Raw genomic sequence first — 115,343 nt, 5'->3', positions numbered from 1 at the left:
CAGCGCTTTAGCAGAGCTATAAGCTGTAACGCTTTTGCCTGCGAAGATCGAGTTCTTGGAGCCGATGAATACCATGTTGCCGCCGATGCCTTGTTGCTTCATCAGCTTGAACGCTTCACGAGCTACAAGGAAATAACCAGTGCCAAGCACATTGATATTCAGGTTCCATTCTTTCAAGGAAGTCTCATCGAATGGGCTGGAAGTTGCTAGGCCAGCATTGTTGACGATAATGTCTACGCCGCCATACATGATCGCAACTTCAGCGTAAGCCGCTTGAACAGCTTGCTCATCTGTCACATCCATTTTCACAGCAAATGCACGGTTCTCGCCGAATTTATCGTTAATTTCTTGAGCAACCTTTTGTGCACCTTCCAAGTTAAGGTCAGCAAGCACGACATGTGCACCTTCCGATACGAGACGGCGTGCTGTCTCGCTGCCGATACCACCTGCACCACCAGTAATAAACGCTACTTTACGTGAGAACTCAGCTTCAGCAGGAGCAAGCGACAGCTTGTAAAGCTCAAGCGGCCAGTATTCCACGTTATACGACTCGTTCTCGCTAAGCGATACGAAGTTGCCAAGTGCTGTAGCGCCGCGCATAACGGAGATTGCACGATGGTACAAAGCACCACTTACTTGCGATAACGCCCAGCTTTTGCCTGTGTTAATCATACCAAGACCAGGAATCAGGATAACACGCGGAGCGGCTTCGAACATGACGTCGCCTTCGTTTTTGTTTTCTTCGAAATAAGCTTTATATTGTTCTTTGTAGGCAGCTACGCCTTCCATTAATTTCGATTTCAAACCTTCAATATCCTCTACATTAGGTGTCCAGTCGATAAAGAGCGGAACAACCTTCGTGTGTACAAGATGGTCAGGGCATGCCGCGCCTACTTGTGACAATTGCGCAGCATCAACACCGCCAACAAAAGCAAGCACATCGTCTTGATCATCGTAGGAAAGGATCGCTTTCTTCACATCGGAAACTGCACCACGAATGGTAGGCATAACTTGCGAAACGATTTGACGGCGAACGTCAGATGGAAGGGCTTCGTGCTTCACTCCGCCAAACAGTTTTGCTTCATTCACACGAGCTTCGATAAAAGCTTCTGCTTCATTAATAATCTTGATCGTTTGCGCATAACACTCTTCCGAAGTTTCACCCCAAGTTACAAGGCCGTGCTTCTCCATGAGGACAAGCTCTGCGTTCGGGTTAGCAAGTACGCCTTCTGCGATCATTTTGGAAAGGGTAAAGCCAGGGCGTACATAAGGTACCCATACGAAGCGGTTGCCGAAAATCTCTTCCGCCAGATGACGTCCGTTATCTGCACAGCAAAGGCTGATAATCGCATCCGGATGCGTGTGGTCAACATGCTTGAATGGAAGGAATGCATGCAGCAGTGTTTCAATGGAAGCACGTGGATGCTTCGCATCAATCATACAGTTGCCAAGGTAAGCAACCATCTCTTCATCCGACATTTCACCACGCTCGAACAGTGGGCGAATGTCTTCCATACGAAGACCGGTAAAGTTAGAAGCTTTCATCGAGCCAAGATCCGAACCGCTTCCTTTTACATACATCACTTCAATATCTCGGCCGCGGAAGTCTTTCACCGTTGTTTTCGTAGACGTATTGCCGCCGAAAATATTGCAGACTTTGCGGTCTGCTCCAATCAGGTTGGAACGGTAGACCAACTGATCCAGACCGTTTGTAAATTCAGATGCTAGGGATGATTGCCATAAGCTTTGTACCATTTTGTTTACCTCCGATTACTTTGTTTTATCTTTATGTCTAGATAATATCATGTTTGTTTTTGTTTGAAAACAAAAATATTTCGGGCATAAACAAATATATTCGGAATTGAAAACAGCAAAAAGGAGCAGGATTACTCCCGCTCCTTCTTTAATCTCACAACGATTGCCCGATAAAGCCGGCAATATCCACTTTTCGTCCTGTCTTCGCACTCTCGAGCGCCGCATTCACCATTGCCATACTGTATTGATTGTCACGGCTGTCTGTCTCCGCCCTGCGGTTCTCTTGCAAGGACTGGAACATTTCATCCAGGCAGCCCGGATGTCCGGTTCGCACCGAATGGGCATCAATTACTTCTTGGTCCGCCTCAATTCGGATAAAGGATTTAATGAATTTCCCATCCTGCTCCCCTGGTGCTACGACTTCTGCATATGGCTCTTCATGACCCTTCCAGATCGCAGTCCCCTTCTCACCCGTAATCCGCCAATCAGACTCCCATGAAGTATGAGCACCTTCTGCACACCACGATCCACGGTAGTTAAACACTGAGCCATCTGACATTTCGAAAATACATATAGCTGCCGCACTTCCCGCATACCACGAACCAGCTGGATTAAATTCATGGCAATAGACCGATACCGGATCTGCTCCCAGAATTAGTCGCGCTTGGTCAAAGGTATGGATCGCCATATCCAGCAGCAGCGGACTGGCCATTGTATCGCGGAAGCCGCCGAAATGAGGCCCTATGAAAAAGTCAGCATTTACGAATCCTGGCTTGCCTATCGTACCGGTATCAATGATCTTTCGCAGTGCACGGATACGAGGATCAAATCTGCGGTTTTGCATGACCGCATGAGACTGACCTGTCTCCTCTGTAATTTGAATAAGCGCTTTACATTCCTCCGGCGTTTCCGCAAGCGGCTTCTCACCAAAAACATGACAACCGTTCTTCATTGCAGTACTTGCGATGTTGAAGTGACTTGCCGGGATCGTTACATCAAAGACAAGATTAGCTCCTGTCTGTTCAATCGCTTCCGCAATATCTGTAAAGGTCCGGCAGTTTAGCCCCTTCCTCTCCCTCATACTCTCGGCGAATTCTTGCTTGATATCGACTAGTGCTACGATCTCCGTATCTGCACGTTCAATCGCATAATCGATCCAAACATTAGACATGCCCCCGCAGCCTGCAACTACAACTTTATAGCTCTCACTCATCTGCATACTCTCCTTATTTCGGATTCGGTACGAATTGTCCGCCGCGGCATTGCTTCAAATAATTTAAGCCATGGACTTGGCCAGTCATCTCAAGCTCATCACGATAAACGGGGTCATGCCAGCCTTCAATATCAATCGTACCTTTATAACCGCCTTGTCTAAGTATCGTAATAATATCCGTCCAATTCGTATCACCAAACCCTGGGGTACGGTGCCAGACGAATTCCTTTGGTCCATGAATGCCATATTCCTTCACAATATCCCAAGCGATTGTCGCGTCTTTACCATGAACATGGAACACTTTATTAATCCACTTGCGAAGCTGAGGAATTGGATCAATCAGCGACACCATTTGGTGGCAAGGCTCCCATTGCAACCCGATATTTTCAGATGGGATCGCATTAAACATCATTTCCCATGCTGTCGGATTATGAGCAATGTTCCAGTCGCCGGATTGCCAGGTGCCTCCCATATCGCAATTCTCGAAAGCAATACGAACGCCTTTATCTGCTGCTCTGCGGCCAAGCTCGCCAAATACTTCTGCATATCGTGGAATCGAACTGTCGATGGACTCCCCGGTTAACCGGCCTGTAAAGCCCGATACGATATCTGTGCCGAACAAATGGGCATGATCGATCAGTCTCTCCCAGCTTGCAAGAGTATCCGCATTATCGCCTGTACCAGTCAGTGGATTGCCAAAGATGCCAACCGTCGATATAATGAAACCGAATTCATCCGAAAGCTCACGAACTCGTTTTGCCGTTTCAACCAAATCTGTCGTACCTGTCGTTTGCCAGAATGTCAAACTATAAGATTCGAAGCCATGTGGCGCAATTTGAGGAATGACACGAACAGCGTCTCCTCCGCCTACTAAGGTTCCAATACGAAGTAAATTTTCCATTATTAATACCACTCCTATTTTGGTTGACAAATTTTGATTGCACCCTCAGTATAGCGCTTGCAAATGGTTGATTCTCTACCATTCTTGTGCATTACTAGTCCAATATTGTGGAGTTGAGATAAGCATGAGCTATCCGAAGGAACTTCGTGAGAATACAAGAATAGATGAAAAGACGCATCCTGTGCAGATTTTCCCTAATCGCGCCCCTCAAGTGAAACCCGGTGACATGATTATGTACCTGCATTGGCATGAGCATTTTGAGATTATCGTTATGCAGAAGGGCAGCGGTATCTTCCATATTGATAGTCAACCTTATGAAGCACAACCCGGTGACGTCTTATTTGTTCCAGCAGGAGCGCTTCATGTTGGCTACAGCACTAGCGAAGGAGATACTTCCTATCTTGCGATCGTATTTAATAGCTCTTTATTTCAAAACTGGGTTCATGATGCCCTTCATACCAAATACGTCCTGCCTTATTTGGAAGGGCGTGTACAGCTACCGGTTAAACCCGCTCTTCTTGATCCAACCTGTGTGGACCATTATCACTTGCTGGAGCAAGCTGCTGAGGAATTTTCAGCCAAGCAGCCCGCTTATCAACTAATGGTGAAATCGCAGCTTCACATGCTGCTCACCTTGTTGTCTCGGAAGTTCCTGCCTCAGCAGCTCCCGGAGCAAGCCACGAATCAATATGTGCAGAACCGGGAACGGTTCAAGACGTTGATTGAATATATCGAAGTGAATTTCGCAGAAAAACAAACCGTTGCTGATGCGGCGAAGCAAATGAACCTTAACATTCATCATTTCTGCAAAATGTTTAAAAAGCTGACTGGACGCACGTTTATCGATTATGTGAATGTATGCCGGGTCAATGAGGCAGAACGCCTGCTCCTGGAAGGTGATCTCTCCATTACGGAAGTAGCAGGTCAAGTTGGCTGCGATAACTCCAATTATTTCACCAAGATGTACAAGAAATATAAAGGTATTGCCCCCTCACAGCTAAGGAAGAGTAAGCTTCCAACAACAAAAATCCCCTTAAGCGAATCCTTCGCCTAAGGGGATTTCTTTTCTCGCTGCAAACGGCTACTCACTCACTTACCCGATACAAATGCCGATAACCAAGCTCTTGAGAGATCAGATCCGCATATTTTTTCACGTAATAGCTGTATTTCTCTATATTTTCAGCTGTAAAACGCAGGCTTGGTCCTGCACAATTAAGTGAACCTATCACGGTATTCTCATAGGAGAAGATTGGTGCAGCAATACCTGTTGTTCCCTCCGTTGCTTCACCAGAAGTAATCGCATACCCCCGTTTGCGGATTTGCTCTAGATCATTCCCGATATATTCCCTCGTTAAAGGTCGCAATGAGGGAAGATCATCCCATTCGATCTGATTCAGGATCGACTCCCTGGCACCGGGCGCCATATAAGCCAAGATGACCCGATTAGATGCGCCAATGACTAGAGGCAGTCTGAGACCAATCGGCTCGGAAATTTTGAGCAGCTGAGGGGAATCGATATTATCGATATAGACGCCTTCGGTATTTTCACGGGTAGCCAAATAGACGGTTTCCTTCGTTTGCCGGGATAACTCCTCCATAAACGGACGGGCAATAGAGCGAAAACGCAGACTATCCCACATCAAGAAGCCGTATTTCATAATCGATAAACCTAACTTATACTTTTTTGTTTTATTATTCTGAGAGACAAACCCATGCTCGGATAACGAAGCCAGGATACGATGAACACTTTGCACCGGCATATCCAGCTCACGGCTAATTTCCGTCACGCTTACTTCCTTCTCATTCCCCTGCGGCACAAGATAATCCAATATATGTATCGCTTTCGAGATGACGGACATGAGCTTCGCCTCCATGTCATATTTTCGAACATCAATTCATTGTTTCTATTGTAAAATGAACATCTTGCGTTTGGCAATCCTAGACTGGACGAGAAGATCTCTTGCAAAAAGGCTGATGCAACCTGACATTGCACCAGCCTTTTCACAAGCTTCATATAGAAGACATGGTATAAATCCCCACACAAAGTACAAGGAACGAAATACTGCTGCACAACATCGTATGCTTAGATAGTTTCCCCGGCTTCATAATGGCAGCAATGAGCTGCCTTACGGCAAAGTAAATACTAGTCAAATTGACGATAAATAGCACCATCATAATTGTACTAAGCAGCAGAGAGCTGTTATCCCCCATTTCATGATGATGAGTTTGCAGCTCGGCAGCTGCCCCCATAACAAGCGGCATAGAAAGCCAATGGATAACATGCAGTACCAACACGCCAGATAAGGAGATCATCGACAGGACGGAATATTTCCATTCCATACTTAAATGCCGGAGTTTAATCATGGCTATCTCCCCTCTCCTAAACCGTATTTAGCTTAGCTTTGGCAACCATCCGTTTTGACTGAGCTGCTGCAGTACTTTTTCTTCGTCTGCGGTGCCAGGTTAATAGCCGGGCTTTGGTTAAAGAAGCTGACAGGCTTCAGCATGAAGCCAATATAAGCTGCCGGCATTACCGGCCAATCCTCTGGCCGTGGTACATGCGTATGTCCCATGGTGTACCACACGACAACATCGGTATTTTTAATCGCTCGGTCCTGCTCTGCCCAAGAAGACAACCCATCTCCACCCAGATGTTGATTCGGATATTTGCCAGACGCATACATTTCATCTTCATTGTATGGCGTTACCCAGAGATGATGTTTAATAAATCCAGCACGCTTGATTAGACTGGAATGATCAGAGGCAAACGGGAAGCAGTTCTCCCCTGTCACGATCTTGTAGCCTACCGATTGGCCTAGCTCATTCTTCACATTGTCGTTGACGAACTTCCAATATCTTGCCGTCTCCAGCTTAATATCCCGTTTGGCCTGCTGCTCGGTTTCCAGCAAGGTTGCTTTGGCATAAAAGGCGTTCTCACGCGGGTTATTCTCACCTAACTCCTCCGATACTACATTCACCTCGTACACCGAGTTATCCGTACCGTCGATCTGCATATCCATCCGAACATTGAAGAAATGCTGATGGTTAGGAGCATACAAGTCTGGACCAACCAGATTTCCGTATTTTGGCGTTTCCCCCGGATGCAGTCCCGCCGTAGACAATATACCTGTCAATTTCACTTCGAACTGGATATTGCCGTCCTGATACAAATACCAGAAGAAGCCATATTCATAGTTCGCAACGGTGGAGATGGAGGAAATGACTAATCGGCGGGAACGCCTTACCTCGACATCATTCGTACGCCAATCTGTATGCTTCCACAGGATGCCGAAGTCTTCCTCGTGCATACAGATGGCATTTTTAATGACAAACAAATCTCCTTTGCTGTCGGTCATTACACCGTCGAAATATTTAATATAACCAACGCAGTCACAGCCAAGCTCCAGACTATTGGCCAATTGACCAATCCCATATTCCCCGCTGTCAAAAGCATTCTTCCGGTTCTGAATTGGACCCGGGTCTCCATACGGTACCACCATCTCTGACAAGGAGCCGCGGTACAGGATTGGCCGGTCACGGCCCTGATCATGATAAGACAACGTATGAAGCGTCAGCCCTTCACGAGCGTTAAAGCCAATACGGAACTTCCAGTCCTGCCACTCCACCTCATGCCCGTTAACGGAAAAGCTAGGACCTTCCGGCTGTGTAATCTCCACTGGCTTAATCCCGCTGCGCAGCGGGCCAACCCTGTCCGGAGTATAGTTATATGCCTTATCCGGCATTTTCGTATATTCATATTCTTCGATCCGAAGCACTTCCATCGAATTAAGATCGACAATTGGTACCAGTGGCAGCGGACGGGCATACCCATTATCCTTCTCATCACTTCGTAGGAAGCATAATGGACGAGCCAGACGGCGGTTAGCGTCCTCCTCTGTCCCCCAATTCCCCGGCGACCATAAATCTACCATAATCAGTTCAGGCGTATGAATGTCGAGGCGCTCCAGCGCTTCTATAAACAGAGGACTTTTACGAACGGCAAGCTCACATTCCGCCTGTTCATCCAGCATAATCGTTGGCTGAACTCCTGGTACATGCACCCATGAGGTCACCTTTTGCTCCGTTAATGAAACGACTGCTTCATAGGTTGCATTCTCTTTGTTATTCAGGATAATGATAAATGCTTCACGTTCAAACGGACTGGATCCATCATAGTTGATGACAACTTCCTTCTTTGGCTCCTTCAACGATACCAATACGAATCGATCAGATGTCGTCAATTGCTGCTGCTCCTTCAGAATATGTACGGCAGCACTCATTTCTTCCCTTGAGAGTGGTTCAAGCGGGTGATTCGCTAACGTAACCGTAATTGGTGTCATTTCCATCGCCTCATTCCGTTTATTTGATGTCAACTTATGTGACAATCATATCTCGACTTCCCCACCTCTCAAACCTGTATTTCCCGAATAGTGAGAAAATAACAAAATGAGTTTTTTATTTTCTGAAAATTTGCAAGATTTCTCGAATATCGGGATAGTTCTGTTCTCTTCACCAAACCTATAGGTCATAATTGCGTTAAGTAATCTAACATATAATAATATAGGAGGGAATCACATGCTGTCATCTTGGAAAAAGGTTTTATCGATCACTTCACTTTGTATCTTAATCTTTACCGCTTTACCTTTCACAGCCTTCGCTGAAGGAGAAACTGCTGTCGTCGATACCGGAGATACGACCTGGATTATCGTCGCAACGGTACTGGTTATGTTTATGTTCATGCCAGGTCTTGCTTTGTTTTATGGCGGTCTGGTTGGACAACGGAATATTCTTTCCACCGTCATGCACAGCTTAAGTGCTTTCGTAATCGTGACATTAGTATGGGTGTTATGGGGCTACAGCTTTGCGTTTGGTCCAGGGATCGGCGGGATGTTCGGAGGCTTCGACTTTATAGGCTTTAAGGATGTGGGGATGGATGCCAAGGATGGACTAACGATACCTCATCTAATCTTTGCGATGTATCAAGGGATGTTCGCGGCTATTACAACGGCTCTGATCTCCGGCGGTGTAGCGGAACGAATTAAATTTTCCGTATGGGTAGTATTCTCGATCCTCTGGGTTACCTTCGTCTACTCTCCAATGGCGTTCTGGGCTTGGGCGGCGGATGGCTGTCGAAGCTTGGTGGACTCGACTTTGCGGGAGGTACGGTTGTACATATTCTTTCCGGTGTGAGCGCCCTTGTCGCTGCATTAGTAGTAGGCAAACGACGTTCCTTCCCTCACAAAACACTCCCTCCTCATAATCTCATTTTCTTCATGATCGGCGGCATGTGCCTTTGGTTTGGATGGTTCGGCTTTAATGCCGGTAGTGCCCTTGCTTCCGGCGGATTAGCTAGTCTCGCTGTTGTCACGACACAAGTTGCTGCGGCAGCTGGTGGTGTTCTATGGATGGTTATGGAATGGAAAATTCGCGGCAAAGCAACCTTAGTAGGCGTAGTAACCGGTGTTATCGCCGGACTTGTTGCCATTACTCCGGCTGCAGGATTTGTATCCGTACTCTCTGCCATTCCGATTGGCGCTCTAGCCAGTGTCATCTGTTACTGGGGGCTTCATGTTGTCAAAGCCAAGCTGCAGTACGATGATTCACTTGATGTATTTGGCATCCACGGCATTGGCGGGATCTGGGGAGCGATTGCAACCGGCATTTTCTCCAGCACAAAAGCGAACCCTGCTGGCGTTGACGGCCTAATCTATGGCAATGGCAAACAAGTTCTCATTCAGGCTGTTGATGTCCTCGTTGCCGTTGGACTTGCATCTGTCGGTACCTTTGTTATCTTGAAGGTCATCTCTCTGTTCACCACGCTTCGGGTATCCGAAGAGCAAGAGTTATCGGGACTTGATCTCAGCCTCCACGGGGAGAACGCTTATAACACCTTCGAGGCAATGAACAGCGGGATCCCTGTCCGAGCACAGGTTGAATACCAGGCTGCCGGCAGCATGATGGCTGCCAATCCCGAGATAAAAGGAGTCTAACCATGAAGTTATTAACGATCATTATTCGTCCAGAAAAGCTAAGCAGTGTCACAGCTGCCCTGCACACCATCGGCATTAGCGGCATGACGATCAGTGATGTACGGGGTCAAGGGATTCAGAAAGGGACACGTACGCTGTATCGCGGTGTGGAGTATCAAACGGATTTTATATTAAAAAATAAGATTGAAACCGTCGTCAGCGACGACCTGTATGAGGAAGCGATTGAAGTTGTTATCGAGGCCGCAAGAACCGGAGCGATTGGGGATGGGAAAATATTTGTGACGGATGTCGCTGATGTGATTCGAATACGCACGGGTGAACATGGCCAAACCGCTTTAGGGCAATAATCAGTAGAACCCTCCAACCTGTAAAGGAAGGAGGGTTCTATTTTATGAGACTATTGTAGATCGATTAGCCGCCGCGTGATCCAACAGTTGGTGCAGGATTTGGAATGAAGCCGCAACACGATTTATGTTTTCACGAATACGGTTCGCGGATTGAATATATGGAGACTCTACAAGCTCACTCTCCCAATGCGTCAACATCTGATCCATACAGGCTGGTGTCGTCTCCAAATGGAATTGAAGAGCGAGGACATGGCTGTCGTAGGCGAAAGCTTGATGCCCGCAAGCTTCCGATCTCGCAAGCAGTCTTGCACCTGCTGGCAATTCAAACGTATCGCCATGCCATTGAAACGAATAGAACGTACTAGGCATCTGCTCGAGCCATGGATGTTGTTCCTCTGTCCGTTTGATGGAATGCCAGCCAATTTCTTTTACAGAGTGGCGATACACCTTAGCACCAAGCACTTCAGCAAGCATCTGAGCTCCAAGACAGATCCCTATCGTTTTGGTCCTCTTATTCAAAGCTGCCTTCACAAAACGTTTCTCCTCGATCAGCCAAGGATAAGCATCTTCTTCATATATACTCATTGGACCACCAAGAATGAGTAGCAGCTCCATCGTATCCAACCATTCTTCTTGTAATCCATCTGCTGGATTAACAATCGTCAACCGATGTCCGCCTAATTCTGCCCACTCGGCAAATGCACGTATATCATCAAAATCGAAATGTCTAAAAGCAAGTATGTTCATCACCCGTTACCTCCAATACCAGCGTCATGCCTCTATGTCAGTATTGTAAAGCAGGAATATGGTAGGCTGCGACAATCATTTTTCACATAGTGGGAAGCCGATGAATTATAACCACTCTAGAAATTCGAGACGATTGCCAAATGGGTCATTTAAGTAGAAGCGTTTCACACCTTCATCTGCTCTTGCTTCATCATCAATCACCTGGATTTTCTGCTCGATAAGAAAACTCCGCAGCTCCTCCAGATTCCTTACTTGAAAGGCAGGATGAGCCTTTGTTGCAGGAACAAAATCTTTTTGAACCCCAATATGCACCTGATGCTTTCCACATTCAAACCATACGCCGCCGCGTTGCCTCAGGTTCTCAGGCTTTGGAATTTCAGGCCAGCCTAGCAGGTGATTGTAGAAGCTGCGAGCTTTCTCTTCACAGCCAACTGGGGCAGCTAATTGAACATGATCAATTCCATCATATTGGTAAGCCATAAACATCCTCCTCTATAAAAAAAGACTCCTGGCCATCAGTCAGAAGTCTACTATATTTTAAACTATTGCAAGGCGGCTGTTCTGAACAGCTTTCAGCCACTCCACTGCCATAAGGTGATGGCCAGCAGCCGTTGGATGAACGCCGTCGAATAACCAATATTCTGGAGCAGCTTGTTCCGCAGCTTGATCAAAAGCTTGCTGGAAAGGTACAAATACGGCGTCGAATTCTTCCGCCAGCTGCTTTACAATGATGCTTTGTGCATCCACTTTACCGCGCCAGCCTTCCCATTCCGCTACCGTAACCCCAGTACGTAGAACAAAAGGTTCGCATAATACGAGCTTCGTAGTCGGTAAAACTTCCTTCGTCTCTTCTAACAGAAGGCGGTAGGCACGTTCAAATCGATCCGTTACACCGCTAGGAAGCTTATTCATAATCCGCCACGTATCGTTTACGCCAATAAGAATACTTAATATATCTGGCTTAAGCGCGATGGCATCTTCATTCCAACGTGCGAACAGATCAGAAACACGATCTCCACTTATGCCCCTATTGATAAACTGATGTCCCGCTTGGGGCAGTTGATAGCTCAGCTCTCCTGCTATTTTATTAACATAGCCTACTCCCAGAGCATGATTCGGATCTGCCCCTTCACGTCCACGCAAGCAATCAGTGATAGAATCACCTTGGAATAATATGATTTTGCCCATAATAAATCTTCCTTTCAAATATTAAGGTATGATTACGCTTTCTGTCCCATTTTATAGAAAACGACTACCTCTTGTAAATAATAGATGATACAACTAGTCCAACACATACCCCTGATATTGGCGCAACGGCTGCGACACTAATCAATGGATAGCTGCTGACATATAATTTCAGAACCGGCAAAAGAACAGCCCATAAGCATACAACACTCCAGAACACCCATTTCTGATGGGCTGGGATGACAGGCATAACGGACGATCTCGGCTGGCTCTTAAATAATCGAATCATGATAGTTATAAATATGACGAACATACCTAGCAGCGAAAAGCTGTATTGCAATAGTTTATATACCGGCAAATGGAGAAGGTCCGTTTGGTGGCTCAAGACGTCTAAATGATAAACAAAATAACCTCTCTCATGCGTAAAAGCGTCAACCAGAATATGCGTATAAAATCCAATCACAACCGACAGCAAGTAGATGAGCCATGCTCGAAAGGTTGTCATATCCCACCTGTTTAATAGATTAAAAGCTCGTTTATCCAATTGAAATAACGATGGCAGATGCATCGCTAAAGGCTTCTTAACAACATAATGAAATAATAGACCAAGCAGCACACAAAGCGGAATCACCTGCATGAACAATCCCTGAATCGTATGACCAATCGTCTGATGAGGAGCCAAAAAAATAAAATATTCGATATCCGGCCCCATACTTCCAAGCACTAGGCCCGTCATGCTGAAGACCTTGCGATTAAGATATTTTATTGGAAAAGCGTACAGCGGATGAGCTAACGTATAGGGCATCGGGAGACTCCAATCTAGGTATAATCTATTTCATCTAATTGTTATAGACGTCACAGGAATAAAAAAGTTACAAATCCTTACAAGTGTTACTTGTGAGGCTAATAACCAACTACTTTTCCCAGAATGTCATCACGACTATATGGACCGGCGGTTTGACTGTCATTAAAGCCTCTCCAGCGTACATCTGCCAGGATGAAAAATTGGTCGCGTTGCAGTACCAAAGGCTTTTCTAATGAAATATTATTTTTCGATGCAGCATCATTACCATAGAAAGCTTTAAGCTTATGTCCGTTTATATAAGCTTGCCCTTTCTTTAAACCTATCTTTTCTCCAGGTAAACCAACAACTCTTGCTAGGTCGGTAGTTTGGTAACTGGTATCCTTCGTTCGAAAAACTACAATATCCCCACGGGAAATATCATGCTGCTCGTAGTAATGGAAATCTACTAACACCTCCTGATTGAGTCCAAATGGATGAGGATAGCCGTAGCCTACTTCGGAAAGCATGCCATCCGTATTCACTTTCACATGAGTTAATTCAGGACCAGGCTGATCAATAACTGGTATTTTCTTTTCCGTTACATCATCAGTCAAAGATCTCGAGCAGCCTGACATCAACAACATGACGATCACAGCCGCAAACAGAAACTTAGTCACTCTCCTAATTCCCATCGAATTCCCCCTTGTACTCCCCAACATATTCGCTTGTAATGCGACTATTTCCTTTTGTTTACATCTACAACTTGATCAACCACACCAACCACTAGAAAAAAATCCGGCTATCTCGAGGATAGCCGGACTTCTTGCTACTTATTATTCTTGAATTGTTGTAATCAATCTGTACAAAATAGCAGCCGCTTCAGCGCGTGTTGCTGTCTTGTTCGGATAGAATTTGCCTTCCGGCGTTCCTTTAATCAATCCGGATTTTAAAGACTGCGCTACGGCATCTGCTGCCCAAGCTGCGATCTCACTGCTGTCTTTTAAAGCTGCGAGCTGCTCAACGTCAGCAGATTGGTTTTTACCTACAAATGCAAGTACATTTGCAGCGGTTACTGCAAGCTGCTGCTTCGTGATTTTATCATTTGGACGGAATGTTCCATCTGTAAAGCCTTGAATAACCCCTGCTTCAGTTGCCGCTGCTACTGCATCAGCATACCAAGCGTTGCTGGATACATCCTTAAAGTTACTTGCTGTGGAACCTGCTGTAAGACCAAGCGCTCTTGTCAGCATCGTTACCCACTCAGCGCGAGTCAGCTGCTGATCTGGAGCGAAAGTATCTGCGGTTTCACCATTCAATATATAGCTTGATGCGAGAGTATTAATTTCTTTCTCTGCCCAATTACCTTTTGTATCCGTGAACGTTTTGCTCGATGCCACTACAGCGTAGACACTGTTATGATTTGTACGAATAACTGCTGTTACATTACCGTTTGCATCTGTATTAAACGTGGTTGGTACTGGAACAATTGTCCCATCCGATCCGATCACAACACCCGTAGTTGGCAGCACGGAAGTCTTGCCGAGTTGGATCGTACGAGTGACATAATGTTTGCCAAAACCTTTAACCTCTGTCCAATTGTTCGCGCTGCCAGTCCATACTGTAAATTCAATTGGAGCACCAATCAATGTACCATTCTTTTTGTTTACTGCTTGGATAGCCGCATTATTTGCTGCTTCTGAAACAGTCCCAACTCCAATGCGAAGCTGCTGGCCGCTTGCTGTTGTACCGCTCAGAATTGCTTGCAGCGGAAGCTCGTAGCTGCCTTGATCCGTTATGACAAGGATGCTCCGTTTATTGTTTTTATTCAAAAGTTCTTTTAATGCATCAACCGGGAATTGTACTTGTACATGGCTGACATCGCTCAAATCACGTAAATCAAAGGTGATGGAATCAACTTTAGCATCTGGCGCTGCTTGAGAAAGAAGCGCTGCGTTAACTACAACTACTGAAGTCTCCTTGCCATTCGAATCTGTCTCTGTCTTGGCCGTTAAGCCGCTAATGACAGAAGCATTACCGTTTGTTGTGACCTGACCCGTTCCATCTGTTGGAGTTGTTGGGGCTGATGTATCCACATTACCGCTTTTTACAACAACAGCAGCTTCAGCCTTGTAACCGCCGTCTTCTGTTGTTACTGTAATTTTCGCAGTACCTACTCCTTTGGCTGTTACAACACCGTCTACAACTGCAGCAACTGAAGTGTCACTGCTGCTCCAGTACAGATTATGGTTTTCTGCATTGCTTGGATTAATCGTTGCAGTCAAATTACCTGTATTCATACCGGTCAAATTAAGCGATAACGCTGATTTATCCAAGGTTACCCCTTCTACCGCTACTGTAGCTTCTGGATATTTATAGATCTCGAAATCATCGATCGCCGCCCAGTTGCCGGCTTTCGCATCGGAGTAAACTCCGATTTGCATGCTACCTAGACCAGTACCAGCTTCCTTTTCAACCACTTCAATATTATCAATCGCAAATGGTGTATAGGTACCGCCGCTTGCGCTCTTCAAATTTTTCGTCAGCTTATTTCCGCCATAATTGGAAACCTCAAGCTGGAACGTATTTTGTCCGCCGCCTGTCCGAACCCACACCTGAACTTTGTACTTACCGACGGGTACATTAATCGTCTGAAAGTTAGATTGCTTGTATGCAGAGCCATTCCAATGAGTCAGCTTATACTTACCGCTTCGCGGTGTATCATTGTCAATGGAGGAAGCTGCGGATTGTTCACCTGGATGCCATTCTTGCCAAGGCGAAAGCGTAGGCTTGTTATTTGAGTCAAGCGTCTCAAAATCCAAATTGTTAACAGCAGGAATTTCAACTCGCTCACTTGCTACTGTTGGAGCAGCTACTATAGCTTCACTTGCTGCCGATTCATTACCTGCTTGGTCAACAGCCTTAATGGTAAATGCATATTGTGTGCCTGCTACCAGATTAGCTACCGTATAGCGAGATTCTGTTGCTGGATCAACGGATGCCCGTTTGAAGCCGTTCACATAAATATTGTATTTAAAGAAATCGTTCTCCAAATTAGGCTCCCAAGTGAGCTTCACTTGTTGGATACCAGGTACAGCTTTCAGACCAACTGGTGCTACCGGAGCCACAGAGTCCTTACCTGCAGCAGTTGTCGCAGTAACGGAACCACTAGCTGCTGATTCACCCGAAGCGCTGAAGGCAGATACACGATACGAGTACGCAGTGCTGCCTAGCAGGCCTTGATCCACATAACTTGTTACGTCACCAGCAGATCCGATCAGACGATAATCCGGGTAAACTCCGTCTTTTGTTATGTCTGAATTCACTGCCGAACGATAGATTTTGTAACCAATCGCATCAGCAGCTTTTGTCCACTGAAGCTGGATATTTTGACCGTTTTGAACGTCTGCGGTTACATCTTGAGGAGTTGCAGGTGCTTCATCTCCTTGTTCTTTTACAGAAGCTTTCGTAATAACCGGTATCAATTCCACATCGTCAAAAGAAGCCCATTCGCCGCCTTTATTAGCGGAGTGAATCCCGATTTCAACTTGTCCGTCTGTCACCTCAATGACTGGAATAACGATCTGTGTCCAGGATCCTACATATGCTGTTGTCCCTGCCGACACACTAAGATCAGGACCGCCATATCTTTTCGCTTCCAGGCTAACGTTGGTATCGCCGCCCTTTTGATACCATACAGAGGCTTTGTAGGTTCCATTTGGCACCTTCACCGTACGGTAAGTCGTTTGCTGGTACGGCTCAGTACCACCAAGATAATGGGATAGCTTCATCAAACCTGTTCTTGGGCTGTTGTTGTCTACATTCTGAGCATACCCTTGACCATCAGGATTCCAGCCATTCCAGCCTGTATTCCCTTCCTCGAAACCACCGCCTAGAGTTAAGTAGTTATAGCTGCTTTGCACGGAATCGAAGGAGAACTGGAACCAGTTCAAATTTACTTTTCCTGAGAACACCACATACAGCTTATGCTTGCCGCTAACGGCTTCGGACTGTACAGCCTTGGTAATCCAGGACTGTGCACCGCCAGTTGAGGTAATATCCGCTGTTCCGAGCAAAGCACCCGTTGGACTATCAAGACGGAATTGAATACCTGCATCGCCTTCAGCTGCTGCTCTTACTTTGATGCTGGATGTCCCGCTCTGGAACTCCACATTATCGAAAGCAATATAGTTGCCGTTTGCCGCCGAGGCAACATATTTTCCGCCGCCAGTATCTCCAGCAATACCAGTTGTCACACCGCTGTTGTCCGCGAAATCTTCTGCTTGCATAATCGCATATGGACTAATCGATACCGTGCCAACCTGCGTCCCGCTCCAGACATAGGACGCTATAGCGCCTGCTGGAAGCGTGTACGAAAAGCTTTTCGCACCCCATCTTACTTTGAAAGTTTTCGACTGTTTGGAAGAGTTTAGTGCCAGAAGCACCTTGGAACCATCCGGGTTCAAGAACGCTGCATCTTCAATGCTTCCTGCTCCAAACGTATTCGATTGGATCCGCTTCGCGCCAGGCAGTACAAATTTACTTGCTTGGCCAAATGCGTAGAACTCTTCGTTGTAAGTCACATCAGAGCTTGTTACTACGTTATTTTCATCATGGTTAACGACGGTTACGATCCCTCGGCAATCCGAGCAGCCACCTACGAATGGACCGTTGTTTTCATCCAGTGCAATATTCCATTTCAGCGATGTCCGCGCCCAGTTGCGTGTTGTACCGATGATGAGATTCTGATAATCCCAAGCAATGTTGCTCCCGAAATTAGAAGCGAATTCGCCGCCTGAGCTTTCGGTGAAGTAAATGTCCTTGTCTGGATGATGGTCATGCACAAGAGACTGTGCATCTACGGAACCGGCATATCCGTGGAAAGCAGAACCTGCTATATATTTATTCGCATCTTTGTCATTCAGCACGTCAATCGGGTATTGCGGAGTAGACCAGTTATGGTCAAACACAATGATTTTCGTATCGATGCCAGCTTCTTCAAAAGCAGGACCTAAATAATCTTTAACAAATAGGGCCTCATCTTCCGGTTCCATACGCATACCGGAATAGTCGCTTGGCTCAAACTGCGGTTCATTTTGGATTGTCACAGCGTCGATTGGAATACCTGCTTCTTTATAATCCTCAATAAATTTAACGAAATATTGCGCGTATACGCCGTAATACTCTGGCAGCAGCTTGCCTTTTTCCATCGCATCCGTTGTTTTCATCCAGCCCGGAGCGGTCCAAGGCGTACCCATGATTTTCAAATCCGGATTAATCTCAAGCGCTTGCTGGAGAAGTGGAATGATATACTCCTCATCATGCCCGATGGAGAAGTTAAGAAGTTCCGGGTCAGTTTCACCTTTAGGCATATCATCGTAAGTATATTTGCTCGTTGCGAAATCGCTTGCACCCATCGGCAGTCGCAAATAGCTGAAGCCTGCGCCATCACCTTCACGGCTGAAAAGCTTCTTCATTAATTGATCTTTAGCCGTTTGCTCCATCTTCGAAATCACATAGGCCGATGAATCTGTGAGAGCGCCTCCAAAACCATCAATCGTTTGATAAGTTGTCTTTTCATCTACATCAATTGTAAGCTCTGACGCCGCTCCATCCGTGTCAAACGACACATCCTGCTGCTGACTGAGCAAATTGCTCTTATCCCCCGTTGTCATCCATACATTGACAGGATCTGTGGCTGCCGATACCTGTGGTACCGTTATGCCGGTGAAGCTAGATACGATAAGACCTGCAACTAATGTCTGCGCGGCCATCCGTTTCCACATGTTTTCCCCCATGCTTGTGCCCCCTCATTATTATAAGTTTCTTACCTGAAATGGATAATAACATCAAATGAAATCGATTTCAATAACTTTTAAAAGAAAATTTAACCGCTTTCATTAATTAAAGTGCTGTTTTATAGCATTAAATACTTCGTTTCTGTGTGTTTTATGTCACCTAATTACTGAAATCGATTTCACAGATAGCTCAAAAACAAGCTTTTTCAAGCTTTATTATACCAATTCAAGCAAAACACCTGATGCGCATCTGGCACATCAGGTGTTACAAGAACCTATTTATTCCCTTTTGGATCTCCATGCTCAAGCTTATGCGAGCCATCTGCAATATCTCCACGTACAATGCCAAAGCCGTTCGTACCAATATACACTCGACCAAATACACGTGGATCACCTGTTATAGCCTGAGTGGCATTCGCATACTGATGCAGGTCATCGTTAATCCGGATCCAGCTGCGGCCAGCATCATCGGAACGATAGAAGCCAAATTTCCCATTGATTCTGCCATTCATATAAATCACCATGTAAGATTTGCCCGGAGCTGCTTTTCCAAAGCCGATCATTGCGGCTTCCTGTACATTCTTCAGCTTCGTGAAGGTTGCACCCGAATCGGTAGAATGGAATACTCCATATGCGCTTTCTGTATTCGTGTTATCTTTTGCCGCTACTAGCCAAATATCACCTTCAACACCTGGCACCGCTTTGAACTTACTATTTACTTTCGATGGAAGTCCAACTGCTTTAGCCGATTTCACGAATGTCGCTCCGCCATCCGTACTGACGTAGAACGCGCTATTCGCATATGCATAGAACTTAGATGGATTTACTCGATCGGAGGATACCATTGCACCTTCCGGAACACCTGCCGAAACGGACCATGTTTGACCGTTATTCGTTGAATAGCTTACTGGTCTGCTGATTTCCGCAGAAGCACTTTTTGGTGCCCATACGATTGTATTTCCGTCTGCACCTACGGCAACCGTACCGCCTTGCGTTTTATCTCCATCCACATCCGTCCAAGCATTTGCAGCAGGTGTCCACGTTACACCGTTATCCGCAGAAACACCCATCCGGGCATCTTTATTTTCCGCGTTGCCTACCCGTACGATCAGATTTGGATTAAGCTCTGCATAATCCAGATCCGTACTGGTGCCAATGTAAGGATTTGTGATCATCGTTGGTGCAGTATCCAGATCTTCATGCCGGAATCCGCCAATATCCCCCATTGAGCTGATGAGATGCGCTCCTTCTGGTGGACTAATAAGTCCAAGGACAGCCGTTTCCTCAATCCCTTGGGCGTTAACGGAGAGTTTAACCTTATCACCATTATCGCGATCCAATGCCATCAGTTTGTCAGCAGCGAACAGAGTAGCCCCTGTTCCATAGAGAAGGCGATCAGAGTTAAAAGGATCAATCTCCAGGTCACCAATCATCCAGCCCATTTTTGGATTTTGCTCAACATCCGTAGGATTAAACGGTTTGCCCCAATCCAGCCATGGTGCTTTGGAATAATCCAGATCATATTTGTTGACTCTTGACCATCCTTCGCCCATCGTCCACATAGATGTCCAAGTAGCACCGCCATCCGTACTGCGGAAAATATGCTCATCCGGCCACCACATATTCATAGTCGCAACCATTATGGTGTTGGGGTTAGAAGGATCTACTGCTAGCCCACCAAACGGATAGGATGGAACCGCATTCGCATCTGCAGGAGCAATAACGGCCGGGCTGATATTCGTCCATCCCCCGCTTACCGTATCGTACTTCCAGACCGAGCCTGCTTTTGTCCCATTCCATGCCGGACCGTCATAAGGACCAATCGCACTGTTGTAGGTGATATACAGCTTCCCATCCGAGGCTAATACACCATGATGCGGTACAAAGCCTTCATTAGGCTGGCCTTCCACCGGCGCCCAAGTGACCCCGCCGTCCGTACTCTTATAGATGCTTTTCTCTGTATCTGCTACTCCTACATAAATCGTTTGTGTTGTTTGCGCATTTTTCTTATTCTTTTTATCAGCCTTCTTCCCTGTACTCGGATCAAATGCGACCCATACAGGCCCTACTTGGCCGCCGTAATAATCTTTTACATTTTGCCCGGCTGTGAAGCTGGTCACCTTACGCCAGGTGGCGCCATAATCGGTGCTTCTCCATAACCCGTTACCGTTACGTGCTCCAAAGTAAAGAACGCTATTATTGTTCGGATCGATCACAAGACGTTCACCCATCGAGCGACCCGGCATGTTGCCACCGAATTTAAACGGCAGTACGGTCTTCTTCCAAGTCTCTCCTTTATCTGTGGAACGCAGCATAACACCATTCTGATCTGTAAAATCATTCGAATATGTACCTGCAGCAATATAGACTCGGTTTGGATCAACCGGGTCAGTCGCGAGACTCTCTACACCAGCCATATTCCATTCATCAAATCCTACCCAATCAAGAAGCTGCTTCCAAGAGTTCGTTTGTTTGTTCCAGCGGTAAGCGCCGCCCATGTCCGTTCTAACGTAGACGAGGTCTTTCTCGGATGGGTTGTAAATAATACCTGGGATAAAGCCTCCTCCAACCGTTTCTACTCTGCCCCAATCATAGCTTTGCGTCTTTACGCCTGATGAAGCCATAACCGCGTTGCCACCCAGGCTGATCACTAGCGCGATAATAGCTATTAACCCTACAACCTTTTTCCTCATTACACCTTCTCCTCTGTTATTAGATTTAATTTAGCACATTAAATGAAAACGCTTTCTTTTGTTCCGTACCTATCGTACGATGGATCACCCCCCAATAATACCCTTGGTTTTATATGTAAAATCAGTTGATAATTAGTGGTACTGAAGCATGTGCAGCTATAAAAAAAGCCTCGCCGAATAAAACATTCGAAGAGGCTTTTCTTCTTAATGATTTTTATTGAATTCCAGCAAATGCAGCACCATAGTTACTGCCTCTGCGCGCGTCGCAGTTGCAGATGGCATAAACCGGTTACCGCCACGTCCATTCACGATACCGATTTCTTTTGCTGCTGCCACATACGCTCTCGCCCAGTCCGGGATAAGGCTGTCATCGTTAAAGTCTGTTACTGCTGAACTTAATGCATGATTACCTAACGTACGTATGAGCATAACCGCCATTTCCAGACGATTTATCTCGGCATTCGGACGAACACTTCCATCCTTATATCCCGTGATCAGCCCCTTCTGATAGGCGATATTAAATGCAGACTTTGCATACTCAGCAATCTGCTCTTGATCCTTGAAAGTATAGCCGTTGTTAGGTTGTTCAACCGCCTGCCAGCCTAACGCTTTCGTCACGATTACCACAAACTCCTGACGGGACACAGCCTGATCTGGACGAAAGGTCCCATCTGGAAACCCGCTGATCCAGCCCTGACCAGCTCCCGCTATGATCAACGGTTCAGCCCAATGACCATCGATATCGCTAAAATCAGGCAGATTTGTCGGGGGATCAACAGACGGTACAGAAGTTACAGGCGCATTCGCTCGATTAACCATTATCTTGTAAATCTGTTCACCCCCGCTTTCAGCTGTCACCTTAACTTCAATAATATTCAATCCAATTTTTAAGCTTAAGGGTAAACTATCAGCGCCGCTAGTAATACTCGTATAAGTTCCATTATTCAGAGATATTTCAGTAGTTGCATGGCTCTCGGCGACAACAGGTCTTAACGTCAACGAGTTTACTGAAGTTTTCACGTTTAAATTATAGTTTAATGTGTTCTCATTGAACACCGGTGTAAGTGTTCCGACAGACACCGATAATTGGCTAAGCTTGGCATTACTGCTCTCTCGTACTACATGGATGGTGTACTCTTTTTCATTCCCTTCTTCTGAGGTTACTTTGATCAAGATTGTATTGAGCCCTTCCTGCAAGGAAATGGCAGGACTTGCTGTATCATCGGCAAGCTCAATGTAATCTTCGTCTCCATTCAGCCAAGAGATAGATGCATTTGGATCCACCAACTTAGGTTTAAAGGTCAAATGATCGGTTGCACTTGACACTTTAACTTCGTATTCAGTAGTTCCGCTGTCAAATAAGGGATCCAGGCTACCAGCTGTTAAACTTAAGTTCGACAGGTCCGCATTGGTACTGCGGCGGTGAACGTTCAACGTGTAGTTTTTTGTGGTTATATCATCCTGAGCAGTTACAAGAATAGTTACTGTGTTATCACCTATATTGAGCGGCAGTTCTTGGCTGGCAGTTCCACTAACAACAGCCATTTGTGAACCACCATTTATTTGCACGATAATGCTTGCATGCGATTCCGCTGCCGTTGGCGTAACAATTATCGATGATACGTTATTGGCCAATTCAGCGGAGTAAATGGTCGTACCGCTTGAGAATGCCGGACTTAGTGTGCCTGAGGACAGGGTTAAATTCGATATATCTGCAACTGTACTAGCGGGAGCACGGATTACATTTACCGTATAATTGTAATTAAGACTAAGATCTGCAGAAATCGTTTCGATAGGAATGACATTACTCCCTACGTTTAGATTAATCTCTGCACTTGTATTACCACTTGAGAGTACTTCACTATTAATCTTAAGGTTTGCGCCTCCGTCACTCAACGTAGGGGTTACTGTAGTTGAGGTTGTTGTATAGGGAACATTAACCGTGTAGGAGTTGGTAGTTGGCTCAAAGCTTGGTGATAAAGTACCTATTGATACTGACAACTTCCTTAACTTAGGATCATTTGGTAACGGACGGTGCACATAAAGATTGATGATACGGGTTGCCGAATTATCAAAAGATGTTACCCGAAGCTCAATCAGATTATCCCCCGGATTCATAGTAAGATTACCACTGGATGTCCATTGCCCGACCTCCTGCCAGGCACCAGCGCCATTAACCCGGTACTCAATCCTGGCATTGCTGTCATTTGTCCTCAAAGCGAAGAAGGTAAAGGGATTGGAGCTTTTATCTATGAATACATCATATTCCGAAATTTCATTAGAGAATGAAGGAGAGAGCTCTCCTCCTGCAGTGAGCGCCAAGACCTTAATATCATCATCTGCCGCTGCAGCATGTCCAATGTACAAGGGTAGCATCAGGCAGAATGCCAATAAAATCATTACTATTTTTCTAAGTTGCATGGTTAACCATTCCTTTATATAGGATTTAAATTTATAATTCTTCCAAATTATATGCCAAACTGTTTCAGTTTGAAAAGCTTAATAGATTGTACATTTGCTATGCTAAACCTTAATGTAGTAATTTGACCAAAATAAAACCGCCTTATTGAAGGCGGCAAATCTGTCAATTACAACTCCAAAAATATAATATCTGTATGGTAATAATGTGAACCTGGAGTACTTGTCTCTTCACTCGCAACTGGCAACACATACAATCGCAGTTGATGATCCGTCTTCTCGACTTCGATAATGAGTGGATTATCACCTTTTTTCAACTGAACGACTGCGCCTTTCGATTTAGGAGACCGGTGATAGGCCGGCATAAATACCGTTGCTTCCTGAGCGTCAATTACTAGCTGGCCATTAAGCGTTGCCCGAACAGGTGATGCGGAACTTGCAAGAAGCAGAATCTCGCGGTCATTCGGCGAAAATAGTCGTGTTTCTGCACGATAAACTCCTTTAACCTCTGTGTTAAACACCTTCTCAAAATCTACGAGATTGCCTGGTAAATTCACATCAACTCCATCATGGGACGAAGGTGAATAGAGCTTCCAAGAAGCCGCCGCCACCAGTGAGAAGACAACTTTGTCCGTATTCCAAATATATCCGTCATGATTACGCTCAATCACAAGCACAAGCTCATAGGATGGCCGCAACTCAGCGCCTGAAGTAACCTGCGTTTCCCATAGGAATGATTCTCCTGCAGGCAGTGTAAAAGCACTTTGTTCCGTCTTCGTCCAGCCTTCAGGCACGCTCAGGGATAATCGGCCAGTCCATTCTTCACCCGAACGATTCGTTAATTGAAAACGAAGTTGGTATGTATCATGAGGTCCAATTACAGGTACCTGATCTTGGTATTGGATCTCTACTTCAATACCATGTTCAGCCATCGTTCCCTGCGGCACGATATAGCGATTCTTTTTAAAATCCTGACTCTGAACCTTCAAAGTCGAGGCTGTTGGCTTCAGCAAACGCGGTTCAACCGAAGTCGTCAAGTCTCTACGAATATCCACAGGTGAATCCCATACCGCCAGTACCTCTTTTGCTGCTCGAATTGTACGACGCGTAAGCTCATCAAGATCTGCCGGGACTGGGAAACCTTTAATGGGTGCACTTACGACAACTTTATCTCCAATCGGTGCAATCCAATTGGCGGGAAGTGAGTCAGCACCACCGATGATGCCCAAGATCGCTCCAAGCGTAGCTGCTGTGCAATCCGTATCATAACCGCAGTTAACCGCTTTCAATATGGCATCTCCAAAGTCCTCTCCATACAGCCAGCCTAGAATAGTGAACGCGATATTTTGTGGTGCATCCGTAAAGTTATCACTGCCGTGATGCTCAAGAACCAGAGCACGAGCCTCCAGCCAATCCTTGCCTTCGTGATGCCAAACCAATAGATCCTTCACAGCAAGTGCCGTACGGCAGTCAGTAGGAATATAACTTAGTCCAATCTGAATCAGTGTATCACGATCACTTTCAGCAAAGGCAGCGCTTTCAATTGCTGCAAAGAACATTTCACCATAGACGCCTTCTCCGCCCGCGTGATCTAGTATGGCATCCTGATAAGCATAATGTGCCGCTATATTAGGTGCGCAAGGAGCCACCATTGCCCACAGCTCCGAACGGATTGGTGAGCCCATGCAGTCTACAAATGGATTGTTGAACGAACCTGCTACCGGAGGAATAAGTCCCCTGCGAAGATTGGTCAAAGCATAGCCATATTCGTCATACGGGAAAAACACATGCTCCAGCCATTCCTGACCAAGCTCTTTAGCCGTCATTCTAGCGCCATGTCGCTCAATGGCATGCAGCGCAACTAATTGCAGGTCGAGGTCATCATTTGCCAAAGGCAAGTTTTTAAGTTCCGGATAAAAATCGAGCTCCAAAACCTCCATTTTACCTTCAACAGGGCCGCCTAGCGTCCCCCCGATATTTTTCCCCATCCAACCGCCGTATACCTTCTGGTAAAACTCTTCCTCGTTTAGTACACTTCTGCTCATTCCGTTCTAGCCCCTTTCAATTAGTACGACTAGGAATATTACAAACGGTGGATTAACAAAATATCTTATCGAGAACATTACTATTTCAATGTACCACATCTAAACAATAGATAGATCAAAAAAATGACGACCAGACGTAGCGTCCAGGCGTCATTGTTATTTCACTTCAATTCCCTGCATTATTAGCAGCCTTCTGTATGGCGTGCATCCCAATAATGACAGCAACAAGCTCATAAGAGTCGAGAAATTCACATTGATTATCCAGTAGAAAAGCGCCTGACGATAACCATCCGTTAACCTGTTTAAACTGGGCGACCACATTTTCAGAATCATCTATAATCTCATATTCCTTCGAAAATGCAGGAGATATAATCTCGTAGCTGCCCCGTCCTATCGTCTCATAAGTATACTTCTTAGAGAAGAACGTAAGCCTGCTTCTCAGTTTCCCTATTTGCTCCCCATCGGCTCCATTCACTTCCCATTTGCCCGAGAAGAAAGGGAATTTCCCGTTATACAACAGTTCGTCATTTGGCCCATAAATATCAATCGCAGATCCAAATGCACTTCTAAGATCAAGATGTCCAACTTTCCCTTCTTGTTCATCTAGAATCTCCGTTAAGCCGGCATTCCAAAAATTATCACGAAAATACAATTGCATGTTACTCGCCCCTTTGATGTATAATTCCGAGCTGCTTATATGATTGATTACGGCTCTTGCAGGAAAAATGTTGCATACACATTGGAAAATCCGCTAACAAATAACTTTTGCAACATTAAGCAGCTCGGCATACATCAAAAATTTGATGCCTCTTGAAATGTACCCTCTACTTCTTTAAAAGATAGGAATATAAATATCCGCGTTGTTCATATTCTGCTCTTCACCAAAGCGGTACACTTCGAGGGCTAGTGATCTAGTATTGTTCGTTAGATCCATAGATTCCAGTGATGACTTAATTAACGCATACGGATCTTGATCAGCAGATCGTACTTTCGCATAACGCTGGCTCGGCACAGAGAATCCGATCATCCCTTCCGGAACATCTCCGATGCTGGTCACTTCCATGCAATAGATGTACGTAAAGAGATAGTCATTGGCAAAATGAGGACAAACATAGGCTTCCGAATCTACGACACCCTCAATCTCATCTTTCCTAGACAGAAATAATTGAAAAGTTTCCTCAATAGCCTCTGGGTCTACTCGTTTGAACGCATTTGTCACAGCTACTCCAATAAAATGCTTCTCACTTAACGTAACAATCTCGACCTGTACAACCTGCTGATCACTAGACATTAGACTCTCTCCTCATCACTTTTATTTGGAAAAAGCGGCTCCAATGTCACATCCAACTTATCAGCCACTAAGGTATAGAACTCAGGAAAACCTGGTTCCGTTGAGCTTGGAATCTCTTCAAAGGTTCGTATCATTAGCCCCGCGGAACCAATTGCGCTTAGAATGTCACCTACCGTCCAACTACGTCCCAGCACCTTCCCGAGTCCAGACTGATCTTCCTCAGGCAATAGCTTCGCGAAAGCTACGTCACCTTCTCTAATGGTATGATCGAAATAATTCCCGTTTGGCTCTTTCAAGTTATATGTACTAGCCCAGGCTCTGGCGAAGGGATGGAAATCTGTCAGCAGCAATCGTCCATGAGAACGTAACCGACGACGGACGACTTCAAAGATGTCTCCAAGATTCGTGAAATAATGCAATATCCCGAATTCCATCAGTACGAAATCATATTCACCTAACGTATCTTCATCTGGAATGTTCAAGACATCCGAACAAATATAATTCAGTTCCACCCCAACAGCTGCTGCAACATCAAGGGCATATCGCTGATTTTCTTCCGATAGATCAACAACGGTAACCTCTGCACCACGCATGGCCAGAGAAATTGCTTTCCTTCCATGCGAGCCTAACAGATTAAGAATCCGTTTCCCTGCTGGATCTCCGATATACTTCAGCCAATAACGCAAATGATGACTGCCGGTCTGTTTTAACGTCTCAGCTAATTGTTCAGGAGTGCCATAATGCCGAACCCAAGCTTGATAAGCCTTCGTTTCCCATGCGACTTTATTTGCCTTAACCAGTTCTTCCTGCATTCTTCACACCTCTCCCTCAAATTCCATATGTTTACAATCTATTATAAACGACAATATCTGTGTAAAAAAGAAAAAAATCCGCTTAACTTCACGGATTTCTTCACCACTATATGCTAAAATTTACGCTGACTTACGACTTCCGCAGCTCTCTCCTGAGTAAAAATATCTTCCGGTGGAACCATTCGTTTCGGAAGAGTCCGGCCAGCCATAATCTCCTTAGCAGCCTGCATAAGCTGAGGACCTAAGAGCGGATTACACTCTACAACAGCGTTTAATTTACCAGCTGCAAGCTCTTCAAGTGCTTTCCTGGAACCATCAACGGAGATGACAACAATATCGATGCCCGGCTTAAGACCTGCTTCCTCAATCGATTCAATTGCACCAAGAGCCATATCATCATTATGTGCGAATAACACCTGCGGCCGCTCATCTGGAGGAACGTCCAGGAAGCTGCGCATAACCTCCCTGCCCTTCTCCTCCGTAAAATCTGCCGGGGCACTTTGCGTAATGACCATATCTTCTCTAGCTGCAATAATACTGCGGAACCCTTCTCCCCTCTGTATAGAAGGAGTTGAACCTTTTGTCCCTTGCAGCTCGGCAATCCGGATTGAGCCAGTCTGGTTACGCATCCGATCGATCAAATATTTGCCGGCTTTTACTCCCTCTTCATACAAGTTCGAACCTATCGTTGTCACAAAGAGAGAGGTGTCTTTCACATTTACAGATCGGTCAAGGATAACTACCGGAATACCTGATTGTTTGATTTCCTTAAGAATGTCTTCCCAGCCTGATTCAACAACCGGAGCGATTGCAATGACATCCACCTTCATCTGGATAAAAGAACGGATCGCTTCGAATTGCTTCGTTTGAGACTGATCAGCATTTTTTATAACCAAATGAATGCCAGATTCAGCTGCTGCATCCTGGACGGATGCCGTATTGGCCAGCCGCCATGCACTCTCGCTTCCCAGTTGAGAGAACCCCAGCGTAATAGGCATCTCCGGTTTCACAGTAGAGGCGGATGTTTTGAGCCAATCACTGATGGCCGGAGGCTCCTCACTGTCTATGGATTGTACGGGGGCTGGAGCTTCGCCGCCGGAAGTGCAGCCTTGCAGCATGAATAGTAAGAATACGCCTAGCACCAGATAAACAAGCTGCTTCATGCTCCGCCCCCTTTATTTCTACTAGATTGTCATGATTTTAACGTTACCCGTCGATCACTTAATAGTCTCTGGAAGAGTATAAATACAAACAATAATAAACCAATTACGATTTTGGTCCACCAAGAGCTTAGTGTTCCTTCAAAGCTAATTATAGTTTGGATAACCCCTTGTATCAATACACCGATGAACGTACCTGCGACATATCCAACACCACCGGTCAGGAGTGTTCCACCAATAACAACGGCAGCGATTGTATCCAACTCAAGTCCCATAGCATGCAGGCCATAACCGGAAAGCATATAGAAGGTGAAGACTACTCCAGCAAGTGCCGAACAGAAGCCGCTGAACGTGTACACTAGAATTTTAGTTCTAGCAACCGGCAGGCCCATAAGCAAAGCCGATTGTTCGCTTCCACCGATCGCATAGACATTACGCCCAAATCTCGTATAGTGCGCTAAGAAGATTGCTGTTAGAACAACTACAAGCGCGATAATAACATTAATGGAGATAAAACTGCCGCCAGGAAGCGAGATTTTCGTCTGAGCGACTTTCGTGAAGAAGGAATTCGTCACCGTAATCGTATTAATGCTGATGATATAACAAATCCCTCGTGCTAGGAACATCCCAGCTAGAGTAACAATAAACGGCTGAATCTTGAAATAATGAATGATGGCTCCCATAATAGTGCCAAACAATGCTCCAATAATAAGCACTAGTGGAATTACAACAGCCGGCGACCAGCCCTGTTGCTCAACCAAGCTTGCGCTTAGCATCGTTGTCAAAGCAATTACGGAGCCTACTGACAAGTCAATGCCGCCAGAAATAATAACAAAGGTCATCCCTACAGCTGTAATAATTAGAAAAGAATTATCAATCAGCAGATTATAAAGCACCTGCGCGGAGAAAAATCCGGTATAACGGAAGGAGCCTGCAGCGAACATGGCTGCGAGTAAGCCAAATGTCACTAGTATGGGAACGAATTTTCGATTAAGCATGGCGGGTAACCTCCTGTTCTGCAGGGTAATTCCGTTTCTTCCAGCGAGTCATTAGCGTCTTGCGGAATGATTCGGATTGAATCAGACAAACGGCTAGGACAACAAAGGCTTTTACAACAAGCGTAATTTCGGGTGGAACTCCAATCATATAGATGGTCGTCGTTAGAGTCTGAATGATTAGCGCTCCAACTACCGTTCCCATCAAATAGAATCGTCCGCCATTAAGCGAAGTGCCGCCGATAACAACAGCCAAAATCGCATCAAGCTCATACCATAGGCCGGCGTTATTGCCATCTGCACTAGACACATTGGAGCTTAGAATTAATCCCGCAATCCCCGCACATAATCCGCAGAAGATGTACACGGTTAAGATAACGGTCTTGGAACGAAGACCTGCCAGACGGCTTGCATTAGAATTGCTGCCTACCGATTCGATAAATAATCCAAGAGCAGTTCGCCGCGTCAAGAGGGATGCGATAAGCAGAACAGCCGCAACGATAAAAATAGAAAACGGCAAGGCTGCAAGCGATCCTGCGCCGATATATTCATAATTAGAATTGGACACTGTAATAATCTGTCCGCTAGTAATCAATTGTGCGATACCTCGTCCGGCAACCATGAGAATAAGAGTTGCGATAATCGGCTGAATTCGGGTAATCGTAACGAGTACACCATTCCATACTCCAAGTATGATCGAAAGAACAATGGAAGCACCAACTGCACCAAGTACAAGAAGGAGCGAGTTTTGATCGGTTCCTTTACTAATGGATAGACACGCCATTGCACCCGAGATAGCGACAATGGATCCAACGGATAAATCGATACCGCCAGTTGCAATTACAAGGGTCATCCCGATCGAAACAAGGATAAGTGGAGCTCCAAAATTAAGAATATCGATAAGACTGCCATATAAGTTACCCTGACGAACAACAATCGAGAAGAAATCTGGCGAATAGATCAAATTAAATAAAAGTAAGGTGCCCAGCATAACTAACGGCCAGAACAAATAATGTTGATACAGCTTGCCTCGCATAGTATTATCCTCCTGCCATCGCTTGCATGATTTGCTGTTGATTGATCTCGCCGCTGCCTAATTCTTTCACTTTCGTGCGGTCACGCAGGATGGCAACACGGTCGCTCACCCGGATAACCTCTTCCATCTCCGATGAAATAAACAAGACAGACATCCCTTGCTTCGCTAAGGAAAGGACCAGCTTCTGAATTTCGGCCTTTGCCCCGATATCAATACCTCTTGTAGGTTCATCAAGAATAAGCAAATCCGGTTCTGTTAAAAGCCAGCGGGCAAGTAAAACCTTCTGCTGATTGCCTCCGCTTAAATTTTTAATCAAATGCTCAGGGTTAGGCGGATTAATATTCAGCATCTTAATATATTGATCAGCAATCTCATCCTGCTTCTTGCGGGATAAGGGTCTAGACCAGCCTCGTGTCGCTTGAAGGGCTAGAATAATATTTTCGCGTACGGTCAGGTCATCAATGATACCTTCTGTCTTACGGTTCTCTGAGCAAAAGGCAATTCCTTGATCAATCGCTTGTCTTGGCGACTTCACTGTGCTTCCAGATCCGGCAACAACCAGCTTACCTTCATCAGGACGATCTACACCAAAGAGCAATCTTGCGATCTCTGTTCGTCCGGATCCTAGAAGACCGGCTAGCCCTACCACTTCACCTTTGCGAATCTCCAGATTAAATGGCTTAATTGCTCCTTTTCGTCCAAGCTCAGAGGCGGTAATCATCGTGTTGCCAACGCTCGATTTAGATTCTTCAGACAGCTTTGGCAGTTCTTCCAGCAGCTTAAGCTCCTTGCCTATCATCTTCAGTACCAGCTCGATCTTCGGAAGCTCGGCCGCAAGGTACTCTCCTTCCAATTCCCCATTACGAAGCACTGTAATTCGATCCGACATCTCATAGACTTGATCGAGGAAATGGGTAACGAACAAGATGGCAAGACCTTCACTCTTCAACTTCCGCATAATGCTAAAAAGCTGCTGAACTTCGTTCTGATCTAGACTGGAGGTTGGTTCGTCCAGAATAAGTACTTTCGCAGAGATACTTAATGCACGTGCAATTGCAATTAGCTGTTGGATCGCAACCGAATAACCATGAAGCGGCAACGTCACATCAATCGACAGATTTAATCGCTCTCTTAGCAGCTGGTCCGCATCTTTATTCATCTTCTTCCACTGAATTTTGCCGAATTTCAAAGGCTCTCTTCCGATGAAAATATTTTCTGCCACGGTCAAATTCGGACACAGATTCACTTCCTGATAGACCGTACTAATCCCGGCCTTCTGTGCCTCAAGTGGACCCGAGATCGAGACAGACTGATTCTCGATTGTAACCGAGCCTTCATCAATGGAGTAAACACCAGTCAACACTTTAATCAGAGTTGATTTGCCCGCTCCATTTTCACCCATCAAGGCATGAACTTCTCCCGGAAACAACCGGAAGTCAACGTTAGATAACGCCTTAACTCCTGGGAATCGCTTCGTGATTCCTGCCATTTCTAATATTGGTACAAGCATGGATTCCTCTCCTTCTCCAGAAGAAAAAGCCACCCAGCGACGAAACTGGCCGATAGGTGGCTTCTTTCTTTTACTCGATTAGTACTGACGTGATGGCAAAGCTTCTTTCGCCTGCTCTGATGTGAAGGTTGATTCTTTCGTAACAATACGAGCATCAATCTCTTTACCGTCTACTACCGCTTGAACCGCTTCCATCAGCTGTGGTCCGAGCAGCGGGTTACATTCTACGATAAAGTTGATTTTGCCGTCAGCAGCAGCTTGCATACCGTCTTTCACCGCATCAACCGAGATAATTATGATGTCTTTGCCTGGAACAAGACCAGCAGCTTCAATTGCTTGAATAGCACCTAGAGCCATATCGTCGTTGTGAGCATAGAGCACATCGATATCTTTATGTGCTTTCAGGAACGCCTGCATAACTTCTTTCCCTTTTGCACGCGTGAAGTCGCCTGTTTGGGAAGCAATGACTTTCAACTTCGGATTCGAAGCGATGATTTCCTGGAAGCCTGCTTTACGGTCATTCGCCGGAGCAGAACCCGTAGTACCTTGAAGCTCAACGATATTCACGTCTTCTTGCGAATCTTTATATTGATCAACAAGCCATTGGCCGGCTTTCTTGCCTTCTTCAATAAAGTCAGAACCAATAAACGTTTTGTACAGCGAAGTATCCGCTGAATCTACAGCACGGTCCGTCAAGATAACCGGGATTCCTGCATCCTTCGCTTCTTTTAATACTGTATCCCAGCCCGATTCAACAACCGGTGAGAATGCGATGGCATCCACTTTTTGCTGGATAAAGGAGCGAATCGCTTTTATCTGATTCTCTTGCTTCTGCTGAGCATCAGAGAACTTCAGATCGAAGCCAACTTCTTTGGCCGAATCTTGGATCGAGATCGTGTTAGCAGTACGCCAGCCGCTCTCTGCACCAACTTGAGAGAAGCCAAGTGTAATCTTCTTAGTACTTGTTGTATCGCCGCTTGTCTCTTCTTTCACCGCTGTTGTCTCAGCCGGCTTATTCGTTGCATTGGCCGTGTTGTTCGCATTGTTACCGCCATTGTTCCCACCGCAAGCGGTTACAATAGATACCATTACAGCAAGTGTGATTGCAAGTCCCCATCTTTTCTTTACTTTCATCTGGTTAATCCTCCCTTTCGTTCACCATGTTTGGCGTGCCTTAAGTATAGACCGCCCCCTCACTCGCCTAATATGGAGTCAGATGCGAGTTTGGTTTAGAATTTTTGGCAACAGCTCGGACATCAAAAGAGTAAAGTGTAATTTTTTTCGCGAAAGGTGTACTATTCCGTGAATCTCTTAAATTCGTACAGAAACATGCTATAATGAAAAAAATTTATAAATTGTTATGTGGGGGAACAATCTCATTATCTATATGGAGAGGAACAACTCATGAAGCTCATCAAGTGGATCACTTCAAGCCTTAGGGCTAAATTGCTGAGCATGTTTATTATTCTTACCGCAGTCCCCTTACTTGTGGTTGGACTTATCTCCTATCAGAAATCCTACAACACCGTATCCGATCATAGTAAAGCATCAACCCAGTTGGTTGCTGACCAACTAGCCCGTAATATGGACAATTTATTTGGGGATACCGAGAGAATATTGGAAATGGGGAAAAACCCGCAGGTGCTCCAGTTTCTATACTCCCAATCTGAAACGTATGAGGATGCCAAATCAATCCTTCAGACCTTCAAGTTCTACCGTGAAACCTACAAGTATGACAAGGTCCTCAATATATCGATGGTGAACTTCTATGGCAAAGGCATCAGTGAACGGAAAGGTGTATTTCAGCTTGACCGTAACCCGCTTCGGAATCCGTACTTTCAATATTTAACCCAATATCCTGATGCCATATTAAGAATTCCGGAATCTGCTTACTCCGACCTTAATCGATTGGACGGCTTTACTTATCCAGGCCAGAATGCTCTATCCATTATTGCTGCTGTTAAGCAGCGTATCACTCATGAAGTCATTGGCTTTATCATCATTGATCTGAATGAAGCCATGATTGATGATTTTCTAGCGAATACCGTTATTGGCAAAACAGGCTTCTTCTATATTAATGATCATTATGGCGAGACAGTCTTCCAACCCCAATCTTCCAGTGCTTCTCGCACTATACTGGAACAAATTGCAGAAGAGCCCATGACCGCGCAGAATGACAGCTTTGTTCTGTCAACCAAATCAAAGCCTCAATTTATTGTTTACAGCACTTCCGAAATCACTGGATGGAAAATTGTTGGTGTCGTTCCGTTTCAGGAGATTATTGCGGAAGCCAATGGGATCCGCCAGCTTATTATCGTAAGTGTAGTGCTTAGTGCAATCTTTGCTCTGACGCTTTACTTCTTCCTGACCAACCGTCTTACTTTGCCGATTCAGATTCTAATGAACAAGATGCGGAAGGCTGCTAATGGCTACCTCGATGCGAAGGTTACACCAACGGGGACCGACGAGATTGCTGATCTTGGCAACAGCTTCAATATTATGATCGAAGAGATTAAGAGCTTAATCGACAAAAACAGGCGTGAACAGGAACAAAAGCAGATGGCAGAGCTTCGAACCCTCCAAGCTCAAATTAACCCTCATTTTTTGTATAACACCTTAGATTCGATTATTTGGATGGCTGAAGCAGAGAAAAAAGAAAGCGTTATCAAGCTGGTTAAGGCGTTGTCTCGGTTCTTCCGTCTTAGTTTGAACAAAGGCCGTGATTGGGTATCGATTAAGACGGAACTCGAGCATGCACATAATTATTTGGTCATTCAGCAAATGAGATATCATGATATTTTGCAATATGAGATGGTCGTTGATCCTGAGCTGCAAGTGTATCCGATTATGAAAATGACCCTGCAGCCGTTGATTGAGAATGCGATCTACCACGGCATCAAAAACAAACGCGGCCAAGGCATGATTCGAATTGTTGGCTATGCCCAGGAACGGGATATTATTCTGACCATTGAAGACAATGGGATCGGGATGACTCCAGAGAGGCTGGCACAGCTGCAGAAGGAATTGGAGATGCCGATTGATTCTCTTACTCCCAAGCAGGACGACGATGAAGGCGGATTTGGTCTACTAAATGTTCATCATCGAATACGATTATATTTCGGCCTGCCTTACGGGATTGAAATGGAAAGTATTCACAAAGAAGGCAGTAAAATATCGATTCGCATTCCAAAAAAATAAGGATGGTCATAACGATGAAAAAAGTGATGATCGTTGATGATGAGATTTTGATCCGGGAAAACATCCGGAATTGTGTGGACTGGACGAAGGAAGGATTCATCTACTGCGGTGATGCATCTGATGGAGAAGTTGCCCTGCCTCTGATTGAGGAATATCAACCGGATATTCTCATTACCGATATCAAGATGCCTTTTATGGACGGACTGGAATTAACCGCAATTGTTCGTAAACAGATGCCTAATATGAAAGTGATCATAATGAGCGGTCATGATGAATTTCGTTATGCGCAGGATGCGATTCGGCTTGGCGTTGAGGACTACTGCCTGAAACCAATCAGCGCATCAGAGCTCATTCAGATCCTTCAGAAGGTAAGCGCCAAAATTGACGAGGAGCAGAAGCGGCAAAAGAGTCAGTCTATAACAAAGGAGCGATTATTAGCCGACTTATGCGGAGGATTAATTGGCACCTCGGAGGCCATTGAATCTGCCAAGGAGCTGAACGTTTCATTGTCTTCCCGCTTCTATGCAGTGGCGACTCTGGATATTAGGTGTAAAGATTCGGCGGATTCCATGACGATTACAAGCATACGAAATGAACTTGAACGACAGTTGGCTCCGCTGGTAGAATGCTTATCCTTCTTTCGCAGCCGAACGGAGCTCGTCTGTATCTTGAAGGGCAATACGGCAGATGACATTGCGAGCGAACTAAAAGCTGTCAGCGGCAAGATCCGTACTGAGCTCGAAAACCAATTTGGTGTTGAGATTTACACCGGTATCGGCAGCTTGCAGGAACGTATTCAAGGGATTCATTTCTCCTATCTCGAAGCGGAGGAGGATAAATATATGAACCGATTAACGGAGCTCAACAAAGCAACATTAAGCGAGTTCCATGTATCCGTCGATATTGTACTCGACCGCCATCTATTTCTTGAGTTTCTGAAGATTGGTGTTCCTGCCCAAAGAGATTCATTCGTCCGTGAATTCGCGGTGGAATTAAAGCAATTGAATTGGAAGGCCTCCCCTTACGGCTTCTACCTGTTAAATGATCTTACCTTGGAGGCGTATCGTGTTGCCAAGCAGTCATTCCGAACGGGAGTAGATCCAAGCGGCAGCATAGGCTGTCTGCAGCAGGAGATTAAGAAAATTGCAACCTGGGAAGATTGCTGCGAATACCTTTGTAATCTGTATCAGGAGCTGTGGCAATGGCGGGCAGAATCATCTGATAAATATGGGGATGTCATCAATCAGGTTAAAGAGTACGTCATGAGTCAATATAACAATGAACAGTTATCCTTGAAGGTCATAGCCAATCATGTCCGGATCAGCCCTAGCCATCTAAGTAAAGTGTTCAGCCAGGAAACTGGACAGACGCTTACCGAATATTTAACACAGATCAGAATTGGCAAAGCAATGGAGCTGCTCAAGACAACTCGCAGCAAATCATTTGAGATTGCATTCGAAGTTGGCTACAATGATCCGCATTATTTCTCGAATCTATTCAAGAAAATGACTGGCATGACCCCAAAAGAATACCGGAATCAAGGAGCCGATGATCACAAAGGCAGGCTGCAGGAATTAGAAAAGGATGAAACGGCATGATTCGTAACCGCAAGCTGACGATGATTAGCCTCGCTGCTATCATGATCGCTGTATTAAGTGGTTGTTTCAGCGGCGGGAGTGATGATCGCCTGCAGTCTCAAGCTGACAACTCTCCTTCTCCTCCTAATGCCAGCCATTCCAAAACAAAAACCTTTGGCATTATTTATCCCATGACTTACCCAACTTATGAAATGATTACCCTTACCGCAAGCGAGACAGCAGATAACAATAATGTGGCACTTATCGTAAATGCGCCGGATGAAGCAAATACGGAACAACAGATCCGCATTATGGAATCCATGATCAAACAGGAGATCGATGGGATCGCGATCTCGCCTGTAGATTCTGAAGCCTTAACTCCGGTTATTAATAAAGCATTGGCTGCAGGAATACCCGTTGTTACCTTTGAATCGGATGCTCCAGACAGTAATCGAACCGCTTATATTGGTGCGGATAACTTTCTGACAGGCAGGCAAAGTGCGATGACCATCAGTCACCTGCTTGGCAACAAAGGAATGATTATCGTAGAGAATGGTATGGAGGAAATGCTGGGGATGAAACAACGTCTACAAGGCTTCTTAGACTATCTGAATCGTGAGTCTTCCATTGATGTTCTTGAGGTCCATCATAACAAAGGCAGTGAAGATCAAGCGATGAATGATATCGAGAGCATGATTGACGCTCATCCTCAATTTGATGCGATGGTGGGACTGGATTATATTTCTGCATCCGCTTCTACGCTTATTTGGAAAGCCAAAGGATTAAACCGGCTTGCTATTTCGATGGGAGTCACCACTACCGGCAATGACGCTTTAATCAACGGCCAGCTAGCTGCTGTTATATCGCAGAACGAAGCGGATTGGGGAAGAGTAATTCTGGAAACCTTGCTCCAAGCGAGCAAGGGTGAACAGGTCGATTCGTTTATCGATACGGGTATAAAAGAAGTAAACAAAGCACATCTGGAATAATAGGAAACGGCGGGTTCCCGAGGGAACCCGCCGTTTTACTTAATCTCTTGTAAGTCTATACAATGCCGCTCCATGGGCTGGAATGTTAGCCGATAAAGCACCGGATACGATTCCGATATTTTCACCACTCCACAAGTTTTTCACACTCGCTGCTTCGTGAAGACCCAAGTCACTGAAGGCCACAGTAACTTCCGCCGCTTCTTCACCTGTATTGAACAAAGCCGCATATCGTTCGCCATCACTACCTTCAGCCGCCCAAACAACACGGTCTCCAGCCCGCATTACTTGATGTGCCCCAAAGCTGTTGCGATGCAGGTGCAGAACATCTTTATTCGTTAACAGCGATAACGTCCATTCATCATTATCACGCATCTCGCCGCCCATCATAAGAGGAGAACGGAATATCGACCAGAGAGTCATCATGGTCAGCTGCTCATCACGCGTAAAGTTCGTCATCCGGTCAGGATGCGAGCAGCGAACACCAATTCGTCCGAGCGGAAGCATATCGCAGTCCGGCCAATTGCCTGGCTTGGGACGGCCCTCCCACGTTTTGCAGCGATCGAACATATCTAGAAGAAGCGGCCAACGATCCCAGAAATCATCAGTCATCCGCCATAAATTCGCATTGTCTTCTAAGAAATCAGCATGCTTCACTGGAGCTGGACCTGGCGAGAGGCTGAGGACCATAGGACGTCCAACATGATCAATTGCTTTGCGAATCAGTTCGATTTCTCCAAGATGCGCCCCACCATGCAGCCAGGAATCGGCAATGTCATCCACTTTAATATAGTCAACACCCCACTCCGCGTACATCTCGAAGAGCGAATTATAATACTCTTGTGCGCCTTCTTTGGATGCATCTACACCATACATGTCCGTATTCCAACCGCAGAAGGAGCAGGTATGGGCGATATCGCGAGCCGTCACATTGATACCTTTTATTGGTGTATTATCATGTACGGCCTGACGTGGAATACCACGCATAATATGAATACCAAACTTTAATCCAAGGCTATGCACATAATCCGATAGGGGCTTGAAGCCTTGTCCACCTTCCGAAGACGGGAATCGATTTACAGCTGGAATAAGCCGTGAGTAATTATCCATTTCCAATCTAACGAAAGGACGGTACAAATCCGATACTGCTCCTGGCTCATACCATTGGATATCAACAACAACATATTCCCATCCATAGGCTTTAAGATTGTCCGCCATATAGTCAGCATTGCCGCGAACTTCCTCTTCCCTTACGGTTGCTCCGTAACAATCCCAACTATTCCAACCCATCGGTGGTGTCTGTGCAAAAGTATGATGCTTCATATAGATGAAATCCTCCTGTATACGTAATAGAAATGAATTGCTCTTATACTTCTATATTACGTCCAAGAAGAATGAGGTTTCTACAGTAATCTAGCATCAATCATAGTAATATATTGCGGCTTATTAAACTTAATTTTTCTAATCTAAGTAAACATGATTATAATTGACGCCAATACGGAAATTCCCTGGAGTCTCCCCTGTGATCTTCCGAAACCATTTAATAAAATAACTCCCGCCGGAATAACCAACCTGTTCTGCAATCCGCTCTATACTCCATTCCGTCTCACGCAGTAAACGCATGGCTGCCTTAATCCGAACCTGATTTAAATAATGGTTGGGCGACATGCCAACGGTCTTCGAAAATACTCGCAGCAGATGATATTTGGACAAGTCCAGCTTATCGGCTAATTGATCGAGACTAATCATATTTTCGTAATGAGAATCGATATATACCACAGCCTCATTCACCTTCTGCGGCCATTCATTACGGTCATCATCCGATGTGAACGCAAACCGGCAAAGCTCAGAAATAAATTGATAAACATAAGAAGATGCCGAATAAGGCTCCTTAATCCGTCCTGCCTGCGCTTCCTCCCACATTCTTTGAAGCAAGCGGATGGGTCTGCTCGAAGACGGCAGAGTTGGTGTCTCCCCTAGATGCTTCTTCGCTTCCTCCCAGTTGGGCAGGATTAGGGACGGACGAATAAGCACAAACACGAAGGACCAATGCGTCCCGCCTTTCGGAAAATAATAACGGTGATTACCGGGAATTTCGGTCATAAAGGCTTGTCCTGTCTTAATGCGATAGGTCTCTTTGTCCGTCTCAAAGATACCTTCTCCATCCAGCGTATATTGAAACAATAGAAGCGGACCATCTGTCCGAATTAATCCGTCCCAGCGGTAATGCGGATCTTTTATGTAATCCCTGCCAATCGCAAACAGGTTGCAAAGCGCTAACTGGTCAGGTGTAGTCAAGCGAAATCCAAACGTTCCTGTCTCGTTGTTCATCGCCTATCCTCCACTCACTTATTCCATCCAATTTAGTTGACGTGCCGCAGCTAAAGCCTGTGTCCTTGATGAGACCCCAAGCTTAGCATAGATCCGGGATAAATATACCTTAACAGTACCTTCTGTCAAAGCCAGCTTGGCTGCAATTTGCCGGTTAGGAGCACCTTGTCCAAGCAATTGTAAAATATAACTCTCCTGCTCGGTCAACGGCTCAACCAAAGGGGTCACTGCTTGAGGAGAAGCTGTCTCTTGCTCCGGGAAGCATTCTAGCAGCTTGGCTATATAATCGAGCGTAACGCCTTCCCAAATGACATGTCCGGTATCGCGTTGACGCTGCTCCATATAGGATAGCAGCAGCTTTCTCATCAGCGGCCCCTCATCAACAAAGCTTCGAATATAGCCGTTTGGCTCGCCAATAACCAGCGCTTCATGCAATTGCTGAATCGCAGCCCCACGATTGCCTCGTTGGAATTCTGTCAGGGCTTGCACGATGCTGATCTCCGCCAGAACGAGGAAACAATGCTCCTGCTCGGTAGCTCCCTTGATCCAGTCAAGCTGCCGCATGGCTTCCCCCATTTTGCCTTGAGCGGTTAGAATACGTGCATATACCGTATACTCGGACCAACGGTTTGAGGCCGGCTGGATCCTATCGGATAGACGCAGCTGTGAAATCTCGGCTTTTCCTTCGGCCAAATTATCTTCCTTCAAATAGAGATGTGCACGATTTGCCCGAAGTGGATAGAGCCAATGGTATTCACCAAGCTGCTCCGCCAATTGAACGGCCTCGTCGAGCGCTTCATGAGCCTGTAGAAAATGTCCTGAAGCAGCATGAATGCGCGCAAGCGTAATCCGGTTTGGTACAAACAAGCCTGCCGTTTGTCTAGCCCGGTCGGACTGCTCTATTTTTCTAACTAATTGAAGACTATCACCTAGTCTGTTCCATTCGTAATAACCTTCACATAACGCCTGTACAACGTACAGATTGATTAGGGAATGACCCCAGCCATGCCGTTCCAGCACTGAAACAAACCGTTGCCCAATCCTCTCCGTATCTGCAGATAGGACTCCTTTCAAACCAAAAGCGGTCCGTCTCACAAGTGGCTCGATCATATTGTAGTTAAAATTGTAGAAGATGGGATCCTCCGGCAGTACACCATGAAGACGATATCCAACAAACGAATCCCACTGCTCGTAACGGCCGGTATAAAAGAGCAGGTTCGATTGAAGGAACAGCATACCACCCTTGAGCGGCTCAAGCTCTTCAGCGAGCTCCGATTGCTCATATTTCAGTTCCAGCTTCTCAACGGTTTCTGCGGAAAAATGCATTTGCCCCATCAACATAAACGCAAACGCCTGATACATCAATAGCCTCGCTGTTAACGGAACATGTGCAGCAACTAACTGAATACGTTCGAGTAAAGAAGCAAGCTCCCCTTGCTTAAGTGCATCCGGAATATACGCCTCCAGCCTCTCTGCTGCTTCGTTGTATCTTTCACTTGAAATGGCATGATCAATCGCTTTATCCAGCATACCTCGTTCAGCAAAAGCCTGGCTTGCCTTATGATGATAGTCCAGCCATAGCTTTCGGCTTCGTGAACAGAGACGGTTCCTCAAAAATTCGGCAAACAACGAATGATATCTTACCCAACCGTTACGATCATCAAGCCGAATGACGAATAAATTCAAAGCACGCAGCTTCTCCAGCATGTCCCTGCTGTCAGATCGGCGAAAGGCTTTGTCGCAAACCTCTGCATCCATTCGGTCAAATACACAAGTTTGCAGTAAAAAATCCGTTATCTCTGACGGCAGCTTATCGAGCACCTCCTGAAACAAATACGAGGAGACCTTATCATTGCTGCCATCAAAGCCTACGATCATGTGGTCAATATCCTGCTGTGCTTGAAGCGAAATCGAGGCTAGCTGAAGTCCTACAATCCATCCTTCTGTTTTTTCAACCAGCATATTTGCATGTCTTTGCTCGAGAACAATTCCCGCTGCTCTACAAAATTGATGTGTCTCTTCTTGCGTAAATTGCAGCTGCTGCATGCCGATATCAGTCCGCTCTCCTCTTGCCAGCCATTTGGCAGCGTCGAAGGAGATTTCTCCACGGCTTGCAATAATAATCCGATGATGGGCAGGCAAATAGTCGATAAAATAAGTTAAGCTGTTATGTATATCGGCAAGCTGAAGATGATGATAGTCATCCAGCACAAGAGCAATCGGCTCTTGCACAGCTGTAAGCTCATTTAATAACGTGTCAATAACCGCGTTCAACGTTGAGCCTGCCACTAGAGCTGCAACAACGGAAAGCGATTCAATCAATGATGGCTGTCCCGATTCGATGTAGGCATTTACAACATAACGCCAGAAACGGACAGTATCGTTATCTCTTTCATCAAGCGATACCCACGCGGTTCGTATACTTGCAAGTTGTGCCCACTGTGCAATTAACGTTGACTTGCCCGAACCTGCGGGAGCACAAATCGTAATTAAACGCCCCTTCATGCCATGCTCCAATGACCCAAGTAATCTCTCACGGTGGACCAAATTTTCTTTTACAACAGGAAGTCTAATCTTTGTCTTTAATAGGATAGGTTCAGAGAATAACATACGATCTCCTTCAAGTCGGTTCTAGTACCTCTATTATACTGAATTTCAAACAGAAGCTTCGACATTTTTTGCGGAGATTTAGGAATGATTTTAAACAAAAAATGAGGATGTCCCATAAGCCATTTTTGGCTTTGGAAACATCCCCATTAACTGTTACATTCTGCGGCTTACGAATCTACATCACGCTATTTGTTCAAAATTGACCAATTTGAGTTTATAACGGATCCCCATAACAGGTTTAGCCCCTGCTCCACTATTTCGTCAGTCTTGTCGGAATTCGATAATCCGCAGCAGCAGCACGGCTGCTTCTGCTCTTGTTGCATGGCCTGTTGGTTCAAATTTGCCATCACCTCTTCCTTGCAGGAGACCCTTCTCCTGCAACGCAGCCACGTAGCCGGCAGCCCAAGCAGGAATATCATCCGCATCAGCGAACATTCCAGTGACTTTATCTGCTTCCAGCGGCTTGATCCCAGCTGCTTTGGCCAGCATCGTAATCAATTCAGCACGAGTTACTTGCTCATTAGGCCGGAATGAGCCATCCGCGAAGCCGTTTACGAAGCCATATCCTTTTGATTCTGCCACTGCATTTGCTGCCCAAGCTGGAATATTACTGCTATCGGAGAAGCCTTCTCCGCTTCCAGCTGGCTCCGAGCTATCAAGAACTGTGTTCATGAGCATCGTAACAAATTCTGCCCGTGTTACCTGCGCGTCCGGATGGAACGTACTGTCATTAAAGCCTTTGACTACACCACAGCCGTATGCATGTTGCACCGCTTGATTGGCCCAATGTCCTGCCATATCCGTGAATTGGACACTATTATCTCCTTCTGGCTTACAGGAAATCAGCTTGACCGGCTCAGGAGTTTCCGGTGTTTCCGGCTCATCTGGCTTCGGCTCGACATACTGATTTCTTGTGATCGTCACTTTATAAGTCCGGATGGTAGTCCCGTCCTGAGCGGTTACACGAATGATTACCCTTTGTTCTCCAACCTTTAGCTTGACTGGCTTGCCAGCTTGTTGACCGTCCTCAAGTAAAATTTCTACAGCTGCATTAGAATCACTTGGGACTGCCGTAATTTCGGTGCTCGATACCGAGTAATTCACTCTTGCTGTATAATCAAGCTGTGTGCTTTGGAATAACTCGTTCAGTTTAACGTCACTTAGCGTAAGTTTGCTGAGTTCAGCATTGCTGGAGACAATCTCGAAATCATGTTCAGCCGACATACCGCTTTCATTGCCGGCATTATCCTCAGCTTGCACCTGTATCATGTGCCTCCCAATTGCCAGATCTACAACGGGTATAAATTCCCAGTTGCCATCCTCATCAGCTTCTACTACAGCAGCCGCCTCGTCATCGAGTAAGATATTTACTCGAGACTGTTTCTCCGCTGTTCCAACCAGTGTAGGCTTCGTAACGTTAGTCCGCGATCCAGCAGTTGGCTGGGTGATAACCGGGACCTCCGGTGCTGTCGTATCAATCACAAAACGGAGTTCCACAGCCTCCTCTTTCACATTGCCCGCCTCATCTGTAACATTGATTTTGACTCGATGAATGCCATCACTTAGTCCTTCAGATGGGGAGTAGGACCAAATGCCGCTTTCTCCGACTTTGAAGGGATCAACTGTAGTACCATCGAGCGTCAGATGAATCCACGCACCAGCTTCAGCAGATCCGCGCAGCTGCGGTTTTGTTTTATTCAATTGCTCTCCCTCAGTTGGAGCTGTAATCACGGCCACCTCTGGTGCTTCAGTATCGATCATGATCTCAACCGTTTCAGAAGCCGGACCGATATTACCAGCCTCGTCAGCCGCTTCTGTCGTAATAATGTGCTTACCATCAGCGAGTGCTTCAGTAAGTGTGAATGACCAAGCACCTAAGCTGGTTGCTTTTTTCTCAGCCATTTTCTTGTTATCGATCTCAATGGTGATTAAGGAACCGGCTTCGGCCGTCCCGGAAATGGTTAACTTATTCTCATTCGTAACATTCCCATTAATCGGTGCAAGTACGACCGGTGCCACAGGTGCATTCGTATCCACCGTCCACGAGACAAGCCCGGATTCAGAACCCACATTACCGACCGCGTCTGCAGCTGTAGCTTTTAACACGTATATACCGTCTTCCAGCGGCGTTACTATCGTGTATGACCAGTTTCCGTCCTCATCAGCTGTTATTGATTTTATCTGTGAATCTCCGATATATAGCGTGACCTTTGAACCCGCTTCAGCATGCCCTTTAAATACAGGCTTTGAAATTCCCGAAATAGCATCATTTACCGGCTCTTCGATAACAGGTGCTTCTGGAGCCGTGGTGTCAACCGTAAACGTCAATACGTCCTCCTCTGCGGCAGCATTGCCGACAGCATCCTTCACGGATACACGGATCTGATGCTTGCCATCCTTCAGTGGAGAAACCGGTGTATATGTCCAGCTGCCCTTACTATCCGTAGTAACTGCCGGGAGTTCCTCTCCATCAATCGTTATTGCAATAATCGAATTTTCCTCTGCAGTGCCTACTATTGTCGGTAGGTTGTCCCCCAGTACTTCACCATTAACTGGTGATTGCGTAACAGGCGCTGAAGGTGGAGTACGATCGATTCTCACAATCAACTCAGCAGATGGACCAATGTTGCCGGCTTGGTCAACGGATCTCGCGTAAATGGTCGACACGCCCTCTGCTGTGATGCTAATCTCTCCGGTATAAACGGTCCAATCTCGCGCGCCCGCTCCCGTGATTCGGTATTCTGACTTCTCGATGCCAGATTCACCAATGTCCTCACCTGCTGTAATTGTAACTTTTACAGAATCAGCTGAGATCCAGTCTGTTGTCTCTGGTTTAATAGAAGGAATAGTAGGCGATGATCTGTCGATTCGGATCGTCACCTCTTGTACGGGGCCAACATTACCAGCAGCGTCGATTGTTCTCGCGCTGATTGTCGTTGCACCTTCCGCTTCGATGTCCACTGCTCCTGCATAAGTCGTCCAATCTTTTGTTGCTGCACCAGTCAACTTGTATTCTGTTCGGTCTACTGCTGAGCCGCCTTGATCTGTGCCCGCCGTAATGGAGAAGGCAACCTTAGCAGCCGATATCCAGCCCTCCTTTTCAACCAATACTTGCGGCTCAATTGGTGCAGTTTTATCAATGTGCACGTTTAAGACAGATGTATCGCTGAAGTTGCCTGCCTCATCCACCATTCGTGCTTGAACCGAAGTCTCTCCAGCCGCTGTTACCGTAATCGTTCCAGTATAGGTCGTCCAGTCAAGTGTTGTTGCACCTAATAAGCGATATTCCGTACGGCTTGCTCCAGATAATGGGTCCGTACCAGGCGTCACCGTAACCTTGATATCCGCTGACGTCCATCCCGTTGCATCAGCTTGGATATCAGGTTTGGATGGTGCCGTCCGGTCGATCTTAACCGTCTTTTTGGACTCAGCACCCAAGTTGCCGGCATTGTCTACCGTTCTCACAGTTACTTCTGTTTGCCCCTCGGCTGTCACGAGAATCGGCCCTGTGTAAAGCTTCCACGTTGATGTTACTGCACCGGACAAGCTGTATTCGACCCGATTAACACCCGATCCGCCACTGTCCGTTCCTGCCTCAGCCGCCACGTTCACGCTATCTGCCGAAGTCCAATCCGGAGCGTCCGAGCTTAATATCGCTGCACCAGGTGCTGATAGATCGAGAGACTGAGCTGCCTCGAACTCCGCACTAACATTTCCAGCCTTATCGACTGTCCGCGCGGATACTATTGTTATTCCTTCTTTGGTCAAGTTAATTGGTCCTGTGTAAGCTGTCCAATCAAGCGTCGTTGCACCTGTCAGCTTATATTCAACCCGCTCTACTGCCGAAGCGCTGTCTGCTCCAGCAGTCAGCGTCACGGAAATGGAAACAGCTGACCATTCTCCACTATCTGGGCTGATTGAAGGAATCGTTGGAGCAGTACGGTCAATCTTTATTGAGCTCGTCGACACAGGACTTATATTACCCGCATTATCCACACTTCGTGCGTTAATCGTGGTGAGCCCCTCGGCGTTGATGGACATTTGGCCCGAATACGTTGTCCAGCCAAGCGTCATTGCTCCGCTTAAGCTATATTCCGTCCTATTGACACCTGAACTGCTATCCGTCCCTGCCATAATTGTTGCGCTGACGGACGAGGCATTCGTCCAACCAGATGCATCTTGCGTTACGGTTGGTGCTGTCGGTTTTGTCTTATCGATCATCACCGTAACTGTCGCAACCGTACTTATATTGCCTGCTTTGTCGATGGTTCTTGCTTCCACCATTGTCTGGCCTTCGGCGCTGATGGAAAAAGCTGTGGAATATGTTGTCCAATCCTTCGTTGTCGCACCGGACATTTTGTATTCGGTTTTGCTCACACCAGATCCGGTCTTGTCTGTTCCGGATATAATTGATACGCTCACATCCGATACACTCCAACCCGTAGCAGAAGGTGTAATCACTGGCGTAGTCGGCTTCGTTTTGTCTATTAAGATCGCACCTAAGCGTGGTCCACTTGTGTTGCCTGCCTGATCAACGGTTCTGGCGTTAATCGTCGTCTGACCTTCTTCCGTAATCGTCACAGCTCCCGTATAGGTTGTCCAGCCTAGTGTTGTTCCTCCGCTCAGCATGTACTCCGTACGGGATGCTCCAGAACCGCTATCGGTCCCTGGCGCCAATGTGAATGTAGCATCGGCTGCCGTCCAAGCTATGGTTGACTCCTTGATGTCTGGCACCCCAGGAGTAGTACGGTCGATCTTAACTATGCCAGTCGTGACTGCGCTAATGTTACCTGCTATGTCGACGGTTCTGGCGCTGAGTGTAGTCTGTCCTTCTGCGCTGATCGTCACTTGTCCCGTGTATGTCGTCCAGCCAAGTGTTGTCGCTCCGCTTAAGCTATACTCGGTTCTACTGACTCCTGAGCCGCCATCGGTACCCGCAGTAACTGCTGCTTTGACTGAGGCAGCATTCGTCCAGGCCGTCGAGTCAGGAGTAACTGTTGGTGCTGTAGGCAGTGTCTTGTCCAGCTTCAACGTAACTGACTTGGTTGCACTTATATTACCTGCATTATCGATTGTTCTCGCCTCAACGGTCGTCAGACCTTCAGTCCCAATGACGAACGAACTGGAATAGGATGTCCAGTTCAAAGTCTTCGCGCCAGTCAACTGATATTCCGTCCTGCTTATGCCGGAGCCTCCCGAGTCCGTACCAGGAGCAATGGTAACCGTGACATCTGATTGATTCCAAGCCGTTGATGTTGGTGTGATACTAGGTGTAAGCGGTGGTGCTTTGTCAATTTGTATGACCGCACTTCCTTCAGCGCTGACATTACCTACTTCATCAATATCTCGCGCATGGAATGTCGTTTCTCCTGCCGCTGCAATAGTTACGGTACCAGAATACGTGGTCCACCCAAGCGATGTGGCACCTGATAGACTATACTCTCTGCGACTCACGCCTGAGCCTCCAGAATCAGAAGACGCCGATAGAGCAGCCGTCACATTATTTGCGGTCCATCCGTTCGCCGACAAGTTGATAATTGGCGTTAAAGGAGCTGTCTTATCGATCTTAACGACAGTCGAGGCTGTATCACTGATATTCCCTGCCTTGTCAACTGTTCGAGCTGTAACGGTTGTCTGTCCCGAATTCGAGATATGAATGAAATCTGCTTCGGAATAAGTTGTCCAAGCCAATGTCGTCGCGCCAGATAGACTGTACTCCGTTCGGTCCACTCCCGTTCCCGCATCTGTTCCTGGCGTAATCGTCACATCCACATCGGTTCCGTTCCATCCGCTGTCTCCGCCTGTAATAGTCGGTGCAGTCGGTGCAGTAAAGTCAAACGTAAGCTTATAAAGCTTGGTATTAGTTGAATAGTCCAAATAATCATACCCGCTTACAACATATACATCGGAACCAATTGAAACCAGACTGGCATCCGTTAAATGACCCGTGTTCTCACTGTCCTTCGTCCAGTTATTCGTCACTGGATCGTAAATGTAAAAATTATAATTGCCCATGACCAGCACTTTCCCGTTTTCAAGCGTTACTTGCGAATGCCTGAAAAAAATATCCTCATAGGCATATGGCAATGAGGCTGCTTTCGTCCATGTGTTAGACGCAGGATCATATATGAACGAAGCATAGGAGTAAGCATAACCGTTTAAACCACCGGTTAGCAGCACCCGGCCGTCCTTCAAGGTGCTTTGAGCTGCTTCATACAAGGTAATCGGCAGAGGAGCAGCTTCATCCCAACGATTCGTTGACGGATCGTAAATATACGAATTATTGTACGTTATGCTGGTCCCGGGATAATAAACTTCATTAGATCCCCCAACAATCATGACACGGCCATCCGCCAGTGTACTCTGCGTTTGTCCTAGCACGGTATGAGGGACGTTCGCGGCATTTGTCCATGCATTCGTTTGTGGATTATAGATTCGGGCCAGATCGTTGTATACGTACCCGATACTGTTCTCGAATGCATTTCCTCCTGTGACCAATACTCTGCCGTCCCGCAGCATGGATTGTTTATGATAGGCTACTGGCAAAGTAGGAGCATTAGTAGTCCAGGTTTTGCTAATGGTATCGAACACGTACGAATTCTTAGACTTGGAATTCGAACCGTTCTGTCCCCCAGTCACCAGAATTTTGTTCCCAGAGAGTACAGCGCTTGCCGAAGCTCCTGGAATCGGTTCGGGAAGGTTGGACCATGGTTCCATCGAAACGGCCGCAAAAACCGTCTTTTGCCCTCCCGCAGGCCAGAATACAAAAGCGATTGCGGCCAATAACAGGCCGTAACTTATTTTACGAAGCAAAATCTTCATCCTCCTCTAACTGAATGAGCAGGAACAGCTTAGCAAAGATACAGTTAACAGCCAATTAACTTTAGTTAATTCCTCACGAAAAAAATGCAGAAATTTGACAAAATATCGCAAATAGCATGAACACCTCTATATAATTAAAAACGCTGCCGCAGATCTGCGCGGCAGCGCTTTCCTTTTATAATGAACTTAACACAATATTACGAAGCTTCCGAGTAAGCGAGGTTGTACCCGCATCTTTTTTCTGAATCATAAACAGAATAGTCATTCTCTCTAGAGGGAAATTACCGAAGTAGGCACCAAGCCAGCCATCCCAGCCATACTCCCCTTGACTTGCTAGAATTCCTGTCGTCTTAGTATCTGTAACAATGCGCATCAGGTTGCCGTAGCTATGTCCTGCCAAAGTATGCCATGTTTCAAAAGCTGGTTGCTGATGGGCCTTTAACGTTCCTGAAGTCAAATACTCGACCGTTCTTGGACGCAGAATTTGAACACCATTCAGGTTTCCTTTGTTTATCAGCATCGTTGTGAACTTGGCAGCATCATCTATCGTAGAGACGAGTCCCGCTCCTCCTGATTCGAACGCCGGATTGCGGTCCATTTGATTAATAATGCCAAGATGATTACCCTCATACAACGTCAATCCGCCTTCTCCATTGTCCGCGTAAGTGTTAACAAGACGTTCTTTCTTCTCCTCAGGCAGCCAGAAGCCGGTATCCTTCATACCAAGAGGGCCAAACAATTCTTGCTGCAAAAACTCGCCAAACCGTTTGCCGCTTACAATTTCTACTACCGCTCCAAGCACATCAGCTGAAGTTCCGTATGCCCAGGACGATCCCGGCTGGAATGCAAGAGGGCATTCACCCAGGCGGTTCATTGCTTCCACCGTACTTACAGGTGATTCACCTAACAAACGTCCGTCAATTTCTTTGAACAATGCTTCCGTTGCTTGTCCAGCAGCATTTGTTCCTCCGTAAACCAATCCACAGGTCATATCAAGCAAGTCATGGATATTTACTTCCCGCTCCACCGGCACCAATTCGCCGTCTTTCTCCGCCAGTTGGTTCTTGAAGCCAGGTAAATACCGGCTTACCGCATCAAATAAATCAATTTCTCCGCGTTCTACCAGAATCATTACAGCAGTAGCCGTAACTGGCTTCGTCATGGAATATAAACGGAAAACGGAATCTCTTGTAATGGGACGTCCAGCATCCAAATCGGCTAGTCCGTCTTCATGATAGAAGATTTCTCTTCCGTCCTTGATCACCATGAAATTAGCGCCTGCTACTTCGTTGTTATCGATACCTTTTCTAAGTGTTGCTTTAAGCTGACTGATTGCTGTTTGATCCAACATATTTGATAATCTCCTTCTCTCCAAATCAATTCTTCGGACCAGGGTCGGTTGATATATTCGCTACAGTAAAAGAAAACTCCTCTTCATCTGCTCGCTTTTTGCATATCGTCTTCAATTACTGATTAATTGTCTTTATCATGATTCATTTCTTTCCCGAACACCATATAATCTTCACTGCACTTTGTTCTAGTGATTTCCAAATCGATATGGATGATGACGTTAGAATCAATTCCCGCTTCACCATTTCCTATGCCATGGATACAATATTCATCTATCGTAGTCCGCCTTCCATCTTCGCTGATATAGTAGTACTGGTCTGTCACAAGCCCATATTCCATGTCAGGTTTTGAGGTATCGTATGTTCCATCATTTCTAATTGGAATGACATCGTATTTCCCTTCCTTCTCAAGTGCTGGCGCACCTGGAACATTATAATTTACTCTGATTTCGCCCTCATAACCCGCGGGAATTAGATAAATATCATTCGTTGAATCTAATCGAGTGAAAAATAAGCTTCCCATGAACCACAATACAGCAACGATAACCACAACTCCGGCGATTATTTTCTTGTCACTCATCAAATCCCCTCGCGAGCTCCAACATCTAATTCAGGATTATACGCCTGTTCTCTGCTCTTCATTAGTTCTAACATTTGTAGTACCCCAAGCAAACTAAAGGAGGCTGTCTCAAAAGGGGTTCTCTGCTTTTTTCAGTAAATTGTGGGCAAGCAGTTTTTGTTTAATTCAGATAAATGGAGGTGCCCCATCGTCATAATAATGACTATATGAGACACCCCCATTGGCAAAATGATTAATTCCGTGTTTTATTTAACCTTTCAATAAGCGCGGCAGCCTGCTCCATGGTTTGTTTTACGATATCAGAAGCAGTAAGCTCCTTAGCTAGCCTAACCCCTTGTCCAGCCCATAGTGACATGTACTCTGGGTTGTTTGCTTTCGCGGCTGCTTGGCGAATATCTCTCGTCAACGCGTTCTGTATCGGATAGGCAGGAATGATTCCCGGGTAAAATCTCATCTTGTTTATAAAATCATTACGAATGCCACGAGCGGCTTTGCCTGAATAAGCATAGGTAATTTCTGTGGAATCCTCGCTTGAAGTCATAACCTTCCCTTTGTACACCACATGAGCACCGCTCTCGGGGCACACCAGGAACGCAGTACCCATCTGCACCGCGGATGCTCCTAATGCAAGACTTGCAACGAGTCCCCGACCATCCATAATTCCTCCTGCCGCGATAACTGGAACAGCAACATGATCTACAAGTTGAGGTAATAGAGCCATGGTACCGATAAGAGCGTCATTAGCATTTCCCAAAAACGCACCTCGATGTCCTCCTGCTTCGCTTCCCTGAGCAACGATAGCATCTACTCCGGTAGCTTCCAATTGGATGCCTTCTTCAACTGTTGTTGCTGTGCCGATTATGACAATTCCATGCTGTTTCATTTCTTGAATGATATTTTGCGAAGGGATACCAAAGGTGAAACTAAATACTGGTACGTTCTCCTCCAGCACTACTTGCACCTGCTCCTTGAACGTCTCTTTTAAATCCGGAGTCAATGAATTTAACGAGATGCCAAGCTCAGTGCGAGATTCATTAAGATAATTGTTCATTTTCTCAATGATGTCTTCAGATACATCCGTCTGCTCAGGCACGAATAAATTGACACCAAATGGCCGGTTAGTGCGCTTCCTGATTTCCTTGATTGCTTCTCGGATCTGTTCTGGCGTTAAGTAACCTGCCCCCAAGCTTCCTAATCCACCTGCATTTGAAACAGCAGCAATTAATTCCGGGGTTGTAGGTCCACCAGCCATTGGTGCTTGAATAATCGGATATTGAATGTTTAGTTTTTGCGTTAACGCAGTCTCCACGCTCTTCACCTTCCTAAAAAAAATGGTGAAACAATTTTCACTTCGAAAGCTTCCTCTATCACTGCAACAAACCATGCAGCTTCTTAAACGCTTCTGGGTTCATGCCATTCAGCTTGCGGAACACATAGCCGTAATAACTGGAGCTTTCAAATCCAACCTTCCCTGCAATCTCATACATTTTCATCTTCGGATATTGAAACATGAGCTGCTTGCTGCGCTGAATACGTTGTTGATTCATATATTCGATAGGTCTAATATTCATCGTGAGCTGGAAAATCCGGCATAAATATTGAGGAGTTACAGCTGCGATATCGGCAAGCTCCGCTAATGTGATTGGTCTTTGCAAATTATTCTCGATATATTGTAAAACAGGCTTAATCCGATCAAATTCTTGATCAGTTGGTGTTATTAATTGATACTTTAAATCAATCAATAATGCATAGAGAAGCTTGGATCGTTCCAGACTAGCCTCCTGCTCATTGTCTATAGTTGTCGTTAGCATTTCTTCTAGTGGCTTGATCAGCCGATTCTCTCTTAATCTGCCGATTCCTGATTCACCAATTCCGGCAAACAGCATCATTTGCCCCGCTTCACGGCCATTAAAGGATACCCACGACAGCTTCCATTGTTGACTAACCGGTCTGTAGGAATGCACCTTATTGGGGAACAGGAAGAAACAATCTCCTGGCCCTATTCGATGTACATGACCATTTATTCTTAGCTCTCCCCACCCCTCTAACACTTGATGAAATTGATAATCTGGAAATCCGTCCGAGCGCTCCGTTTCCGGCTGATGCTCCCAGTATCCGACTGTTGTTGCATATAACGGAAGACCCGAGGTCTCATCCAGCGAGCAAAAGATATAGGTACTCTTCATTTTATCGCCTACGTTTCATATTTTGAGATAAAAATGTAATATCCTTATATTTTATAAGTATACCTTCAATCCTATAATATGAATATACTCATACAGATTGATAGGAGATGACTCTTTTGCGTTCGAAACTTGATTATCAGCCTCCGAAAAATGGTTACCCCGAATGGAATAATAACCCGGAAACTTTCCAGGTCAACCGTATTCCTGCACACGCTTCCATGATGTCATATCAAAACCTGGAAGAAGCGCTAATTGGAGATAAAACTGCTTCAACACGCTATTATTCATTAAACGGAATTTGGAAATTTGCTTTTGCCGAAACGCCAGATGAGCGTATACAGACTTTCTATCAAACGGATTATGATGCTAAAAGCTGGAGTGACATGCCTGTTCCTTCCCATTGGCAGTTCCAGGGCTTCGATTATCCGCAATATACGAATATTCGTTATCCCTGGGCAGAGTCAGAACCTGAGTTGAAGCCACCTTTCGCTCCTACCAAATATAACCCAGTTGGTTCTTATATCCGTTCCTTCGAAGTTCCTGAAGCCTGGGATGGTCAACCTGTTTATCTGAGCTTTCAAGGTGTAGAATCCGCCTTTTATGTTTGGGTAAATGGAGAGCTTGCTGGTTATAGTGAGGATACGTTCACTCCGGCTGAATTTGATATTACAGCCTACTTAACGAATGGCGTGAACAAACTGGCCGTTGAAGTCTATCGTTGGTGTGACGCCAGTTGGCTGGAGGATCAAGACTTCTGGCGTCTTAGTGGTATTTTCCGGGATGTCTATTTGTACACGAAACCAAAACAGAGCATTGCGGATTACTTCGTAAGGACGCAATTGGATGAAGCATACCAAGATGCAGAAGTAACGATTGATGTGAAACTCGACAATTATTACAAAGATGCCGCTGAGGGCATCCGTATTGAAGCTCAGCTATATGACTCCAAACAGCTTGCGATCTGGCAGGATTCACTTGCTGCGACTGCTTCCTTCCAGTGCGATGGAGAGCACCAGCTTACGTTGTCGGGGCAAGCTCTGAATCCGCTGAAATGGAGTGCCGAGGCTCCTCATTTGTACACTCTTGTTTTATCGCTGTACGAAAAGGCGGGTAATCTTCTTGAGACAATCAGTTCTAAAGTTGGCTTCCGTACCTTTGAATTAAAAGATGGTCTGATGCTGATCAATGGCAAACGAATCCTTTTCAAAGGCGCAAACCGTCATGAGTTTTCCTGTGAAACCGGGCGCGCATTGTCCAAAGAAGATATGATCCGGGATATCATGCTGATGAAAAGCCATAACATTAATGCCGTTCGTACCTCCCATTACCCGAATCAATCCGTCTGGTATGAGCTCTGTAACGAATATGGCCTATATGTCATCGATGAGACGAATCTTGAAACTCACGGTTCCTGGCAATATGCACAGCAGGACTTACCGGCACATACCGTACCTGCCAGCCATCCAGAGTGGCGTGCGAATGTACTTGATCGCTGCAACTCGATGTTCCAGCGAGACAAGAATCACCCGTCCATCGTCATTTGGTCACTTGGCAATGAATCATTTGGCGGCGACAACTTTATTGCCATGCATGATTTCTTGAAAGAAGCTGATCCGACGAGGCTCGTACATTACGAAGGAGTATTCCATTACCGCCCTTCCGAAGCAGCCTCCGATATCGAATCGACGATGTACATCAAGCCGCGTGAAATTGAAGCATACGCACTGAGCAATCCGAAGAAGCCTTATATCCTTTGTGAATATTCCCACGCCATGGGCAATTCTTGCGGCGGGCTTCATAAGTACACAGAGCTGTTCGACAAGTATGACATCCTGCAAGGCGGATTTATTTGGGATTGGGTGGATCAGGCAATCCGAACTACGACGGAAGACGGAACCGAATATCTCGCATACGGCGGAGATTTCGGCGAATCTCCTCATGATGGCAACTTTAGCGGGAATGGACTGCTCTTTGCTGACAGGACGGTAACGCCGAAGTTATATGAGGTTAAAAAATGCTACCAGAATATCGCCATCTCCCCGGTTGATCTTGCAAATCAAACGATCAGTGTGACCAATAAGCATTTATTTACCGATCTAAATGCGTTTGATTTGAAATGGGAAGTGCAGCTTGAAGGGAACGTTGTGCAAAAGGACTTCCTGAAAGTATCCCTGGCCCCAGGCGAGACAGCTGAAGTCACCTTGCCTTATACGCCTTCTTTCACTGAACAAGAAGCTGTGCTTACGGTTTCCTTTGTCATTCCTGAAGCAACGATTTGGTCTGATGCTGGTCATGAGGTTGCATGGGAGCAATTCGTGTTATCCCCACGTTTGTCACGGACTAAGCGCAGTGTTGAACCAACTGCTCTTTCCCTGCAGACCGTGGAGTCGAATGAGGCTATAACCATTACTAACCCTCTGATGACTGTTACTTTTAGCAGGTTATCTGGTGAGTTGGTCTCGTATCGCTCAGGAATCAGAGAGCATTTACTTGAACCCGTTCGTCCTAACTTCTGGCGGGCTGTCACTGATAATGACCGTGGAAACAAGATGCCGGAGCGCTGCTCCGTCTGGAAGGATGCAGCAAACACGAAAAAGCTGGTTCAATTCAATTGGATTGCCGCTTCAGATCGTTGTCACATCACTGCCGTTTATCAGCTAGCAACTAATCCAGTGTCCACGCTGACAATTAACTATGGCGTACATCATGATGGCTCCATTGACATTCAAGAGCAGCTGCTGCCTGGCAATGATAAGCTGCCTGAGATTCCGGAGTTTGGTCTATTATTCGTACTTGATGGAAGCCTCGATACGATCTCTTGGTACGGTCTTGGTCCTCACGAGAATTATTGGGATCGTAAATCCGGTGCCAAATTAGGCCAATACAGCGGTAAAGTACAAGATCAATTTGTCCCCTACCTTCGTCCACAAGAATGCGGCAATAAGACTGATGTCCGTTATGCTAAGATTACGAATGCTTCCGGTGAAGTTGGCTTGAACTTCGACAGCTCAGCAGTAATGGAGATCAATGCACTTCCATGGACACCAGAAGAGCTTGAAGCAAACGACCATCCATATAAGCTGCCTGTTTCAAACAAAACCGTCCTTCGTGTGAATGACAAGCAAATGGGCGTTGGTGGTGATGACAGCTGGGGTGCTCCAACTCATCTGGAATATAAGCTGTTGACCAATCGGTCATATAGCTTAGCGTTTACTATTTCTTTGATCTCTCGATAACATCCAAACAAAAAACCATCCTGCTGGATGGTTTTTTTGTTTGTAAAAGTTATAATCCATTACCGTTATACCGAATGTATGTTCGTTTGTCACCTATAAAATAACAACCGATTCGCATACGCATTTCGATAATCAGTAGGAGTTAAGCCCGTCATTTTCTTGAAGCTATGCATAAATTGATGGCTGTCGGAATAGCCCAGCTGCTCGGCTATTTCCTTGATGCTCTGATTCGAATCGGTAAGCAAAGATTTTGCGGCATCCATCTTTTCCTGCAGCATGAATTGCTTAAGGGTGATCCCTGCAATCTCCGAGAACAAGAAAGATAGATGCTTGGCATTATAACCAAAATGCTCCGCCAGTTGGCTCACCTTCATATTCTCCTGCCTGTTCCATTTAATATAATCCACGATATCATTGTAGAGCTGCTGCTGCTTAAGCTTCTTCCACGATTGATTCTGGACAAAAAAGAGCTGGTTGTATAATTCGCATAAAATGCCGGTCGTCAAATAATTGTTAAGCGTCTGCTCCCTGTAGCTGCGGACAGAGTCCTGCAGCTGCTTCATCATCACGATGAGCTTGTCCGGACTGCGTAAAGTCCCCTTTTCGGGAATCGTCAAGACACCAGACTCATACCCCGAATCACCATCCACGGACCTATATCCGTCTTGAACAGCAAAATGAAGCCAATAAAAACTGCAGTCTGATTCCCGATAACCAGCTTGCACAGCTCCCGGCGGCATAAGCAGAAAATCCCCTTCATTCAAGACGTACCGTTCCTTATCCCTAGCGATATACAACGTGCCGCGAGTTTGGACAAACAGCTCAAACTCAAGTAATACCCGCTGCATATGCTGCCACTCCGGTATAGGAGCTATAAATTTGCCGGTCATCACAAGGGAGACCGGTGTATCGACACGAAAGCTGTAATGAGCCACTAACCGTCACCCTTTCTGCCTTTTTCACACTTTATTCTAGAACATAATCAGTAAATCCGGAAGGATACTTCTAAAAAACTTCCTTTTTGACACATAATCAAACCTTCCGCCATTTACCTGACCTGCGCCCAAGTAATAAGCTTTACTCATATTCTCGAGAGGATGATTATGATGAAAGCCCTGACTAGTAATACTACCCTTCAGCATTTTGGACTCGATCAAGTGCTGCTATTAAATGACTATCAGACCAATGCGTTTCAGAAAGAATTAAACTATTTGATCAGCTATGATGTTGACCGTCTGCTTGCTGGTTTCCGTGAAACCAATGGTCTTCAGCCGAAAGCAGCCAAATATCCCGGTTGGGAGGATACTGAAATCCGCGGCCATACGATGGGCCATTATTTGACCGCTGTCTCTCAAGCTTACGCTCAAACAAAAGATAAGGATCTCCTTACACGGATCGAATATCTCGTTGCAGGATTATCCGAATGCCAGCATGAAGGTGGCTACTTGTCCGCTTTTCCCGAGACGTTATTCGACAATGTAGAAAACCGCAAGCCTGCCTGGGTGCCGTGGTATACCATGCACAAAATCATTGCCGGCCTTATCGCCGTCTATCAGGCGACCGGGCTGCAGCAGGCTTATGATGTTGTTCATCGTCTAGGCGATTGGACGGCTGACCGTACTTTATCATGGTCCGACGAGCTTCAAGCTACGGTTCTTGCCGTTGAATATGGCGGCATGAATGATTGCCTATATGACCTGTACAAGCTGACCGGCAACAACCGCCATCTGGAAGCTGCTCACAAGTTCGACGAGATCAGCCTGTTTGATGCTCTTCGCGAAGGACGGGATGTGCTGAAAGGCAAGCATGCCAATACAATGATTCCGAAGTTTATTGGTGCTTTGAACCGCTATCTGACGCTTGGTGAAAGTGAACGAAGCTATTTAGAAGCGGCCGTTAACTTCTGGGATACCGTCGTTTATCACCACAGCTATATAACAGGCGGCAACAGTGAATGCGAGCATTTTGGTGAGCCAGATTTGTTAGACAGCAAACGTTCCGATGTAACCTGCGAGACCTGCAACAGCTATAATATGCTGAAGCTGTCCAAAGAGCTGTTCAAGCTGACGCAAGATCGCAAATATGCTGATTTTTATGAGAAAACCTATATTAACGCCATCCTTTCCTCCCAAAATCCGGATACTGGTATGACGATGTACTTCCAGCCGATGGCTACCGGATATTTCAAAATTTACAGCTCGCCATTTGAGCATTTCTGGTGCTGTACAGGAACGGGAATGGAAAGCTTTACGAAGCTGAACGACAGTCTCTATTTCCATGCAGACAACAAGCTCTATATCAATCAGTTCTTCAGCTCGAAGCTCGACTGGCAGGAGCAGCAAGTGACGATTACACAGACAACTTCGCTTCCTCACACCGACCTTGTACAGTTCAATATCGAAACGAATACACCAAAGCCGCTTACTCTTCACATCCGTATTCCGAATTGGAGTGCTGGCGCAATTGAAGTATCGGTGAACGGCGAGGCGGTTACTCCAGTCATTGAGAAGCACTATGCCGTACTTGAGCGCACTTGGATGGATGGCGATACGATAGCGATACGTATTCCGATGAAAGTAACCTATTCCCGCCTGCCGGATGCCCCATATTCCATCGGTCTTCAGTACGGTCCGGTTGTGTTAAGCGCTGCGCTTGGTACTGAAGATATGGTTGAGTCAAGAACAGGTGTTATTGTTAACGTCGCAACAAGACGAATGGCCGTGAAAGACTATATCGTACCGCAAGGAATGAGTTCCGAGGAATGGCTGCAGCGTTTCGATGAGCATGTTAGTCGAAAGGGCGAAAAATTGGCTTTTATTCTGAAAAACACAGATGAGGATAATCACTTGATCTTCACTCCCCATTATCAGCAGCATCAAGAAAGATACGGCATTTACTGGAGCCTTCTTGATGAAGGTTCAGCGGAGCTGCTGCAGCATGTAGAGCAAGCGGAGCAGGAACGTCGCCTGAGAGAAGCGACTATTGATTCTGTTCAAGTTGGCAATGACCAATATGAACTGGAACATCAGGTTCAAGGCGAGCTTACCCATGGCGGTACTTGGGAAGGATTAAACGGAAGAATGGTTGAAGCCGGAGGATGGTTCAGCTATCAGATGAAAGTACAGCCAGGAGCCGCGTTAGCCGTCACCTTCAACCGTATGCATACGAATCGCAGCTTTGACATCTTTGTAGACGGAGAATTACTAGCTGCAGAGCAGTTCCCACAGGAATGGAAACGAATGTTCTATGAGCGGATCTTTGAGCTTCCAGAAGCCTTAACTACAGGCAAGGACTCTGTTACTGTCAAGTTCGTTCCGAATGAAAAGATAAACGGGATTTATGGCGTTCTACGTGTCATCAGACATTCAGATACCGTATAACATTGCAAAAAGCCCTGGCTGGGATTGAACTCCCAACTAAGGCTTTTTTTCTAGCTGTTGGCGATTCCCCCCTATTTTTCGGTCAATCCTCCAAGAATGTTTGCCTTCCAGCCTTTATGATAACGATGATATCTCACATGAAGAAAGGATGGATTAACATGGTGGATAACACAATTCAACTTACGGAAGAGAAGGTACGTTACTATCGGGAGAACGGGTTTGTACAGATAGACAATATGTTGAGTGAGGATGAACTGGCAGAGCTTCGCACTTATCTAGAAGAGACCATGGGTGTTGAAGGCGGCAGATCGACACAAACGGCGAGAACCGGAGATTTGTACTATAAAGTATTGAATCAACGGGTCAATACATGGAGAGACCATGGCGGAATGGCCAGATATGTAACTTCCCGCCGGTTCGCCGATGCTGCCAAACAGTTATCTGGAGCAAGCGGCATTCGGCTGTTCCATGATCATGCCCTGCTTAAGATGCCGCAGGATTCGAAGCCAACACCATGGCATCAAGACTTGCCTTATTGGCCAATGAATGAGTCAGGTGCTTTAACGATCTGGATCGCCCTCGATGATGTGGATGAGAACAATGGCTGCATGATGTTAGTTCCTAAATCACAAAAGCTTAAAAATTTAAAATCAATCGATCTTGTACATCCCGAGGATTTGTTCGCGGACGAAGGAGCGAAGGATGCTGACCGCAATACGGCGGCCATTGTCCGGATGAAGGCTGGCAGCTGTACGTTCCATGATGGGCTTACGTTCCATTATGCTCATGCCAATCAGACCGATAAGCCGCGCCGCGCGCTGGCCATCATCTATATGCCGGACGGTACTACGTATAGCGGCGCAAACCATGTTTGCACGGACGGCCTTGGTTTGGCAAAAGGCGATGTATTAAGCGGAGGGTTATTTCCTAAACTGGCGTAAGTTCGCCATTATCCCCTCATTCGCTTTCTGTATTGGCTGGGCGTCTCTCCTGTTGTTTTCTTAAAGAGATGATTGAAATGACTGAGGTCTTCGTAACCGATATCCAGAGCAATCTGAGCAACCTTATCACTAGTCGTCGTTAGTAACTGCTTGGCCAGCTGGATACGTTCCGAATTGCGGTATTCTACAAAAGACATCCCTGTTATCTGACGAAACAGGACTGTAAATTTGCTCTGGCTCATACCAGCCATCTGGCTGATCTGCTCGAGTGATAACGGACGAGTCTGATGATGCTTAATGAACCCGCATACTCGGGCAATCATTTCCTGGTCATCATTCATGAATGTTAAAGAGTGATTCCGATTCGTCACGTACATGCGGCTGAGGATAATGAACAGTTCAATCATTTTCGACTTGATGAGATAGTGGTAGCCATTTTCCTTCCGTCTATACTCCTGCAGAAGCTGATCAATCACACCGCGGACTTCTAACATCTGCCTTGGCGATAACGCCAGCTTCGCTTGGAAGGAGACATCAGAGCGAAGAAATGGCTCCATATAGTAAAAATCAATAAATGAAGTGAAGTTAGACAACGCCGTCAACTCCTGCTGGAGCAGGGATGGAACGAACAATACGTTCACCACTTCCATCCCTTCAGCGTGATTAACCGTATAAGCATGCTCCATTCCTGGCTCAATGATAAATACATCACCTGCAGCAATGGGAAACGCGTGTCCACCATGCTCATGAATCCCCTCCCCCTGACCGATGATGACCAGCTCCACAAATTCATGCCGGTGCAGAGGGATAACGGTACCACTTCCGAGTTGATAAGGCTCTATATGAAAAAGAAAGCTTTTGCTCTCCAAATATTCCTCATTACTTAACTCATTGATCATAGGAATCCCCCTGATCTATCGATTGGGATTGGTTACTATCTCGATCGTAAAGCATCTGCCATACTTCAACAACTATAAAAATACGTCCTTTTCATTCCGCTGTCAGATATGCTAGTATAACGGCACAACCTAGCTGACATGAAGATTGAAGGAGGATCTATAGCATGGCTCATTTTACCCCCTATAGTGTCGCGATCATTACCCCATATTCCAAAGAAGATTCCGTAGATGAAGCAAGTATTCATCGCATGATCCACTATTATAAGCAGCATCAGGTTCCCGCCCTGCTTGTCAGTGGTTCAACCGGTGAACAGCATTCCCTTACGATTGAAGAAAGAGTCCGCTTTTATCAGGCCGTCAAAGAAGCCGCACCAGAAGGCATGCCTCTTTACGCCGGCGTTGCTGCGATCCGGAATCGTGATGCCGTCCGCCTTGCGGATGAAGCAGAACGGGCTGGGATGTCCGCTATTATGCTCGGATTCCCTCCCTACATCCGCCCGAATCAGCATGAAGCTGCGGCTTATGTTGAAGCCGTAATTTCCGCAACCTCACTTCCGATTATGCTATATAACAATCCTGTAAGAACAGGATTTAACTTGGAGCCAGATACTCTGATACGATTGGTACAGAATAATCCGCAGATTACTGCGCTGAAAGAAGCAGGAAACCCAGAAAATGTGAGACATATAAAAGCGGTGCTTGGTGCGGAGTTTCAAGTATTATCGGGGTTAGATCTCACCATAACCGATTATTTCACAAAAGGCTATGACGGTCTGACCAGCGTTGCCGGTAATCTGTTCCCTGTCGAGATGAGCGAGATTATGGAACATTTGCGCTCAGATCAATTTGATCAAGCTCAGCTCAAGTTGAATCACCTTAAGCCACGTTTGGAGCTGCTGGGCAGCATTGGCTGGATTCGGGTCATCCGGCATTTCTTTGCCGAGCAAGGTATTATCGCTGCTCATAGCCGCGAGCCGCTAAGCCCCTTAACGGAAGAGGAAGCTATCGCATATCGAACCGTGTTCCAGTAATCACGATTCGTTAGTTAAAAAAAATGGGCTGGACTATCCCGCCATTGGTCATTGGGAACCGTCCAGCCCATTCTATTTTAGCTTATTGCATTTACAACTCTCTCGAGTCTCTCTAAACCCTCGATCATTAACGCCCGTGTACAAGCGATGTTCATGCGAATGAACCCTTTCCCCGCTTCTCCATACACTCCACCATTAATAATTCGAAGTCCAGCTTCTTCATCAAGCTTTTTGCTCAGCTCTTCCGAAGATATACCAAGCTCACGGCAATCCAACCACATTAAGTAGGTTGCTTCAGGAACAAGAACCTTTAATTTGAGCAGCCTCTGCTCGACAAAGGAAATGAAGTGATCTCGGTTCCCTTGCAAGTAGACGAGCAGTTGATCGAGCCAGTCTTCTCCTTCGTTATAAGCCGCGATCAGGCCATCAATCCCGAATACATTGGGTTCCTGTGCCCCGTTAATATGCAGCTGTCGTTTCAGTTTTTCCCGGTATTCCTCATTTGCAGCAATGACATTAGCCGTTTTGAGTCCAGCCAGATTAAAGGTTTTACTCGGTGATGTACAGGTTATGGAGTTCATAACGCTGATCGAAGCAAATGGGACATGCCGATGACCTTCAAACACCAGATCTCTATGTATTTCGTCAGCTAATACAATGACATTATGAGCAAGGCAAATCTCGCCTAATCGTTCCAATTCATCGCGGCTCCACACTCTGCCAACTGGATTATGAGGATTGCATAAAATAAACAGCTTCACCTGTTCATCCGCAGCCTTGCGCTCAAAGTCATCAAAGTCTATTTCGTATCTGTCACCATTAAACTTTAGTTCATTAATCACAACTTCGCAGCCGCCATTAGTAGTAGCTGTATTGAAGTTGTTATACACAGGTGATTGAATCAGCACTTTATCTCCCGGTTCTGTGAAAGCTTGTACAATAGCTGTTAGTGCCGGAATGACACCAGAGGTGAACGCTACCCATTCTTTCAGAATCTGGAATTGATGCCGTTTCTCCCACCAGCTTACCTCAGCCTCATAGTAGGCATCAGGAAAACGGGCATACCCGAATACGCCATGCTGCACTCTTTTCTCCAACGCTTGAATGACCGCATCTGGTGCTTTGAAATCCATATCGGCCACCCACATCGGCAGCATATCTGGTCTTTGGTCGATATCCCATTTCGAGCTATTTGTATTTTTTCGGTTGGTTCCTTCATCAAAGTTAATTTTCATCTTACTGACACCTCGTCTGTAATCATTTATTGCCATTCCGCTTCGCGATATTGCCCAGGGGTAAGCCCCGTCACTTTCTTGAAAATGTTATGAAAAGTCGTCTCACTCTGGTAGCCAACAAGCTCTCCAATCTCCTTGATTGGACGTTCCGTTGTCTTTAGGTACCGTTTCGCTGCGTCCATCCTGCAACGGATTAGGAATTGAACAGGAGACATTCCGATCTCTTCTCGGAATAGATGTGCGAGGTAAAACTTACTGACGAATGTGACCTTCGCCAGCTGTTCGAGTGTGATCGGCAGCTGATAATTTTCCTCGATGTAGCTTCTCGCTTTCCAGACAGCTGCTTCTGACGGCTTAATTGTTCTGCTCTCGGTAAAATGATCTTGCACATGTCGTGCCAATCGCACCAGCAGCAGTCCAAACCAGTGATTCGCGGCGGTAAGTGCTTCCAGTCCCCCAGATTGAAATTCTGTATGGCACTCCCTCAGCAATATACTTACATCTTTAGCCATTTCCCCAAGCTCGATAACCGGTGATTGTTCCGGTGGAAGAAAATAATCCTGGGGAAGACCCTTCACCTGCAGTCCTTTAAAAGCAACATAAACCGCTTTAAACGGATAATGCGTGGACAATTCTTCATGCCATACTCCCCGATGATATAGCAGTACGGTTCCTGGCCCAACCTCGTAGGGCTGATCATGAATGAAAAATATCCCTCGCCCCTCCTCGATCAAGAGAAGCTCGCTATACATCTCATGTCTGTGAAGCGGCAGCTGAAATGGCTTCGACTCCTGACAATGAAATTCTCCGCTTGCTATCAAATAACCGGGATTCATAAATATTGAGGAGCTTCTCGTTTCCATCCCCTCCAATCGCAAGAATGAATAACTCGGATCGCAAGAACAAGTATTGAGACTATGTCATTAATTAGCTATTTTCTAGTTATGTGGTGCTGCTATCACTACTTGAACTATAAGCGTTTTTCCCGTCATTTTGCAATAAGCAATAACTCTTGTTTGGAGGAGTCAATTATGCTTTTGTTTAAGAAGCGCCTGATCTCAGACAGTAAGTACGAAGCATGCAGTGTGTTCGACGTGGATGGGGATGGTATTCCGGACATCGTAAGCGGATCATTTTGGTATGAAGGCCCCGATTATACTCGCAGGCACCGGATTTGCGATGTCGCAGAGATTGGAGAATATCATGATGATTTTTGCGATTACCCGATGGATGTAGATGGGGACGGCCTGCCCGACCTGATTACAGGTTCTTGGTTTACAGAAACGTTACGGTGGCGCCGAAACCCCGGCAATACAACGGAGGAATGGACGACTACGGATATCGACCACTGTGGTCCAATCGAAACGATTCGGTTTTACGATATTGATGATTGCGGTGTCCCAGAGATTTTCCCAAATACGCCTAATCAGCCGCAGGCTTTCTATAAGCTTGTCCGTGATGCTGATGGCCGTGGCACCGGGCAGTTTCGAAAAATCACAATCAGCGCAGAAGCAAGCGGACATGGCATGGGCTTCGTTGATATTAACGGAAACGGCCGTATGGATATCGTGCTGTCTGAAGGTTGGCTGGAGCAGCCTGAAGATCCCTATCAGACGCCATGGACGTTTCATCCCGAGTGGTCACTTGGTTCCGCCAGTGTACCGATTATTGGCCATGATGTGAACGGCGATGGACTTGTGGATCTCATTGTAGGCCAGGCACATGGCTACGGCTTGCACTGGTATGAACAACGTATTAGCGAAGACGGCTTACGAGCCTGGATTCGGCATCTCATCGATGACAGCGGCTCGCAGTTCCATGATTTACGGCTCATTGACCTCGACCTAGATGGAGAACTAGAGCTTATTACAGGCAAACGCTACCGTGCTCATAATGATGGTGATCCTGGTGCTCATGATCCGGTTGGACTCTACTATTATCGAATCAACGGCGAACAATTTGACAAGGTAATCATTGACTTTGGTCCAGCTGAAGAAGCCTCTGGTACGGGAATCTACTTCTGGATTCATGACTTAACCGGTAACGGCTATCCCGACATCATTGCACCGGGCAAAGAAGGTTTATATCTATTTGAAAATATGGGACCAACAAAGGAGCAGACGATATGAGCAAAAAGCTGAGGATCGGGTTCGCTGGAGTTGGAGGTATGGGACAGATGGCACATCTGTCTAACTACGCTGTGCTGCGTGACGAATGTGAAGTTGCAGCCTTGGCCGAGCCCCGCTCTAACATGGCACAGCAGGTTGCCAGCCGCTATGGCGTACCGCAAGTATTCGCAAGTCATCTAGAGATGCTGGAAAATACATCCCTCGATGCCATAGTAGCCCCTCAACCCTTCCGCAATCATCCTAATCTGATTCCAGATATTTTGCGGGCGGGCATACCTGTCTTAACCGAGAAGCCGCTTTGTTTAACCGTCAAGGAAGGCAGCAAAATGGTTGCCCTCGGAGAAGAACATGGCGTCTTGCATATGATTGGCTATCACAAGCGCTCGGATCCGGCAGTCGAATACGCCAAGCAGGTGATTAAGGAATGGAAGACTAGTGGTGACTATGGTGATCTACAGTACATTCGCATCACAATGCCACCTGGTGATTGGGTCAGCGGCGCCGATCAGCCTCTTAGCAGTAATGAACCCTACCCCGTGCTCCGGATGGAAGCTGGCCCGGACGGCTATACAGATGTGATGACACAAAAACTTGATGAGTTTGTTAACTATTACATTCATCAAGTCAATATGTTCCGTTTTCTATTAGAGGAGAACTACAAGCTTACTTTCGGTGACCGGAGCGGTATTATTCTCAATGGTGAGAGTGAGAGCGGCATCACAATTACCTTAGAAATGGCACCTTATCATACCTCGCATGAATGGGAAGAAACGGTATTAATCGCTTTCCGCCATGGATATATTCGGATTGAATTGCCGGCCCCACTTGCCCGCCAGCGCGCAGGCAGAGTCACGATCAAGAAAGACAATTCCGCTGCCGGTGAAGCGATGACCTACGAGCCAATCCTTCCGAACGTTTCCGCCATGCGCTGTCAGGCTCGGAATTTCCTCGCAGCCGTGCGGGGAGATCGCCCTGCTCCATGTGAAGCAAAGGAAGCGCTGAAGGATTTGATTTTCGCAGAGTCCTATATCGAATACATGTTCAAGCATCACCCTGATAATAGGTAACCGACATAACAAAGAGCCCTGGAGGGATAACCTTCCAAGGCTCTTCTCTTCTTGTAACCAGCTAGTTTACTAGATTCTCCTGTACAGTTGATTCTCCCAGCCTTCTTGTCGAACGGGATGATTATGCTGCAGCCAAAGAACCATTGTTCCGCGGGAACGGTTATTCCAATACGGATATGGAACTGCTGTTATTGGTTGACCTGCTTCGTCCGTGGTCCGAATAATGACTGCCCCGTCAAAGAATCCGGCATCAAATTCCGTTTCAAATTCAGGATTTTGCGGCAGCTTACGATCCATGTGATTCTCATTTAAAGCTTCACGGGTATATTGAAGGGTACCATTCACGAATCGCTCATTGTCCATTGATTCCAGACAATAAAGCACAGGTCCACGCCGGATTGCTGCTTTATCTGCATGTGTAGTTACATTCGGATGTACCTCTACCAAATGAACAGACAGATCAAGATCCAGCTGAATTTGGTCTCCTGCGGTCCAGACTTGGTTCAGAACGGCATAACCATTCTCTATCTCGAAGCTGACAGCTTGATCATTCACTAGAATCGTATATGCCTCACACCATTCCGGGATACGCAGCCGAATTGGGAATGCCGACTCCCGCCCAGGCCTAACTGTAATACCAACCGCTCCCGCCCACGGATAGTTCGTTTCCTGCTTTAAGGCTACCGATACATCCCCAATCATGAACTCGCTTTCGCTTCCGATGTACAGATTGACGTAAGCTCCTTGCTTATCATAAGCATAAATATAGGAGGCAAGCTCCGGCAAAATCTTAATAATCATCGGCGGACAGCAAGGGCAGCCATGCCATTCCCAGCGGTTATGACCTCCACGGCTGACAAGTGGATTCTCGTAAAAATATTTATGGCCATCCATCGAGCGGCCAGCAAGTACGATATTGTAGAGAATAGTCTCCAGTTTATCGATATAACGGCTCTCTCCTGTTGCAAGGAATAGATCCCAGCTGAAGAAGCCCATACCAGCACCGGCGCAAGTCTCCAAATATCCGTTATCCGGCAATTCATAGTTGGCGCCAAATTTCTCATCATGGTGTACCGCTCCGACACCGCCTGTGATATGGGATTTCTGATACGAAATATTATCCCACAGCTTCTTCGCTGTCTCTAAATACCGCTCTTCACCAGTAGTTAAATATAATGCAGTCAGCCCTGTGTATAAAAGCGTCGCACGCACAGCGTGACCTACCGCTTCCTCTTGCTCAAGCACCGGCTTATGATCCTGTGCATATTCCCCGGCATGCGAGTATCTGCCTTCATGATTACCTCGGTTATGAATCCAGAAGGTAGCAAGCTCCAAATAATCCGACGCTTCGAATGGAATATTCATCACCGCTGCTAGCTCAGGCTCATCAAGTGCCAGCTGATACAGCTTAAGCATCGCTTCCTCCGGCAGCGAATGTGCCGGTACAATATTCCGCTTCGGCGGCGGCCCCATAATCCCGCTCATATGATTAGCAAATTGAGCAGCCACTTGTAAAAGAGACGTTTTGCCTGTCGCTTTATAATGATGGACTGCTGCTTCCACGAGGCACCCTGCATTGTATACATCATGCTGCCATCTTAAGAATCCGCCATTTTCACCCCATCGCTGCCCTGGACGGTCAAGCTGTGTGTACGTATTTAGATATCCGTCATCACCTGCCGCCTGAGCACGAGCGATTAATGCAATAATATCATCAACTCTCTGATCCAGTTGTTCATCATAATTGGCAGCAAGAATATCTGAAATGCCGCGGATCGTTTCATAGATCAGGCCGTCGAACCAAGGCTCGCCGGAATGGAATCCTCCCTCTTCCTCAGCTACGAATTCGAAATTCCGCAGAGCACCGTCATTTTCAAATTTATTCAGAACATCATAAGCGCTAACCTCGCGAAGCACCTTCAGCTTAGGCTCCCAGAACGTATCTTGAATGCGTACGGATTGAACCGGAATATTGTAAACCGACTGATACTTGTACGTCGTTGGTTTCTTATTCATTTGGGTTGCTTTGGTAGTCAAACGAGGACACCCCTTTGAATTGTTGGATTGTATTCCTTCATACAGCCAGCAAATAAATTATTGCCTGATCAACCGTATCCGCTTGATGTGTTGCGGTCTTAAGTACCGCGCCATGCGCATGAGACATAGCAAAACTACGCGAGCAGCTGCGGAACATGGCCAAATCGTTAAAAGAATCTCCAATACATGCTGTCTCTTCCCTGCGGATCCCTAATAATTGCATTAAAGATTCTACCGCCGCTCCTTTATCCACTCCGCCAGGCATCACATCAATGCCGTCCGGATCAGAGAATGATGCAGTAACTCGGCCACCTAATTGTTGATCCAGCGTTCCTAGCATTTGCTCTAGCAAAGGAACTTCACCATAAATCGAAAACTTTGTAACCGGCATCCCCTTTGAGATATCGAGCACCACTTGGTTATTCACTATTAATGGTGGCAAGAACCTTTGACCGACCCGCTCTGATTCGGATGTACGATCCTGAACATAATTGCCTTCTGCACTGCAAATGACGGTAACCAGATCAGCAGGGGCGGTAATCTGCTGCACGGATAACGCTAGATCCGTCTGAAACTTGCTCGCACCAATAACAGTCCCATCTATTCCAACAATGGTAGCGCCATTCTGGCAAATCGCATAACAAGGAACCGCCAGAATATTGATGATAACCTTGATTTCCTCGTGCATTCTACCTGATGCCAGGCAGATTTGTACTCCTTGCTGATGAGCCAAGCGGATGGCATCGATATCCTCCTTGCGGATCTGCTTGCTTTTGTCCATTAAAGTACCGTCAATATCTGAAACAAAAAGCTTTATCAAAGTTCATCCACCTCATTACTAGTTGTGGTTATTAACCTTTACTCTCCGTCCCTGCTCATAGGAGCGGATCGCAGCTTCAGCAATCAGCAGTGCCCGATAACCGGCCGACGCATCCACCGGAGGCGCTTCGCCATGACGGAGCGCATGAATGACCGCATCCATATGTTTATCAAATGTTCGGTGGAACTCGCGATCTACATCGTTGAAATACCCAGCTTCCCAGCTCTCGCCTATTTCGTTTCCAGCAGCATGGAATGTATATTTCTTCACTGTATCTTGAATGACACAGCGGCCATCAGAACCGTTAATCTCAACCCGATGAGTGTCCGGATAGGCATAGGACGATTCATAGCTGCCAACCAGACTGCCCACCGCCCCATTCTCAAAGCGAAGAGCAAGTGACAATGTGCGATAACCGCCGCCTGTCTTATCAGTCATCTCAGCCATTACCGATTCAACCGGACCACAAAGATATTCCAGCATATCGAGTCCATGACATTGCGTCTCGATTAGATTAGCATGCGGATGATCACTGCTTCCTTCTCCACCAAATCGCCAGGTTGCGAAGGAAAGCTCGCCAAGCTTTCCTCCCTGGATAGCCGTATGAGCAAGCTCTACAGGCTTAGCGAAACGGTGATTAAAGTTTATCGCGAAGAATACATTCCGCTTGGCTGCTTCATTAAGGAGAATGTCGGCTTCCTTTAGACTAAATACCAGCGGCTTTTCTACCAGCAAAGGAAATCCAGCCTGAATGACTTCGAGCGTCGCTTCGAAATGCCCCTGATTCGGAAGACACATGCTGACAAGATCAGGTGTCTCCCGCTCCAGCATATCGGCAATCCGTGTATAAGCTTTAGTTCCATACAGCTCTGCTTTCTCATTCGTCCGTGCAGCATCACGGCCAACTATGGCGCAGAACTCCACATCTGGCCTTGCTTCCCAGATACGCGCATGCTGCAATCCCCAGCTGCCTGCCGACTGGAAGCCCTCGGATCTTCCTCGAGCACTTACAGTTCCTCCTGCACCAATCAAAGCGACTTTTATCTTCTTGTCTGCACTCATTGTTCGATTAACACCTTTCCGGTATTACCCTCGAAGAAGAGCTCATAGGCTTCCTGAATACGGTCCAGACCAAACCTGTGTGTAATAATCTGCTGCAGATAAGGAAGGTGATTAAGGATAAGAGCATGATTCTCAGTCAGCTCGTTATATTGGAAGTACTCACTTCCAAGTACTGCACGTTCAGGGGCAATAACATCATTGGATACACCAAGATTCAGCTCTTGGCCATGGCCAACACAGACCAGAACACCACGCTGGTTAAGCGCATCCAAGGAAGTGCGGCGTCCGGAGGTTTTACCACTGGTATCGATCGCAATGTCGACGCCTTCAAGTCCAGCCTCACGGATCACATCGACAACCGAACGATTAGCCAATTGAACAGGAATCGCTCCCATTCGCTCAGCCAGCTCCAGACGATAATCAACAAAATCCATAATAAAGACTGGTGTCTCTTCGCCAAGCAGCAGCTTCGCCATCGCGAGCACGCCAAGTCCAATTGGCCCTGCTCCAGCGATCAGAACGGACTGAATATCCGGATGCACCAGCTTTGCACGTTTGATCGCATGGCCGCCAGTCCCCATAATATCGAGCAGCATTGTCGCATCGCTGAGCGGAATGGAAGGATCTATCGCGAAAAAGACATTCTCGTTAACGACGATATAAGGACTGTAGCCGCCGTCATGTGAAAAGCCATAGTCCGCTCTTTTAGCCAGACATTGGTTGGTGAACCCAAGCTTACAGCTGCGGCATTCACCGCAGAAATCCATTAGAAAGACTACGCCTGGCGTTCCGACTGTTGTTGTTGTGCCTTCTCCGGCTCCCACAATAATACCTGCTGCTTCATGACCAGGAGTAACTGTACTTCCATCATAATATTGGCTGCGATCCGAACCGCAGAGGGCATTCGCCTTCACTTGCATAAGCAGCTGGCCTTTCCCCGGCACTGGCACCTGCTTTTCTCCGTATTCTACCTTCCCTTTACCTACAAATAGCGGAATGTTCATCGTTTGTGGTACATGGATTACTTGACTCATCTTCTCCATCTCCTTTTGCGTTAACATTATCGTTCATGTAATAGGATAAAAAAAGCTGTTTGGTCCTTAACCATTACCTGGTGCTTTCCCGCAAGACAAGCTTCGTATCAATAATCTCATTGAATTTCTGGTCAGACTCGGGATGATTGATTTTGTGCAGCACGATATCAACGGCCCGTTTGGACATTTTACCTTTGGAATTGCTGACCGAAGACAGCTGGAACGGGATAAAAATCCGTGATTGAATGTTGTCAAAGCCGATCACCGCATAGTCTTCCGGCACCTTATATCCATACTTGTTCAGTACATATGCCGTTTCCCAAGCGATTACATCGTTAAAGGCAAATATACCGGTAAATTGTGCCTTCTGCTCGATAAGCTGCTTAACAATTAGCCTTGTATCACCTGCAGATGCTCCAACTTCAACAATCAGATCCTCCTGCACAGGTAATCCTGCTTCTTCATGTGCCCTTCTATATCCTTCAAGCCGCTCTTGCGCACTGGATATCCGAATTGGACCATTCAGGAACAGTACTCTCTTGTGTCCACTGTCGATGAGATGCTTCGTTGCTAGATAGCCGCCTTTTTCATCATCGCAAATGACATAATCGAATTCCGGTTCATCCTTGAATCTACGCCCGATCAGTACAAATGGAACACCGTTCTTCTGTAGAAACCGGATATTATCCGTTCCCCGCTGGGAAGGACAGATAATGATGGCATCGACATTTTTGCCAATTGCCGTGTAGATCGCCAGCTCTTCCATCTCATAATCATCTTCTGTATTAATGATAAATATCGTGTAATTATGCTTGCGAGCTGACTTCTCAATCTCTTTGACCATAATACCGAAATGGGGATTGGCCACATCGCTGACAATAACCGCAATCGTCTTGGTTAGTCCTGACCGGAGCGAGCCGGCAAGCGCATTGCCTACATAGCCCATTTCCTTGGCTAGCTCCTTAATCATCTGACGAGTTGCTACAGCGATATCGTCTTTATCCTTTAATGCCCGCGAGATGGTGTTCGCTGAGAGTCCAGCCTTTGTCGCCAAATCCTTTAAAGTGACTTTCCTGCCTTCCATGCTTTCTCCCCCAGCACCGGAGTGTCTTAATTAGACTCTCTCATTTTGATTAATAGATTAGCACTAGAAATTTTAGGAGTCAAATGTCCAGAGGAGATCAGCTGGTCACCCTTTCAAACCGGTCATGACAATACCTTCTACGAAATATTTCTGCCCTAGGAAAAAGACAAGCATTGCCGGCAATAAGACCACCGTTGTTGCAGCCATGATCAAATGCCACTGTGCATTATACATCCCTTTGAAGGTCTGGAGCCCAAGTGCAAGGGTGTATAATTTCTCATCACTCAAATAAATGAGCGGACCCATGAAATCATTCCACCCGTTCAAGAAGGAGAACAATCCGACCACCACCAAAGCAGGAACAAGCAGTGGCAGCATAATACGGCTGTAAATTCGGAAATAGCCCGCTCCATCAACAAGTGCAGCTTCGTCTAGTTCTTTTGGAATCGTCATAAAGAATTGCCTGAGCAGGAAGACGTTAAATGCCCCACCGCCAAACCATGCCGGAAGCGTCAGCGGAATAAAGGTGTTCGTTGCACCCAGCTTCGCCCATCCAACATATTGCGGAATCAGCGTCACTGCTCCAGGCAGCATCATACTGGTCAGGATGATCATAAAGATCAGATTCCGTCCCGGCCATCTGAGTCTAGCAAAGGAATACGCACAGATGGAGCTCGACAACACCACCCCGGAAACCTCCAGCACGACGATAATAAATGTATTCAGAAAATATCGGTTAAACGGCAGAATCGTCAGTGCTTCCTTGTAATTGCTGAACAGCCAATGATGTGGCATCCAGATCGGTGGGATAACGAATATATCCGACTGATCCATCACCGAGCTGCGCAGCAGCCAGTAGAAAGGAAACAGGCACAAGCAGGTTCCGGCAGCCAGCAAAATATAGATGAACGACTTCGAGAGCACTCTGCTGCTGATCATCCTTTCCCCTCACTTTCGCTGTACACCCATAGGGCAGATGTTTTAAATACCATCAACGTCAAAGCTAGAATAATAAGGAACATCACATAAGCGATGGCTGATGCACTGCCCATACTGGAAAACTCAAACGCTTCACGGTACAGATAGTAGGAATAGAACAGTGTCGAGTTATTAGGTCCGCCCTGCGTCATAATGTATGCCTGCCCGAACACCTGAAAGCTTCCGATGAAACCCATCACTAGATTGAAGAAGATCGTTGGCGTCATTAGCGGGATTGTAATATAAAACAGCTTATGAAAGCCTTTTCCGCCATCCACCTCTACGGATTCATACAGGTGCTTCGGTATACCCTGAAGACCGGCAAGGAAGATGACCATCGTGCCGCCAATCGTCCATAGACTCATCAAGACCAGAGACGGTACGGCTAGACGCTCAGAATAGATCCATTGAAGCCCTGAGATGTGGAATACCTTGAGCAGCTGATTTAACAGACCAAGATCCGGATCAAACAACCACAGCCAGATCATCGATGATGCTACAGCAGGTACAATGGTCGGCAGATAAAAGATCGTTCGGAAGAATGCTTTTCCCCTGATCGGATGATTAAGCAGCAGCGCAACCATAAATGCCAGTAAAATCTGCAAAGGCACACTCAGAATAACGTAATAAGCGGTAACCCCAATCGACTTATAAAATAATGGGTCCGTCCCGTCAAATAAGTGCTTATAATTGCTGAAGCCGATAAATTTTAATGGAGTAATGACGTTGTACTTCGACAAGCTGAAAATGAAGCTGGCAATCATCGGCCCAAGGACGAAGATGAGATATCCGGCGACGACTGGTGCTGCAAACAGAATGCCTGCCCGGGCTTCCTTATTCCATAGCTTTCTCCCGGTAATCATTTCTCCGTATATACCCCTTTCAGCTCTTTTTCCACTTGAGGCTTAATCTTGGTCAATGCTTCTTGGGCTGTCGTCTTGCCAAGCCAAACATCTGCCAGTGCCGAATCAATGATACTGTTGATCTTGGACAAGTTTTTCACGTAATACGATGTGTTCGGGAACCCGTTATCGAAGGCATTACGCATTACAGCATCCTGGTAGCCATCCGGATGTGCGGGGTTACCTGCAGCCCATTTCGAGACCAGATCCTCATTCTCGTACCATTTCTTGAGTACCGGCATCCAAAGTCCACTCGTTTGAAGCTCAATCGTATTCTCCGGATTCATCATCCACTTGTACAGCATCCAAGCTTCCTCAGGGTGCTTCGTATCCTTGAAGATAACAATTGGTTCACCAAGTGTCATTGTAGCCTTGTTCTTCATGACCGGAGCAACCCCAATTCCAAAGTTAAGCTTCTTCGTTGCACCTAGGTCTACGAGGCTCCATTGACCGTCCATCGTCATGGCTACCTTACGGGATTGCAGAGCATTAGCTCCTGATGGAAGGTTCTTTGATTGTGTTGGAGACGGTGCCACATGATATTTGTTAATCAAATCGGCCCAGCGCTGAATCGCTTCCGTTGCTTCCGGATCAGCAAGCTTAAATTCGGTTCCCGTATCATTCACGAACTTACCGCCATTTGTCACAACAGCATTCATATACGCCCAGTTAGGCATCGTTACCCCAAATTGTTTGATCGACTTCGGATCAAAATCAGGATCAAGTGCATTATGCCCCTTCTGATCAAGCGTCAGCTTTTGAGCCGTCTCTACAAATTGGTCCCACGTGTAGGCTTCATCCGCTTTCGTAGGAGGTAGCGGCAGACCGGCATCCGTAAAAGCGTCCTTATTGTAAAACAACGCAAAAGCCTCTAACGCGCCGTTTATTCCTGCCAGCTTCCCTTCATCCCAGTAATACATGGTGTTTGGCAATATATCATTCACACTGACATCCGGATCATTATTAAGGAAATCCATGATGTTGTAGATCCTTCCCTGCGATGCCCAATCCAGTGCAACATCCCCATTAAGAAGACCAATATCGGGCATTTGATTCGACGAGGCCATCGTCGTCAGCTTTGTCGTATAGGAGTCCGGGATGTGTAAGGTATTCACTTTAATCCAAGGATACTTTTCCGTAAAGGATTTAATGGCCGCTTCCTGTACCTTTTTCTCGTTCGGGCTGCCCCAGAACGTATACTTCAAGGTTACCGGATCATGCTTCTCGGGTTCATACTGCACCGCGTTGCTTGCTGTGTTATTACCTATGTCATTAACTGTGTTGCCGGAAACTTCCTTGGTATTGGAATTGCCGCTGTTGCTGCTGCATCCCGCTACGATCACCGAAAGCGCTATCATTCCTGTCCATGCTAAGCCTGCTGTTTTCCTCATAGACTTACCTCCTTCAAAATTGGTTACTAAATTGTTTCACCAAAGATGCAAGTCAGGTTGAACAACTCATTACATAAGGAAAGTCCACACCCCCCATTTACGTTAACATTATCGTTAATGCAGCTCATAGGGTCATTATAAAAGCTTTATAATTGAAAGGTCAATTATAGCTTTCGGACATTATATCGGTGTTAACATTGGGCTTTGATGTCACTATTTCGTAGTTTGAAAATGCTGAAGTCCAACATTAAAAACGGCTCCAATCTTAGATTGAAACCGACAATTTTTTCATCATTTTTTTTATTGTTCACACATAAATACTTCTAAACAAAATGTCTTGATTGTAGTTGCCAAACCCTTTTCCGTAAAGGGTGAGACCACCCCGTCCTCGTCCAGTATCCTCTGCTGCAATACGGAAGGTCCAGTTGATTGCATCCGTCCCGATATCCCGAAGACCAACAGCTGAAATCTTCTGTCCGTCAATGTAACTTCCTTGTTCTTTAACCCGAAGCACCTTCAGTAATCCGTATTGATTCACATCATGAGACCACCAATCCGGCGTTAACCGCCCTCTCGTCTTACCGAAGTCCCCCGGACTGGTCCATACCCCCAGCGACTTATCATTCAGAAAAAATTGAATATCCGAAGGCCAATTCTCATTGACTCGGGGAGCCTCGGATCCGATCTCAAATGAAATTTCAATCTCGTGAAGCTGCTGATCCTTGTACAAATAATTAGGAATCTTATACTCCACCCATCCTCTTGCAAACCACAGAATGCCCGCATTCACTCTCTTCGGATCCATGAAGCAGACTGGATTGTCATATTGCCCAATGACTTTCTCAGTCGTCGCAATCCCGCAGGTTGGCCAAGCCTCGTAACCTGTATAATGCCCGATTGGTAGAGACAATTCATGAAAGCTGAGGGAAGTAGCGTCATTGGGAGACAGCTTGATTTGCATAAATTCGGCTTTAATAAAACAAAACTTATAGGTAGCTCCATCTATTCTTTTCATTTTGCTGCCGACAATTCCCGCCTCTTCCAGCTTCCGAATATGTCCGCTAATGACCGGATTGCTGAGGAACATCTCGGATGCCAACTCTTTCACATGCATTTCTTTTTCAAATAATTTATCGATTATCTTCAGACGAACTTCACTAGCTAGAGCTTCATAGACGATTAACGAATCTTTATTGGTTGATAGCATCTTTTTCTCCTTAATAGGATTTTGTTTTTAGTTAATCCTAAAACTATTTATTGCCTGCTATATGCCATTATGTTACTAATTGTATAGGATTTCAATCTTATCATGGATTTTGTTTTTAGCTAATTCTATTAGGAGGTCACTTCATGACTATTCGCTCCAGTATGCTTGTTGACAAAAACTTTACGGTTTCCCCGGTCGATCCACGACTATATGGCTCTTTTATTGAACATTTGGGACGCGCTGTTTACGGCGGCATTTATGACCCAGGACATCCTACCGCTGACGAGAACGGTTTCCGGCAAGATGCCATCGAAGCTATTAAATCTCTTCAAGTTCCTATCATCCGCTACCCTGGAGGTAACTTCGTATCCGGTTACAATTGGGAAGATGGCGTTGGTCCTAAGAACGAACGGAAACGTCTATTAGAGCTTGCTTGGTGGACGTCAGAAACAAACGAAGTGGGTACCAATGAATTTGCAGATTGGGCCAAGCTGGTTGGTACTGAAGTCATGATGGCTGTTAATCTGGGAACACGTGGTATGGATGCTGCTAGAAATCTTGTCGAATACTGCAACCATCCTTCAGGCACTTATTGGAGCGACCTACGGATCTCTCATGGTTACAGGGAGCCTCACCGCTTCAAAACCTGGTGTCTTGGCAATGAAATGGATGGTCCTTGGCAAATTGGCGCGAAGACGGCCGTTGAATACGGACGCCTTGCTAATGAAACGGCTAAAGTGATGAAATGGGTCGATCCATCAATCGAGCTTGTTGCATGTGGCAGCTCCAGCAGCGGCATGAGCACTTTTGCAGATTGGGAAGCCACCGTTCTTGATTTGACCTATGATCAAGTTGATTATTTGTCCCTGCACACCTACTACAATAACAATGATAATGATACGGCGAATTTCTTGGCCAAATCACTCGATATGGATCAATTCATCGATAGTGTGGCAGCGATTTGTGACTATGTGAAAGCGAAAAAACGCAGTAAGAAAAAGCTTATGCTCTCACTCGACGAGTGGAATGTATGGAATACAATTGGCACGAGCCGCGCGGATGAGCGTTGGCAGATTGCCCCACCAGAGTTCGAAGATGTGTATACCCATGAGGACGCTTTAGCAGTAGGCTGCTTCCTCATCACCCTTCTCAAGCATGCGGACCGTGTAAAAATGGCATGTATCGCGCAATTAATTAATGTTATCGCTCCAATCATGACTGAAACAAACGGAGCAATCTGGTTGCAAACAACCTACTATCCATTCCTGCATGCTTCGAATTTCGGCAGAGGTACGGTGCTTCAATCGGTCATCTCTTCTCCAAAATACGATTCCAAGGACTTTACAGATGTTCCTTATCTCGAAGCGATCACCGTATACGACGAGGAACAAGGCTTGGTTACTATCTTCGCAGTCAACCGGCATCTAGAGGAACAAATGGAGCTCAATCTTGATCTCCGAAGCTTCGGTGACGTGAGTATCATTGAACATCTTGTGCTGGAAAGCGAGGATTTGAAAGCCACGAACACTAAATCCAATCCGCGCAATGTTGTTCCACATGCCGGAGGCCAAACAGTTGTCGATAACGGCAGCGTTCAGGCGTTCCTTCCTAAGGCATCTTGGAATGTCATTCGTCTTCAGACGAAAAAGGGATAAGCTAATCCTCGCAGCAATAAATAAGGGCTAACGAATATACATCACGCTATTCGCTCCATTTAGTTAAGTTTGGATTTGTAACGAATCCTCATAACGCTATTCTCTGTATAAAACCATTTTTTTGTTGCTAGATTGCGACTTAGCCATATCACGATTCGTTAGATTCGTGAAGCAGCTGTTTTTCACCAAATAAGCATTCCAAGATTCGTTAGCCCGGATATCATTGGCTTGCCAAAAGTAAAAAAAATCGCGGTGCAGGGATAGTCCCATGCACCGCGATTTTTCAATTAATTAAACGTTAAAGTAAAACCGCTTTGTACAAAATTCACATTCGGGTATGCGATATTCCTTGTTACCAGATTGTTGAACGTAGCTGAACCGTTACCGGTATAAGTATAGATTGCAGCACCCAAGTGAGCCGTAGAGAATCTGGATGTGGTTACCCCGTCTTTCCCCGTTCCATCTATGGTCACGTTGTTAAAGATGATATTCTCAAACCCTCCGCCATATCCGAATTGAATCGCATCACGTTGTGTATTGATAATATCAACGTTGGTGAAGGTGACGTTCTTGATGGAGTCATTGGAAGCTTCAAGATCAATAGCTCCTCGTTCCCCGTCCCTCGGTTTTAAGGGTTTATCTCACATATACTCACTCATTCGCAGGATTTCAACACCTTAGATCAGATCAATCTTAGGATAGAGAACAGATGAACCCGGTTGAGGTGGTGGGCTGGGCATGTGGAAACAGAGGACTATTAGGAAATAATCCCCAATTCGTTTTCTGCTGCACACATACTCCACGAATCCCTTGGCGTTCACCCTCCCATAACTCAACGGGTCATTGCCCTTACAATCCTTCGTTATACTTGTCCAAGGTGTGGATACCGATCGCGTTTAGCGGATGGGTCTTAGCCCTTAAGGGGAACGAACTCGGTTCTCCGTGCTTTCTTTGTGAAATCCCGCGAACGAGTCAATATACGTGACGTATCTTCATAAAACTTATGCTGCTTCAGTCCAGTTCAAAATCGTTTTCTCTGGCATAAACTTTTCTCCTCGCTGAACAATACCAACTAAGATTCGCGCTAGTTTCCCTATTAACTTAAAGATGGACTGCTGCTTTTTCATCTTCTTTTCCTGCACATTATGTTCATGCAGATGGCGGAAAACAGGGTTATTCCAAACGAGTTGAACGGTCGCGAGATAGAGATATTTTCGTAAGGCAGAGTCTCCTCTTTTCGAAAGAACAATCTGTCCTTTTCGCTTTCCGGACGTGCTTTGGGCCAGGTTAAGACCAGCCTTTCGTAAAACCTGGCGACCGTGCGCGTATTGCTTTAGGTCCCCTGTACCTGCTAATATGGCCGCGGTGAAAATCTTCCCGAGCCCTTTTATGGTGCGAAGCTGCTGCGCCATTGGAATCTCCGAAAGCAGCGCTTCGATGTCCTTTTCGATCTGTTCTAGCATGGAGGTCACACGTTCAAACTCTTCAATGAGCCGTTTTAAATCTGCTTTCGCTTCATCAACAGCAACCCGTTCTCCAACACTTCGTTTTGCTTGTGCGATCAGTTGAGCTGCCTTCTCGGTTCCCGTAGTGCCCCCGGCACGCTGCATATGGACTCGCCATGCACTAAGGACATCAGATACAGTATACTTCTCAAGATCCTGTGGACAAGGAAAGGTTTTAAGAGTCGCCATTGAACGTTTACAGGTCCAATCTTTGAACACAGAAGGATATTCCGGGAAACGAATATCTAGCCAGCGTACGATTCGATTCTGCAGCCGTACACTATTCGTCACCCAAAATTCTCGGTCACTCATCAAGGTCTTCAAGCGCTGGAACTCATGTGACTGACGCGTGTACTCGTAGTAGAAACCTCGGCTGACGGAATCTGCGATGGTCAGTGCATCTTTTGGGTCATTCTTTGACGGGCTATTATCCCGGTTTTCTTTATTTCTCTTCGTCGTGGCTGGATTAACCATGACCACATGCACGCTTTTATCTGATAACCAGTTGGCCAGGTTAAACCAGTAATGCCCGGTTGGTTCCATACCAATAATGAGCTTATTCAATCGATGTTTCTGCTGTAATTCACTCATCCAGCGGATTAGTTTTTCAAAGCCTTCAATACTATTGGAAAATGAGAGATGGCGTTTCGAAACCACTATTCCGCGGAAATTTGTAGCTTGTGCGACATGTATTTCTTTCGCCATATCGATCCCTATTACGAGATGCGAGGTAGTAATTTGTTCAACCCGTTGATTTTGTGCATCTATTTCCTTAAACTTCATAGTAAGAGCTCCTCCCTGATGTGTTCTCGACAAACCCATCATACCGAGGAGCTCCTTTTTTTACAAAGCCTATTTCTTAAGCTCAACAGGATTGTTTATACAGATCTTGACTCGTACCGCTATTAATAATGCTTGTGTCCGAGATCGTAATTCCAGTATTGTTCTGGAAGTGGTACCCTGGGAAAACGGTGTTGAGTCGAATGCCAGATCCACCAACGGTATCAATAATTACGTTATGATCAGCTTTGTGTCCGCTGCCGCCAAAGAAAGCAATACCTGCTGCACGCCAATTATTTTCGATCGTGTTGTAAGAAAACGTATTATTCACTCCTGCCGGTGCACCATTCGTGTTACTCGTCCAGACCGCAAGAGCATCATCTCCGTTGTTTCGCAGACTGCTATTGCGAACAATGGAATTGCTTGTTCCTTGAGCGAAGTTGACACCATCAGCCAGGTTATTCCGGATCCGGCTGTTCTCAATTGTCAGCCCATTCGCATAGATCGCTGGAGTATGAGCATAATCCCCTACCCAGAATCCACATTCAAAATGCTCCACCCATACATCATGGATTTTCGAGTTGGTACCGAAGTTATCCATAAATCCTTTATAAATCGCATTTTGTCCATAACGGGATCTGAGCTTCGAATTGAGATATACGTTACTGAAGTCGAGCTTGCCGCTAATCCGGAGCGAGATCCCTCCGCCTGCTGCATTGGGATTCGTGAACTGGATATTCGTATACCAGAGACCAGCGCCTGTGATTGTTAGATTATTGATCATATTGCTAGCCGAGCCAATCTCCCACATGCTGCTGAGATGGAATGTTCCATCAGGAATGTATAAGGATTTTCCAGCCGCTACTGCTGCTGTCACAGCTGATTTGAAGGATGCTAGATCATCTTGGCCATCATTAGCGATCGCACCAAAATCGGTCACAGACACCGAATTAGCCGGTTGCGCAATGGCTGTTGGGACGGGTTCAACCTCAATGAAGTCTACCCCATACTCTAAGCTGTCTCCATTTGCCTTCTGAATGCGAATGGTATCTCCTGACTGAAGCGGAGTATCCAGCTTCCAATGCACTTCATCAAAGCGGAATAACGGACGCCCTCCACCAGGAGCATCAGCGGGCATATCTCCTGAGAAATATTGCCAATTATAGTAGGAAGATAGTGCTATGGTCTTTGCTTTGACATTATTCACATAGACGTCAAGCGAGCCGTTCAGACCCATACCATCTGCCGAATCAGGCATAGTAAATCTCATCGTAACGCCTGCGCCACCCTCACCTTGACGTACGGTCCATTGCAGATAGGAGCCATTCGAAGGAAGAGCAATGTATTTTTGTCCGGATGCTTCTGAAGCGATAAGAGATTGATCAAAAGTTGGTGCAGACTGCAGCGTTGCTCCGCCGCCGCGAGTTGCATCATCGGTATCATATCGATTGTATGGTACACTTGCTCCTCGAACGGAATAAACAACCAGATTAGCTGTACTTACGTTATTAGCTTGTTTGGCTGCAACTTCATTCGTGTCTGCTGCAATGGTTGTCGTAACTGTGTAGTTCCCATTAATCGCTGACCATGACCCAGGAATGCTCACATTAGCAGAGGCTCCAGGTGCTAAAGCTCCGCTATACGAGCCGCTGTACGTTTGGATAGTCGTACCAGCTGAATTTTTAAGTAAGACAGTAATTCCATGAGCTCCACTTGCAGAGGCAACGGTTCCCTGGTTTTTCAGATTTACTGTGAAAGCAATCGTATTGCCGGCTACAGGATTGTTTGGCGTCCATGAAGTTGTGCCAATGAGATCTGCGCTTGCAACTTGGGCGACAACCAATGAAGCTGCGTTCGTGTAGCCGTTATTGGAATCGTTAAGCTCGATGATCGAGTTATTCTCATCCACCTTGGCACTGACCGAATAATTAGCAGCAGTCTTGGTCCCAACATTTAAGGATACCGACGCTGTTGCACCAGCAGTGAGTGCTCCTACTGGAGCAGATCCAGCAAGTTCATTGTTCATGTAGAAATTAACGGTAGATGCAGCAGCGCTCGCGTTGCCGTCATTTTTTACAGTGGCGTTAAGAGTTATGTTGCTAGACTCATCTGGGGATACAGGCGACCATGACATATTCGTGATCGTCAAATCCGGATTGGCTGCAGGTGTACCAAACACTTGGAACTCTGCGATTTGCCCAGATGGAGCACCAGAATTCGAAGTAATGTTCAATTGCAGGCGTTTAACCGTCGCTGTCACCGGAATAGTCACGGTATTGCCAGATGTCGGGTTAAAGGTATACGTTTGCGATGAGACCAGGTTGCTGAAGGTAGTAGTCGCTTGATTATGACCTACTACTTGAATCGTTTGCGTACGTGTACCCCACTCTGTCGCTGGATTCAGCTTTAATACGATGGAAGAAACATTGTAGTTTTTGCCAAGATCAAGCGTTAGTGTGCTTGGATTGCTGCCGCCTTCCCAATACGTGCTTGTATTGTTATCGTTTGCATTCGAAGCCACATAGATTTGTGTGCTGGAGGACGCGGTCATTGTCTTGCCAATCGCGATGTTATCGGTTGGTGTTGGTGTTGGTGTCGGTGTTGGTGTCGGTGTCGGTGTTGGTGTTGGTGTTGGTGTTGGTGTTGGTGTTGGTGTCGGTGTCGGTGTCGGTGTTGGTGTTGGTGTTGGTGTTGGTGTTGGTGTTGGTGTTGGTGTCGGTGTTGGTGTTGTGCTGGACGCGGTCACCTTGATCTCATCAATATTGATGTTCGCGGAATCGCCAGCATCGTATTTGTAAGTAATCGTATTGTTACCGGAATTCAAGGTGAGCGTCTCTGCTTTGGTACCCCATGTATCCCAATTCGCCAGATTTGGCAAAGTAGTCTGACGAATCTTCGTTCCATTCACATAGATACTAATCGTCTGTGAGGCGCCGTTTGCGTTACCATATTTCAATGTAACATCATAGCTTCCTGCGCTGGATACGTTCGCTGTGAATGCTGTTGCTGCCCCTTGTGTCCAGTAACCATCTACAAAGCCAGTGCCGGAGAAGCCAGTGTGATCAGTATTCACTTTCGCTCCACCTGATAACGCTGCTGATTCCGCTTGGTATGTACCAGGAGATGCCGGGATGCTGGCGCCATAAATCTCGAACTCGGATAACTGAGCTGCCGGCCATTCTGTATTTACCGTTACATTCAAGCGCACATAACGCGTGCTTGTTGCTGTAAAGGTAATAGTAACCGCATTGTTTGCAACCGATGGATTAAATACATAACCAGTTGAACCTACAATGTTCGTAAACGTTGAACCGTCCGTACTTCCTTGCACAGCCAAGGTTTGTGTCCGTGTACCCCAGCCTGCTGGCAGCTTCAGAACGATCTGATCAATGCTCGTATTGGCACCAAGATCGACTTGTATCCATTGTGGAAAAGCATTATTGGTACTTTCCCAATAAGTAGCCTGGTTACTGTCTTTCACATTGCTTGGTGCGTATGTTTGGGATTGGCCGCTTGACGTAATCGTCTTACCGAGTGTTAAGTTCTGTCCCCCTGCGGCAGAGACTGGTGCTCCACTGGACAAAAACAAGCTAGTGATCAGCATCGTTGCAATAAGCAACCATGCGACATACTTGTTGCGCATTATATTCCTCCTCAATAATTTATCTATTAATTATTAACTATGGGAGCGGTTACAAGATGTCTGCTTAATAAGCCTCCTTCCAATGGAATACCTCTAATTATAGGAACAATATGATTCCGGCAATAAGATGTAATCCTACGGAAAATGTATGTGATTCCAAGATCATGAAGATGAGTTACTCTACTATAGAGCTGATTGAACACAAAGAAGACTGTCGAGACTTTGCTCGACAGTCTTAAAATAATCTACTTCGGTTCCCTATTGAGCTGTATCAAAACTCAAGTACTTGAAATAATGAAAATCCGCTGCTCTTTTCTGATTGCTCAAATCTTGTGTGCATAGTCCAATGAACGTCCCTGTTCATATTCATCCGACAGCTGGCCTAAATCATGCACCGGTCCAACTTTCGCCCAGCCTTCCGCATTTACAACTGCGCCCTCAACCTTCTTTTCCTCACGGCTTAAGGATTAATCGGCAGATTATTTTGTTCACGCATTAATTGGAAATACGTATCTGGTCTGACAAACACGATGTTGCTGTTGCTGCTGAAGTTATTTACCGCGTTTACGATCATTTGGTATGAAACATCCCAAGGATTAGACTGAATACTTACAAAACGTGGTGCTGTTCCATTCCAGCCCGCAATTGCATTATTAATCTCGGAGATGATCGTTGCCTGAGAGTAACAATATGTCGCACTTAGTCCTTGCGTCGGCAGTGAGTTGCCGTAGATGGTGATCGGACCTCCGGCATTTTGTCCAGTTAATCCTAATAACGAAGGAGCGTATTGGGCAAAGCTGTTCCCTACGTTTGGATTAATTCCACCGGTAATTGTATTCCAAATGGTCGCGACCTTTAACCCCGCACGATTCATGTAATCATTAGATAAGGCCACGAAACTATTCAGATAAGTTTGATTCCCCCAAGAATTCGGGTACGTATAGCCGATACCGGATGGCCCTGCTATAAGTGCGTCGTTAGGTGTAGCGCTATTGTACAAATAATTCAGCACGCCTGGCATTGCATCCAGCATGGCAGGAGAAACGGTCCAGCCCAGCGGCACAGCTCCGCGGTTAGGAGAGTCCCATATTTTCTTAAAGCGATGCTCCATATATTGCAAATTGTCACCGTCACTCAATATGAGCGAGACATAGATCTTGTTCTGAAGCGTTGGTTTAGTCGGCACCGGCTTCACATTAACCGTTCTGGAAGTGCCGCCGAATACGGTCAGATTGGAGGACCAGTCGCTGGCAATCGTAGAAATGCCATATTCCGAAGCAGCTTGAACACCAATTGCCTCATCCGGCCACCAGCCCATGTAAATCCCGCTGCCATACGGCATATCGGAGAAGAAACTTTGCAGCAATGTTTTTTCTGCCGGAACAGACGGATCCAGCCATACGACAGCCGCCCCGCTTGCCAACGCATAATCGCGCAAAGCCCCTTTAATTCCCGGAGTTAAGCCGATAAGGAGTCTATGTGTCAGTGAGGACCAATAATGGTCATGCAAATATTGATATACCTGAAGCTTCGTGCTGAAGTCTCCACGCAAGTCATCCAATATTGGCAGATTGTACGGTGCTGAGGTCAGCTTGCTCACCAGGCTTGGCGGTGCTACAATACCGCCGGATTGTGAAGCAATTGTTGTAGCCAAGTTTACCGTATCAGGAACAGCATCATCATAGACAACAATCCCGTTAATTTCGCTGGCGTATTTGGTGATCAGTGACCAATTGTTCGCCACGTCTGTATGACCGATACCCAAATCATTCAGCCATTTGTCCTTCCCATCCTCATTTTTGACATTATCGTCATAGGTGTAGATCCTTGGCTGCGTTTTGTTAACAAGCCCCTTCAGTGTCGTGAATACGACGGCTTCGTCTGATTTGCCTTGCAGACTTGTTCCAACGGCATCTACTTTCGTATATGCCCGCCCGTACCAATAGACCCTGAATTCGATCGCGTGTCCGGCTGTCGGGTTATTGAAGTTTAATGTAAATCTCTCGTAAGAGCCCACCTTCGTCCATTGCTGACGGGTAATATCTCGTGTGGCCAATATTTGGCCGTTCGTATTGTCTCTGACATCAACTGTGACAATGAGATCATTATTGGCCGTATTATTATCAATGATCATATCGAAGAATGCCTGGTTAGCTCCTACCGGAATATCGGTAGCATAAGGCCCGTATACCATATGCTGATTAGGAGCATCTATCGAAGTTTGAGCCAGCCAGCCGTTGCCGTCCAAATGTCCGGTACCATGTCTAACCTGTGTGCCTTCCGCCTCATATTTATACTCGGTTACCAGATTCATGACGTCTAGTGTGGAAGCAGGTGTTGAAAACGACGGAAGGATTTGCCCTGTTGGCCATGCCAATCCAGAAGCTTCCGCCTTCGGGAGCCCTACAAATGGAGAAGATGCAGCCAATATAACCGTTGCTAGTAAGACTGCTCCTAGCTTTTTATTCCATTTCATTGTCATTTCCTCCTAAAAAAAATTGCCACATTCGTGGTCGATCTCTGGCCAGTACGGATGAGCCTCACCTGTTGCCGAGAACATTCTTCACATTTCTCTCCTACCACCTGCCTTCACCCTTAACTTAAGTGTGTCGACATCATGATGACCAATAAGCGCATTGAATGTTTCATCGTGATGTAAGCGCATTATTTGTAAAATAATATATCACTCATATTGTATATGTTCAATATATCTAATGTATGAGTTTTCCATCCTCTCCTCATCTAGCGTTCAATTAAACTTTGACATCCATCCGTAGACATGGTTTATATGGAGATACAAGATTTTAAGGAGGTAGAAGCTTGAAACGGGCAGTAACTATCATGGTGCAAGGAACGGCTTCTGATGTAGGAAAAAGCGTTTTGACTACGGCATTATGCCGTATTTTCATACAGGACGATTGGAAGACTGCGCCTTTCAAATCGCAAAATATGGCGCTCAACTCCTACGTCACACTTGACGGCAAGGAGATTGGCAGAGCGCAAGGCGTGCAGGCAGAAGCCTGCGGGATTGCAGCCACGACAGATATGAATCCGATTCTGATCAAACCAACTGGCGACATGAAAGCGCAAATTGTCGTACATGGCAAGCCGCTTGAAGAAATGAGCGCTTGGCGTTATCGAGAGGAGTATATACCTCTTGCCGAGGGAATCGTGACAGATGCACTAGACCGCCTTCGTGAAGAATATGATATCGTCGTCCTAGAAGGAGCCGGAAGTCCGGCCGAGATTAATCTCAAAGACCGAGATATTGTGAACATGCGCATGGCCGAGTGGGCTGACGCCCCTGTCCTGCTTGTCGCAGATATTGATAGAGGAGGCGTCTTTGCTTCCATTGTCGGAACGATGGAACTGCTGGAAGAAGATGAACGCAGCCGGGTAAAAGGATTCATTATTAATAAATTTCGCGGCGACATCAGCCTTCTGCAGTCTGGTTTGGATTGGCTGGAGGAGCGTACAGGGATTCCGGTGCTTGGCGTTATCCCTTATCTGCCAAGGCTCGATATTGAGTCTGAAGACTCTGTTGTGCTGGAGAAGCTGCAGGAACAGGAAGGGAACGAAGATAAAGAGATTGATATAGCAGTTATCCGACTGCCACGTATCTCAAATTTCACCGACTTTGATCCGCTTTCGGCAGAACCGGACGTCTGTCTACGTTATGTGGAGAGTGCAGATCAACTGGGACAACCGGACATTATCATTATTCCAGGCTCAAAGAATACGCTTGATGATTTGCTCTTCCTCAAGCAGTCCGGCATGGCAAAAGCTATCGCCAAGCGGGTCTCGGAAGGCAGCTTCCTCGTCGGAATTTGCGGAGGCTATCAAATGCTCGGTCACAGGCTGTATGATCCGCAGCAGGTCGAATCGGTACATGGTGAAGTCGTTGGACTTGGCTATCTGCCGCTAGACACGACCTTCTATACAGAGAAACGAACGGAACGAGTAAGCGGAACCATAGCCGCTTCCCATCCCAACTGGCCAAGTGCACAAGGACAAGCCATTGAAGGCTACGAGATTCATATGGGGCAGACAACTCCACTCTCGCAGGTGCATCCTCTTCTCTCCATAAACGGTCAATCTGAAGGGGCTATCTCAGAGAATGGCCGGATCTTCGGGACGTATTTACACGGTATCTTTCATAATGACACCTTCCGAAGGCAGTACCTGAATATGGTCCGTGCATGTAATGATTTGACTCCAATCAACGACATATTGTCATTCCGAAGCAGACAGATTGAGGCCTTCGACCGATTGGCCGATCATGTACGCAATCATCTGGATATGGAGCAGGTTTATCACATTCTCTTTGCTAATCAGTCCGAACCAGCTATAAAATAAATCAAAAGGGACATCCGCGGATGTCCCTTTTGATTTCACTTATTCCAACATCTCTTTTATCCGCATCGAAACCGTTTCTCCAAGCTTCCTATGCTCTTCTTCGTCAAAATGAAGCCCATCCAATTCACTTGATGTAATGACAGAAGAAAGATCCAGAATACTGGCATCCGTGTATGGCTTCAGCTTATTGAAAGCTTCGCCTAGTCTTTTGGATTTGGCTTCTCCTCCAGCGAAAATGCTGGCTGATAATCCTATCTCCTTGATTGGAGGCGGTACGAGCAGTAGAACTTGTGTATTCTTGTTCTCTACATGGCCGGGCAGTGTTGTTTGAATGACCTGAACAAGTGATAAAACACTGATTGCAATATCTGCTGCAGAAACCGCATATCGCTGCTTCAAGTCGTTTGTTCCCAGCATGAGAGCTACAAGATCCAATGGTGCGTGGGAGCGTAAACAGGGGACTAAATAAGCCTTGCCGCTCATTACGCCTTCCACGGGATCATCCCATACTGTTGTCCGTCCAGGTAGTCCTTCCTCTATAATCTCGAAATTCTCTCCTAGCAGTTCCCGGACAACCCCCGTCCAACGAACATTCCGTGGAAAACGTCCTCCCCGCGGATTCAATCCATAAGTGTTTGAATCTCCAAAGCATAGTACTGTTTTCATCGCCCTTGACACCTCCACGCCACCTTACTCACAACCGTATTCTCGCAGCCGTTCCCCGTATTGATGCAGTAGCTTGTGAAAGGCTGCAGTACTGGCAGTTAGACCACCCTCTCGATTACGTGCCTGCCAATGACGTTTGAATTCATCAATTGTAATCTGAAGTTCTGTATGCAAGTACTTCAGCCAATCCCTCTCAGCTCTAGAATCTTCTAGTTCTTGAAGATAGATATACCGATGAAGCCCGGCCCCCTGATTGATTAAACGCAGCGTATTCATGAGCTCGTCCTTGACGAGTGCAGCATCCGAGCCGAGAAGCTCCAGTGCTTCGATCTCGATGCGGCGCGCATCCAGCCATTCTTCCATTTCGGAGTATCGATAGTCAAGCTGGAATGGTGTGCCGATGCCTCCCAACAGTTTCGCAATCCGGGGTAGAAGTGTAGTACTCTGCTCCAGCTCTTCCTTGGATGTCAAACCTCGGTTTAACAAATAACTTGTATACGTCCCGTTCTCAATGGTACACCGCTCCATGTGGTAATAACGTCCCAGCTTCAGAAGCAGCTCGGCACCTGCACCACTGCGATCCTGCAGCATACGCTGAGAGACATGATACAGGAGTGGTTCCAAACCATCGAGATTGGCATTCGCCTGCCAGCTGACCGCCGCCGCATATGCGAATCCCGGATAACTGATAGACGGCACCTGCCAATGTCCGCCATCGCCCCAATCGGTTACGAGTAGCCCTGCGGCGCCATATTCTTTGCCATTCCTTGCTGCGTCAGCGATATTGCCAAGCATATTATCCGTACGGCCTGATATAGATTGCCAGGTACTTGTTCCCGGGCAAACATAATATCGAACCCCATTCTCATGCAGCATTCTGCAATGTGGTTCATAAGGAATAGGAGCATCATAATTCCAATGCAGCACCGTAACATCATCGGGTAATTGGCCAACTAACTCCGGATGGTGAGTAAGTACATCTCCCCACATCATCGGCTTCTTGCCATGGCTGCGTGCAATGTTAAACATTCGCTCGGCATATTCCATGTACAGTCTGCCGACTCCAATCTCATCAGCCCGCTCCTTGCTGGCCCCTGTTCCAAGTCCAAACGGCTCATCCATATTCAAATTGACATAGCTGGAGGAGAAATTCGGCAGCAATTCGTCGAACATGTCCTTGGCCAGCGCTAAAGACTTCTCATCAACTGGATTGAGCGTCGTTGGAGGCAGCTTGAACGACAGCGGAGTTGGCATGCCATCCGGGTGCTCGGCCAGTTCCCTAAATTCAGGCTTCGATAACCATGGATACATATGTCCAAGACAGTTCTGACTTGGCACGAGATCAACGAAACGCTCTGATGCATAAGCATCCAATTCCTGATATTCCTCAGCTGTAAGTGGCGTGTCTTCCGGGAATAAGGCGCTGTATTTCTCGTATTGGAAGCTATAGCCCTCCATATAAAGCTGGAGATGGTTGAATTTCAAAGCTGAGAGACGGTCGATGTGAGTAAATAAAGTGTCCAGCTTCGGTATCTTGTTCCGCCCAATGTCCAGCATAACCCCGCGGACCGGAAAATCTGGCTCATCCTCGATAAGACAATGTACCCATTCCCCTTGTTGGGCCTCTATCATCTGTCCTGCAGTTAGTAAGGCATAATGAAGCCCTTGTGATGCACTGGCTGTTAATCGTAAACCATTCGTATTCCACTCTATAACATAACCCTGCGGATGAAATCCGGAATGATGCTCAATAACAACAGGCGTAGCAGATTGATTGGCTAAGAGAGCAGTCACCTCTTTTGGAAGATAACCTGCAAGACGCTCCTCGACTCCAAGCTTCTCCGCCATATGATAGGCTTCAGCACCAATTGGCTGAACATCGAATCGAACAGCCGCAGGCGAGCTTTCGCCGGTAGATTCATAGCGCCGTGGCTGTGGATAAAGATATAAGGGGATGTTCATCGTTTATCCGCCTCCTGATCATTAAGCTGTAATAGGATCGCCGAAAGTCCCGCTTCCGTGAACTTGCCTCCGCTAAACGAAATCAGCCCGCGGAGCGGCATATGTTCCATGAAGGCCCGCAGCATCGCCTTATGCTCATCGGCAAGTCCAGATGAGAATGGCAGATTAGCAATCAACTGATTTACGAATTTCTCTCCCGAAGCAATCTGGCTGATCTCCGACAGGGTTGAATTGCGGTGAAACACCATTCCGCTAGCTCTTGTCGACTCTACGGTCACCTGTTCGGAAAAGACGATTTCCTGTGACGACCGGCCGATCAACAACTCATATTCACCGGTTTCTACTGTCCATTCACAAGCCTCATCGTTATAGTAAGCGAAGCTGCGCTTATCAAGCTCGAACGCTGCGAACTTGGATTCGCCAGGCTCCAGACTTATTTTATCAAAGCCCTTTAACTCCTTATCCGGACGGATAACAGAGCTTTCCTTATCTCTTACATACAGCTGCACGACTTCCATTCCCGCACGTGATCCGGCATTCGTTACCTTGACCTTAACGCTCAGTGTATCAGTATCCTTCAGCGTCTTTTTGTCCACTGTAAGCTCCGAATAGCTGAAGGTTGTGTAGCTTAGTCCGTGTCCAAAAGGGAATAATGGCGTGATATTCTTCTTATCGTAATAACGGTAACCAACGAATATCCCCTCCCTATAGTCAACCTTATTCCCTTCACCCGGGAAGAAGAGATACGATGGATTATCGCTCAGTTGAACGGGGAATGTTTCGGCGAGCCGACCGGATGGATTGGCATCACCAAACAGCAGATCGGCGATTGCGCCGCCAAGCGCTTGACCGCCTAAATAAGCTTCTAATACACCTTTGGCGCTGCCGAGCCACGGCATCTCAACCGGTGCACCATTGCTAAGTACAACAACTAGATTCGGCTGTGCCTTGCCAATTGCTTCTATTAAAGCAACCTGATTCGCAGGCATTCGCAAATGCTTGCGGTCAAAGCCTTCAGATTCATATCGGCTTGGCAGTCCAGCAAATAGAACAGCAATGTCCGATTCAATAGCAATTTGGATGGCTTCTGCGATTAACTCTTCATCCGGTACCTCGCCGTTTAGCTCATACCCCTTCGCATAACGAAGCTCTGCCATACCCCCTGCCGACTTAGTGAGCTCCTCGCTAATATCTTCCAGTCGTGTTGGTCGAATTTGGGAGCTACCACTGCCTTGGAACCTTGGCTCCTTGGCCATCGCCCCGATTACAGCAATCTTCCCTTCTTTTGAAAGCGGCAGAATATCGTCTTCATTTTTCAAAAGCACCATGCTTTCCCGGGCGATCTCGCGAGCCAGCTGATGATGCTCCTCATAGTCGACTACGGTGTCGGAACGGCGGCTGTCGACTGCGCGGAACACAATCGTCAACAACCGATCAACAGCTGCGTCCAGTGTGGCCTCGGTGAGCTCGCCACTTCGTACCGCCTCGACAATTTGTCGTTCACCCTCCCCATGACTAGTAGGCATCTCCAATTCGAGCCCTGCAGCAAGACCTTTCACTCGGTCGTTTACTGCTCCCCAATCCGATACGACAAAGCCTTCATGACCCCATTCATCCTTGAGGATATCCGTCAACAGTTCTTTATTCTCGGAAGCAAATTCCCCATTAACCTTGTTATAGGCACACATCACTGTCCATGGCTGAGCCTGTTTCACTGCCCCTTCAAAGCTCGCTAGATAGATTTCACGCAAACTACGCTCATCTACAATTGAGTCAGAAGTCATTCGGCGATGCTCTTGATTATTAGCTGCAAAATGCTTCAGCGAAGTGCCTACCCCTTGGCTTTGCACACCTTGGATATGATGGGCAGCCATCTCGGAGGTCAAATAGGGATCCTCGGAAAAATATTCGAAGTTGCGTCCACACAGCGGTGAACGTTTAATATTTACACCTGGTCCTAATAAGACAGCCACCTCTTCCGCTTGGCACTCACGGCCAAGTGCTTCCCCCATCCGCCGGATCAGATTACGGTTCCAGGAGCTTGCAACACCAGCTGCAGAAGGAAAACAAGTCGCCGGGACGCTGTCGAACAAGCCCAAATGATCAGCCGATGTACTCTGCTTGCGTAGTCCATGTGGACCATCCGTCACCATGACAGACGGAATACCAAGCCTTTTGATACCACGCGTATGCCACGTATCAGCGCCTGAGCACATACTCGCCTTCTCTTCCAATGTCATCTGTGCAATCAATGACTTTATATCTCTTAACTGACTCATGCCACCGTCTCCTTACTTGTTGATTCGATCAATTCCATAGCAACTGCTTGGACATCCCGGCAGTTTGGTCCAATCATAATGTGGAAGTCTCCAGGCTCAGCCGCATATCCGGCGGTTGGTGTCCAGAATGCCAGATCGGAGGCATGGATCTCGAACTCTATTTCCTTGCTCTCCCCAGCGTCCAGCATAACTTTCACAAAACCTTTCAATTCCTTCACCGGACGGACAATACTGCCGTACAGATCCTGAATATAAAGCTGCACCGTTTCCACACCAGTACGAGTGCCCACATTCGTAACGGTCATGCGAACACGTATTAACTCATCGCTCGTCATTTGACCGCGGTCCAATATCACTTCTCCATATTCGAACCGGGTATAGCTGAGTCCATAACCAAACGGATAAAGCGGATCGTTAGGACCATCCAAATATTTGCTGATATACTTCTCCGCTGCGTTCTCCACCTTCACAGGACGGCCTGTCCGGAAATGGTTGTAGTACACCGGAACCTGGCCGGTATGAACAGGAAAGCTCATGGTCAGCTTACCGGATGGGTTGTAATCCCCGGTAATGACATCCGCAATCGCGTGCCCCGCTTCTGAGCCGAGGAACCAGGTCTCCAGAATGGCATTCACTTTTCCCTCGAACCAATCCAGTACGAGCGGACGTCCATTTGTCAGAACCAGTACAACCGGCTTGCCGGCAGCCACCACGGCCTTAGCTAGTCGAAGCTGTGCTTCAGGCAATTCAAGACTCATACGGGAAGCCGCTTCGCCGGACATATCGCTGCTCTCCCCTAATGCCAAGATAACAAGCTCAGCTTGATTTACCTGCTCCATTGCAGCAGCAATACCACCTTCAATCGAAGCATTTACTCCGCAGCCAGGTGCATAGAGAAGCCTCTCTTCTGTAAATCCTTTCTCCTGCATCCCCTCATATAAAGTAACCGTTTCATGGCTGTATCGAGAGAACTGCCATGGACCAAGCAGATCCTTGCTGTCTGCGAAAGGACCAATCAGAGCGATTTTGCCAGCAGTCTTCGCAACCGGTAGTGCTCCGTCGTTCTTCAGCATTACGATGGATTCACGGGCAAGCTCTCGACTTTTCAACCGATGAGCTATACTGAAGTGGTATTCGATCTCTTTCTCTGGACGGATGTAACGGAATGGATCATCCATTAAGCCGGTTTTATATTTGAGTGTCAATATACGTCGTACCGCATCGTCAAGCTGTGACTCGGAAAGTTTACCTTCTCGGATAAGCTCCGGAAGATAATCGAAGGATCGGGTTACCATCTCAATGTCCATCGTCGCGTCTACCGCATGCTTAGCTGCCTCTTTGGCATCCTTGGCATAGCCATGCTCCACGATCTCATCAACCGCTCCATAATCAGAGATGAGAACTCCATCAAAGCCGAGCTCATCCCGCAGCAGATCCTTCAACAACGTCGAATTGGCTGCAACCGGAACTCCTTGATAAATATTGAAAGCATTCATTACCGAACCCGCACCTGCTTCAATTCCTGCCTGGAACGGCGGTAAATACAGGTTACGCAGCATCCCTTCGGAAATATCAACGGAATTATAATCTCGGCCGCCCTCAGCCGCACCATACCCGATAAAATGCTTCAAACAAGCAATAATCGTCTCCTGATCAAGAAGGGACTGCCCCTGGAAACCTTCTACTTGGGCTTTGGCAATTAAAGCTCCAAGGTACGGGTCTTCACCTGATCCTTCCACGACTCTTCCCCAGCGGGGATCACGGGAAATATCGATCATCGGCCCGTGGTTGTACATAATACCCGAAGCACTTGCTTCTTTTGCCGATATCGCACAGGCTTGTCGAATGGCATCCATATTCCAGCTGCAGGACCAGGCAAGTGGCACCGGGAATATCGTCTGTGCACCATGGATGATATCTCCGTTAAATAGAAGCGGAATCCGATGCGGCGACTGCTCAACGGCAATCTTCTGCAGCTCGAACACCCGGCTGATATCAAAAGCTCCCAATATGGAACCTGCTCTCCCCTCGGCAACCAGCTTCTCGGGAGGATCAGACTGGACCGAGCTGCCAAACGAGAAGTTCGAGGCCATACACTGGCACATTTGACCAACCTTATCTTCGAGTGACATCCGCCCTAGCAATTCCTCAACGGCGCTTACTATTTCCTCATCCGTACGCGAAACCAGCTGATCTTTCCGGTATGGTTTTACCGTTTCAATCAACGTCTCTGACAGGAACGGGCCGCGCCCCTTCTCTCCTTGCAACGTGAATGATCCAAACAGCGGTACGTACAAATGGCCGGTAAAGGTCGATTCCCCAAACGAAAGCTCTACCGTGACTTGTTCATCTGGCTTCCAGAACGCACTTCCAATTCCTCGGATGCTATTATCCTCTGTCGTAACCGATTCAAATCGAATGGGCAGAGGTAAAGGCTCCATTGCGAGGTCTAAGGTGTAATTTGCTTTTTTCAGCACTTTAAATTGCAGCTTCAGCTTCAATCGAGGCGTCTCGACGAATGCATGCCAAATACCGATCATTATTCTTACTCTCCCTTCAAATTCAGTTAGACCGGGCGGATTAGCCTTTCACTGCGCCGATCGTCATCCCTTTCACGAAATATTTCTGGAAAAACGGATAGACAAGCAGAATCGGAATAACACCGATAACCGCAATCGCCATTCGGAATGTCTCACTAGGAAGCTGCGCCAAGGCTTGGGTCGTACCCATGTGGCTGTTCGAGGTCAAGAATTGAATATCACTCATAATGCGATTTAGAACATTTTGCAGGCTGAACAAATCCGGATCCGTTACGAACACCAAACCATTGTTCCAATCATTCCAATAACCCAGCGTCTGGAACATACCAACGGTAGCCAGAATCGGCATTGAAAGTGGCAGGATGATTCGGTAATATGTTTTGAATTCGCCTGCCCCGTCGATGGCCGCCGATTCCAATACGGCAGTTGGTATCGTCGTTGAGAAGAAAGTCCGCATCAAGAGGACATTAAAGCCATTCATGAGCAGCCATGGAATAAGCAGCGCAAAAATCGTATTTTTCAAATGGAAGATTTGCGTATAGACCAAATAGGTTGGTACAAGGCCCCCATTAAACAGCAGTGTGAAAAAGACAATAAAAGCAATCATCTGTCCGCCCGGCAAATCCTTGCGCGACAAGGGATACGCCAGCAATGAGGTTATGACTAGACTTGCCGATGTACCGATGACCGTAACCAAGACCGTAACACCATAAGCRTGAAAAATCTGGCTCGACTGATTCCACAAATATTCATAAGCTTCAAAACTGAAGGCAGAAGGGAAGAGCGTATAGCCGTGGGCTACTATGGCCGACTCATCCGTGATTGATGCCATAAACAATAGAATAAACGGCAGGATGCAAGCGGCCGAAAGTGCGATCAAGATAATATGCGCCGACCACTGCCAGATTCGATTTTCTTTATCCATAACAAGGGCTCCTCTCTAGAACAACGCGTTCTCTTTGTTGATTTTCCGCACGACGGTATTGGAGACAAGCACGAGCACGAACCCGACCAAAGACTGATAGAAGCCAGCCGCGGAGGACATGCCGATATCACCTAGCTGCATCAATCCCCGGAATACATAGGTGTCAATGACGTTGGTGGGGAGAACAGAGCTCCCGAGTTCATAGGAACCTGGTAGAACAATCCGAAGTCGGAGTAGAAAATCCGGCCAATACCGAGCAGTGTCAGCATAATGATGACCGGTGTGATCATCGGAATCGTAATCTTGCGGATCTGCATCCACTTTGAGGCACCATCAAGCTTCGCCGCCTCGTAATATTCCGGATCAATGCCAATGATGGCTGCCAGGAACACGATGCAGGAATAGCCGGCTCCCTTCCAGAGATGAACGATGGTCAAGATATACGGCCAATACTCCGGCTCGTTGTACCAGTTGATCGGCTCAAGGCCTAATGCAGGCAGTACGGTGTTATTCATAAAGCCCGTATCCATGCTCAGCATTGCATATACCAGATAGCTCACCAAAATGATCGAGATGAGAAAAGGCAGAATAAGGACACTCTGGTACAGACGAGATGCAATTCTATTCTTGATTTCGTTGAGCAAAATAGCGATCGCTACCGCTAGAGCTAGTCCAAGTACGATAAATATGGTGTTGTACAGCAAAGTATTGCGTGTAATGAGCCAGGCGTCGCTAGTCTTGAACAGGTATTCGAAGTTCTGGAATCCGATCCAATCACTATGCCATAGTCCCTTGCGAAAGTTGATGTCCTTGAAGGCAATCGACAGGCCAAACAAAGGCATGTAATTATTAATTGCCAGGTAAACTAGACCCGGCAGCAGCATGATGTAGAGCGGTATGAACCGACGAAGGCTCCTTCTTTTGTTGCGATGTGTGATTGTAGTCACCGCTTCTTTCCCCTTTCTGTGTTCGGCTCGTTGCCGATTGTAATCCTATGTTAATGAATTTCCCCCTCTCCTCACTACCGCATGAACGACTTCCTCCTTGCGCTTTGACGACTATCATCTAGGTGCCTGCAAGAGCAACAAAAAAAACCGACCAATATTGAATTGGTCGGTTGATTAGCCTTAAGGACATTATTGAACAGAGTTAGCCTGTGCCCAAGCATCCAGCTGCTTTTGCTTCTCTACGATAATTTTTTCAATGCCTGCAGACTTTAGTTTAGCAATAAATTCCGGTAGTACTTTCACCGGATCAACGCTACCGGTCTCGAGCGGCATTTCGTATTGGGTAATTACGTTCGATACCGCAGCATACTCCGTCTTAACCGGAGTTGGATCAAAGCCGAAGCCAAGCGCCTTGGAGCGTTTCGCTGCATGATTAAATTCACCCATCTTGGTCCAGATCTCCGGATCATTACCCTTCATGACATAGGACAGGAACTGGTTGCCGAACATCCAGCCAAGCGGCATATTATACCCGGTTGTGGCAGCATCAACACCTGTAGGATATTCAATAACATTGTCCTGATCTGCTGACTTCACATAATGCGTGCCTTCAATACCCCAGTCAAGGAGATTGACGATCTCTTTGTCCGAATACATCAGATTGAGGAATTGAACCGCTTTATCTTCCAGCCTCGTGTTAACCGGAATACCCCACATTGCACCTGTAACCGTGCTGGTCATCGCTACAGCCGGCAGAAGCTCTACGGCTACGAGTGGTGTGCCTGCCGCTTGCGACTCCTGCTCGGCAAAGCCTGGCTTCATGCCTGCGAAATAAGCAAAGCCTTTATTGGATTTGATTAGCTCCCAAGGTGTTGTTTTATTCGTTGCAGCATCCCTCATGATATAACCTTGCTGGTACCAGTCACGGAGTCTGGTCAGAAGATCCTTATACTCCTGTGTCTCATAGAGATTAACAACCTTTAAGCCGTTATCATAACCCGGCAGAACCCCAATGCCGTCTCCTAGACGGTCGTAGAACAAGTAGTTATCTAGATAGGTTTGTCCTGGAGAAGATGGAATAAGCGGAGCGAAGCCTTCTCCATCTTTGATCGTCTTCAGTACTTTGCTGAGGTCGTCCAGCGTCTTAATCGCATTAGTATCAATGCTGTATTTATCCACTAGATCCTTTCGCATCGTAATACCATAATCTGATGCCATGTCCCGTACGGTCGGAATCGCATAAATCTGGTTATTCACTTTAGCGGCACTTAGATAGTCCTCGCCAACAGCCGTCTTAATACCTTCACCATACTTTCCGAGCAGCTCGTCCAGAGGTACAAGCTGTTCCTTGGCAACCATACTGTTATATAGACCACCTGAGACAAACATCAAGTCCAGCTTCTCATTACTTGTTAACATGAGGTTGGTCTGCTGTACCCATTCGCCTCCGCTGATCGGAGTCAGGTGAACCCTCGCTTGAATCTTTTGCTCTGTGATCTTATTAATCGCATCCTCTATCAATTGCAGATCCTTAGGTGCCGTACTTGGAAAAGCTATTGTCAGCTCCTCAATCTTACCACTTGGCGCCGTTGATGCGTTCGCCCCTGCATTCTCCGAGTTACTGCTGTTATTATTGCTGCCGCATGCTGACAAAGTCAGCGATATACCAAGCAGCAAAGCCGAAGATACGGCCAATGACTTCTTCATCTTTTTTCCCCCTGCCTATTCATTCTGTGAAGCTGTCTATATTGTAGAATGGCAGATGTTCCTCTCTCCGCTGTTCATCCGACTTCCCACTGTCACTTTCACGACTTTCGCTTGAATGCCGGTACTCGAGCGGATTAATTCCCATATATTTTTTGAATATACGGGAGAAGTGAGAAAAGTTGGCATATCCGATTCGAGTCGCAACCGCACTGACAGACAGATCTGTATTTACTAGCAGCTCAGCCGCAATATGGAGTCTTTGCTGCAGCAGATAATCTGAAATGGACATGCCAGTCTCACGTTTAAAGATGCGTGTCAAATAATCGGGATTCAGATATACATGACCCGCAATATCTTCTCTGGAAATCACGTCAGCTAAATGCTGCTGAATATAAGCCTTCGCTTGTTCAACGACACTCGGAGAATGCTCGAGGGATTCGATGTAATCCAGTGATTTGTTCACAATATAACGAAGCCAGATGAGTACATCCTTGGCTGATCGACCCGAGCGGGCATACAATTCCACAGACTTAGTGTCGCTAAGCAATAGATGGGCCTGAATACCTTTGATCTGAAGCACATAATGAACCATTTGTTGAAAATCCTGAATAAATACGGCCAGTAGACTAGGGGTTAGACTGGCTTCCTCAACCTGCTTCTTTATAAAACGTTCAGCCTCCCCTATCACTTTATCCCGTGCGCTTTCCTTCATCATAATCCCCCACAGCCCCATATCGGGAAGCGTCTGAGGATATTCAGGACCAGATTGCTCACCAAGGAACGCAACACAATGATCAGAGGCGACATTGTCGATGTCCAGCCGCTGCAAGCGCTGATACATGGCCGCCATCTCATAGCCTCGAACGCTATCCCCGATATAGCAGGAAACGTCGCATTCGAAATACTGACGGCAGGCAGCTATATACGATTCACATAATGCTTTCATAATGCTTGAATCAGAAGCTTCCTTACCGCCATTCAATAAGACAAGCATCGAATCCTCACCAGTTGTAATGAGAAGACCGCTGTCTTGCCTTTGCATCAGCACTTCCTGTGCTGCTTTGCGTAGTGCGTATTCCATCGTCTTCTTGTCCCTTAACGAATATTCCTTATACCAACGCCGGATACGCAATAGAATTGGCAGGAAAACAAGGCTCTCGGAATACGGAATATTTCGTTCATGAGCTGCGGTGTTGATGGCCTGTGCTTGTGCAGGTATAGCCTGATTTAGCACATCTCCCCAGAACCGCTCTACCACCAGCGGCTGATGCTGCAGCCAATACTTGCCGAACTGACTGAATTCACTTAAATGCTGTTCTTTGTCCATTTTTCGTATTGCTTTTTCGACAACAGCCTTAAGCTCTTCATAAGGAATCGGCTTGAGCAGATAGTCTAGACTTCCAAGCTGTATCGCTTGTTTGGCATATTGAAAATTGGCATGACAAGTCAGAAATACTGTCTCCGTACGTGGGTGGTGACTTCGAACCCATTCCAACAGCTGAAGCCCCGTTCCCCTTGGCATCTCAATATCGCATAGCAAAATATCAACGGGCTCTTGCCCGAATATTTCTTTTGCCTGATCGACACTATAAGCTGTCATCACTCTTGAGATCCCGATAGACGGCCAATCCACACCGGATTTCAGACCATCTACTGCAATTGGTTCATCATCCACAATGAGCAGCTGACGCATACTTCGTTCACTCCTTATGTTCCTGATTAGCGTATAACGGAACGACAATTTCGGTCACCGCTCCATGTGGATCATCATTGTAGCAGTCCATCCATGCATTGTCGCCGTACTGAAGCTTCAATCTTTCTCTAATATTCCATAACCCGATATGCTCACCGTTCTCATCTTCGTACATTTCCCCATCGTGTAGACGGGACAGTGCAGCATCCGAGTACCCTTCGCCGGTGTCACGCACCGTAATACACACCATTGGTTCTTCAGCAAGATCATCCAACTCCGCTTCGATCACCAGCTTAATTGGCTCTACTGGCTTCACAGCATACTTCACGGAATTTTCCACCACTGTCAGAATCATAAGCGGAGGGATAGCGGTAGACTCCAGGTATGGAGGAATAGCAATCTCGCAAGAGAATGTATCGGGAAACCGCATCTGCTGAATACGTAAATAATGACGGATATGCAGAAGCTCATCCTTCAGCAGAACTAGGGATTGGTGGCTTTGGAACATATAGCGGAAGTAATGGACTAGGTGCATGGTCATTTCCTGAATCGGTTCGAACTTTCGAACCTGCGCCAGATTATACAAGATATTTAACGAATTCATGAAAAAATGCGGATTAATCTGCAGCTGCAAATGCTTGAGCTCCGCCCGCTGTTTGCTGATCTGCTCCTCATATACATGAATCTTCAGTTCTTCTATTTGGGAAATCATCGTGTTAAAAGTCCTATTCACAAGCAGGATTTCATCAGGTGCTTGAACGGCATCGATCCGGATGTTCAAATTCCCCTTTCCCATCATTCTCATTGCACTGACCATCTTGCTAAGCGGCAGAAGAATGACCTTACGCAGAATAAAGAAGCTGAGTGGGAGCATTAATAAGGCTAATAAAATAACAACAGTTGAAGCTTTAGTCAAATAGGGCAGATTTTCTAAAATTGACTCGTCCGGGATTGCTGCAATGAGACTGAAGCTCCCTTTGCTAGAAGCCTCTCCAACAATCAGGTACTTATCTTCTTGGCCGGACAAATAATAGCTTTGAAATCCTCCCGACAGATTAAGGTGCTTATTCGAGATATCCCTTGTCGAATATAGATTATGTCCTTGTCCATCTACAAGAAGCACAGCTCCTGTCGCGCCGGTTCGCATCCCCTTGAGTGGCTGCAGCACAGTGGATGTCTTCACCCAAGCACCAACATAAAGATCACCGTCGTGCATAAGCCGAACCAGATAATTCTCTCCGCCCATCTGCTGAATCTTCCACTGGATATTTTGGTATTGTGATTTCTGTGACAGCTCGCCAACTTTATCTCGCAACACTTGGCGAATATCGGTCAGCTGAGGATAAGATAATGCCCCTTTATAAGCTTCCACGCCATCATGACGTGCGATGGAGTAAACATAAAAGCCGTCAACATAAGGATAAATGGACAAATCGGAGGTTAATTTGCGGTAAACAGCCGTTCTCGCAAGAACATAATCATCCTCTGAAATGGAATCTCCCATGTACTGAACATTTAAATCCGTTGCTGTTAATCCGGCCAAATGCCTCTCCACTTCCGTAAATTGTGCATCGATCTGATTCATATAAATATCAATTAAGTTCTTGTTTGACGCTGCAACTTGACTATGCACGACATTCACACTATAGGAATTGTTATAAAGCAAAAGCGCAATTAAAGGTACGGTAATACTTAATAGGCCAAGCACCAGCTTGACCGTCATTGAATTCCATGGAATGGATCTCAGATGTCTGAGCAATAGCGCCCTCCTCCTATCCCGAATTTCAGATTATGCAAACGGGAGTATCCCTCCATCTTACTTGATGGCATTTAGTACGGTCTATGCATATGACGACTAATTTTTTGCGCTTTGACGACAATCTCGTTATCCCTAGACTTCCCGTTCTATGCTTGGAAAAGACATCGTCTCAATCGAATAGGAGAACAAACAAAAAGAAGCCTGCCAAAAGGCAAGCTCCTTCTTCCATTACATCCACTTTTTCTGATAAGCTGCAATTTCCTTGTATTCCGAAGTCAGCAGCCGTGAGATCCGGACATAAATCCGGCTCAGTTCCTTATACTTCTCCACATTGCCTTGTTCAGGCCGATGCTTGTGAGATGTCCCCATCATGCTTGAGACCACATGCAGAGAATCAACTTCACCGATGCTGTACAGTCCTAAGATTGCTGCGCCAAGACAAGAGCTCTCGAAACTTTCCGGCACATGGACCTCCTGCTCGAAAATATCCGCCATCATTTGACGCCACAGCTCCGAACGGGCAAAGCCGCCAGTCGCTTGGATTTTGGTCGGGTGACCTATCATCTCTTCAAGCGCCATAAATACCGTGAATAGGTTGAAAATAACACCTTCCAGGACAGCACGAATCATGTGCTCCTTCTTATGCTGCAGACCAAGTCCGAAAAACGAGCCTCTTGCATTCGCATCCCAGAGCGGCGCTCTCTCGCCTGCCAAATAAGGATGGAACAACAGGCCGTCCGCACCAGCCGGCACCCGCGCAGCAATATCAGTCAAAATATCGTATGGGTCCTTGCCAAGCCGCTTCGCTGTCTCCGTCTCTGCGGAACACAGTTGGTCGCGCAGCCAGCGGAAGATCATTCCACCGTTGTTGACCGGACCACCAATCACCCACATGTCGTCTGCGAGTGCATAGCAGAAGATACGTCCCTTCGGATCCGTCACTGGCCGGTCGGTTACAGCACGGATCGCTCCACTTGTCCCGATCGTCACAGCAACCGTTCCTGGCTCAATCGCATTAACACCCAGATTGGATAATACGCCATCGCTTGCTCCTACGATGAATGGTGTGGAAGCTGGCAGTCCCATTTCGGCTGCCCATTTCGGCTCTATCCCTTCCAAAATGTAGGTAGTTGGTACAGGCTCGGACAATCTGTCCGGTGTAACACCTGCTACCTGCAGCGCTTCCGCATCCCATTTGAGCTGGGTTAGATTAAACATCCCTGTCGCTGATGCAATCGAATAATCGATAACATACCGATTGAACATCTGATGGAACACGTATTCCTTGATGGAAATAAACTTATGCGTGCGTCCAAACAGCTCTGGATCCGTATTTCGCAGCCACACAAGCTTGGACAGCGGAGACATCGGATGCAGCGGCGTGCCCGTGCGCAAATAAATTTGATGACCGTTCATCTCGTTCTTGATCCGTTCGGTCCACATCGCACTGCGATTGTCCGCCCAAGTAATGCATCGTGTAAGCGGCCGGCCTTCGCTATCAACCGCGATGACACTATGCATCGCTGAGCTGAATGACACGCACAGCACACCTTCCTGCTCAGCACCGCCCTTAGCTACGACTTCCTTGATCGTACTGACGACCGCGCGGAAGATCTCATCCGGATCCTGCTCCGCGATGTCCGACTTCGTTGAGTATAGCGGGTATTCTATCGTATGGGTCGCAATGACATGCCCACCTTTATCAAATAATACAGATTTCGTACTCGTTGTTCCGATATCCGTTCCAATTACATAAGAGGAAGCCATATTTGGTTTCTCTCCTTTCTATCAAACCACCGTATTCAAAGCCATAATCAGTACAAGCGCAACGACCGAAATAATCGTCTCAAGCGCTGTCCATGTTAGAAGGGTTTCTTTTACCGTCATGCCGAAGTATTCTTTGATCAGCCAGAAGCCGGAGTCATTCACATGAGACAAAATGAGCGAGCCAGCACCTGTAGCCAATACGAGCAGCTCCACATTTGTTCCCGGCATAGCCGCTGCGATTGGCGCAACAATCCCAGCCGCCGTCATCATCGAGACAGTAGCAGAACCGGTAGCGACACGAATCATTGCCGCGATTCCCCAACCAAGCAGGATCGGAGACATGTTGGACGAAGTAGCCAGATCAGCAATATAGTCGCCAATACCGGAATCAAGCAGTACGCGGTTAAACGCTCCGCCTGCACCAATAACAAGCAGAATAGTCGCTGTTGGCGCAAGGCAGTCATTCGTAAATTTCAACACCTTCTCACGGCTGATTCCCCGCGAATAACCTAAGCTAAAGAACGAATATACCGTTGCAATCAAGAGGGCCACGACCGGATCGCCAACGAACTTAGCAGCCAGGAACAGATTGCTATCCTTCGCGAGCGAGCCACTCTCAACAAATACATCTGCAAACGTCGCGATAAGCATGAGGAACACCGGAATCAAAATCGTAATAAGCGTGTTCGCAAAGCCAGGCAGTTCTTTATTCTCTACCGTCTCGGAAAGCTGATCGCCCATTTCCTTCGGCACTTCTTTATGAATCCGTTTACCAATCCAGCTGCCATAAAGTGGTCCTGCAATGATAGCAGTAGGAAGACCAACGATAACCGAATACAAAATGGTCTTACCAATATCAGCGTTAAAAATACCAACTGCAGCCATGGCAGCCGGATGCGGCGGTACTAGGCCATGAACAACGGACAAGCCCGCGATCAGCGGTACACCGATTTTGACCAGTGAAAGTCCCGTTTGTTTGGAGATCGTGAAGAGCAGTGGTACGAGCAATACGAAACCTACTTGGAAAAAGACCGGAATGCCGACGATGAACGCCACGAACATCATCGCCCAATGGACTCTCTTCTCCCCAAACAGGCCGATAAGTGTCCGGGCGATACGCTCGGCGCCGCCAGATTCGGCCATCATTTTACCGAGCATCGTGCCAAGTGCAAGTACAATCGCCAAGAATCCAAGTGTATTACCCATCCCCGTCTTAATAGAATCGATAATACCTGTCTGATCCTCCGTAGCCATAATCGGCATTCCCGCGGCCAGACCCGTCCCAATCGCCGTAATGATGAGGGCGACGAATGGATTCAACTTAACAACTGTAATGAGCAGAAGCAGCACGACAATCGCTGCAAGTACGATAAATAGTAACATAATGTTTTCCCCCTTATTTTGTTCAAACCTATGATGTATGTCCGTCGCGGTACTCCTGAGGTGTCATACCGAACGTTTTTTTAAACGCGCTGATAAACGAATGTGGTCTTTGATAACCTAGTCTAGCGGCAATGACATAAATCTTCTCGTCACTATGCTTAAGCAGCGACTCCGCCTCTTCCATCTTCACACGCTGAATGTAATCACTTATGTTTTCCCCTGTCTCCAGCTTGTATACCTTGGACACATAGACCGGATGAAGCTTCACCTGGTCAGCCACAGACTGTAGCGACAAATCACCAGTAACATTGTCATCGATAAAGTTCCTTATCCTCTCAATCAACGAATGTCGGGAATCCTTCGTTTCCTTCGCCATATCCTCTTGCAGCAGCTTAAGTGTGCGGAAGGCCCATTCCCGAAGGTGATTTACCGTTCGGAATGGCATACCCGCCGTCATTCTGCCGTAGTCGGCACCAAGCGTGCCGGCTAAAAGACGGCCATTCTTATGGGCGATAAAAGCGTAAGCCGAAGCGATCGTAAAATAAATTTCGAGCAAATGCTCTTCGGAAATCGCTTCACCGCTCTCCACCCCTGTGAAAATACGTTTATATTTCTCTTCTACCGCTTCCCAGCGAGCTGCCTCTAGTAAATGAACCAATGCAGGAGGCTCGTACAAGTATTCCAGCGATCGTACCGCTGCCACTACATCTTCCTCATCGTCCAGCCGCATGAACTGTTCCGGCTCATCCCCGATCCGGTTGCGGAAAGCTGTGATCGCTCGATTGTAGTAAGCAGGTACATCATCGGGAAAAGTACCTGTTCCGCTCACCATTATGGAAACTTGTCCTTTCAGGTAAACACTTACAGCAGACTGCAATACCGATGCTGTGCGCTCAATCCAGCCTGGATCATCCTCTTCTGCTTCTTGCTTCGCGGTTAGCAGGAAGGTGAGGTAATCATGAGTGTCCTTCGCATGCCATAAAGCATATCTGCCGCCGAACAGCTCCTCTGCCATGTTGGAAATCGCATATTCCTTCCAGGAGAGGTCCTCTCCAGAAGGATCATCGAACAGGTCATCCAGTCGAACAGCCATTAATGAAAACCGCTGCCAAGCAAAATCGCCAATCTCCAGCCGCATCATTTTTTCACGCCATTTCGTCCCATCCCATTGTTTCCCCTGAAGAAGTTCATGCAGCAAATTAGCTCGCAGCAGCGGCAGATGCTCCTTCAGCGTATACATGATCCTCTGTGAGGAGATGACTTCCTCCCACTCCTGCTCCAGCTTGTGCAGTACACGTGCCACAGTCGCCAGCAAATCATCCGTTTTTACCGGCTTAAGTAAGTAATCCTCGGTCTGGAACTGCATAGCCTGCTTTGCATATTCAAACTCCGAGTAACCCGACAACAGAATACTTTTCGTCTTCGGCCACAGCCGGTCGATTTCGGCGATGAGCTGAAGCCCGGACATGCCCGGCATTCGGATATCGGTAATAACGATATCAATGGAGGACTGATGCAGCTGCTCAATCGCCTCCTGACCGGAATAAGCTTTATACACTTGATCGATGCCTACGGATTTCCAATCGACTGTCGCTGCCAGACGATCAACGACATGCGCTTCATCATCCACAATTAAGAGCTGAGCCATCTACGCTTCACCACCCTCCAGCCGATGTTCTTGCTTTAACCAGGTTACGGTAACAATAAGCCCTTCTACGTCCCCGTGCCGGAAATGAAGCCCTGAGCCTTCTCCAAACCGGCCATGAAGACGCTGATGAACATTCCAGGTACCACAGCCGATTTCATCGGTCATCTTTTCGCCTAGCTGTGACTCCAGTCTAAGCAGTGCCTCACTTGTCATGCCAGCTCCGTTATCAGCAACCACTAGATGGTTGTAAGCATCCTCTTGTCGCCCGGTAATAACGATGCGGCCGCCGCCTACTCGCCCCTCAATGCCGTGCACAATTGCATTTTCGACAATCGGCTGCAAGGTGAGACGAGGCAGAGGCTCATTCAGCATGGCATCCGGCACTTCAATATCGAAGGTTAACCTTCCCATTCGCAGGGTATGGATATTCAAATAATGGCGAACGAATTCGATTTCCTCACCTACTGTCGACAGCTGATTATCTACCTTGGTCGTATAGCGGTAAAATTCGGCCAAATTCTCAGACATCGAGATAACTCCTTCGCGGTCGTCCATAGCGGCGGAATTAATAATAAAGAACAGCGAGTTATACAAGAAGTGAGGATTAATCTGCGACTGCAATTGCTTCAGCGTTGCTTCCCTGGATCTGAGTTTTTCCGTGTATACATCTTCTATTAAATTCTGAATCTGGCCGGCCATTTCGTTATGGTGCCGGATCAGCTCGTCAAATTCGTTATTCGCTTTGTAACCGATTCGCCACGACAGATCGCCGCTCTTCATCCGTTTTACACCCGCTATCATATTAGATAAAGGGATTTGCACGTTACGATAGAGCAAAACGGAAGCAATCAGCCCGAGTAGAATAAGAAACCCGATCGAGCCATAAAACCAGTTACGTGCGTTAACAATTGGAGCCACTATTCGCTCAACGGGCACATAATCAACTAGATACCAGCCCAATTGACGCGACTTTACATAACTGACCAGATACGTTTGTCCGTTCATCTTCAAGTTCCGCTGTCCGTTTTGGCTTAAGGCTCCATTTCCTAGCTCCTGGATCACATCAGCCGAAGCCGACTCGGCATACGTGCTGTTGTGGACAAGCTCTGTATCCGGGCGATATAGAAACGGATCCCCCCGATTTTCCTTTTTGTACACATCGAGCATATCGCTAATATTTTGTGCGGGAAAACGAACCTGAAAAACCGCGTCAGCTTCTCCAACCTTCGTAGCAGCGGCGGGAACACCGGTCTCACGGACAAAGGTACGAATCGGATAGCCGCGAGAGCTGTCCTGTTCATAGCCCCAATTGGTTTGAAGCTCTCTATCCGGTGACCAGGCTTCACTGCCGTTCAAATAAATATTCGACGATAATACAAGATGTTTCCCCGGAAAAGCAAACGTCAGATCATTCGACCAGGGGCTGGATACGCTTTGCAGGCTTAGCTTTTCGGTCACTCTCGCCTGTGCTTTTAAACCGCTTTCCGTTTCGCTTGTGCCAGAGGACATAAAATCGCGAATATGCGGATCATCACTTAAGATGACCGGAAACATCGATAAATTCTCCATCGTTCCATCTAGTTGGTCCATGAAAAAAATAAGTTTACTCAAATTGGATGACCGCATTTGACTTTCTACTACTCCTGTCGCAATGCGATTGGAGTAGCCGTACAGCAGCAGGACAGGCACGAGCAGCAGAACAATTGTTAAGGCAATCTTGTTGAAAATCGACAGTCGGCGTGGCATCATTTTACTCCGCTTCCTTATCAAGAATATCCTGTAAAGCAGCATTTGCCTGATTAGCCGATTCCCGAATGTCAGATTCTCCTGTGATGACCATTTGGACGATTTTACCGACCTGCTCGCGCGCTGCTGCTACATCAACCGTCTGCGGACGATCATGATCGACGCCGCCGTTGATCGTTTGTTTGAATACAGCCGCAAGCTCCTTCGGAAATCCAATCGTTCCTTGCGGATCATTCCACACTGACGTTCTTGCTCCGGGATTACCCGCTTGCTGCGTGAGCAGCATCATTTGCTTACCCGTTGCCCACTCAATAAACGCCCACGCTGCTTCTTTATCCGCTGACTTCGGGTTGATCGCTAGCCCCCATGATGTAATGTTATAGGGCATCGATCCTTCCGCACCTGCAGGGAATGGTGCAAATCCGACACTGCCTGCTACCTTAGACCGTTCCTGATCTAGCGCTGCTCGGTAGATCGAATTCGCATCCGTGTAGAGCGCAGCCTTCCCTTCCGCAAAAAACGCACTCGCCTGAGGCCATGACATGTTGATCACATTTGGAGGCCCGTAATCTCTTAGCAGACCACCATAAGTCTCGAATGCCTTGATCGCCTGAGGCGTATTAATCGCCGCTTTGCCGTTCTGGATAAAGTCACCTCCTTCCGAGTAAAGGAACGACGAGACTTGAGTTACAAGTGGACTTCTCTGTCCTCTTGCCACAAAGCCGTACACACCTTGATCAGGATGATGCAGCTTAGCTGCCGCTTCCTTGAGCTCTTCAATCGTGGAGGGAACTTCTAGCCCTGCTTCTTTCAATAAATCTTTTCGGTAATACAATATTTGTTGTTCTGTAATGATCGGAATGCCGGCCAGCTTGCCATCTACCGTTGAAGAGCGGATCGCCTGTGGCGAGAAATCGCCAAGATCGTAATCCACATCGCGCGTGGCATAAGCATCCAGCGGTTCAAGCCAACCATTTCGAAAGAACAACTTACCTTCCTGCAATGGCCGGTACATAAATACATCTGGTGTCTCTGAGCGGGCTGTGAATTGAACGGTCAGCTTCTGAGTCAACTGATCTTCGAAATAACCTTGAATCCGCACGTTGATGCCAGTTTCCTTCTCGAACTCAGGCAGTAACGGCTTAATCACGTCGACCCATGGGTGAGAGCCAGTCACGAACGTAATCGTTCGCCCTTCTAAACCCCCTCCGGAATTTCCGTAGCTGTTCTGTTCCGCTCCTTGGCTGTAGCCACAGCCGGTCAAAGCTGCAACGACCAATAATCCTGTCGTTCCGGACTGTAAAAGCTTGAGCTGCAGCCTAATCACTCTCCTTCAAACGGAATCCGTTTTACCTATCGTCGATTCTCGTCGAAAAATTTTCTGAGCACCATTAACATTACTGGATAGCGGGTTTGTACGATATAACGAATACTAAACATCGATAACGAATCCTAAATATGAGCATTACCTATTATTGCCTGTTCGCGAATTATCATTATTTTTTCTTGTTTTGGTATTTTCCACACAAAAAATAACCCGAATCATGAATGATCGGGTGTATAGTGACATTGTAATTTTTAGGAATTCCATAGTTCCTGAGCAAGCAACTCATAAGATCGGAGTCGTTTGTAGTAGTCCGGCACCATAGTGACAAGCATGAATTCATCTACTCCATACATTTCAGACATCTGCTCCAGACTGGTTTTGATCGACCTTGATGTTCCCACGAGCAGCTTCCGTTCCGAGTAGGCTTCCGTTTTCCCATCGGTCAATTCCTTTTGGAACAATGTAGCGGTAGCGCTGCTGTTAGCCAATTGCATAGCCTCATCTTCTGTTTCGGCACATATGACGCCAATCGTCACAATTACTTTCGGCTTAGAGCATAGCGTAGAAGGGACAAACGATTCTCGATAGCTTCGCAGCACTTCTTCGCCATCCACATCACTCATGAATTGGCCAAAAACATACCCCATACCGAATTCCGCCGCGTATTCAGCACTTTTCTTATTCGTTCCAAGGAGCCACACTTCCGGCTGCACAGGAGGACTCGGACGTGCACCTACAGGCTCGCCTTCATAGATATAACTGTCTTGGAGCAATTCAGCTACCTCTCTCAGCTTATCCGGCATTTTCCGTACATTCTCCAAGAAGTTCCCGCTTAGAGCCATACTGACATGTGCATTTCCCCCAGGTGCACGCCCTAGCCCCAGGTCAATTCGTCCAGGATATAAACTTGCTAATAGACGGAACGACTCTGCGACTTTAAGCGGGCTATAATGAGGCAACAGCAGCGCGCCTGAGCCGATACGAATCCGTTCCGTCCTGGCTCCGATATGCCCTAGTAAAACTTCTGGTGAAGGACAAGCCAAATGCGGCATGCCATGATGTTCGGCGATCCAGTAACGGGTGTAGCCAAGTAGTTCCGCCGTTCGGGCAAGTAAGACAGCTTGTTCAAGTGCGTAAGTATCATTTCTATTCTCAAAAACAGGAACCAAATCCAATATGCTAAGTTTTAAACCTTTCATCTTGCCTCCTATATTCCCCTAGCCCTTTAAGAATAAAACTGCAGCGCAGGCTTGCCCTGACTAGTAGTTTCCGTAAAGTTATCTCCTGAGTATTCTGCAATTGTCTTTATCCAAAATGCTTGTGCAGGTAAGTTATTTTCCAGCCAGGCTACTACCCATTTCCCTTTAAACCTCTTGAAAACGGTAGTTGCAGCTTGTTTACCTAATCCTTGACCTCGATATTTTCTTAAAATGAAAACCTCTGCCACTGAAAAGGTAGCTTCACCTTTTATTTCTCTTACTAAAACAAACCCGGCAAGTTTTCCTGAATAAACAACAAAGAAGGGATAACGCCCCTCTTCCGTCCAGTAATGATCTAAATACTTATAATCGAAAAGGCCATATTCATTAACATCGTTATCATGCTCTTCCTCATAAATACTCGTATCGTATTGATAGAGTTCCATAAGATTGCGCATGATGATCTTCTGTTCATAGGGAACACTTAAAAGCTCCATATCTCATCCCCCTCAGAGAAATCCAATTAGGCTTATCTTACAATAGATCACATAAGAAATTATACTAAATTCACAATGGAGCCCACATTTAATAGCAAAAAAAATAACCCGATCATAAATGATCGAGTTAGTGATTTAAAAAATAATGGTGCCGGCGATAGGAGTCGAACCCACGACCTACTGATTACAAGTCAGTTGCTCTACCAACTGAGCTACACCGGCATAAAACTTGGTAAAAATGGCGGAGCTGACGGGATTCGAACCCGCGGTCTCCTGCGTGACAGGCAGGCATGTTAGGCCTCTACACCACAGCTCCGTATGTATTATTCAAGGTTTTGCGCCTTGAAAACTGGATGCGAAAGTTTTTGTTTCATCTTTAAGCGATTTTCCGGTCTTCACACCGGGGTCCCCGAAAAGTAATCGGCATAAGCTACAACGCTTAACTTCACTTTTTGGGGTTATTTTAGGATAAGCCCTCGACCGATTAGTATTCGTCAGCTCCACACATTGCTGTGCTTCCACCCCGAACCTATCAACCTCGTCGTCTTCAAGGGGTCTTACTAAATTGGGAAATCTCATCTTGAGGGGGGCTTCACGCTTAGATGCTTTC

Annotated in this window: 76 protein-coding genes, 2 tRNA genes, 1 rRNA gene and 2 pseudogenes (1 of these 81 running past the window's edge); 14 read left to right on the top strand and 67 right to left on the bottom strand. The window is 46.6% G+C overall.

Going from position 1 to position 115,343, the window contains the following annotated elements:
- The 3 genes from AB4Y93_RS24800 to AB4Y93_RS24790 all read right to left on the bottom strand — a co-directional run.
- Positions 1 to 1,755: the 5' portion of a bifunctional aldolase/short-chain dehydrogenase gene (locus AB4Y93_RS24800; RefSeq protein WP_441896005.1), read on the bottom strand. 315 nt of this gene lie to the left of the window's left edge; the window shows 1,755 of its 2,070 coding nt (coding positions 1-1,755); it begins with the start codon at positions 1,753 to 1,755; its stop codon lies off the left edge, out of view.
- 154 nt (positions 1,756 to 1,909) lie between these two features.
- Positions 1,910 to 2,968 carry a Gfo/Idh/MocA family protein gene (locus AB4Y93_RS24795; protein ID WP_441896003.1) on the bottom strand — a complete coding sequence of 353 codons (1,059 nt, stop codon included), beginning with the start codon at positions 2,966 to 2,968 and terminating at the stop codon, positions 1,910 to 1,912.
- Between the two features lie 13 nt (positions 2,969 to 2,981).
- Entirely contained in the window at positions 2,982 to 3,869 is an 888-nt protein-coding gene (locus AB4Y93_RS24790) for a sugar phosphate isomerase/epimerase family protein (protein WP_441896002.1), read from the bottom strand.
- Positions 3,870 to 3,993: 124 nt separating this feature from the next.
- On the opposite strand from AB4Y93_RS24790, the gene AB4Y93_RS24785 reads away from it, so the two are divergent.
- Positions 3,994 to 4,923 carry a helix-turn-helix domain-containing protein gene (locus AB4Y93_RS24785; protein WP_441896000.1) on the top strand — a complete coding sequence of 310 codons (930 nt, stop codon included), beginning with the start codon at positions 3,994 to 3,996 and terminating at the stop codon, positions 4,921 to 4,923.
- Positions 4,924 to 4,954: 31 nt separating this feature from the next.
- On the opposite strand, the gene AB4Y93_RS24780 is transcribed toward AB4Y93_RS24785, so the two are convergent.
- From AB4Y93_RS24780 to AB4Y93_RS24770, 3 genes are all read right to left on the bottom strand, one after another.
- A complete protein-coding gene (locus AB4Y93_RS24780; RefSeq protein ID WP_441895998.1) occupies positions 4,955 to 5,728 on the bottom strand; it encodes an IclR family transcriptional regulator in 774 nt (257 codons plus the stop codon).
- A 151-nt stretch (positions 5,729 to 5,879) separates the two neighbouring features.
- A complete protein-coding gene (locus AB4Y93_RS24775) occupies positions 5,880 to 6,233 on the bottom strand; it encodes a hypothetical protein (protein ID WP_441895996.1) in 354 nt (117 codons plus the stop codon).
- A 32-nt stretch (positions 6,234 to 6,265) separates the two neighbouring features.
- A complete protein-coding gene (locus tag AB4Y93_RS24770) occupies positions 6,266 to 8,209 on the bottom strand; it encodes a primary-amine oxidase (RefSeq protein ID WP_441895995.1) in 1,944 nt (647 codons plus the stop codon).
- A gap of 412 nt (positions 8,210 to 8,621) precedes the next feature.
- Between AB4Y93_RS24770 and AB4Y93_RS24765 the strand changes: the two are divergent.
- Both AB4Y93_RS24765 and AB4Y93_RS24760 read left to right on the top strand, forming a co-directional pair.
- A pseudogene (locus AB4Y93_RS24765) lies at positions 8,622 to 9,859 on the top strand (ammonium transporter).
- 2 nt (positions 9,860 to 9,861) lie between these two features.
- On the top strand, positions 9,862 to 10,206 hold the full coding sequence (locus AB4Y93_RS24760; RefSeq protein ID WP_441895993.1) for a P-II family nitrogen regulator: 345 nt from the start codon (positions 9,862 to 9,864) through the stop codon (positions 10,204 to 10,206).
- A 42-nt stretch (positions 10,207 to 10,248) separates the two neighbouring features.
- Here the strand turns inward: AB4Y93_RS24760 and AB4Y93_RS24755 are convergent, their stop codons facing one another.
- The 17 genes from AB4Y93_RS24755 to AB4Y93_RS24675 form a co-directional block, all read right to left on the bottom strand.
- Positions 10,249 to 10,953, bottom strand: coding sequence for a type 1 glutamine amidotransferase (locus tag AB4Y93_RS24755; RefSeq protein ID WP_441895991.1), 705 nt, complete (start codon positions 10,951 to 10,953; stop codon positions 10,249 to 10,251).
- A 105-nt stretch (positions 10,954 to 11,058) separates the two neighbouring features.
- Complete coding sequence (locus AB4Y93_RS24750) at positions 11,059 to 11,433, bottom strand: VOC family protein (protein ID WP_441895989.1); 375 nt, start codon at positions 11,431 to 11,433, stop codon at positions 11,059 to 11,061.
- 57 nt (positions 11,434 to 11,490) lie between these two features.
- A complete protein-coding gene (locus tag AB4Y93_RS24745; RefSeq protein ID WP_441895987.1) occupies positions 11,491 to 12,141 on the bottom strand; it encodes an SGNH/GDSL hydrolase family protein in 651 nt (216 codons plus the stop codon).
- 64 nt (positions 12,142 to 12,205) lie between these two features.
- On the bottom strand, positions 12,206 to 12,943 hold the full coding sequence (locus AB4Y93_RS24740; RefSeq protein ID WP_441895985.1) for a DUF4184 family protein: 738 nt from the start codon (positions 12,941 to 12,943) through the stop codon (positions 12,206 to 12,208).
- A gap of 98 nt (positions 12,944 to 13,041) precedes the next feature.
- Positions 13,042 to 13,614 carry a signal peptidase I gene (gene lepB / locus AB4Y93_RS24735; RefSeq protein WP_441895983.1) on the bottom strand — a complete coding sequence of 191 codons (573 nt, stop codon included), beginning with the start codon at positions 13,612 to 13,614 and terminating at the stop codon, positions 13,042 to 13,044.
- Between the two features lie 141 nt (positions 13,615 to 13,755).
- Positions 13,756 to 18,717: an S-layer homology domain-containing protein gene (locus AB4Y93_RS24730; RefSeq protein ID WP_441895981.1), complete on the bottom strand. Its 4,962-nt coding sequence runs from the start codon at positions 18,715 to 18,717 to the stop codon at positions 13,756 to 13,758.
- Positions 18,718 to 18,992: 275 nt separating this feature from the next.
- On the bottom strand, positions 18,993 to 21,410 hold the full coding sequence (locus AB4Y93_RS24725; RefSeq protein ID WP_441895980.1) for a xyloglucanase: 2,418 nt from the start codon (positions 21,408 to 21,410) through the stop codon (positions 18,993 to 18,995).
- Positions 21,411 to 21,614: 204 nt separating this feature from the next.
- Positions 21,615 to 23,831 carry a cadherin-like beta sandwich domain-containing protein gene (locus AB4Y93_RS24720; protein WP_441895978.1) on the bottom strand — a complete coding sequence of 739 codons (2,217 nt, stop codon included), beginning with the start codon at positions 23,829 to 23,831 and terminating at the stop codon, positions 21,615 to 21,617.
- Between the two features lie 167 nt (positions 23,832 to 23,998).
- Positions 23,999 to 25,873, bottom strand: coding sequence for an ADP-ribosylglycohydrolase family protein (locus tag AB4Y93_RS24715; RefSeq protein WP_441895976.1), 1,875 nt, complete (start codon positions 25,871 to 25,873; stop codon positions 23,999 to 24,001).
- Positions 25,874 to 26,039: 166 nt separating this feature from the next.
- Positions 26,040 to 26,531, bottom strand: coding sequence for a hypothetical protein (locus tag AB4Y93_RS24710; protein ID WP_441895975.1), 492 nt, complete (start codon positions 26,529 to 26,531; stop codon positions 26,040 to 26,042).
- A gap of 174 nt (positions 26,532 to 26,705) precedes the next feature.
- The gene (locus AB4Y93_RS24705) at positions 26,706 to 27,164 is read right to left on the bottom strand and encodes a GyrI-like domain-containing protein (RefSeq protein ID WP_441895973.1); all 459 of its coding nucleotides are present in this window, start codon (positions 27,162 to 27,164) and stop codon (positions 26,706 to 26,708) included.
- The gene (locus tag AB4Y93_RS24700; RefSeq protein WP_441895971.1) at positions 27,164 to 27,976 is read right to left on the bottom strand and encodes a class I SAM-dependent methyltransferase; all 813 of its coding nucleotides are present in this window, start codon (positions 27,974 to 27,976) and stop codon (positions 27,164 to 27,166) included. The genes AB4Y93_RS24705 and AB4Y93_RS24700 overlap by 1 nt, the downstream gene beginning before the upstream one ends.
- Before the next feature lie 113 nt (positions 27,977 to 28,089).
- Positions 28,090 to 29,139: an ABC transporter substrate-binding protein gene (locus tag AB4Y93_RS24695; protein ID WP_441895969.1), complete on the bottom strand. Its 1,050-nt coding sequence runs from the start codon at positions 29,137 to 29,139 to the stop codon at positions 28,090 to 28,092.
- Between the two features lie 29 nt (positions 29,140 to 29,168).
- Positions 29,169 to 30,134 carry a galactofuranose ABC transporter, permease protein YjfF gene (gene yjfF / locus AB4Y93_RS24690; RefSeq protein WP_441895967.1) on the bottom strand — a complete coding sequence of 322 codons (966 nt, stop codon included), beginning with the start codon at positions 30,132 to 30,134 and terminating at the stop codon, positions 29,169 to 29,171.
- Positions 30,127 to 31,167, bottom strand: a complete 1,041-nt coding sequence (locus AB4Y93_RS24685; protein WP_441895965.1) for an ABC transporter permease — start codon at positions 31,165 to 31,167, stop codon at positions 30,127 to 30,129. Before AB4Y93_RS24685 ends, yjfF begins: the two co-directional genes overlap by 8 nt.
- 4 nt (positions 31,168 to 31,171) lie before the next feature.
- The gene (locus AB4Y93_RS24680; RefSeq protein ID WP_441895963.1) at positions 31,172 to 32,677 is read right to left on the bottom strand and encodes a sugar ABC transporter ATP-binding protein; all 1,506 of its coding nucleotides are present in this window, start codon (positions 32,675 to 32,677) and stop codon (positions 31,172 to 31,174) included.
- Between the two features lie 78 nt (positions 32,678 to 32,755).
- Positions 32,756 to 33,811 (bottom strand): ABC transporter substrate-binding protein, encoded by a 1,056-nt coding sequence (locus AB4Y93_RS24675; RefSeq protein WP_441895962.1) that lies wholly within the window; start codon positions 33,809 to 33,811, stop codon positions 32,756 to 32,758.
- 270 nt (positions 33,812 to 34,081) lie between these two features.
- Here AB4Y93_RS24675 and AB4Y93_RS24670 point away from each other — a divergent pair, with 270 nt between their 5' ends.
- From AB4Y93_RS24670 to AB4Y93_RS24660, 3 genes are read left to right on the top strand one after another with little or no spacing between them, the layout of a single operon-like run.
- Positions 34,082 to 35,875: a sensor histidine kinase gene (locus AB4Y93_RS24670; protein WP_441895961.1), complete on the top strand. Its 1,794-nt coding sequence runs from the start codon at positions 34,082 to 34,084 to the stop codon at positions 35,873 to 35,875.
- Between the two features lie 14 nt (positions 35,876 to 35,889).
- Complete coding sequence (locus AB4Y93_RS24665; protein ID WP_441895959.1) at positions 35,890 to 37,473, top strand: response regulator; 1,584 nt, start codon at positions 35,890 to 35,892, stop codon at positions 37,471 to 37,473.
- Positions 37,470 to 38,441 carry a sugar ABC transporter substrate-binding protein gene (locus tag AB4Y93_RS24660; protein WP_441895957.1) on the top strand — a complete coding sequence of 324 codons (972 nt, stop codon included), beginning with the start codon at positions 37,470 to 37,472 and terminating at the stop codon, positions 38,439 to 38,441. Before AB4Y93_RS24665 ends, AB4Y93_RS24660 begins: the two co-directional genes overlap by 4 nt.
- A gap of 39 nt (positions 38,442 to 38,480) precedes the next feature.
- On the opposite strand, the gene AB4Y93_RS24655 is transcribed toward AB4Y93_RS24660, so the two are convergent.
- The 8 genes from AB4Y93_RS24655 to AB4Y93_RS24620 all read right to left on the bottom strand — a co-directional run bounded on the left by AB4Y93_RS24655 (position 38,481) and on the right by AB4Y93_RS24620 (position 54,316).
- Entirely contained in the window at positions 38,481 to 39,761 is a 1,281-nt protein-coding gene (locus AB4Y93_RS24655; RefSeq protein WP_441895956.1) for a glycoside hydrolase family 27 protein, read from the bottom strand.
- Positions 39,762 to 39,899: 138 nt separating this feature from the next.
- Complete coding sequence (locus tag AB4Y93_RS24650; protein ID WP_441895954.1) at positions 39,900 to 40,769, bottom strand: AraC family transcriptional regulator; 870 nt, start codon at positions 40,767 to 40,769, stop codon at positions 39,900 to 39,902.
- 18 nt (positions 40,770 to 40,787) lie between these two features.
- Entirely contained in the window at positions 40,788 to 43,274 is a 2,487-nt protein-coding gene (locus AB4Y93_RS24645; protein WP_441895952.1) for a LuxR C-terminal-related transcriptional regulator, read from the bottom strand.
- A 366-nt stretch (positions 43,275 to 43,640) separates the two neighbouring features.
- Complete coding sequence (locus AB4Y93_RS24640) at positions 43,641 to 50,192, bottom strand: OmpL47-type beta-barrel domain-containing protein (protein WP_441895950.1); 6,552 nt, start codon at positions 50,190 to 50,192, stop codon at positions 43,641 to 43,643.
- Positions 50,193 to 50,376: 184 nt separating this feature from the next.
- Positions 50,377 to 51,552 carry a serine hydrolase domain-containing protein gene (locus AB4Y93_RS24635; RefSeq protein ID WP_441895948.1) on the bottom strand — a complete coding sequence of 392 codons (1,176 nt, stop codon included), beginning with the start codon at positions 51,550 to 51,552 and terminating at the stop codon, positions 50,377 to 50,379.
- Between the two features lie 122 nt (positions 51,553 to 51,674).
- Positions 51,675 to 52,130 carry a DUF6843 domain-containing protein gene (locus AB4Y93_RS24630; RefSeq protein WP_441895946.1) on the bottom strand — a complete coding sequence of 152 codons (456 nt, stop codon included), beginning with the start codon at positions 52,128 to 52,130 and terminating at the stop codon, positions 51,675 to 51,677.
- Between the two features lie 232 nt (positions 52,131 to 52,362).
- Positions 52,363 to 53,439: an NAD(P)H-dependent flavin oxidoreductase gene (locus AB4Y93_RS24625; RefSeq protein WP_441895944.1), complete on the bottom strand. Its 1,077-nt coding sequence runs from the start codon at positions 53,437 to 53,439 to the stop codon at positions 52,363 to 52,365.
- Between the two features lie 58 nt (positions 53,440 to 53,497).
- The gene (locus tag AB4Y93_RS24620; RefSeq protein ID WP_441895942.1) at positions 53,498 to 54,316 is read right to left on the bottom strand and encodes an AraC family transcriptional regulator; all 819 of its coding nucleotides are present in this window, start codon (positions 54,314 to 54,316) and stop codon (positions 53,498 to 53,500) included.
- 116 nt (positions 54,317 to 54,432) lie between these two features.
- Here AB4Y93_RS24620 and AB4Y93_RS24615 point away from each other — a divergent pair, with 116 nt between their 5' ends.
- Complete coding sequence (locus tag AB4Y93_RS24615) at positions 54,433 to 57,552, top strand: glycoside hydrolase family 2 TIM barrel-domain containing protein (RefSeq protein ID WP_441895940.1); 3,120 nt, start codon at positions 54,433 to 54,435, stop codon at positions 57,550 to 57,552.
- An 89-nt stretch (positions 57,553 to 57,641) separates the two neighbouring features.
- On the opposite strand, the gene AB4Y93_RS24610 is transcribed toward AB4Y93_RS24615, so the two are convergent.
- Complete coding sequence (locus tag AB4Y93_RS24610; RefSeq protein WP_441895938.1) at positions 57,642 to 58,487, bottom strand: AraC family transcriptional regulator; 846 nt, start codon at positions 58,485 to 58,487, stop codon at positions 57,642 to 57,644.
- A 168-nt stretch (positions 58,488 to 58,655) separates the two neighbouring features.
- Between AB4Y93_RS24610 and AB4Y93_RS24605 the strand changes: the two genes are divergently transcribed.
- Both AB4Y93_RS24605 and AB4Y93_RS24600 read left to right on the top strand, forming a co-directional pair.
- Positions 58,656 to 60,932 carry a beta-L-arabinofuranosidase domain-containing protein gene (locus tag AB4Y93_RS24605; protein WP_441895937.1) on the top strand — a complete coding sequence of 759 codons (2,277 nt, stop codon included), beginning with the start codon at positions 58,656 to 58,658 and terminating at the stop codon, positions 60,930 to 60,932.
- A gap of 158 nt (positions 60,933 to 61,090) precedes the next feature.
- Positions 61,091 to 61,873: a phytanoyl-CoA dioxygenase family protein gene (locus AB4Y93_RS24600; RefSeq protein WP_441895935.1), complete on the top strand. Its 783-nt coding sequence runs from the start codon at positions 61,091 to 61,093 to the stop codon at positions 61,871 to 61,873.
- Positions 61,874 to 61,881: 8 nt separating this feature from the next.
- Here AB4Y93_RS24600 and AB4Y93_RS24595 read toward each other — a convergent pair whose 3' ends face one another.
- On the bottom strand, positions 61,882 to 62,772 hold the full coding sequence (locus tag AB4Y93_RS24595) for a helix-turn-helix domain-containing protein (protein ID WP_441895933.1): 891 nt from the start codon (positions 62,770 to 62,772) through the stop codon (positions 61,882 to 61,884).
- A gap of 164 nt (positions 62,773 to 62,936) precedes the next feature.
- On the opposite strand from AB4Y93_RS24595, the gene AB4Y93_RS24590 reads away from it, so the two are divergent.
- Positions 62,937 to 63,803, top strand: coding sequence for a dihydrodipicolinate synthase family protein (locus AB4Y93_RS24590; protein ID WP_441895932.1), 867 nt, complete (start codon positions 62,937 to 62,939; stop codon positions 63,801 to 63,803).
- 77 nt (positions 63,804 to 63,880) lie between these two features.
- Here AB4Y93_RS24590 and AB4Y93_RS24585 read toward each other — a convergent pair whose 3' ends face one another.
- Both AB4Y93_RS24585 and AB4Y93_RS24580 read right to left on the bottom strand, forming a co-directional pair.
- On the bottom strand, positions 63,881 to 65,038 hold the full coding sequence (locus AB4Y93_RS24585) for a MalY/PatB family protein (RefSeq protein WP_441895930.1): 1,158 nt from the start codon (positions 65,036 to 65,038) through the stop codon (positions 63,881 to 63,883).
- 26 nt (positions 65,039 to 65,064) lie between these two features.
- A complete protein-coding gene (locus AB4Y93_RS24580) occupies positions 65,065 to 65,901 on the bottom strand; it encodes a helix-turn-helix domain-containing protein (protein ID WP_441895928.1) in 837 nt (278 codons plus the stop codon).
- A gap of 168 nt (positions 65,902 to 66,069) precedes the next feature.
- Between AB4Y93_RS24580 and AB4Y93_RS24575 the strand changes: the two genes are divergently transcribed.
- Positions 66,070 to 67,167 carry an FG-GAP repeat domain-containing protein gene (locus AB4Y93_RS24575; RefSeq protein WP_441895927.1) on the top strand — a complete coding sequence of 366 codons (1,098 nt, stop codon included), beginning with the start codon at positions 66,070 to 66,072 and terminating at the stop codon, positions 67,165 to 67,167.
- Positions 67,164 to 68,234 carry a Gfo/Idh/MocA family protein gene (locus AB4Y93_RS24570; protein ID WP_441895925.1) on the top strand — a complete coding sequence of 357 codons (1,071 nt, stop codon included), beginning with the start codon at positions 67,164 to 67,166 and terminating at the stop codon, positions 68,232 to 68,234. The genes AB4Y93_RS24575 and AB4Y93_RS24570 overlap by 4 nt, the downstream gene beginning before the upstream one ends.
- Positions 68,235 to 68,303: 69 nt before the next feature.
- Here the strand turns inward: AB4Y93_RS24570 and AB4Y93_RS24565 are convergent, their stop codons facing one another.
- The 9 genes from AB4Y93_RS24565 to AB4Y93_RS24525 all read right to left on the bottom strand — a co-directional run bounded on the left by AB4Y93_RS24565 (position 68,304) and on the right by AB4Y93_RS24525 (position 78,749).
- On the bottom strand, positions 68,304 to 70,271 hold the full coding sequence (locus AB4Y93_RS24565; protein ID WP_441895922.1) for a glycoside hydrolase family 127 protein: 1,968 nt from the start codon (positions 70,269 to 70,271) through the stop codon (positions 68,304 to 68,306).
- A gap of 37 nt (positions 70,272 to 70,308) precedes the next feature.
- Positions 70,309 to 71,091, bottom strand: coding sequence for an HAD family hydrolase (locus tag AB4Y93_RS24560; RefSeq protein ID WP_441895920.1), 783 nt, complete (start codon positions 71,089 to 71,091; stop codon positions 70,309 to 70,311).
- Positions 71,092 to 71,109: 18 nt separating this feature from the next.
- Positions 71,110 to 72,153 carry a Gfo/Idh/MocA family protein gene (locus AB4Y93_RS24555; RefSeq protein WP_441895919.1) on the bottom strand — a complete coding sequence of 348 codons (1,044 nt, stop codon included), beginning with the start codon at positions 72,151 to 72,153 and terminating at the stop codon, positions 71,110 to 71,112.
- Positions 72,150 to 73,187: a zinc-dependent alcohol dehydrogenase family protein gene (locus tag AB4Y93_RS24550; protein ID WP_441895917.1), complete on the bottom strand. Its 1,038-nt coding sequence runs from the start codon at positions 73,185 to 73,187 to the stop codon at positions 72,150 to 72,152. Before AB4Y93_RS24550 ends, AB4Y93_RS24555 begins: the two co-directional genes overlap by 4 nt.
- Positions 73,188 to 73,260: 73 nt before the next feature.
- Entirely contained in the window at positions 73,261 to 74,271 is a 1,011-nt protein-coding gene (locus AB4Y93_RS24545; protein ID WP_441895915.1) for a LacI family DNA-binding transcriptional regulator, read from the bottom strand.
- A gap of 105 nt (positions 74,272 to 74,376) precedes the next feature.
- On the bottom strand, positions 74,377 to 75,210 hold the full coding sequence (locus tag AB4Y93_RS24540; protein WP_441895914.1) for a carbohydrate ABC transporter permease: 834 nt from the start codon (positions 75,208 to 75,210) through the stop codon (positions 74,377 to 74,379).
- Positions 75,207 to 76,112, bottom strand: coding sequence for a carbohydrate ABC transporter permease (locus AB4Y93_RS24535; protein WP_441895912.1), 906 nt, complete (start codon positions 76,110 to 76,112; stop codon positions 75,207 to 75,209). The genes AB4Y93_RS24540 and AB4Y93_RS24535 overlap by 4 nt, the downstream gene beginning before the upstream one ends.
- Positions 76,109 to 77,542 carry an ABC transporter substrate-binding protein gene (locus tag AB4Y93_RS24530; RefSeq protein WP_441895910.1) on the bottom strand — a complete coding sequence of 478 codons (1,434 nt, stop codon included), beginning with the start codon at positions 77,540 to 77,542 and terminating at the stop codon, positions 76,109 to 76,111. The genes AB4Y93_RS24535 and AB4Y93_RS24530 overlap by 4 nt, the downstream gene beginning before the upstream one ends.
- A 307-nt stretch (positions 77,543 to 77,849) precedes the next feature.
- A complete protein-coding gene (locus AB4Y93_RS24525) occupies positions 77,850 to 78,749 on the bottom strand; it encodes an ArsR/SmtB family transcription factor (RefSeq protein WP_441895909.1) in 900 nt (299 codons plus the stop codon).
- Between the two features lie 143 nt (positions 78,750 to 78,892).
- Between AB4Y93_RS24525 and arfA the strand changes: the two genes are divergently transcribed.
- Complete coding sequence (gene arfA, locus AB4Y93_RS24520) at positions 78,893 to 80,404, top strand: arabinosylfuranosidase ArfA (protein ID WP_441895907.1); 1,512 nt, start codon at positions 78,893 to 78,895, stop codon at positions 80,402 to 80,404.
- Between the two features lie 1,001 nt (positions 80,405 to 81,405).
- Here arfA and AB4Y93_RS24515 read toward each other — a convergent pair.
- The 4 genes from AB4Y93_RS24515 to AB4Y93_RS24500 form a co-directional block, all read right to left on the bottom strand.
- Positions 81,406 to 82,692, bottom strand: coding sequence for an IS110 family transposase (locus AB4Y93_RS24515; protein ID WP_441895905.1), 1,287 nt, complete (start codon positions 82,690 to 82,692; stop codon positions 81,406 to 81,408).
- Positions 82,693 to 82,774: 82 nt separating this feature from the next.
- On the bottom strand, positions 82,775 to 86,332 hold the full coding sequence (locus tag AB4Y93_RS24510; RefSeq protein WP_441895904.1) for a discoidin domain-containing protein: 3,558 nt from the start codon (positions 86,330 to 86,332) through the stop codon (positions 82,775 to 82,777).
- A gap of 258 nt (positions 86,333 to 86,590) precedes the next feature.
- Positions 86,591 to 86,659: a hypothetical protein gene (locus AB4Y93_RS24505; protein ID WP_441896112.1), complete on the bottom strand. Its 69-nt coding sequence runs from the start codon at positions 86,657 to 86,659 to the stop codon at positions 86,591 to 86,593.
- A 133-nt stretch (positions 86,660 to 86,792) separates the two neighbouring features.
- Positions 86,793 to 88,808 carry a GxGYxYP domain-containing protein gene (locus AB4Y93_RS24500; protein WP_441895903.1) on the bottom strand — a complete coding sequence of 672 codons (2,016 nt, stop codon included), beginning with the start codon at positions 88,806 to 88,808 and terminating at the stop codon, positions 86,793 to 86,795.
- A gap of 344 nt (positions 88,809 to 89,152) precedes the next feature.
- On the opposite strand from AB4Y93_RS24500, the gene AB4Y93_RS24495 reads away from it, so the two are divergent.
- Positions 89,153 to 90,688 (top strand): cobyric acid synthase, encoded by a 1,536-nt coding sequence (locus AB4Y93_RS24495; RefSeq protein WP_441895902.1) that lies wholly within the window; start codon positions 89,153 to 89,155, stop codon positions 90,686 to 90,688.
- A 39-nt stretch (positions 90,689 to 90,727) separates the two neighbouring features.
- Here the strand turns inward: AB4Y93_RS24495 and AB4Y93_RS24490 are convergent, their stop codons facing one another.
- From AB4Y93_RS24490 to AB4Y93_RS24400, 19 genes and pseudogenes are all read right to left on the bottom strand, one after another.
- Entirely contained in the window at positions 90,728 to 91,354 is a 627-nt protein-coding gene (locus AB4Y93_RS24490) for an SGNH/GDSL hydrolase family protein (RefSeq protein ID WP_441895900.1), read from the bottom strand.
- Between the two features lie 24 nt (positions 91,355 to 91,378).
- Entirely contained in the window at positions 91,379 to 93,316 is a 1,938-nt protein-coding gene (locus AB4Y93_RS24485; RefSeq protein WP_441895898.1) for a beta-N-acetylhexosaminidase, read from the bottom strand.
- Positions 93,313 to 95,595: a beta-glucosidase gene (locus AB4Y93_RS24480; protein ID WP_441895896.1), complete on the bottom strand. Its 2,283-nt coding sequence runs from the start codon at positions 95,593 to 95,595 to the stop codon at positions 93,313 to 93,315. Before AB4Y93_RS24480 ends, AB4Y93_RS24485 begins: the two co-directional genes overlap by 4 nt.
- Positions 95,592 to 98,135: a glycoside hydrolase family 3 N-terminal domain-containing protein gene (locus tag AB4Y93_RS24475; protein ID WP_441895894.1), complete on the bottom strand. Its 2,544-nt coding sequence runs from the start codon at positions 98,133 to 98,135 to the stop codon at positions 95,592 to 95,594. Before AB4Y93_RS24475 ends, AB4Y93_RS24480 begins: the two co-directional genes overlap by 4 nt.
- Before the next feature lie 40 nt (positions 98,136 to 98,175).
- A complete protein-coding gene (locus AB4Y93_RS24470) occupies positions 98,176 to 99,060 on the bottom strand; it encodes a carbohydrate ABC transporter permease (RefSeq protein WP_441895892.1) in 885 nt (294 codons plus the stop codon).
- Positions 99,061 to 99,075: 15 nt separating this feature from the next.
- Positions 99,076 to 99,944: pseudogene (locus AB4Y93_RS24465) on the bottom strand (ABC transporter permease).
- Positions 99,945 to 100,196: 252 nt separating this feature from the next.
- A complete protein-coding gene (locus AB4Y93_RS24460) occupies positions 100,197 to 101,714 on the bottom strand; it encodes an ABC transporter substrate-binding protein (protein WP_441895890.1) in 1,518 nt (505 codons plus the stop codon).
- Between the two features lie 19 nt (positions 101,715 to 101,733).
- The gene (locus tag AB4Y93_RS24455; RefSeq protein WP_441895888.1) at positions 101,734 to 103,407 is read right to left on the bottom strand and encodes a response regulator transcription factor; all 1,674 of its coding nucleotides are present in this window, start codon (positions 103,405 to 103,407) and stop codon (positions 101,734 to 101,736) included.
- A 7-nt stretch (positions 103,408 to 103,414) separates the two neighbouring features.
- Positions 103,415 to 105,166 (bottom strand): histidine kinase, encoded by a 1,752-nt coding sequence (locus AB4Y93_RS24450; protein WP_441895886.1) that lies wholly within the window; start codon positions 105,164 to 105,166, stop codon positions 103,415 to 103,417.
- A gap of 228 nt (positions 105,167 to 105,394) precedes the next feature.
- The gene (gene gntK, locus AB4Y93_RS24445) at positions 105,395 to 106,933 is read right to left on the bottom strand and encodes a gluconokinase (RefSeq protein WP_441895884.1); all 1,539 of its coding nucleotides are present in this window, start codon (positions 106,931 to 106,933) and stop codon (positions 105,395 to 105,397) included.
- Positions 106,934 to 106,954: 21 nt separating this feature from the next.
- Positions 106,955 to 108,316, bottom strand: coding sequence for a GntP family permease (locus AB4Y93_RS24440; RefSeq protein WP_441895882.1), 1,362 nt, complete (start codon positions 108,314 to 108,316; stop codon positions 106,955 to 106,957).
- Positions 108,317 to 108,344: 28 nt separating this feature from the next.
- A complete protein-coding gene (locus tag AB4Y93_RS24435; protein ID WP_441895881.1) occupies positions 108,345 to 109,964 on the bottom strand; it encodes a response regulator transcription factor in 1,620 nt (539 codons plus the stop codon).
- A complete protein-coding gene (locus AB4Y93_RS24430; RefSeq protein ID WP_441895879.1) occupies positions 109,965 to 111,713 on the bottom strand; it encodes a sensor histidine kinase in 1,749 nt (582 codons plus the stop codon).
- A 1-nt stretch (position 111,714) separates the two neighbouring features.
- Entirely contained in the window at positions 111,715 to 113,037 is a 1,323-nt protein-coding gene (locus AB4Y93_RS24425; RefSeq protein ID WP_441895877.1) for an ABC transporter substrate-binding protein, read from the bottom strand.
- Between the two features lie 251 nt (positions 113,038 to 113,288).
- The gene (locus AB4Y93_RS24420; RefSeq protein WP_441895875.1) at positions 113,289 to 114,236 is read right to left on the bottom strand and encodes an LLM class flavin-dependent oxidoreductase; all 948 of its coding nucleotides are present in this window, start codon (positions 114,234 to 114,236) and stop codon (positions 113,289 to 113,291) included.
- Positions 114,237 to 114,262: 26 nt separating this feature from the next.
- Positions 114,263 to 114,733 (bottom strand): GNAT family N-acetyltransferase, encoded by a 471-nt coding sequence (locus AB4Y93_RS24415; RefSeq protein ID WP_441895873.1) that lies wholly within the window; start codon positions 114,731 to 114,733, stop codon positions 114,263 to 114,265.
- 146 nt (positions 114,734 to 114,879) lie between these two features.
- Positions 114,880 to 114,955 (bottom strand) — tRNA-Thr (locus AB4Y93_RS24410).
- Positions 114,956 to 114,972: 17 nt separating this feature from the next.
- Positions 114,973 to 115,049: transfer RNA gene (locus AB4Y93_RS24405), tRNA-Asp, on the bottom strand.
- Between the two features lie 148 nt (positions 115,050 to 115,197).
- Positions 115,198 to 115,343: ribosomal RNA gene (locus AB4Y93_RS24400) — 23S ribosomal RNA — on the bottom strand; the annotation flags it as partial.

The organism is Paenibacillus sp. YAF4_2 (assembly GCF_052113225.1).
Taxonomy (GTDB): Bacteria; Bacillota; Bacilli; order Paenibacillales; family Paenibacillaceae; genus Pristimantibacillus.
The sequence above is the reverse complement of the archived record's forward strand: the minus strand, read 5'-3'. Positions and strand labels throughout refer to the sequence as shown.

Coding starts and splice junctions, on each gene's coding strand:
- AB4Y93_RS24745 (WP_441895987.1), bottom strand. CDS start 12,141: ATGGGCAAAATCATATTATTCCAAGGTGATTCTATCACTGATTGCTTG.
- AB4Y93_RS24695 (WP_441895969.1), bottom strand. CDS start 29,139: ATGAAGCAGCTTGTTTATCTGGTGCTAGGCGTATTCTTACTATTCATG.
- AB4Y93_RS24715 (WP_441895976.1), bottom strand. CDS start 25,873: ATGAGCAGAAGTGTACTAAACGAGGAAGAGTTTTACCAGAAGGTATAC.
- AB4Y93_RS24650 (WP_441895954.1), bottom strand. CDS start 40,769: ATGAACAACGAGACAGGAACGTTTGGATTTCGCTTGACTACACCTGAC.
- AB4Y93_RS24750 (WP_441895989.1), bottom strand. CDS start 11,433: ATGGCTTACCAATATGATGGAATTGATCATGTTCAATTAGCTGCCCCA.
- AB4Y93_RS24460 (WP_441895890.1), bottom strand. CDS start 101,714: ATGAAGAAGTCATTGGCCGTATCTTCGGCTTTGCTGCTTGGTATATCG.
- AB4Y93_RS24740 (WP_441895985.1), bottom strand. CDS start 12,943: ATGCCCTATACGTTAGCTCATCCGCTGTACGCTTTTCCAATAAAATAT.
- AB4Y93_RS24535 (WP_441895912.1), bottom strand. CDS start 76,112: ATGATTACCGGGAGAAAGCTATGGAATAAGGAAGCCCGGGCAGGCATT.
- AB4Y93_RS24710 (WP_441895975.1), bottom strand. CDS start 26,531: ATGCAATTGTATTTTCGTGATAATTTTTGGAATGCCGGCTTAACGGAG.
- arfA (WP_441895907.1), top strand. CDS start 78,893: ATGACTATTCGCTCCAGTATGCTTGTTGACAAAAACTTTACGGTTTCC.
- AB4Y93_RS24675 (WP_441895962.1), bottom strand. CDS start 33,811: ATGAAAGTAAAGAAAAGATGGGGACTTGCAATCACACTTGCTGTAATG.
- AB4Y93_RS24545 (WP_441895915.1), bottom strand. CDS start 74,271: ATGGAAGGCAGGAAAGTCACTTTAAAGGATTTGGCGACAAAGGCTGGA.
- AB4Y93_RS24525 (WP_441895909.1), bottom strand. CDS start 78,749: ATGCTATCAACCAATAAAGATTCGTTAATCGTCTATGAAGCTCTAGCT.
- AB4Y93_RS24770 (WP_441895995.1), bottom strand. CDS start 8,209: ATGACACCAATTACGGTTACGTTAGCGAATCACCCGCTTGAACCACTC.
- AB4Y93_RS24485 (WP_441895898.1), bottom strand. CDS start 93,316: ATGAACATCCCCTTATATCTTTATCCACAGCCACGGCGCTATGAATCT.
- AB4Y93_RS24490 (WP_441895900.1), bottom strand. CDS start 91,354: ATGAAAACAGTACTATGCTTTGGAGATTCAAACACTTATGGATTGAAT.
- AB4Y93_RS24755 (WP_441895991.1), bottom strand. CDS start 10,953: ATGAACATACTTGCTTTTAGACATTTCGATTTTGATGATATACGTGCA.
- AB4Y93_RS24595 (WP_441895933.1), bottom strand. CDS start 62,772: ATGATCAATGAGTTAAGTAATGAGGAATATTTGGAGAGCAAAAGCTTT.
- AB4Y93_RS24620 (WP_441895942.1), bottom strand. CDS start 54,316: ATGAAGAGTACCTATATCTTTTGCTCGCTGGATGAGACCTCGGGTCTT.
- AB4Y93_RS24680 (WP_441895963.1), bottom strand. CDS start 32,677: ATGCTTGTACCAATATTAGAAATGGCAGGAATCACGAAGCGATTCCCA.
- AB4Y93_RS24665 (WP_441895959.1), top strand. CDS start 35,890: ATGAAAAAAGTGATGATCGTTGATGATGAGATTTTGATCCGGGAAAAC.
- AB4Y93_RS24670 (WP_441895961.1), top strand. CDS start 34,082: ATGAAGCTCATCAAGTGGATCACTTCAAGCCTTAGGGCTAAATTGCTG.
- AB4Y93_RS24480 (WP_441895896.1), bottom strand. CDS start 95,595: ATGAGTCAGTTAAGAGATATAAAGTCATTGATTGCACAGATGACATTG.
- AB4Y93_RS24455 (WP_441895888.1), bottom strand. CDS start 103,407: ATGCGTCAGCTGCTCATTGTGGATGATGAACCAATTGCAGTAGATGGT.
- AB4Y93_RS24530 (WP_441895910.1), bottom strand. CDS start 77,542: ATGAGGAAAACAGCAGGCTTAGCATGGACAGGAATGATAGCGCTTTCG.
- AB4Y93_RS24575 (WP_441895927.1), top strand. CDS start 66,070: ATGCTTTTGTTTAAGAAGCGCCTGATCTCAGACAGTAAGTACGAAGCA.
- AB4Y93_RS24655 (WP_441895956.1), bottom strand. CDS start 39,761: ATGAAGCATCATACTTTTGCACAGACACCACCGATGGGTTGGAATAGT.
- gntK (WP_441895884.1), bottom strand. CDS start 106,933: ATGGCTTCCTCTTATGTAATTGGAACGGATATCGGAACAACGAGTACG.
- yjfF (WP_441895967.1), bottom strand. CDS start 30,134: ATGCTTAATCGAAAATTCGTTCCCATACTAGTGACATTTGGCTTACTC.
- AB4Y93_RS24660 (WP_441895957.1), top strand. CDS start 37,470: ATGATTCGTAACCGCAAGCTGACGATGATTAGCCTCGCTGCTATCATG.
- AB4Y93_RS24475 (WP_441895894.1), bottom strand. CDS start 98,135: ATGATCGGTATTTGGCATGCATTCGTCGAGACGCCTCGATTGAAGCTG.
- AB4Y93_RS24700 (WP_441895971.1), bottom strand. CDS start 27,976: ATGCAGGAAGAACTGGTTAAGGCAAATAAAGTCGCATGGGAAACGAAG.
- AB4Y93_RS24605 (WP_441895937.1), top strand. CDS start 58,656: ATGATGAAAGCCCTGACTAGTAATACTACCCTTCAGCATTTTGGACTC.
- AB4Y93_RS24730 (WP_441895981.1), bottom strand. CDS start 18,717: ATGGGGGAAAACATGTGGAAACGGATGGCCGCGCAGACATTAGTTGCA.
- AB4Y93_RS24430 (WP_441895879.1), bottom strand. CDS start 111,713: ATGATGCCACGCCGACTGTCGATTTTCAACAAGATTGCCTTAACAATT.
- AB4Y93_RS24600 (WP_441895935.1), top strand. CDS start 61,091: ATGGTGGATAACACAATTCAACTTACGGAAGAGAAGGTACGTTACTAT.
- AB4Y93_RS24590 (WP_441895932.1), top strand. CDS start 62,937: ATGGCTCATTTTACCCCCTATAGTGTCGCGATCATTACCCCATATTCC.
- AB4Y93_RS24685 (WP_441895965.1), bottom strand. CDS start 31,167: ATGCGAGGCAAGCTGTATCAACATTATTTGTTCTGGCCGTTAGTTATG.
- AB4Y93_RS24570 (WP_441895925.1), top strand. CDS start 67,164: ATGAGCAAAAAGCTGAGGATCGGGTTCGCTGGAGTTGGAGGTATGGGA.
- AB4Y93_RS24630 (WP_441895946.1), bottom strand. CDS start 52,130: ATGAGTGACAAGAAAATAATCGCCGGAGTTGTGGTTATCGTTGCTGTA.
- AB4Y93_RS24440 (WP_441895882.1), bottom strand. CDS start 108,316: ATGTTACTATTTATCGTACTTGCAGCGATTGTCGTGCTGCTTCTGCTC.
- AB4Y93_RS24585 (WP_441895930.1), bottom strand. CDS start 65,038: ATGAAAATTAACTTTGATGAAGGAACCAACCGAAAAAATACAAATAGC.
- AB4Y93_RS24500 (WP_441895903.1), bottom strand. CDS start 88,808: ATGAAATGGAATAAAAAGCTAGGAGCAGTCTTACTAGCAACGGTTATA.
- AB4Y93_RS24705 (WP_441895973.1), bottom strand. CDS start 27,164: ATGTCTAGTGATCAGCAGGTTGTACAGGTCGAGATTGTTACGTTAAGT.
- AB4Y93_RS24785 (WP_441896000.1), top strand. CDS start 3,994: ATGAGCTATCCGAAGGAACTTCGTGAGAATACAAGAATAGATGAAAAG.
- AB4Y93_RS24780 (WP_441895998.1), bottom strand. CDS start 5,728: ATGTCCGTCATCTCGAAAGCGATACATATATTGGATTATCTTGTGCCG.
- AB4Y93_RS24420 (WP_441895875.1), bottom strand. CDS start 114,236: ATGAAAGGTTTAAAACTTAGCATATTGGATTTGGTTCCTGTTTTTGAG.
- AB4Y93_RS24435 (WP_441895881.1), bottom strand. CDS start 109,964: ATGGCTCAGCTCTTAATTGTGGATGATGAAGCGCATGTCGTTGATCGT.
- lepB (WP_441895983.1), bottom strand. CDS start 13,614: ATGGGAATTAGGAGAGTGACTAAGTTTCTGTTTGCGGCTGTGATCGTC.
- AB4Y93_RS24645 (WP_441895952.1), bottom strand. CDS start 43,274: ATGAAGGGGCGTTTAATTACGATTTGTGCTCCCGCAGGTTCGGGCAAG.
- AB4Y93_RS24760 (WP_441895993.1), top strand. CDS start 9,862: ATGAAGTTATTAACGATCATTATTCGTCCAGAAAAGCTAAGCAGTGTC.
- AB4Y93_RS24510 (WP_441895904.1), bottom strand. CDS start 86,332: ATGCGCAACAAGTATGTCGCATGGTTGCTTATTGCAACGATGCTGATC.
- AB4Y93_RS24725 (WP_441895980.1), bottom strand. CDS start 21,410: ATGAGGAAAAAGGTTGTAGGGTTAATAGCTATTATCGCGCTAGTGATC.
- AB4Y93_RS24635 (WP_441895948.1), bottom strand. CDS start 51,552: ATGTTGGATCAAACAGCAATCAGTCAGCTTAAAGCAACACTTAGAAAA.
- AB4Y93_RS24790 (WP_441896002.1), bottom strand. CDS start 3,869: ATGGAAAATTTACTTCGTATTGGAACCTTAGTAGGCGGAGGAGACGCT.
- AB4Y93_RS24550 (WP_441895917.1), bottom strand. CDS start 73,187: ATGAGTCAAGTAATCCATGTACCACAAACGATGAACATTCCGCTATTT.
- AB4Y93_RS24515 (WP_441895905.1), bottom strand. CDS start 82,692: ATGAAGTTTAAGGAAATAGATGCACAAAATCAACGGGTTGAACAAATT.
- AB4Y93_RS24555 (WP_441895919.1), bottom strand. CDS start 72,153: ATGAGTGCAGACAAGAAGATAAAAGTCGCTTTGATTGGTGCAGGAGGA.
- AB4Y93_RS24540 (WP_441895914.1), bottom strand. CDS start 75,210: ATGATCAGCAGCAGAGTGCTCTCGAAGTCGTTCATCTATATTTTGCTG.
- AB4Y93_RS24415 (WP_441895873.1), bottom strand. CDS start 114,733: ATGGAGCTTTTAAGTGTTCCCTATGAACAGAAGATCATCATGCGCAAT.
- AB4Y93_RS24795 (WP_441896003.1), bottom strand. CDS start 2,968: ATGAGTGAGAGCTATAAAGTTGTAGTTGCAGGCTGCGGGGGCATGTCT.
- AB4Y93_RS24580 (WP_441895928.1), bottom strand. CDS start 65,901: ATGGAAACGAGAAGCTCCTCAATATTTATGAATCCCGGTTATTTGATA.
- AB4Y93_RS24775 (WP_441895996.1), bottom strand. CDS start 6,233: ATGATTAAACTCCGGCATTTAAGTATGGAATGGAAATATTCCGTCCTG.
- AB4Y93_RS24720 (WP_441895978.1), bottom strand. CDS start 23,831: ATGCAACTTAGAAAAATAGTAATGATTTTATTGGCATTCTGCCTGATG.